The sequence below is a fragment of the Hymenobacter sp. NBH84 genome (assembly GCF_014217645.1).
Taxonomy (GTDB): Bacteria; Bacteroidota; Bacteroidia; order Cytophagales; family Hymenobacteraceae; genus Hymenobacter; species Hymenobacter profundi.
The window spans coordinates 3,042,089-3,157,431 of the sequence record NZ_CP043644.1 but is presented as its reverse complement, the minus strand read 5'-3'; the positions used below and the strand labels follow the sequence as shown (position 1 = coordinate 3,157,431).

Here is a 115,343-nt window from a genome sequence, read left to right as displayed (position 1 = left end):
CCGCACCATTCGCTTCCGCACCACAATCACGCAGGCAGACCTGTTCACCTCCCAAGAAGTGACCTACGCCTACAACCGCTCCGTGCGCCTGAGCTTCAACTGGCAGTTCGGCAAGATGGATGACGCACCCAAAAAAGCCCGCAAAACCATCAGTAATGATGATCGGCAAGGAGGGAAGGGGTAGATAGGGTGGTGAAATGGTGCGTTAAAACTCGGCTGTCATCCTGAGCGCAGCGAAGGACCTTCTCACGGTAGAACGAGTCGTTGGTACGCTTGTCGTTCACGCGTAAGAAGGTCCTTCGCTGCGCTCAGGATGACAGCCGAGTTTTAACGCACCACTTCACCATTTCACCACTCACTCACCCTTCCCCGCGCAGCACTGCCAGCGGTGGCCGTGTCAGCACGTCGCGGCTGTTGAAGAGGCCGATGACGACGGTGAGAACTGTGGTAAGTGCCGCGAGTAGCAACAAGGGTAGGGGAGCGGTGGTGAAGCCGATATCGAACACCCAAAAGGCCAGCGCCCAGCCCGCCAGCACGGCCAGCACGAGGCCGGTGGCAGCGGCCAGTAAGCCCAGCAGCGCGTATTCCACCAGCGTGATGCGCAGCATTTGGCGGCGACTGGCGCCCAAGGTTCGGAGCAGCACGCTTTCCTGCACGCGTTGGTAGCGACTCACAATCACAGAGCTGATGAGCACCACCAGGCCCGTGGCAATGCTGAAAAAGGCCATGAAGCGAATCACGAAGGAAATCTTGCTCAGGATGTCGTCCAGGGTTTGCAGGATGAGGCCCAGGTCGATGGCCGAAACGTTGGGGAAGCGCTGCACCAACTCGCGCTGCACGCCACCGAGCACGGTGTTGTCGGGTACGCGGGTGAGGAGTACGTAGAACTGCGGCGCGGGCTCTAGCACGCCGCTGGGGAACACCACCCCGAAGTTGGTCTGTACCCGCGTCCAGTCCACGGTGCGCGTGCCGCTGACGATGGTCAGGAGCGGTGCGCCCTGCACGTTGAAAGTCAGCGTATCACCCAGCTTGAGCTTCAGGCGCTCAAAAAATCCCGTTTCGATGGAAATATGCGGGGTGCCATCGGCGGCGAGGTAGGGAAGCTTTCCTTCGGCTAGCTGCTCGGAGCTGATAAGCGAATCGCGGTACGTGACGCGGTATTCGCGGGTAAGGGAGCCGCGCGAACGGCCACTGGTGCTGTCCTTTTTCAGCTCGGAGGTAGGCTTGCCATTCAGCTCCGTCAGCCGCATCGTCACAATGGGTACTTGCTGCAATACGGGTAGGCGGCGCTGCGTGAGCAGTTGGGCCACGCCTACTCGCTGGGCCGGCTGAATGTCGAAGAGCACTAGATTGGGCTGATTCTCGCCGCTGGCCACCTGTACCCGGCTGAGCAGCAAGCCTTGGGTGATGTAGAGCGTCGCCATCAGAAACACGCCCAGCCCGATGGAAATGATAAGCAGCAGCGTCTGGTTGTTGGGGCGATACAGATTGGCCAAGCCCTGCCGCCACACGTAACTCCAGGAGGTAGGGAAGAAGCGGCGCACCAGCCAGCGCAGGCCCGCCGCTACGCCCGCCAATCCGCCCAGCGCCACCAGCAAGCCCGCCGCAAAACCCAGGGCCAGCTTCACCTCGCGGGTTTGGAGGTAGGCGAAACCTGTAATAAACACGAATATCAACCCGTAGACGAGGTAGCGCAGCGGGTCGGGCGCGGTGGTATCTTCCTCAAACGAAGCTCGCAATGTGCGCAGCGGCGACACCCGCCGAATGCTCAGCAACGGCAGCAAGGCAAACAGCACCGCCACCAGCACACCCGTGAACACGCCCTGCGCCACCGCCCCCCACGACACCTGAATGTCGACCGCCACGGGTAGGAAATCGGCAAACACGCGGGGTAGCAATAGCTGCACCGCTGTGCCAAGTGCTGCTCCTAACAGAGCACCGGCAAAGCCCAGGGCCGCTACCTGCAACAGATAAATCAGCAGTGCCTGGCTGCCGCTGGCACCCAGGCAGCGCAGTACAGCCACCGAGGTAATTTTCTCGCGCACGTACAAACTCACGGCACTCGCCACACCCACGCAGCCCAGCAGCAGGGCTACAAACGCCACTAGGTTTAGGAAGCGAGTAAGGTCGGCGAAGGAGCGGCCGGTTTGCTGCTTGCGGCTGGCCACGGTCTCTGCATTGACGTTTTCCTGATCTTTTACATCCTCCAACGGCTCCCGCAGACGGGCTTCCGGAATACCTGGTTTCAGAGTGAAATACTGCTTGTATTGCACGCGGCTGCCAGGTTGAATGAGGGCGGTGCGCGCCAACAATGATGTGGAATCGGCTTTGCCCGTCGTGACTTGCGCCGCATCACCGGGGATGAACACGGTAGGGGCTACCGAAGCGCTGAAACCGGATTGGCCGGGCGTTTCGCGCACCCGTCCGGCAATACGAAACGTCACGTTGCCTACCCGCACAGAGTCGCCCACATGGGCTGCAAATTGCGCCATGAGTTCATCATCCACCAACGCCACGGGCTGGTTGCGGCGCGCCGCGTCGCGGAAGGTTTGCACGGCGCTGGTGGGCTCCGTCAGCCACTCGCCATAGAGCGGAAAGTTGCCCGTAACGGCGCGCACCTGTGCCAGCCGCACGCCCCCACCCCGCGGAAACGACACCAGCGACGCAAACGCCGCTTCTGCACTGTAGTCCAGGATGAAATTGCCTTGGTTGCGTGGGTGCAACGTGGGCTTGAAGCGCGGCTGAAATGGCTGACTGCTGGACAGCACCAAATCGGCCCCTAGCAGCTCGCGGGCCTGCTCGTCGATGCTACGCGCCAGGTTGGCCCCGAAGCCGTTGATGCCCACCAGTGCCGCAATGCCCAGCACAATGGCCGCGCTGAATAGCAAGAGCCGGGAGCGGCTACGGCGACTGTCGCGCCACGCCATGCGCCAGAGCCAGAGGAAGTTTGTCATATGCAATAGGGGCGCGTTGCACGCGCCCGTCGTTGTGGGTTAGGGTAGGGGCGCGTTGCACGCGCCCGTCGTTGTGGGTTAGGGTAGGGGCGCGTTGCACGCGCCCGCTATCATGCGGTGGAAAAGGGCGAAGAAGAACACGCACCTGTCGTTGAACAACGGTTGCGTGCAGCGCGCCCCTACAGGCTGTCAGAAATCAGCTGCCCGCCTTTTAATCGAATCACACGCTGAGTTTTATTGGCCAGCTCCGGGTCGTGTGTAACGAGCACCAGGGTAGTGCCGGCTTCACGGTTCAGCTCAAATAGTAGTTCCTCCACTGTAGCGCTGGTTTCAGCGTCGAGGTTGCCGGTGGGCTCGTCGGCAAACAGGATTTTAGGCCGGTTGGCAAACGCCCGCGCCAACGACACGCGCTGCTGCTCGCCACCCGACAGCTGGGTAGGGTAGTGGTGCCCGCGCCCGCCCAGCCCTACCCGCTCCAGCAGGCCCTGGGCCGTAGCGGCACCATTGGAAATGCCGCGCAACTCCAAGGGCACCAGCACGTTTTCCAGGGCTGTGAGGGTAGGCAGCAACTGAAAGTTCTGGAAGATAAAGCCCACATGCTCGTTGCGCACCGCTGCCCGCTGGTCTTCACTAAGGCTATCGAGCTGGATGCCGTTGAGCCACACGCTGCCCGAGGTAGCGCGGTCGAGGCCGGCGCACAGGCCCAGCAGCGTGGTTTTGCCGCTTCCCGATGAGCCAACAATGGCCAGCGTATCACCGGCCGTCAGCTCGAAGCTAACGTTTTGGAGCACCGTAAGCGCCCGTCCGCCGCTGGTGTAGGACTTGGTAAGGTTTTCTATTTTAAGCACTGAGAGAAAGGCAAATGAGAGAATCGTCTAAGTAGGTAACGAGTCGATGCGCAGAATACTTTAGGCGTGTGAGAGTTTTCTGTTTCGTAGAACGGATGCATCGAACGGTGTAGAGACGCGTATTCGCGTCTCGTCGTCCGCGCCAGCTGATATTCAACCACGAGTTATTCAACGACTACATCTGCGTGAAACCGCTGGATAAGAGAACAACAAAGCGCATACGCAGCCCCTACCCAAACGCGCCTGCCCCGGTTAGGTTAACCTTTGCGGCGGGTTCTGTCGTTATCCCTCTACTTCTTACTTTCTTCGATGATGAAACTAACCTGGACTGTCTTCTGCGGCTGGCTGCTACTCGCGCTGGCGGGCTGTAGCACTAACGACACCCCAACCACCACCGACGCGCCCCCCGCGGCCAGCAAGCCCGCTGCCTCAACCGCCACGGGCAAGCCTACCATTCTGTTCTTCGGCAACAGCCTCACGGCCGGCCTGGGAGTAGAACCCGACGAAGCCTTCCCGGCCCTGATCGGCCAAAAAATTGATTCTGCGGGCCTAAGCTACACTGTGGTAAACGCCGGCCTAAGCGGCGAAACCAGCGCCGGCGGCCGTAGCCGGGTAGGGTGGGTGCTACGCAAGCCCGTAGCCGTATTTGTGCTAGAGCTGGGCGGCAACGACGGCCTACGCGGCATCCCGCTCACCGACACGCGCCGCAACCTGCAAGCCATCATCGACACAGTGCGGCAACTGAGCCCGCAGGCGCAGATTGTGCTGGCTGGCATGCAAATTCCGCCCAACCTAGGCGCCGACTACGCCGCCGAGTTCAAGCAGCTCTACGGCGAGCTAGCACAAAAAAATAACCTTGTGCTGATACCTTTCCTGCTCGAAGGGGTAGGGGGGGTAGCCAAGCTCAACCAGCGCGACGGCATCCACCCCACGCCCGCCGGCCACCGGCTGGTGGCGCGCACCGTGTGGGGTATTCTGAGGCCAGTGTTGCAACAGCCCCAGCCGGCGGCGGGTAGCTAGCGTTGACCCCACCCCCGGTCCCCCTCTGGGAGAGGGGTGCGTTCCGATAGAGCTATTGGCTATCAGCGTCGTCTGGCACCCCTCTCCCGGAGGATGCCGCGCATCAAGCGAGGTGGGCCGGGAGTGGGGTACTTGTTGTTTCCTTTAATCTTTCCTTACAAACCATGCAACAATACCTGATTACCGCTTACGATTACACCGACACTGAGGCCCTGGAACGTCGCCTGGCGGTGCGCGAAAATCATTTGGCCGGAGCGCGTCGGCTCAAAGAAAGCGGCAACTTCCTCACGGGCGGCGCCATTCTGGATGCAGAAGGCAAGATGATCGGCTCGATGATGGTGGCGCAGTTTGCCTCTCCCGACGACCTAGAAGCCTGGCAGCGTGACGAGCCCTACCTCACCGGCCGCGTGTGGGAAAAGGTAGAGATACAGCCGTTCCGGATGGCGAATGTGTGAACCCAAACAGTGTCGTTGACTCCTAGAGGAGCGAATGAAACGAGGCGCACCAGAGCGCTACCGACTAGTTACTTACTCCGTGGCTAGTCGGTAGCGCTTCGTTCTTTATGGGCGTTTATTGCGTGGGCTAGCTTATAAATAAAATAGATGCTTGTTGTTATATGTATAGATATTTATATATTATTCCCTGAAGCTTATTATCAATTGTTTAACTATTACTAACCGAACGAAATGGTATGTGGAGCTATAGTAAAAAGTACTTGCGGATCTTTTTTCTGCTGGCCTTGCTGGCTGGCTGCCAACAAAAGCAAAAAAAGGAATACAGCTATCTGATCGTAGCGGACGCAGAAACATGTAAAGACTGTCATGTCAGGCTGTCTTTTATGGGAGATACTACTGGGCATTATATTATCGATAGTACAACAGCCCGAGGCAGTCATTTTACGCTGCAAGGCAAAATCACCCAGCCTGGATTCTATGATATTTATTACACGAATAAAACAGACATTACGACTGGCAGTGCTACGGTCTACCTACCAGCAGACTCCATTCATATAGAATTCAAAAAAAATAATATCCGGACGAAATTTTACCGAGCGCCTGCACCCGATGGGGTAGGCTCCTATCTACAAAGCACAATCGTTTTCTCCTCTTCTCCTATGCAACAGGAGTTTGAACAATATCTTCTGATAGGAGACAGTCTTTGGTATCAGTTCTTTGTGGATCGGGAACTGGTTAAAGCTAAGTTTGTCCAAACCTTCAATTCGAATAACAAGGCTCTAGTCGAGCAATGGGCCGATTCTGTTAGAAACTTTGAGTACAGGGTTTCCGGCTACTATGCTGCGGCGGCTCATACATTCGCGCAGCAGCATCCTTCTTCTATGGTGTTGCTCTACGCCATGCTCAGCAACCGCGGCGACCGGCCTTCGACGGAGCGCTTCCGTCAGTACTATCAGGCTATGCCCGCCGAGTTGCAAAAGAGCTTCTACGGCCGCCGACTAGATGAGGCGCTAGCCGAAAACGAAGAGCGTGACGTGAACAACCAGCGCTTTGTGGGCCAGCGCGTGCAGAGCCTAGCTGGTAAGACGCCGGATGGCCAAAAGCTAAATACAACGCAGATTTTCCAGCAGAACAAGTTCACGCTGGTCGAGTTCTGGGCCAGCTGGTGCGGGCCCTGCCGAATGGAGATGCCCAAATACTACGGCTTGCACAAGCAGTACCAGGGTAAAGGCTTTGGCATGGTAGGCGTTTCGCTGGATACCAACCACAACAAGTGGCGAGAAGCCATTGCCGAGGACAGCCTACTGATTCCTCACTTGTCAGAGCTGAAGGGAACCAGCGGGGAGGACATGCAGCGGTTTGGCATCAATGCCATTCCGGCGAATTTGCTCGTGGATGAGACCGGCAAAATTGTGGCCGTGGATATTCCCTACCCCAAGCTCAAGAAGAAGCTGCAAAGCACCTTATAGACGGTTACCGCCTCCGTAGCTCAATCTTCTCTACACCCCGATTCAGCCCACGCCACGTCATGGTAGTCGGATTGGCCGTGGTTTCCACAGAAAAATTGTCAATCAGACCCAACAACTGAAGAAATTCCTCCTCAGGCTCTACTACATGTGAATCTGTTGGAAAGCTATACTGCAACAGAAAAAAATGCTTGCGGCCCTATCCCCTGTACGATGCGAGTAGGATTAGAAAGCAGCGAAAATGACAGCGGATAAGTCTTGTCTTTGTACTGAATAGTGCAGTCAAAATCGGGGTGGCGTAGGTACTTAGGGTTGCTTCGCGGAACCGCGGCCTGCCTAATAGAAAGAATAGCTAAGTTTTGCAGCACGGTATCGCGCTTAATACCGATTTCGGCTTGGCTGCCATTGTGCGACTGCCTTTTGATGGATACACGTTGAAGCGACCATTCGCCTACTATCTGTGGGGTAAGCTGATTCATCAACTCGATGCTTTTTTGGTCGTAATCGATAGTAGGTGTTGCTTCTTCCTGGGTACACTGCATAAAGCACAGGCTAGCAGCAAATAAAGCGAAGCGTAGAAAAGGTTTCATTAGGATTAGGCAAGATGAATAGATAAGAATTACTGTACTCTAATCAGGATACAAAGCTCTTATAAAACTATAGGCAAGAGAAAAAATGGTGTGCTAATAAGGCGACCAGAAAATCAATTTATATATTATACGAAAAAAATCGTAGATTAATCTTGTTTCTACGATATGTTTCGTATATACTTGTAATACGAATTGATTCGTATATAAAAAACGCCACACATCATGTCCGAAACCCCCATCCCCAAGCCTACCGAATCGGAGCTGGAAATCCTGCAAGTGCTTTGGCAACACGGCCCTAGCACTGTTCGCTTCGTGAACGACGAGCTGAACCGCAAGCGCGAAGTTGGCTACACGACTGCCCTCAAGCTGTTGCAGCTCATGCTTGAAAAAGGCCTAGTGCTGCGCGACGACGACGCACGCACGCACATCTACCGCGCCGCCGTGCGGCAGGAGGAAACCCAAAGCCTGCTCCTCGACCGGTTTGTAGACACAGCCTTCGGTGGCTCGGCCATGAAACTGGTGATGCAGGCCCTGGGCAGCGGCCGCACCTCGCAGGCCGAGCTAGATCAGATTCGGAATTTACTGAATGAATTAGGCGATACCGACCACCCTAACGCAGACAAGCAATGAACTGGCTCGAACAAACTCTCTCGCCCGCCCTGGTACGCGCCCTGGGCTGGACGCTACTCCATTCGCTCTGGCAGGGTGCCGTAGTGGCGCTGGCGCTGGTAGGGCTGCTGTTGCTGCTGCGCCGCCACAGCGCCCAGGTGCGCTACACCACGGCCGCCGTGGCCCTACTCACCTTGCTGGTGCTGTCGGCTGTTACGTTTAGCAAGTACTATCTGCTGGCATCGCCCGTGGCGCCAGCCCAAGCGGCTGTCACGTATGAGGTAGTGAAACTGGCGGCGCCTACTGGTACTGGCGAGGTAGCCTCGGTGCTACCTGCTGCCAGATCAACTGCCACCGCATCGGTGTGGCAGCGCGGGTTGCAATACTTCGATCAGAACATGCCGGTGCTGGTAGCGGCCTGGTTGCTGGGTCTGCTGGCCATGACGCTGCGCCTGCTGGGCGGACTGGCCTACGTGCAGCGTCTGCGCCACTACCGCGTGCAGCCGCTGGGCCAGGACTGGCAGCGTCGATTGGCTGAGCTAGCCCAGCGCGCCGGCCTGCAACGCCCTATACAGCTGCTGGAATCGGCGAAGGTGAAAGCCCCGCTGGTGGTAGGGCACCTGCGGCCGGTGATTCTGCTGCCGCTGGGCACCGTAACCGGTTTGAGCCAGACGTATATGGAAGCCATTCTGGCCCACGAGCTAGCCCACGTAGCGCGCCGCGACTACCTGATGAACCTGCTGCAATCCCTAGCCGAAATCCTCTTCTTCTACCACCCTGCCGTGTGGTTTATGACGGCCTGCCTGCGCACCGAGCGCGAAAACTGCTGCGATGACATGGCTACGACGCTAGTAGGCGGCAACCCGCTCACGCTGGCCCGCGCCCTGGCCGCGTTGGCCGAGCACAGCCTGACCCCGAAAGCAACGCCACAGCTGGCCTTGTCGGCAGTAGGGCCCGATGGCTCGTTACTGGGCCGTATCCGGCGGCTGGTGCAGGGCCGCACGGCCCCTACCTTCACGGAGGGCTTTATGGCCGCTTGCGTAGTGCTGGTGGGGTTGGTGCTGCTCAGCACGGCCGTAACACTGGCCGGCCCGCGTGCCACAGCCGATTCGCACAACGCCCTTACGGCTTCTTCCGAGACAGTTGCCGTGGAGGCCGACCCCGTGCTAGTACGCGAAACCACGGCCCTCGCGCCGGCCGTAGCACCCACCGAAATGCGTATTCTCAGCATCTCGGCCGATGGCAAAGCGCTGGCGCAAATCGGCGCCATGCAAGTGAGCTTTGATACTACCCTGAACCCGAACGTGATGCGCCAACTGCGAGCCCTGGGCCGCATTGAGCGCGGCAACAACAACGGCACCGTAGTCATCAAAAAAGACAAAAAAGGGCGCCTGAAAGAGCTGTACGTAGATGGCAGCCGCGTGGAGCTGGACGAGCCCAAAGGCAAAAAAGTCAAAGGCGAGCAAGTGCAGGTGGTACAGTTGCCTCAAAACGAGAGCTTTGACGAGGACATCAACATCAACGTCAGCGCCATCACCCGCGACGCGCTACGAATTGCGCAACGCGAGCTAGCCAGTATCGACATCAACGGCATCACCCACGACGCCTTGGCTACGGCCGATGCGGCGCTCAGTAACATCGATATCAATGCCATTACCCGTGATGCTCTGCGAGAAGCAGAAGCTTCTCTGCACACTGCTGCACAAGATGCCAAAACGGTTGAGGAGCGGGAATTAGTCCAGGAAAAATTTGCCGAGATGCTGGAGAAAAAGCACGAGCTAGGAAATAGCATTGCGGAAGCCCGTTATGAAATGGGAAAAGCGCGCCGAGAAGCAGAGGAGGAACGACGCAACGAGCTAAACGAAACCTTGGAAACGGAGCTGCTGAAAGACGGCTTGATTAAATCTGCCGACAGCTACCAGCTACGGCTTAGCCCAACGGAACTGACCGTGAACGGCACCAAGCAGTCGGCTGCTCTGCAAAAGAAATACTTGGCGCTCTATGAATCGGCGAGCGGGCGCAAGCTAAGCGGTACGGGTTCTATCAACATCAACAAAAACAGCACGGGCCGTACCAACGTCATCAGCGGGCCGCGGGGTAGCACGCGGTTATCAGGTTCTGTGACGCGCTCCAGTACCGGTCGGGTGATGCCTACCCCGCCCGCGCCACCTGCCCCGCCGGCAGCACCGAGCGCTGCTGCTATGCCAGCACCACCGGCACCGCCTGCGCCACCAGTTGCTCCAAGCGCTCCTGCCGTGCCGGCACTGCCCGCACCGCCTACCCCGCCCACGCTCAGCACTAACGAGCTACGCGCACAACTGCGCAAAGACGGACTATTAGGAGCCGATGAAAAAAGCTTTCAGTTTCAACTCGATAAAGAAGGCCTGCGCGTGAACGGCAAGCCACAACCGGCGGCAATGACGGCCAAATACCGCCTAATCTATGATATACCTACGAGCGGCAACTCCAACCGCATGGTGCAAGTGTCAGTGAGTGAATGAGAAGAACAAAAGGCCGGTAGCACTACGCTACCGGCCTTTTTTGTTGAAGCAGTAGCACTATTGGCTGCCGCCTCTTCTATTCTTCGGCCGCTAAGCAACGCTTGTGTGCAGGTATGCATCTATGGCGCCGTGTAGCTGCTCTACTGACCTGATTTTCCTCTCATCGTCCCACTTCTACCCCCACCCAATTTCCCGTGTTTCGTCGTTTTGGCCTGCTGCTAGGCCTTCTTTTGTGGTGCTTGGTAAGTAGGGCGCAACACCCGGCAACGTCTGCTAGTACGGCTGCTACGTCGGCCCCGAAGCGGCAGCTTCAGGCCCTACGCATCACGGAGGGCCTGAAGCTGGACGGGGTGCTCGACGAAGCCGTGTGGCAGCAGGCGCCGGTGGCCTCGCAGTTCATCCAGAACCGCCCCGCGCCCGGCCTACCCGAGCGGCACCCCACGGAGGTGCGCATTCTCTACGACGACGCCAACCTCTACATCGGGGCCGTGATGCACGACGTGAGTGCCGATTCCATTCCGCGCCAGCTCACCCAGCGCGACGACCTCGACGGCAACACCGACTTCTTCGGCATCTTCCTCGATACCTACCACGACAAGCTCAACGGCTACGGCTTTTTCGTGACCACGGGCGGTGTGCAATGCGATGCGCGCTACTCGCCGGCCGGCGGCGAGGACTTCAACTGGAATGCCGTGTGGGACTCGCGCACTGCCCTGCGCGGCACCGACTGGATAGCCGAAATCCGAATTCCCTACTCCGCTATCCGTTTCAGCGGGGTGCCAGAGCAACTGTGGGGCCTCAACTTTATGCGCCAGCGCAAGCGCGACAACCAAGGCTTTTTCTGGAACGAGGTGAAGCCCGCCGTGGATGGCTTCGTGAACCAGTGGGGCGAGCTGCGCGGCATTCGGGATGTGAAGCCGCCGTTGCGCCTCTCGCTCACGCCCTACGTTTCTTCCTACCTGAACCGCAACGCCGTGAGCGTGGAAGGCCAGCGCCGCACCACTACCAGCTTCAATGGCGGCGCCGATGTGAAGTGGGGCATCAACGAGAGCTTCACGCTGGATGCTACCCTGGTGCCCGACTTCGGGCAGGTGCAGAGCGACAACCAAGTGCTGAACCTGTCGCCGTTTGAGGTGCAGTTCAACGAAAACCGGCAGTTTTTCACTGAGGGTACGGAGTTGTTCAACAAAGGCGGCCTGTTCTACTCGCGCAGGGTAGGGGCGCAGCCCATTGGCTACGGCAGCGTGGAGGCTGGAGAAAACGAAAAAATCATCCGCAACCCCGGCGAAACGCGCCTGCTGAACGCCACCAAAGTATCGGGCCGCACCAGCAAGGGGCTGGGGATTGGCGTGTTCAACGCATTGAGCAACAACGTGTACGCTACCCTGCGCGACACTGAAACCGGGCAGGAGCGCGAGGTGCTCACCCAGCCCTTCAGCAACTACAGTATTATGGTGCTGGATCAGTCGCTGAAAAACAATAGCTACGTGTCGCTCATTAACACCAACGTCACGCGCTTCGGGCGCACCTACGACGCCAACGTGACCAGCGGCCTGTTTCGCCTGGCCGATAAGAAGAACGCCTATGCCGTGAACGGGCAGGTAGTGTACTCGCGCCGGCGTGGCAATGAGTTTGGTACTGATACGCCCATCGACGACCAGAACGGGTATAAGTACAAGCTGAGCGCCGGCAAAATCAGCGGCAACTTCACCTGGACTGTCAGCCACGGCATCGAATCGGCCTCCTATAACCCGAATGATTTGGGGATTCTGTTCGGCAACAACAACATCACGCAGGGCGTCAACTTCAGCTACAACAAGTACAACCGGTTCTGGAAAGTCAACAACCTGTATACGTGGTGGGGCGTCGACCACTCGTTGCTCTACCAGCCCACGCGCTACCAGAACTTGGTTTTCTACGGCGGGGCCAACACTACTTTCACCAAGCGCTTCCTGACCACGGGTTTCAACGTAGACGCCAGCCCCGTAACCCGCGACTACTACGAGCCGCGCACGCTACCCCTCGGCGACTACTACGTGCGTGTACCAGCCAATGCTGGTGCCAATGGCTTTATTTCCAGCGACTATCGCAAGAAAGTAGCGTATGATGTGAACGCCGCCGTGCGGTGGTACGCGCAGGACGACCGCCTGCCGCGTCCGCGCCGCATGGGCTACGGCCTTGGCGTGTCGCCGCGTTACCGCGCCAGCAACCAGCTGCTGTTTATTTATAGCGTCAATTGGGACTTACGCCAGAACCAGATTGGCTATGTGAACGGTAATCTGAGCGCCTCGGAGCCGCTGGATTCGGTGTTCCGTGAGCAGGTGCCGCTGGGGCGTCGGCGGGTAGTTACCATCACCAACGTGCTATCGACGGCCTATACTTTCACCAACCGCATGTCGCTCACGCTGCGGTTGCGCCACTACACCAGCGACGTGCACTACCAGGACTTCGTCCGCCTCGACAAAGACGGCGCGGAAACCCTGGTGGACTACCGCCGCAACCGCGACAATACCTACAATGCCTTCAACTTGGACATGGTGTACGCGTGGTGGTTTGCGCCGGGCTCGCAGATCAGCATCGTGTGGAAAGCCGCCAGCACCGCCACGCTTGACGGTAACGAGGCCACGCCGCTGTACTTCGCCAACCTCAACAACACCATCAACACCCCGCAGAATAACTCCGTTTCGGTGAAGGTGCTGTACTACCTCGACTACCTGGCCCTGCGCCGCAAGCGGGTGTAGAGGCGCGTTGCACGCGCCCATCGTTGCTGATGTTGTTATTGGGGTAGGGGTAAAGCCTATACGATTTTCGCAAGCACCCTCCGCCACAGCGGGCGCGCCCCTACCAGTCGTTTGCTACCTTCAACGTATGAAACAAACCATTGGCGGCATCACTCTCTTGGTGCGCGACTACGACGAAGCCCTTGCCTACTATTGCGAAAAGCTGGGGTTCGACCTGCTGGAAGACACCGCGCTAGATGACGACAAACGTTGGGTGCTGGTGGCGCCGCCTGGCAGCACCGGCAGTCCGTTGCTATTGGCGCAGGCTGCTACCCCCGCGCAGCAGGCCAGCATCGGCAACCAGGCTGGCGAGCGCGTCTTCCTGTTTCTACACACCGATGAGTTTTGGCCCGCTTACCGTCGCATGGAAGCACAGGGCGTGCAGTTCCTGGAGGAGCCCCGCCACGAACCCTACGGCTGGGTAGTGGTCTTCGCTGATTGCTATGGCAACAAGTGGGATTTGCTAGGGCCGGCTGCGGCGGAGAATAAGTAGGACTGTTTCCAACAAGAAAGCGCCGCTCCAAAATTAGAGCGGCGCTTTCTTGTTGGACTAGCCTTTCCATTGCGTACGCCGAAACCGTTTCCAAGTCCGTTGCAGAGTAGCAAGCGTAGCATTGTCTACTTCAGGACCGTGCGGAAAGCAGTAAGCACAGCCGCGGGCATTGCCGAAAATAACACGAGACACCTGCACGTTGGAAAGCTTGGAAGGATACGAAGGCACCTTCATCTACGGTGCCAAAGGCTTGTTGGAGTTTTTTAACTCTTTTCATGGAGCTTTGAGTTGGTACTCAAAGCGGGCTACCCTTGGCGAAAACAGGTAAGTATAGCATTAGAAGATAAGTGACTATGTGTTCAATGCAGAATCTAAAATAGATAAAATTTCTGGCTTCGAGAACAAGACAAAGCCCGTCATGCTGAGCTTGTCGAAGCATGACGGGCTAAATTAACTAGTTATCCGTTGGCTACTTCAGCTTGATGCCTTGGGCCTCCATTGCCTGTTCCTGCTTGGCCTGGTTATCCAGAAACTCGGTGTGCTGGGCCGCTGTGCGCTCGGTGCCGAGGCTAGCCAATTGCTCGCGTACCTTATCAGCCGGCAAATCGTTGCAGTAGATGGGGCCGCCGGGCTGCTGCCGCCACGACTCGTGCAGGGTGCCGCCATCTACGGCGTCGAAGCCCAGTTCTTCTACCAGGGCCATTACTTTCTGCTTGGCGGCATTATCGTCGCTGGCTACGGGTAGGGCAATGCGGCCGGGCGTACCGGCAGTCTGACCGTTTTTCTCCAAGTGGTCAGCGAAGATGTTGTTGAACACCTTCACTACCGGGCGGCCTAGGTGCTGCTGTACCCAGCCGCTCTCGGTGAGGTCGCCGGTTTCCAGCTCCGTCATCTGGCCGTCGCGCAGCAGGGGGTAGTAGTTGCTCGTGTCGATAACGGGCACCTCGGCGGGCACGCCCTCGAACAGGTCGTTAGGCAGATCGGGGATGTTTTTCAGCGGGATGGTGACCACGATGAAGTCGTTGCCGCGCTGGGCCGCTTCCCGCACCGTGACGGGGGTAGCGCCGGTTTTCTGGGCTACGTCGCCTAGCGTTTCAGGGCCACGCGAGTTGGCAATGTATGCCGTATGGCCGAGGCTAGTGAGCCGCACGGCCAAGGCGCTGCCGATGTTGCCGGCGCCAATGATTCCGATGTTCATAGTTTGGGTGGTTTACGCGCCGGCATCGTGCCGGTGTAGGTAGGTAAACAGCGGAAGGAGCGTTTTGCTTTTTAGTTGAACAGGCAGTTCCTACGGGTTCAAGTCCGTACTTTTCAAATGTACTGACGGTCAGCAGCTATAATGCTGAAGTCATGAGGATTTACTGGGTCATATAAAACTGCTACCGTAGAGCCTTCCGGGTAGCGGGGTACTGCCAGGGCTACCCCGTGCTCATACAGCGCTTCGATTGTTCGACCTTCTCGCGTCTCAAACCGAATAATGGGCCTGACTACAATAGTTCTACCCCATTTTATTTTATTCCGTACTACGACGCCCCGCGCCCGCACACCGTTGGTTTGTAGTCTATCGTCTCGCTTTTTGGCATTATAGAGCGCAAAGGCCATCATTGCCGCAACCGCAGCAAAACTTACTAGTGTAAAAGGGTTAAATACAAAATTCATAAAAAGCGCTTAAGCATCGAATGGTTAATTAAGAGTGAAATTACAGCATTGGTACTAAGTTTGATGAAAGGCGCGTATTGTTTTTGTCCTTTTTCTAACTTCACATTTCTTCATTGTGTATTCGCGTACCTTTCTAGCCCTATCCTTATCCTTGTTAGGCGGCCTCACTAGCTGCGATGATAATTCTGACATAAAGCCTACCCCTATTCTATCGGCAACTGATTTGCTGATGGCCAAAAGCTGGAAAATGACAGCTGTAGCCGAAAAAGAAGGCAGTGAGCCGATTGAGGACCTTCACACGGACGTGCCAGCCTGCATCCAGGACAATGTGTACCAATTCCAAGCTGATGGAGTTTTCATGTTAGATGAGGGTGCCACCCGCTGTGACCAAGCTCATCCGCAGACCCATACGGGCACTTGGGCTCAGTCGAACAATGGTATGACGCTAAAAGCTACTATTAGTCTATCTACCCAACCAGGGGCAGAAGCGACTATGGAAATGGGCGGCACCATCGAATCGGTATCCGCCACCCGGCTCGTGCTCGTGGAAAGGGAAACGACGGCGGGGGTAACCACCGAGACCCGCACAACCTTTACGGCCCAATAAGTGGCCCCACACAATAAAAAAAGCCGCTCCTAGGTAGGAGCGGCTTTTTTTATTGTGTGGGTTTCAGGTTCCGAGGAGGTAGGCGTGGGATAGGGCCTTCGTAAACAACCTCTGCAACGACGGGCGCGTGCAACCTGCCCCTACAGCAGTTCCTGCGCCGCGCCGAAGGCCGATTGGCGTCCCTCGCGCACGGCCTGCTCGATGGCAGGTAGGCGCTGCTGCACGTCAGGCTGGGCGTAGAAGCGGGCCTCCAGGGTCTGGCGGATGGTGTCGTGCAGCCAGTGTAGGTTTTGCTCTTGGCGACGTTGCTGGAAGTAGCCGTTGGCCTGGGTGTGCTGCACGTATTGCTGCACCACCTCCCACACTTCGGGTACGCCTGCGCCCGTGAGAGCCGAGCTGGTCGTCACCACGGGGCTCCAGCCGCTGGGCGCCAGCGGAAACAGGTGCAGGGCGTTTTGGTACTCGCGCCGGGCCAGGCGGGCGGCTTGCTCGTTGCCGTGGTCGGCTTTGGTGATGGTGAGGGCATCGGCCATTTCCATGATGCCCTTCTTAATGCCTTGTAGCTCGTCACCAGCGCCAGCTAGCATCAGAAGTAGGAAAAAATCGACCATGCCGTGCACGGCCGTTTCGCTCTGGCCCACGCCAACGGTTTCCACGAAAATAACGTCGTGCCCCGCCGCCTCGCAGAGCAGCAGCGCCTCGCGGGTGCTGCGCGTGACGCCCCCCAACGACTTGCCCGCCGGCGACGGCCGAATGTAGGCCGCCGGATGCGCCGCCAGTTGGTTCATACGGGTTTTATCGCCTAGGATGCTGCCGCCGCTGCGCTGGGAGGTAGGGTCTACGGCCAGCACAGCCAGCCGGTGCCCTTGCTCAACTAAATGCAGCCCTAGTGCCTCAATAAACGTGCTTTTGCCTACCCCCGGCACGCCCGTGATGCCCACCCGCACCGACTTGCCCGTGTGGGGCAGCACCAGATTCATGACCTGTTGGGCGAGCTCTTGGTCAGAGAGTAGGGTGCTTTCCACCAGCGTAATGGCCTGGCTCAGCCGCACGCGGTTGCCGGCGAGGAGGCCATCGGCGTATTCGTGGGCGGCAAGGCGTTTGGGCATAGCGAGGAGGTAGGGAGCGAAGCCGCAAGCTAAGACGCATGAGCGAAACGCGCCTGAAAACCATCTGTCACCCTGTCCCCTGCGCCTGCTGTCATCCTGAGCTTGCGAAGGACCTTCTCACGCTAGAATGAGTCGTTGTTACGATGGTCGTTCTAGGGTGAAAAGGTCCTTCGTTCCACTCAGGATGACAGGAGGCGCAGAATGACACGCGGTTCTATACGTCACCTACTTCGGCTCCACCAAGAAACTCGGCAAGCCCAGCTTGCTGCGGCGGCCGCCGAGGCTCAGGCCGTCGTCTTTGTAGTCGGCGGCTTTGCCGGTGGCGTTGGGGTTTTGGATGACGCCGAGGTAGCCGTTGTCTTCGCGGGCGACGTAGATTTTGCCGTCGGGGCCGAGCTGGAGGGCGCCTACCTTGCGGTTAGCGGAGTTGCCGATTTGGGTGGCTTTGCTGGTTTTGAGGTCGAACTGCCAGATCTGGGCGTCGCCACCGCCGGCGCCGTTGCGGGTACCGTAGAGCTTGGTGCCATCGGGCGAGAAGGCCACGCCGTAGGCTTCCTCGTACGGCCCAAAGGCGCGGGGCTTGCTCACTTTGCCGGTGGTGCGGTCAAAGTCGAAGACCTCAAACTTGTTGGCTTCACGCCACAGCGCCACGGCCAACTGATTGCCATTGGGCGAAAACGCCATAGCCCCGATGGCGTTGCGGCCGGGGCCGGCGTGCATGGAGCCCACGTTGCTTAGGATGGGTTTGCCTGCCTCTACCCCTTCGGGCGTGACGAGGTAGGACACGAAGCCATTGGAGTTCCAGCGGTGAGCCACCACCCACACGTCGCGGCCGTTTTGGTGGCGCACGGCGGCCAGCTTTTCGGCCACCGGCGAAATCAGGAGCAGATTGGCGCGGGGCACGTCGCCGAGGCCGTTGTCGCGGGTCATGTCTACGATGGAGTAGCGCAGGCCCACGTTGGTGCCCTGGGGCGCTACCGTGAACACATAGAAGATGTTGCCGCTGCCAGGGTCAGGCACCACTAGGGCGCTTTGGGTGCTGGAGTTGCTACCCTGGAGCTTGCGGCCGTTGGGCATCACTTGGTGCTGACGGTTCCAGATGGTTTCGCCGTTGGTGTAGAACAGCAATTGGCCGCGCTTATTGGTGGCTACAGCGCAGCCCTCGTAGGTGGTCATCTTGCCATCGTTGAGTGGGGTAGGGGTACCATTAGTGAAGCTCAAGCCGGCTTGTTGGCCGAAATACCAGAAGTTCTGCTCGCTTTGGGCGCTGGCGGTGAAAGTCGCAAAGCAAGAAATCAACAAAAGCAGAAAGAAACGCATAGACTGAAAAGCAGAAAAAATTAGTCATTTCCAGGAAGCATAACGAAATGCCGTGCCATACTAAGATAATGACCTTCTTTTTTGTGTGCGGTCATATGCTTTGCCTCATTTCGTATCGCTGAAAGGCGCTTGCAGTAGAATGTCTGATAATTCTTGCTGTCGACGCACCTCCCAAACCGGATTGAGCCGGTGCAGTAGCTCTGCCTGCTTCGCAAATAACAGTCGTCGAAAATCCTGGTCGGGTACACGGTGTCGCACTTCATAGCTGCTAGCCATAGAAAATGTAATGCTGGCAAACACCCAGTACAGCAATTCGTCTACGTCCTGCGTGGTGCGGCGCAGTTGTTCCTGACCACGCTCTACTACCACATAATGCATACCGTTGCTGTCGACTTCCAAATGCGTAAGGGCACCATCGACGCTATAGCCATAGGTGGGTTTCCAAGGAATAGGAGCTATCCGCTTGGCAAGAATTTCTACTTGCTGTTGCAGTTGGCGTAGTTCGGCATTCATGGCTAGCGATAGTAAAATCAAATAATAAACTCGCCCGCCACAAGCCGCGGCAGCAGCGCCCGCACCATGCGGTAGCTAGCGCCCCATAAGGGGTAGGGGCCTACCCGGTAAAACGACACCGCCATCGGCGCAGGCCAGCCCGGCAACTGCCAGGTTTCCGTTACGCGGGCGTCGGGGAGCAGCAGGTCGTCTACAACCACGCTCAGCACCTCGGCAATTTCGGTGGGCTGCCATTGCCACTGCGCGGGCGGCTCGATGTGGCCCACAAACGGCCAGATGCGAAACCCCGAAACCTCCGTGACAATGGGCGGCAGCTTGCCCAGTACCCGCACCTGCGCGGCGGGTAGGCCAATTTCCTCTTCTGTTTCACGCAGGGCCGTGGCTTCCAGCGAAGCGTCCTGCAATTCCCGCTTGCCGCCCGGAAACGCCAGCTGCCCGCCGTGCACACCAAAATCGGTGCGCCGAATGACGACTAGGCGCAGCTGACCAGCAGTATCACGGTAGAGTGGAACAAGTACGGCAGCATCGCGCAAGGGTGGGGTAAGGGCAGGCATGGTGAGGAAGGAGGAAAAGCCGGGAGGGCCAAACGTCTAGCGTACGGTATACGAGCCCCTGGCGTCGGTAGCTAGATGGGGCAGCTGGTGGTTTTGCTCGAAAAACGTGTAGCCGGCGCTCAGGTTTTGCCAAAAAATGGCGTGTGTACTGTTGCGGCGGGCTGCTAGGTTTTCTGGTGTGAGCGCAAACGGAAAGATGTGCACCTCAATGGTATCCTGCCCGCCGGCCCGGGCCTCCGTGGCCAATACATACAGCTCCTCAATGCCGGCATCGGTGATGGGCAGGCAGCCAACGGTGACGTTGGAACCGTGAATGAAGATGTCGCCGCCGGGGTGCTGGGCGTCGCTCTGACACTGGTCGCTGGCATTGGGGTAGTTGAGGCCGAGCGAGAGGTGGTAGGCGCTGGTAGGGTTGAAGCGGTCGAGCTGGTAAAAGCCTTCGGGCACCTGCCCGTCGCCCTCGCGGCGCTTGGGTCCCAGCGTGCCCGACGTACCGGATATATAAAAGGTGCGAACCAGCACAAACGGCGTGGCCGTGGCCCGCGTGCGCGCCCATACCTCCAACTGCCGCCCTACCTTGAAAGCCCGTATAAATATTTCGGGTTGATTGGGGTCAACACCGTGTGCCGCCAAACGCATGCGCAGCCCAGCAAGTGTATGGTCATACGCAGTGCGTACGCGTGGAAAACGCTGCTGTTCGTCACGAAAGGCGCTTTGAGAAGGGCTTGATTGAAAGGAAGTAGGGCTCCCGTAGAAAGCAGCAGGCGTATCATTTTATAAATAGGATAAAAATCAGGAACGTGGCTGGTAAATATATATTGTATATACTATATCAGGACTTGCGCCCGAGCCGACCGGTTGCCGTGTGCTGACGTTGCACGAACAGTCTGCTGATGTGGTAGACGGCGCGGGAGTCCGCAACGGCACCCGATTCGGGTGTAAATCCTATGTGTGTAAGAACCTTTAAACCCGGAAGTAAGTAGCGCCTGCTAACTTGCACACGTGGAAACTCCTGACTACGACGTAGCCATTTTAGGTGCTGGCCCCGCCGGAGCAGCCTGCGCGCTGGCCTTGCACGGCCACGGCCTGCGCGTGGTGATGGTAGACAAGGCAACCTTCCCGCGCGACAAAGTGTGCGGCGACGCCATTCCTGGCCTAGCACTGAAAGCATTACGGCAGCTCAATCCAGCCTGGCACGCCGAGTTGCTGGCGAATCTCACGCCCCGCGCCGACACCCGCGACAGCCGCGTGGTGGCGCCCAACGGCCGCGAGCTGCGCATCCGCTGGCAGCTGCCTACCTTCAATAGCCCCCGTCTGCACTTCGACGACCATTTACTCCAGTTAGTACGACGCCATACGCCCACTACCATACGGGAGTGCTATGCCGTGCGCGACATCCAGACCACGCCAACGGGTGTGCAGTTCCTACCAGCCGACGAGGAGCAGAAACCACTGACGGCTCGCCTACTCATTGCCTGCGATGGTGCCAACTCCGTAGCGGCCCGACGCCTTACCCAGCGCACCATCGACAAGGCTTACCACTGCGCCGCCGTGCGGGCCTACTACTCGGGCATTGCGGGGGTAGATGGCACCACCACCGAGTTTTTCTTCCTGCACGAATACATGGCTGGCTACTGCTGGATTTTCCCGGTCGGCAATGGCGTGTACAATGTGGGGTTTGGGATGCTCTCCGAAGCTGTAGCGCGGCAGCGGGTAGATTTGAAAAAGATGCTGCCGCAGCTGTTGGTCACGCATCCCGAATTGGCGCGGCGCTTTGCCGGAGCGCAGCAACTATCAGATGTAGAAGGGTTTGGGTTGCCATTAGGTGGACGCCCACGCCCGCTGGCGGGGGAGCGGTTCCTGCTCTGTGGCGACGCGGCCTCGCTTATCGACCCGTTGCAGGGACACGGCATCGACACGGCTATGCAGAGCGGCATACTGGCAGCCCGGCAGGCCGTACGGAGCTGTCAGCACAACGATTTCAGCCCTACCTTTCTAGCTGACTACGAGCACCAGGTAGCCCGCCAGATCACCAGCAAGCTGGCGCGCAGCTACCGCCTGATGCGCCTGGTAGCCCCGCGGCCCTGGCTGATGAACGTAGGCTTTGCCGTGGCCCGGCAGCCGCTACTGAAACGGTGGCTGCTGCGGGTGGCCGGGTAGGGGCCGCGCTTATCCCGGTGCTGATGGTTTGCGTAGGAGTAGCTATGCATACTACTTTTCGTTGTTTGGGAATGTTGGGCGGCATTGGTCTGCTGCTGACCGTGTTGCTGAGCGCCGCGCCCCCCGCTTCACTCTCTGCTACCCTGAAAGCCAACCGCTGGAAAAAGCGCGTACTGCTCCTGCACGCACCTACCGCCGACGATGCCACACTGAAGCGCCAGCGTGCCCTACTTGCCGCCCAGCCGGAAGGAATGCGCGCACGCGATATGCTGGTGCTCGATGTCATTGAAAGCCAGCTAAACGCCGCCGACCGCCAATACGCCCGCCAGGAACTGAAGCTGTCCGCCGACAGCTTCACCGTGCTATTAATCGGCAAAGACGGCGGCGTGAAACAACGTAGCGCCACGCCTATACCTCCCGATGCCCTGTTCGGCACCATCGACAAAATGCCCATGCGCCGCCAGGAAATGCGCAACGAGAAGTAGAGGCATTATGCTTTAAGGCACCCAACTCCAAGCCGTTCCTACGTATAGGGACCATATTTCCTTCCGCATGCCTGTTAAGCCTACCCCCGCCGAGCTGCAAAACCAGCCCAAAGGCGCTGCCGCCACCGCGGCCACCGAAACCATTCCACCGCACGAAGACGAGGCTCATCCGACAGTATACGGGCCACGTTGGTGGCGTAAGCAGGTAGTACAGGGCCTTATGATGGTGGCCGGTATTTTCTCGGCTGCGCTGGGGCTCGAAAGCTTCTTGCTACCCAACGGCTTTATTGACGGAGGCGTAACGGGTATTTCGCTGCTCACCAACCACACCACCCATCTTTCGTTGCCATTGCTGATTGTGGTGCTCAACATTCCGTTTGTGGTGATGGGGTATTTTCAGCTGGGGCGCGGCTTCGCGGCGCGTACGCTGGCCGCCATTTTGGGGCTGGCCACGGTGCTGTACTCCGTGCATTTTTCGGTGCTGGCTGAAGACAAGTTGCTGGCCGCCGTGTTCGGGGGCTTCTTTCTGGGTTCTGGTATTGGGTTGGCCGTACGCGGGGGCGCCGTGCTCGATGGCACCGAAATTCTGGCCGTGTACCTCAGCAAGAAACTCCCCTTGACGGTAGGAGACATTATTCTGCTCATCAACATCGTCATCTTTGGCGTGGCAGCGCTGCTGCTTTCCATCACCACGGCCCTTTACTCCATTCTTGCCTACCTGGCCGCTGCCAAGATGGTCGATTTTATCATTGAAGGCATTGAGGAATACACGGGCGTGACCATCATTTCGCCCAAAAGTGAAGCCATCCGGCGCATGGTAACCGAGAAGCTGGGCCGCGGTGCTACCCTCTACGTGGGCAAAAGCGGGTACAACACACAAGGGCAGGATCAGGGTACCATCGATATCATCTTTACGCTAGTAACGCGCCTAGAGGTGACCCGCCTCACCGACGAAATCGACAAGATTGACCCCAATGCTTTTGTAGTGATGAGCAGCGTGCGCGATACCAAGGGCGGTATGGTGAAACGGAGGCCCTTGCACTAAGAGCGAGGTACTGGCTGCAACCCGTTTTCGCTGTGCAAGCAGAAAACCTTATTCTCAATATTGGAAAAATGTCCAATATTGAATCAATTCATCGGCCCAATAAATCACTTCAGCTATAAGAAGAGTGCAAACATCGAGAAAATAGGTTTTTCGCTATTTAATTGGGTTGTTTTGAAGAACTACTACGGGGGTAAGCCCGGCAGTACAGCTCTTTTCTACACCTTACTTATTGCCCTAACCATGCTCTCTTCTACTGCCCTGCGTGCTGTTCTTCTTGTGTTGGTTGCCGTACTTCTTTCGATGGGAGATGCCCTAGCAGGTACCCCATTTACCCGGGCGCTCAAGCGTGGACATGGCTACGTACACCGTCCGTATTGCAAACAGTACAAAGGAAACGGCACACGCGGCTTGTTTGCCCGGCGCTAGGCAGTTGGAGAAGTTAGCCAAAGCCCCCACCATCAGCTAGGTCTGGTGGTGGGGGCTTTGTGCATCGTAGTGCCGCTCTGGGTAGGCCACCCAAGGCCGTGTTGCGTACACAAGTGCATGAAGAAGCTACTGCCACTCTTGCTGGGGTTGGGTGCCTGTGCTCCCAGTGCACAGGTTACGGCTGTTGACCAAATGGCCGGAACCGATTTTACGGTCTACCACACCTACAACTTTCCAACCACCGACGCCCGCAATGAGGCCGGCTACCAGGTAATGAGTCCCACCCTACCCATCTGGCAGGCAGCTATTGCCCGCCAGCTAGAGCAGCGGGGTTACCGCCGCGCCCCCCAGCCCGATGTGTGGGTGCACGTGGGGGTAGTGGTAGCTGATAAGATGCAAACCCGCGAAACGCAAATTTGGGAGGCCCCTCCGTATGCGGGGCAGCGCCGCTACGGCTGGCAAAGCCAGCAAGTGCCTGTGCGGGCCTACCGCGAAGGCACCACTACTGTAGACGTAGTAGATGCCGCCCGCAACACGCTGGTGTGGCAGGGCAACGTAGCCGGCGCCCTCACCAAAAAGCCCCACCGGCAGGTAGAGCAGATCAACAACAGTGTGGACGAACTGTTTGCGCGCTACCCGGTGCCCGCCCGCTAAAACATCCTGCTGCTACGCTTGGTTGGTACAACCAGCCGCGTAGGCCATCGTATCAGCATCATCACTAAGCTTTTTTCCTTGGAAAATACATTCACCTCCGCTCGCCCCGAAGACCTGTTGTTTGATGCCGCCCGTCGGGGCGACGTAGCCTACCTGCGCGAACTGCTCGCCACGGGCGTCGACGTTAATACGCAGGATGCCAAAGGCTTCACGCCGCTTATCATTGCCGCCTACGACGACCACCTAGAGGCTACGAAACTGCTGTTAGAGGCCGGCGCCGATGTAAACGTGCAAGACCGCGCCGGCAACACTGCCCTGATGGGCGTATGCTTCAAGGGCTACCCCGAAATTGCCCGACAGCTCATTGCCCACGGCGCCAACCTGGATTTGCAGAACGGCAACGGTGGCACAGCCCTCATGTTTGCCACCCTGTTTGGTCGCAACCAGTTGATACCCATTTTGCTGGAAGCAGGTGCCGACGCCAGCATCCGCGACGTGCGCGGCCTATCGGCCCACGATCTAGCCATTCAGCAAGGCAACGAAGCGGCTTTGGAGCTGCTGTAGAAAAGCCACTGAAAGCCAGTTAGCCACAGGGGCCGGGCTTCAGCAACTGCTGAAGCCCGGCCCCTGTGGCTAACTGGCTTTCTGCAGAAAGAGCGGGCCTTTCGGCTGTTCCGTTTCCCTGGTTCTGGAACAGAGAGATGGTAGGGAAGGTACGCTTGTAGAGCGTTTTGCAGTTCGACTGCTATCGGGCGGATTAAGCAAGAAACCCCACCAACGAGGAGATACAACGTGCTATGTCTTTACCAAGGCTAGCTAATAGCCCATAATGTATTTACTCCTGCTGCCAGCAATAGCTTTTATAACAGCAATGGCCGCGAAGCAAAAAAGTAAATCAGCAACGAAAATTACCGTGGAATTGAAAAAGGTAGGCGGCCAATTTAGTGTGCCGTTCTCCGTCAGGTAATCTATAAAATACAAGAAGTAGTAGTGTACAAAGTATAAAGCGAAGCTGATATTAGATAGTTTAGTGAGGTTCTTAGACAAGAATTTATTCTGCATAATCTTGTCGTTGAACTTCCACAGCAAATAAATGATGCTCCAGCAAAGGAGTATTTTTTGGCAATACTGGAACTGCTCAATAAAGCGGATTTCCTTTTGGTTGAATATGGCGCCCAATACGATAAAGGCAAACGTAAGACCAATCAGAATAGGCCAGAGCAAGTCTGTGATGGACAGCAGCCGCTTGTGGTAGCGGCTGGCAAACATACCGAGCAGATAGATAGATAGGTAGTGAATAAAGGCTAAGTGGAATCGGTATAGCTCTGACGACCTGGTAACTACTAGCGACAGGCACATGAAAACAGGTAGGAAATAATACACTGTTCTGTTACGGTCGAGGTAGATAAAGACCGGTGCCAACAGATAATAGAAGCAGATCATGGGGATAAACCAGAAAGGCACCAAGTGCATTCCGGTTATATAATAGGCCACTAACTGCGTGGGTAGGGAATACGTGAAAAAGGCCGGAAATACTTCCGTTATATCTGGGTTGTGATGGTGCGTTGCAAAGCGGATAAATAAGATAGGAAGCGAGATAAGTACGTAGGGTACCAAAATATTCTGCACCTTCTTGTACCAATACGTTTTCTTATCGAACCGCTTAGAGAGGTATTGAAACAGAAAGCCGGAGATGAACATGAACAGCAACGTGCCGCGTTGCAGAATAATAGGCTCAAATTCCGGCTTCAGGATGCCGTAGCAGTGAATGGCTACTATAAATAGAATAGCAATGGCGCGGGCGTTCTGAATATAGTCCAGAAAAGCAGGCTTGCGGGCAACGGCCGTTGCTATATTGGCTTTATCTAAGAAAGTAGTTGGCCTCTTAGCTACAAAAGTATTTACAGTGTCCATGCGCAGCCCCTAGAAAGTTATGCTAAGAAGTTTCTTTGATAAAAAATGCCATTCAGTGAGGTAAAATAGTAATATGCTGATGTGGTAAATTTCAAAGACACGTATCTTCCTAATCCTATAGCTTTTTTCAAGGAAACTATAGCTTGTACAAGCCAGTATTGTCTTAAATAAGTTCGGCTATACGCTTGCTGAACAATAAGGTTGTACTTTTCTGAAGGAGGAGCATTTAACCAGTATAAGCATAAGCTTGATAATCATCCTTTTGTCATAATTAAAGTATTATCGCTTTAAGGTATTTTATAGTATCTACGTTTTGTTTATAAGTATTTGAATGTCAGTAATTTGATGCTAATTAAGCTCTTCTATTAATTGCGTTTTTTGGAATTATTTATATTGAACTATTTTATTATAATAACACTATAAGCATACTACATATATTCACTTTTAAGTGATGATAGGCGAGGTTGTTTATAATAATTTGGTGTTATATAATTGTTATTATACAGCGTTACTTGATAATAATATTTTGTGCTTGGTTAGATAAATGCAAATACAGAATCATTTCCAGCTGTAGTATCAACAAACAGCTGGAACTAGCCGTGTTGAGTAAGGCTGCGTAAGAGGTAGGAAATTCAGTTCTAATCTCTACACCTATGAAACTCAAGCCCATTCAAGAACAAACCATCGTTATTACGGGAGCTACCAGCGGCATCGGACTGGCTACAGCGAAGCTGGCCGCCGAGAAAGGCGCGAAGCTGGTACTAGCCGCTCGCAGTGAAGAAGATTTGCAGAAAGTAGCCCAGGAGCTAGGCGGCGAAGTAGCCACCGTAGCCGCCGATGTAGCAAATGCCGACGAGGTGCGGCGCATTGCCGAAACTGCTCTAGCACGCTTCGGCAGGATAGATACCTGGGTGAACAACGCGGGGGTAGGCATTGTGGGGATGATTGAGCAGGGAAGCGTGGAAGACTACCGCAAGCTGTTCGATACCAACTTTTGGGGCGTGGTAAACGGCTCTCTGGAAGCCCTAAAACACCTGAAACCAAAGGGCGGTGCTCTCATCAACTTGGGTAGCGAAGTATCCGATTTGGGAGTGGCGCTCCAGGGCGTGTACTCCGCTAGCAAGCACGCCATCAAAGGCTTCACCGATTCGTTGCGGGCCGAGCTGGAGCACGAGGAAGCGCCGGTATCGGTCACGCTGATCAAGCCGGCGGGCATCAATACGCCCTTCATGCAGAATGCCCGCAACTACCTGGACCGGCAGCCAAAGCTACCCGACCCCGTGTATGCGCCCGAGGAGGTAGCGTATGCCATTGTGCACGCCGCCGCGCATCCAGAGCGCGATGTGTACGTGGGTGGTGGTAGCAAGCTGTTCAGCTCTTTCAATAAGGTAGCGCCTACCGCTGTAGACTGGGTGAACGCCCACGTGATGCCTAGCCAGGAAGTTCGGCCCGACCAGGCACCCAGCAACCCGCAGGGCGGCTTGCACCAGCCTGGCGTTGGGGGCCGCGTGCACGGCGACCATCCGGGCTACGTGTTCCAGAAAAGCTACTACACGCGTGCTTCCCTGCACCCGGTAGCCTCGGGAGCACTGCTGGCGCTGGTAGGCGGCGCGGTAGCCTTGTGGCTGTCGAAGAAATAAGCGCCGTCTATTATATAAAACGGCTTAGCAGGACTTAACAGACCGTCATTTTGACCAACGGGAGAAATCTTGTGTGCTGATGAAAGATACTATCCTCTGTCAGCACGCGAGATTTCTCCCGTTGGTCGAAATGACGCTTTTGCTTTTGGGCTGTCCTGCCCTCATCCTGTTTCGGATGTTCTCCGGAAAAGCTATTGTTATGTAAACTCCGAACAAACAGTCGAGTATCCAGCTTGGATACACAGAACGTTCTTAGCTCTCCGGATAAACATGCGAAAACTGTTGAAAGGCGTTGGCTACTTGGTAGCAAGTATCGTGGCCGTGCTGATTGTTGTAGGCGTCGCGTTTGCGCAGCTTAGCCCGGAGCTGGGCGGCAAGCCAACCAAGGCCCAGCAGGCGGCCTATGCAGAGTCGGGGCACTATGTGGATGGGGAGTTTCGGAACCTAGTGCCGACCGAAGTGATGACTGGGGGGAGCACGGTGAAGGTGTTCTGGCAGTTTTTGTTCAGCAAAACGCCCAACAGCGAGCCGCCTGGCCCGTTGCCTACCCATCAGCTCGACTCGCTCAGCATCACCCGCAAAACGCCGGACATGGTGCGCGTTACCTGGTTTGGGCACTCGGCCAGCTTGGTGGAAATAGCCGGTAAAAACATCCTGCTCGACCCCATGCTGAGCGTGAAGATGGGGCCGCTACCCCTGGTCACGCCCAAGCGCTATAACGATTCCCTGGCCATCACCGCCGAGGAGCTACCGCCCATCGAAGCGGTCCTGATTTCGCACGACCACTACGACCACCTCGACTACAAAACCATCGTCAAGCTCAAGGACAAGGTGGCCCACTTCTACGTGCCGCTGGGGGTAGGGGCGCACCTGCTGGCCTGGGGCGTAGACCCGGCCCGCGTGCAGGAGCTAGACTGGCACGACTCCATCCAGCTGCCCGGCCTCACGATTGTGAGCACGCCGGCGCGGCACTTTTCGGGGCGGGGCTTGGGCAACCGCAACAGCACTTCGTGGTCGTCGTGGGTGCTGAAGACGCCTACCCACCGCGTGTTCTACAGCGGCGACGGGGGCTACGGGCCGCACTTCCAGCGCATCGGCCAGCAGTACGGCCCCTTCGATCTGGCGCTGCTGGAGTGCGGGCAGTACGATAAGAACTGGGCCGAGATTCACATGCTGCCCGAGCAAACCGTGCAAGCCGCCCTCGACGTGCAGGCGCGGGTGTTTCTGCCGGTGCACTGGGGCGCCTTCACCGAGGCCCACCACCCCTGGAACGAGTCGGTGAAGCGCGCCACCGCCGAAGCCGCCCGCCGCCACGTGCCCTTCACTACCCCCGAGCTAGGCCAACCGGTGGTGGTAGGGGTAGGGCCGCTGCCGCAACGGCGGTGGTGGGAGTAGGTATGTTGATAGGAATAACATACAAGTAGAGTCCTTTGCTAATTATCAGTCTACGTCTCGGCGCTTACTGATATTGACTATAGAATAGTTTTGCTATCAAGCGTTACTTGTTCTGTCACGGCCCCCAGTAGCCGTGTGCGGCCCAATAATTCAGCTATATGTGTTGGCAGTTCCGCTACGGTTAGCGGCTGTGTCGGGCGGGCTACTATATAGTACTGGGTATCGGCGCGCTCGTGCAGGCGGGTTTTGGCAAAGGAAAACAGTCCACGCCGAGCGTAGCGAGCAAACCCCTGGTAACTGCCTTCGTCGGCTGTCTCTTCTACCGCTACCGTCACCCCCGAACCAGTTTCAGGCAGCGTTAGAAAATACTGGTGCAGTTCCAGTAGCTCTTCTTCGGAGGCAGCAACCGATTCGGGTAGTATCCCACCGCCGGATGCTATGTGTAGAATATGACCGTTGTTATCGGTAGCAAACCAATCGATGTCGGCGTCTTCTTGATCTATTTCGTCGATGCGCATAGGGATGTTCCGTGAGATACTGCGTGTACAAAAGTGCCGTGGTCAGGCGGGCTGAATGATGGCGCGGGGCTGTGCCCCGTGTCGACTATTGGTAGGCCTCTGGCCTACGTCGCTAGAACAACTTTGCTGTAGCACTCTCCCAACGGCGCGGGTGATGGCAGGCCAGAGGCCTGCGCATAGTCGCCACGGGGCACAGCCCCGCGCCATCCGTTCAAAGAACCCACCGCCAAATAATTTACTCCTCTAGCTTCCCCAAAATCTCCTGCGCTGCCACGGCAATAACCGTCCCCGGCCCGTACACGCCGGCCACGCCCGCATCATACAGAAACTGGTAGTCCTGCGCCGGAATCACGCCGCCGGCGATGACGAGGATATCCGCGCGGTCGAGCTGCCGTAGCTCCGCCAGCAGCTGCGGAATCAGGGTTTTGTGGCCGGCGGCGAGGCTGCTGACGCCCACCACGTGCACGTCGTTTTCGGTGGCCTGGCGGGCTACCTCGGCGGGCATCTGGAACAGGGGCGCAATGTCCACGTCGAAACCCACGTCGGCGAAGCTGGTAGCAATGATTTTGGAGCCCCGGTCGTGGCCGTCCTGGCCCATTTTGGCCACCAGCATACGCGGGCGGCGGCCTTCGCGGGCGGCGAAGTCGTCGGCCATGTGGCGGGCCTGGGCAAATTGCTCGTCGTAGCTCATCTCCGCCGAATATACACCCGAAATGGCTCGAATGGTAGCCTGGTGGCGGCCGTATACCTTTTCAAGGGCATCGGAGATTTCGCCGAGGGTAGCGCGCAGGCGGGCAGCATGTACGGCCAGGTCCAGGAGGTTTTCCTTGCCCGAGCGAGCGGCCTCGGTCAGCGCATCCAGGGCGCGCAGCACGGCCGCCGAGTCGCGCTCCGTGCGGATGGTGCTCAGCCGCGCAATCTGTGACTCGCGCACGGCGGCGTTGTCGATGTCGAGCAGCTCGATATTCGTGGGCTCGTCAATCTTATACTGGTTCACGCCTACCACTACCTCTTTGTTGGAGTCGATGCGGGCCTGCTTGCGGGCGGCGGCTTCCTCGATGCGCATTTTGGGTAGACCGGTTTCGATGGCCTTCGCCATGCCGCCCAGTTCTTCCACCTCCTGAATCAAGGCCCAGGCTTTGTCGGCTAGCTCGTGGGTGAGGGTTTCCACGTAGTAGGAGCCGCCCCAAGGGTCTACCACGCGGGTCACGTCGGTTTCGTGCTGGAGGTAGAGCTGGGTGTTGCGGGCAATGCGGGCCGAGAAGTCGGTGGGGAGGGCAATAGCCTCGTCGAGGGCGTTGGTGTGCAGGCTCTGCGTGCCGCCCAGCACGGCGGCCAGCGCTTCCACGGTGGTGCGGGCCACGTTGTTGTAGGGGTCTTGCTCGGTGAGGGAGTAGCCCGAGGTCTGGCAGTGTGTGCGCAAGGCCAACGACTTGGGGTTCTGCGGGTTGAACTGCTGAATGAGCTTGGCCCAGAGCAACCGGGCGGCGCGCATCTTGGCAATTTCCATGAAGTGGTTCATGCCAATGGCCCAGAAAAACGACAGCCGCGGCGCAAAATCATCAATGCTGAGCCCCGCCGCCAAGCCGGTGCGCACGTACTCCAGCCCGTCGGCCAGGGTATAGGCCAGCTCAATATCGGCGGTGGCGCCAGCCTCCTGCATGTGGTAGCCCGAGATGCTGATGCTGTTGAACTTGGGCATGTGCCGCGCCGTGTACTCAAAAATATCGGCAATGATGCGCATGCTGGGTAGGGGCGGGTAGATGTAGGTGTTGCGCACCATAAACTCCTTCAGAATGTCATTCTGAATGGTGCCCGCCAGCTTGTCCGGCGTCACACCCTGTTCCTCGGCCGCCACAATATAGAAGGCCATAATCGGCAGCACCGCCCCGTTCATGGTCATGCTCACCGACATCTGATCCAGCGGAATCTGGTCGAACAGCACCTTCATATCCTCCACCGAGTCGATGGCTACGCCGGCCTTGCCCACGTCGCCCTCCACGCGGGGGTGGTCGGAGTCGTAGCCGCGGTGCGTGGCAAGGTCAAACGCTACCGACAAGCCCTTTTGCCCGCCCGCCAGGTTGCGGCGGTAGAAGGCGTTGCTTTCCTCGGCCGTGGAGAAACCCGCGTACTGCCGCACGGTCCAGGGCTTCTGCACATACATGGTACTGTAGGGGCCGCGCAGGTAGGGCGCCACGCCCGCGCCAAAACCGAGGTGGTCGAGGCCAGCCACGTCCTGGGCCGTGTAGTAGCTTTTCAGCTCGATGCCTTCGGGGGTAGGAGAGGCAGCGGGCGGGGCAGCGGGGGTAGGCAGCGTGCCGGCGTTGTAGGGAATATGGGAGAAATCGGGCGTCATGAGAACGGAAGTAGGGGCGCGTAGCACGCGCCCGGTAGTTGGGTGGGAGGGAGTTTGGGAGAAGGCAGCAACGGCACGGCCGGCGGGCGCGTGGCACGCGCCCCTACCGTTTGCCCTGCAAGCGGGCCAGCACATCTTCCGTGCTGTAGCCTTCTACCACAAATTCTTTGAAACCAAAAAACTGCACGGCTTCCTGAAGGGTAGCCAAATCAGACGTGAGCAAGGGGGATGGCATAAAGGAAGCATCATCGGCCGGCACCCGGTGCACCAAGCGGGCCAGGCGGCTGAACTGATCGGGCGTGGCATACATCAGCGTGGCTTCTTCCGAAGACGAGAACAGCACCGATACCGTGCCTTCCGGATGGCTCTCACGCAGCTCCGGCCGCTCGTGTGCCGGCAGCGTTTGCAGAAACGACTCCAGAATATGCTGGTTGGTGTGGGCGCCCAGCAGCACCACGGCCGCCCGCTTCAGCTTCTTCTCGCGCCGCTGAAAGTGCAGCGCCGTGGCTAGTTGCAGCACCTCCGAGGGGTAGGCGGCCCTGGTCGAGTCGAAATCGGCGCTACGCAGCAAGCGCTTGGGGTTGAAGCTGAACTGCTCGCGCGGATTCTGGTAGCGGTTGGTGCCCACAATCACCTGCTCGCCGGTGGCAATGCGCCGGAACTGGGCCTGCGTAGTGAGTTGCAACTGGTTGATGATAATCCGAGCGGCCCGCGGTACACCACCAGCCGCCTGCACTTCCTGAAACAGCGCCCAGGCGTTGCGGGCCAGTTCATCGGTCAGGGTTTCGAGGTAGTAGGAACCCGCTGCCGGGTCGGCTACCTGTTGCAAATGGGCTTCCGAGCGCAGCAGGGTAGGAATGTTGCGGGCCAGGCGGTCGGCAAATGCATTGGGCGCCGCAAACAGGCTGTCGAAGGGCGTGACGCTCACGGCATCGGCGCCGCCCACCACGGCGGCCATGGCCTCGGTGGTGGTGCGCAGCAAGTTGGTAGGCGGGTCGAGCGTAGTCTGGCTCCAGGTGGCCGTGCTGGCGTAGATGCGCAGTTGGCTGGCCATTTCGGCGGGCAGCTGGTGGGCAAATAGTAGTGTGGCCCACAACCGGCGCAGAGCGCGCAGCTTAGCTATTTCGGTGAAGTAGCTGGGGTTGATGGCCACCTGCACCTGCACGGCAGCGGCCACCGTGGCCACCTCCAGTTCGTTGCTGGGTAGGCAATCGAGGTAATACGCTGCCGTGCTTAGGGCAAAGGCCAGCTGCTGCGTAGCTGTGCCGCCTCGGTTGCCGAAATACGCTCCGTTCAGCGTCAGCGCCTTAAATTCTGGCAGGTGCTGCGTTAGCTGCAATACGGTTCGCAACGCGGCAAGCTGCCCTTGCAAATCCAGTAAATGATCCGTTACGGGGTCGAACCGCAGAAAGCCGCGCAGGGTGTTGCTGCTGGCTGCCAGCAGGCGTTCTAGCAAGGGTAGGGGCGTAGCGCGCACCGAGTAGCCTACGTAGGTAGCGGCCAGGGGTAGGTGCTGTGCTAGGTAGGCAACGTCAAAAGCGGCGGTGTCGGCCAGGTCGAAGTGGGCACCATCGGCGCCTCGTTGCAGGGCCTCTGTGGCCCGGTCGATGGCGGCGTGGCCGTTGTCGTGGGCCGGTACGAGGTAGGTAGGTACGTTCAGCCAGGCATTGGCCTCAGCAGCGCGCACTTGTGGCGTGGCGGGAGTAGCCAGAGCATCCAAGGCTTCGCGATGGTAGAAGGGTTCTACTACCACGCCTTCGGGCGAGTGCCAACGCAGCGTTTCCGGGTCCTGCCCTTTCAGGTCGCGGCGGATGCGCTCCTGCCAGGCGGCCGTGCTTAGCGGCGTAAACTCAGAGAAAGAAAGCGGGGTGGAGGCTGGGGTATCGGCCATAGAGGAGTGGGTGCGGGCCTGGGATGAGCAACAAAACAGCTGAAACGGCTAAAGATACCGTATCGGGGAATAATGAACATGGGAAAAAGCGGTGCCTGCTTACGGAGGTAGAACATACGCGGTTGGGCTGCGGGGAGTGGGTGTTCAGGCCACATTCAACCTGCTGGTCAACCTGGGCAACAAACTTCCACACGCATAGGAGCGCAGCCGCAACGCGTAATTCGCGTACCTTTGTGCTTCTGTATGCCCCTTCTGCTTATGTCGTTTTTTCGCACTCGTACCACTGCTTTTAGCTTGCTGCTGGCTGTAGCCCTGCTGTCTGCCTGCCAACGCGCTGCCTACCAGGCTCAGGTTACCCTGCCACCCATCACGGCCCGCCCCGTCGATAAAACCCAGCCCGAGGATGCAAAAATGGCCGCCGAAATTGCGCCCTACCGTCAGCGCGTTACGGAGCAGATGTCGGCGGTACTAGGCACGGCACCGGTAGCCCTCACCAAAAATGCGGGCGAGTCGCCACTCGGTAATTTTGTGGCCGACTTGCAGCGCGAGCGCGCCGCCGTAGCCCTGCACCAGCCCATCGATCTGGCCGTGATGACCAACGGGGGACTGCGCACGGCTTTTCCGGCTGGCCCCATCACGCTGGGCTCGGTGTTCGAGCTGATGCCGTTCGAGAATAAGTTGGTGGTGCTGGATGCCCCTGGCCCCGTAGTGCAGCAGCTATTCGACTATTCCGCCCGCATCAAAATGCCTATTTCAGGAGCCATCTATACCGTTTCGCCCGATGGTAAGGCTACTGATATCCACATTGGCGGACAGCCCTTCAACCCGGCCCGCGTCTATGCCATTGCCATTTCCGACTACCTGGCCGGTGGCGGCGACAACCTGCTTTTCTTCAAACCACTCACGCAGCGCGACACGGGTGTGCTGCTGCGCCAGGCCATTGCCGACAAAATCACGAGCCTAACGGCCCAGGGCAAACCCATAGAAGCCCGAGTAGAAGGCAGGGTAAAATGACGTGTTGAGTTTCAAGTGTTGAATTTTGAATGGCTTAGAGAGGTTGTGGAAAGCGACGCTCTATCCTTCTTATTTCATGCATGTGATAGAAACTCAACTCAAAACGCAACATTCATACTTCAACATTTCCAACGTGAACCGTCGCGATTTTATAAAGCATTCGACGCTGGGTGCGGCCAGTCTGGGGCTATTGGGCCTAAACCACTCGGCCACTGCGGCTGATACCAAGGGCCGGCTGGTGATTTTGCACACCAACGATATGCACTCGCGCATTGACCCCTTTCCCGACAACGGCGGGCAGTGGGCCAACATGGGCGGCATGGCCCGTCGCGCCGCCCTGATTCAGCAGATTCGGCAGCAGGAGCCGCACGTGCTGCTCCTTGACTCGGGCGACATCTGGCAGGGCACGCCCTACTTCAACTTCTTCGAGGGCGAACTGGAGTATAAGCTGATGACGGAAATGGCCTACGACGCCAGCACCCTCGGTAACCACGACTTCGACAACGGCCTGGAAGGTTTGCAAAAGCAGTTGCCCAATGCAGGTTTTCCATTCCTGATTGCTAACTACGACTTCTCGAATACCATTCTGGCCGGCAAGTTTAAGCCGTATAAAGTATTCGAGAAAGCCGGGCACCGCATTGGTGTGTTTGGGGTAGGCATTGAGCTGGCCGGTTTGGTGGCTGATAAAAACTTCGGGGCTACCCAATACCTCGACCCTATTATGGTTGCCAACAAGATGGTGGCGCAGCTGCGCGGCCCCGAGCATTGCGACATGGTAATCTGCCTTTCGCACCTGGGGTACCAGTATAAAGGCCCCAAAATCGACGACTTCAAGCTGGCGGCCGGCGCGCCCGGCATCGACCTGATTCTAGGCGGGCACACCCACACCTTCCTCGACAAACCCGACGTAGTAGCCGGCCCCAACGGCCACCAGACGCTCATCAACCAGGTAGGCTGGTCGGGTATCAACCTCGGCCGTCTCGACTACACATTTACGAAGGCTACCCGCCGCCCAGCTGTAGCCGCTGCTGCCGTAGTGCCTATTCACACGGCCTAACGGAAAGTTGACAAAAGCAAGAGAAAGGGGCGTTTTTTTGTCTCCTGACTTTTCCACATTTTTGTCTCCCTTTGCCGGAAACGAACCGCTCCTCGGTTCGTAACGACGGCTTTCTGTACACTATTTGCTCGCCTTTTTTGTTGCTGTAACTGTTTGATGCTGAAGGATTTTAGAACCGTATGGGTCAACTGTCTGCGCGTCATCAAAGCGAATATTGGTGAGCAGAGCTTCCGCACGTGGTTTGAGCCCATTGTGCCGGTGCAGCTCCACAACAACGTATTGATTATTCAAGTCCCCAGCCAATTTTTTTATGAGTGGCTGGAGGAGCATTACGTGGACGTACTCAAGAAAAGTATCTTCCAGGAGTTAGGCGCCGATGGCCGCCTGGAGTACTCGATTGTAGTGGATCAGGGCAATGCCCAGTCGCAGCCGCGCACTCTCAATTTGCCTACCTCGCGCAAGGCAGCCCAGCCGGCCCCTTCGGCCGGACCGGCGGCAGCTTTGGCCGCGGGACCCATGTCGTCGTCGGCGCGGCACGTGGCGGGCGCGGCGGCAGCACCTGCTGCCACGCCGTCTACCCTGCGCAACCCCTTCGAAGCCATTAAGGTAGTCGACCGCAACTACGTCAACTCTCAACTCAACACCACTTACACCTTCGAGAACTACATCGAGGGAGACTGCAACCGCCTAGCCCGCTCAGCGGGTTTGGCGGTTGCGAACAAGCCGGGCACTACTTCCTTCAACCCGCTGATGGTATACGGCGGGGTAGGATTGGGCAAAACGCATTTGGTGCAGGCCATTGGCAACCACATCAAGGCTACCACACCAGATCGGTTCGTACTCTACGTGTCGGCGGAGAAGTTCACGAACCAGTTTATAGAGAGCGTGCGCATCAACTCGGTGCAGGATTTTGCCAACTTCTATCTGTTGGTGGATATCCTGATCTTGGACGACGTGCAGTTTATGTCGGGCAAGGACAAGACGCAGGAGATGTTCTTTCACATCTTCAACCACTTGCACCAGGCCGGTAAGCAAATCGTGATGACCTCCGACCGGCCCCCGCGCGATCTGAACGGCCTGGAAGACCGCCTACTCTCGCGCTTCAAGTGGGGCCTCACCGCCGACTTGCAAAGCCCCGACTTTGAGACGCGCATGGCCATCATCCAGAACAAGATGCAGCAGGATGGCATCGATATTCCGCCGCAGGTAGTGGAGTACTTGGCGCATTCCGTGAATACCAACGTGCGCGAGCTGGAAGGTGTGCTGATTTCGCTGGTGGCCCAGAGTAGCCTAAACCGCCGCGAGATTGACCTGGAAATGGCCAAGCAGGCGCTCCGCCACATCATTGAGGAGGTGGAAGCCGAAGTCAACCTCGACTTCATCCAGAAAACAGTGGCCGAGTATTTCAGCCTACCTGTGGAATTGCTGAAGGCCAAAACCCGCAAGAAAGAGGTGGTAACGGCTCGGCAGGTGGCTATGTACTTCGCTAAAGAACACACTACTCATTCGCTGAAAAGCATCGGCCATCATTTCGGTGGGCGCGACCATAGCACCGTCATCCACTCCGTACAAACCGTATCGGACCTGATCGACAGTGACAAAAGCTTCCGCAGCTCGGTGCAGGAGCTACGGAAGAAGTTCGCGGGCAAATAGAGAGAGGTAGACCACAAGATAAATAGAACGTCATGCTGAGCTTGCCGAAGCATCTCTACCGTAAGTAATCAATTTACTCACGGTAGAGATGCTTCGGCAAGCTCAGCATGACGTTCTATTTATCTTGTGGTCTATTTCTCCTGAGAGTCGTGCAACGGAATCTGGTGATTTGATGCAAATCGTTGCACTTGCTCGTGCAGAATACGGCGGCGGCGGGTACCGCGTACCTCGCGCAAACTTAGTACATAGTTATTGCCGTCTTTGAGCTGTACACGCAGTTGGCGCAGGGCCAACTCTAGCTTAGCAATATCCTCGGCTGGAAAAGCCTGCTTGGGCCGAAACAGCCCACCTTTGTGTACCATGTAAGCCGGCGTGAACTCTAGGTAGGTCTGGGTGCCGAAAATAGGCGCGTTGTTGACCAGTACATAGCCAATATAAATCAGGCTGAACGCCAGGAACACGTAATCCAGGAAGTGCTGGTCAGTACTATTGCTGTCAGCTACCAGCCGTGAGCCAACGTAGAAAATCCAGAGCAAGCCAATAGCCATCTGACCCCAAAACGGGATGCGGGAGTTGTTGGCAGGTTGCAGACGAATACGGGTAGAGGTAGGAGGCATACAGCGCAAAATAAGGTAGGACAGCAGCAAAGTAACTCAGTTTTCTGATGTCCTTCAGCAAAACGGTGTGTCATCCTGAGCAGAGTGGAGGACCTTCTTACATTGTTACGCTTATCGTATTGATAGAAGAGGTTCCTTCGCTCCACTCAGCGTAACACACCGTTTTCTGCTTCATGCTCAGCTTATTTCAGCGTGGCTGAAGTCAATTCCATTTCGGGTACGGCGCTGAGAAGCTGCGAGATAGGGCAGTTCTCTTTGGCGTTTTCGGCTTGCTTCTGAAATTCTTCCTGCGAAATACCTTCTACTTCTCCTTCCGTTTTCAGGGCAATCTTCACCACTTTTGGTGTGTCGCCCGAGGGGTCCAGGGTCACCTTCGACTCGGTGCGAATTTGCTTTACCTGGTAGCCGGCTTTCGTCAGGTGGCTAGTCAGGAACATGGTGTAGCAGCCTGCATGGGCCGCGCCAATCAGTTCTTCGGGGTTGGTGCCGGGCTTGCCATCGAAGCGGGCGCCGGTGGAGTAGGGAGCATCCAGCTGGCCACTCTGGCTGGTGATGGTGCCGCTACCTTTGATGTCGCCGTTCCATACGGCATTGCCACGTTGGTTGATCATGGGAAAGAGAAAAGGGGTGATGAGAAAAATACCAGTATTACATACCAATACTGGCAGTGGTAGGTTGCAGAGGGTAGGGGCGTTTTCCCGTTTGTGGCTGTGTAATACGAGCCGAGGAGTTGACCAAGGCGCCGCTTTCTACGTAGGTAGTGCTAAACTCACATCGTCTAGGGTTACACAGGTTGCTACCTTTGCGGAGTTTACTGTTCAGCTGATTTAGAAATATGGCGTTGAAAGCTACTCTGAGCCGACCTTTGGCGGCTTATGTTGCCCACCGCTACCAGCGCTGGATGCAGGACCCGGTAGGTACGCAGCAGCGCGTTCTGACGAGCTTGCTGGGCGCGGGTAGTCGTACGGCTTTCGGCCACGACCACGATTTTCGGGCCATCAGCGACGCCGCTGGCCTGGCTCGCCAGGTGCCGGTGCGCGATTACGAAGCCCTGCGCCCCTACCTCGACCGGGTGCAAGCCGGCGAGGCCGACGTTCTTTGGCCCGGCCGCCCACTGTATCTGGCCAAAACCTCGGGTACTACCAGTGGCGCCAAATACATTCCGCTCACGCGGGACAGTATGCCCAATCACATCAATGGGGCCCGCGATGCGCTATTGCACTACATTGACTACACTGGCCGCAGCCAGTTTCTGGATGGCCGGCTGATGTTTTTGTCGGGTAGTCCAGAGCTGGAGCTGGTCAACGGCATCCTTACGGGCCGGTTGTCGGGCATTGTCAACCACCACGTGCCGGCCTACCTGCGCCGTAGCCAGCTGCCGAGCTACGCTACCAACATCATCGACGATTGGGAAACCAAGCTCGACCATATTGTGGAGGAAACCTTGGGGCAGCCCATGTCCTTGATTTCCGGTATTCCGCCGTGGGTGCAGATGTACTTCGACCGTATTGTGGCGCGCACGGGCAAAACCGTGAAGGAAGTCTTCCCTGACTTTGGCCTGTTTGTGTACGGCGGCGTCAACTTCGAGCCCTACCGCAAGAAGCTGTTCGAAACCATTGGCGGACCAGTTGACAGCATCGAGACCTTCCCGGCCTCTGAAGGCTTCCTGGCCTTTCAGGATCAGCCTGGCAACCCAGGATTACTGCTGTTGCTGGATGCCGGGATTTTCTTTGAATTTATTCCGGCCGAGCGTTTTTTCGAGGATAATCCGCCCCGCCTGACCATTGGGGAGGTAGAGCTAGATCAGCAATACGCCGTGGTGCTCAGCAGCAACGCTGGCCTGTGGGGCTACTCCCTCGGCGACACAGTGCGCTTCGTGAGTCGCTTCCCGCACCGCGTGGTGGTGTCGGGGCGCATTAAGCATTTTCTATCGGCCTTCGGTGAGCACGTAATTGGGGAGGAGGTAGAGCAAACCCTGCGCGAAGCCATGCGCCAGCACCCCGAGGTAGAGGTAGTGGAATTTACAGTGGCCCCACTCGTCAGCGACGACCCTGCCGTGCCCTCCCGCCACGAGTGGCTCATCGAGTTTGCCCAGCCCCCACGTGATACCGCCGCCTTTGCCGCGGCTCTGGATGCAGGCTTGCGCCAGCGCAACGTGTACTACGACGACCTAATGGCCGGCAATATTCTGGCTCCGTTGCAACTCACTGCCCTGTCCGCTGGTGCGTTTCAGCGGTACATGAAAAGCCAGGGGAAACTGGGCGGGCAGAACAAGGTGCCCCGCCTCAGCAACGACCGGATATTGGCCGAGGGGCTAATGGCAGTGTAATGGTAGCCCTAGCTAGGTAAGAAGGCCAATTTCGGTAAGAAGCCTAATTTGGCCCCTCAATGCCCTAAGCGTCATCTTTCATCTTTCTGCTCTATTCTTGCCCATGCGTCTTTTTCTTTCGCTACTTCTTGCCTGCTTGCTACTCACGCAAGCTACTGTTGCCCAAAAAACTGCCGCTACCCCCTTACGCGTGGCTACCTACAACCTGCGCATGAACACGACCAGCGACGGCCAGAATGCTTGGCCCAACCGCGCTGAGATGGTGCGCAACCTCGTTAGCTACTACGATTTCGATGTGTTTGGTACCCAAGAGGGCTTTCGGAGCCAGCTCAATGATGTGGCGCAACTAAAGCAATACGCCTTTGTGGGCAAGGGTAGGGACGATGGCAAGGAAGCCGGTGAGCACTCGGCTATCTTCTATAAAAAAGACCGCCTGAAGCTGCTGCAAACCGGCGACTTCTGGCTGAGCCAAACGCCTGATAAGCCCGGTAAAGGTTGGGATGCCACTTGCTGCAACCGCATCTGCACCTGGGCCAAGTTTCAGGATACACAAACCAAAAAGGAGTTCTATTTCTTCAGTGCCCACTTCGACCACGAAGGGGTAGAAGCCCGTCGGGAATCGGGCAAGCTGATGGTGCAGAAGATCAAGGAAATTGCTAAAAATGCTCCCGTCATCTTCGTCGGCGACCTGAACTCTACGCCTGATACGGAGCAAGTGAAGATCATCCAAGCCTCGCTACGCAACGCTTATGATGTTACTCAAAAGCCCGCTTACGGCCCCGTGGGTACGTTCCAAGGTTTCAAGCTAGACGCACCCCTGCAAGACCGCATCGACCACATCTTTGTAAGCAAAGAGTACACGGTGCTCAACTACGCAGTGCTCACCGATTCCATGCGCGGCCGCTACCCCTCCGACCACTTTCCGGTGATGGTGGATGTGGTGCTGAAGTAATTAAGACTTGTTGAAATTTTGTTCAAATAGGCAGTATCTGAACGTCAGATCAAGCATGGCTACCAATTTTGAATAAGCTTTAAACGTTTAAAGGGAGGACCTCATTTATGCAACTAAAACCCGCCCTTCACGCCGCCTGCCTCGCCTACCTCCAACAGCGCATCGACGCAGCGCAATCGGCTATGTTGGCCGCGCAGGAATCGGCCAACTCCGAAACCAAGAGCAGTGCCGGCGACAAGTACGAAACCGGCCGCGCCATGGCCCACGAGGAGCGCAACCGCAACGCCGTGCAGCTTCGCGAAGCCCTGAACCTGAAAGCCGAGCTAGAGCGCATCAACCCCGAAGCGGCCTGCGATACAGTACGGCCAGGTGCATTGGTCGCTACCAGTATGGGGCAGTTCTACCTCAGTATTAGCGCCGGCAAGCTGGTGGTAGAGGGAGTAGAGTATTTCGCTGTGTCGCCGGCCGCGCCGGTGGCGGCAGCGCTGAGCGGTAAGAGGGTAGGGGAGGAAGCAGCGTTTAATGGGAAGAAGGTGCTAGTGAAGGCTATTCTGTAAAATGATATGGGCGGCTTGCAGCCGCCCATCGTTGCTGACTGTAGGGTAGGGGCGCGTCGTTGTGGTTGATAAAATGGACCAGTGCTCCAACGGACGGCTGCAAGCTGCCCTACCTCATTTGCTCTGCTGACAGGCCGGAACAGATATTGCCTGCGAAGCAGAACTTCGCCTTACTTTTGCGTATGTCCTTCCCTATCCCCAAGCGCGTGGCGCTGCTCGGTGCCACTGGTTCTATCGGAACCCAGGCGCTGGATGTTATGCGGGCGCACCCTACCCGCTTCACCGTTACGGCGCTATCGGCGCAGTCCAATGCTGAGCTGCTGATTGCACAGGCCCGCGAGTTTCGCCCCGCCGTTGTGGTCATTGGCGATGAGGCAAAGTACGAAACCGTGAAAACGGCCTTGGCCAACCAACCCGAAACCGAGGTGCTGGCCGGTGTCGCCGCCCTCACGGAAATAGCCGCTCGCCCCGATTCGGACATTGTACTCACCGCTATGGTAGGCTACGCGGGATTACTACCTACAGTAGCTGCTATCCAGGCTGGGAAGGACATTGCCCTGGCCAACAAGGAAACGCTGGTGGTAGCCGGGCAGCTGATTACTGAGCTGGTACGGAAATACAAGGTGAAACTCCTACCCGTCGATTCGGAGCACTCTGCTATTTTCCAATGCCTGGTAGGCGAGGAGCAGAATCCGATTGAGAAAATTATCCTCACGGCCTCGGGTGGGCCGTTCCGGGGTAGGAGCCGGACGGAGCTGGCCACCGTCACCAAAGCCCAGGCCCTGAAACATCCCAACTGGGACATGGGCGCCAAAATCACTATTGATTCTGCGTCTTTGATGAACAAAGGATTGGAGGTGATTGAGGCCAAGTGGCTGTTTGGCCTCCGCGACGACCAGATCGACGTGGTAGTGCACCCGCAAAGCATTATTCACTCGTTGGTGCAGTTTCAGGATGGCTCTTTGAAAGCACAACTCGGCCTGCCCGATATGAAGCTGCCCATCCAATATGCCTTGGGCTACCCCGAGCGCCTATCCTCAGATTTTCCGCGCTTCGATTTTCTGGCCTACCCCCAGTTCACTTTCGAGCAGCCCGATACCGCTACCTTCCGCAACCTAGCCTTGTCCTTCGAGGCCATGCGCCGGGGTGGCAACGCGCCCTGCATTCTCAATGCCGCCAATGAGGTAGCTGTGGCTGCTTTTCTGCGCGATGAAATCGGTTTTCTGGAAATGTCGGACCTGGTGGAAAGTTGCCTCACCAAGGTTTCGTACCTTGCTACCCCATCGCTCGACGATTACATGCACACCGACCAGGAAACGCGCCGCGTGGCGCAAACGCTGGTCGGCAGCGGAACAAAGTCGGCGTAGGAACTGTCAGGATGACAATCTTACATTTTTAATTTCTTCGCTACTTTGGAAGGATTAGTTATGGCCGGCAACCTGTTGCTGGGCCTTTCGCTTTTGGTTGGTTTGCACGAGTTTGGCCACTTCGCCACCGCGAAGTATTTCAAGATTCGCGTCGATAAGTTTTACATCTTCTTTGACTTTCTGTTTCCGATGCCGGGCGTGCTCAATTTCGCCCTGTTCAAGAAAAAAATCGGGGAGACGGAGTACGGACTGGGATGGTTCCCGCTGGGTGGCTACGTAGCTATCCACGGCATGATCGACGAGACACAGGATGCGGAAAGTCTGGCCGCTGAGCCCGCCCCCAACGAGTTTCGGGCGAAGCCAGCCTGGCAGCGCCTGATTGTGATGCTGGGCGGTATCGTTATGAACGTAATTACCGGCATTGTCATTTTTACGGCCCTCACCTACACCCACGGCGAAAGCTACCTACCCGCTTCGGAAGTGCGCTATGGCGTGTTGCCCAATGAGTTGGGTAAAGAAGTGGGCTTCCAGATGGGCGATAAAATTGTGAAAATCAACGGCCATCCGTTCACTGAGTTCAATGATGTGTACGAGCCCGAGGTAATTCTTGGTAGCAATAGTTACTACACTGTAGATCGCAACGGCAAGCTGGTGGACATCAACTTGCCCGCCGACTTTATGGACCGCCTCGCTGAGAAGGACCAAGGCGCGTTCGTAGTGCCCCTCGACCCGTTTCAGGTAGATGAAGTGGTGCCCAACAGTGCCGCCGCCAAGGCTGGCCTCCAGCCCGGCGACCGGGTAGCAGCCGTAGCCGGTACGCCCATTCATTACTTCCCCGAGTTGCAGCAAGAGCTGAAAAAGCAAGCTGGCAAGACCATCCCGCTGACGGTAGAACGTGCCGGTGCCCCTACCCAACTCACCGTTACGGTGGAGCCCGAAGGCACCATTGGTTTCCGCCCCAAGTCGCTGCTGCACTTCGATACCCGCCACTATTCGTTTGCTGAGTCGGTACCGCAGGGCACCAAGCAGGCCTTCGGCATCGTGACCACACAGGCCAAGGCATTCGGCAAGATTTTCCGGGGCGAAGCGTCGTTCCGTAAGTCGGTGGGCGGCCCCATCGAAATTGCCCAACAGTACGGCGGTAAGTGGGACTGGCTGCGTTTCTGGACGCTCACAGGCATGCTTTCTATGGTGCTGGCGTTCATGAACCTACTCCCCATTCCGGCCCTAGATGGCGGCCACGTGCTATTTCTGCTCTACGAGATGGTAGCCGGTCGTAAGCCCTCCGACTCTTTCCTTGAAGGTGCTCAGAAAGTAGGTATGGTGCTGATTCTGGGTCTGATGGCATTTGTTCTGATTATTAATCCCATCCTGAAAAACTTCCTCTAATGCGTAGTTGGCTGTTTTTGTTGCTTTTGATGGTAGGCATGATGAGCCGGGCACAGGCGCATACCTACCACGCCAGCATCATGGATGTGCATTACAACCCGCAAAAAAAACAGCTGGAAGTAGCGGTGAAGGTGTTCACCGATGATCTAGAAAAAGCCTTGTCGGCGGGGCAGCCCAAGCCGGTGAGTGTGTTGGAAGACCCAAAGCCGCAACTGGCTACGCTTACCTTGGCGCTGCTGCGACGGGCACTAGCATTCGGCACCAAGCCCGGCGAAATCCTTCCTTGGCGCTACGTAGGCATGGAACGCGACCATGATGCCCATTGGCTCTACCTCGCCGTGCCGCTGTCTAGTGCGCCGTCGGCACTCTACCTGCGCAACCATTTGTTGCTCGACACCTTCGATGATCAAATGAACATCGTGAACGTGGAAGCCAATGGCAAGAAGCAAAGCGCCCTGTTCCGCGGCGGCGAAGACGTGCGGAAACTGGAGTTGTAGGTTAGTTTATAGTCACAGAACAGCAAAGCCGTCTGCATCCTGAACGCAGTGAAGGACCTTACCACGCGTGAACGAGTCGCCAGTACGATGGTCGTTCACGCGTGATAAGGTCCTTCACTGCGTTCAGGATGACAGGCGAGTTTGTTTTTCTACCAGTCCGAACCGCCACTGGCCGCTGGCTTTTTGCCTTCGCCTTCAGGCTTGATCAACTGGAATTCCACCCGACGGTTCACCTTCGCGTCTTCTTCCGTTACTTCTTCCTTGATCGGCTTCGTGCTACCTAATCCGTTGCTGTCGATGTGGTTGGGTTGCAGCTTGCCCTTCTGCTCAATGTAGCGGCGAATAGCCTCGGCGCGGTCCTGGGAGAGCTTCTCGTTCACATCGGGGTTGCCGCGGGCGTCGGTGTGGCCCGTGATGCGGAGTCGGTAGGTAGGGTGGTCGACCATAAACAGGGCAATACGGTCGAGCGTGCCGTGCATAGCGGGCAACACGTTGGCCTTCATGGCCTCAAACTCAATATTGTGAAATATGAGGGGTAGGCTGCTGTCGAAGCTGGCCGTCATTAGTTTCATTAATGTGTCCGATTTCAGGTCGAATTGCTTTTCGACTGTGAAATAATCGGGGCTGCGGATGAGCATCACGTAGTGTGAGCCTTCCATCAGATCGAAGTCAAACGAGCCATCGGGCCGCAGGTACTTACTGGCGACTTCGATGCCGTTATTTGTATCAATAATGCTGACGATGCCGTTGAGGGGCTTGTTGGTCACGGAGTCTATCAGCGAGCCTTCGAAATGCGTAGTAGCCAGCGGCTGCGCCTCCATGGGTAGGGGGAAGGAATAGAGGTCGAGGTTATGAGGCGTCTTGGCCTCGGCCCTGGCGTAGTAAAGGTTCTTAGAATCGCGGTCAATGGTGAAGTAATATTCTGATCCTTTGCCGTTTACCAACGGCCCAATATTGCGCGGTTCCTGCCAGCGCCCGTTCACACGGTAGGTTTTGTAAATATCAAAATCACCGAAATTGAGCAGCTGCCCTCGGGAGCTGAAATACAGCACGTTATACAAAGGGTGGTAAAATGGACTCACCTCGCTTTCGCGAGTATTCACCACGGGGCCCATGTTCTCTGCCTTGGCCCACTCGCCGTTCTTGGTTTTGTAGGTATACCAGATATCCGATAGACCGAACCCGCCCAAGCGGTCGGAGGCAAAATACAAGGTGTCCTCGCTGGGCGAGAGGGTAGGCTGCGAGTCCCAAGCCCCGGAGTTAACAGTAGGGCCCAAGCTCTTAGGCGTCGACCACTGTCCATCCTGAAAGGTAGCCGAGTACAGGTCGCAGTTGCCGTGGCAGTCAGGACACTCGCATCGGGCGAAATAGATGGTTTTGCCATCGCGCGAGAAGCACGCCGAGCCCTCGTTGTACTGCGAGTTGATAGGCTTAGGCAGGGGCTCGGCATCGGTCCAATACTCACCTTCCTGCCGCGAGGTATACAGGTCCTCATCTACCACCTGCTTGATGTTGCCGCGCACTTTGCGCTTAGAGGAAAACACAAAGAGGCCGGCTTCGCTACTCAGCGCGGGTCCATAGTCCTCCACCGGCGAGTTGATGCCTGCGCCCATACTGGTATACACGCCTACAGGCGGATGGAACGTAGCCAGGTTTTTCCGGTACTCCACAATAGCGTAGTACTCATGCATAGGGACATACAGATCGGCGGTTTTTTGCTCCAGCGAATCGTAGTACAGCTGCACTTTTTTCAACTCGCGGCGGCGGTGCTTCAGCGCCAGGCTATAGTAGGTCTTGGCCTGCTGCTCGTTGTTGGTGCGCTCGTAGAGCTGGCCCAGCCGCCAGAGCATATCCGTGTTTTTGGCGAAGTTCTCGATGCCAAACTTACCTACGTACGCAGCCAGCAACTTGCGAGCTTGCCCCCAGTTACGGCGCTTTTCGGCCTGCTGAATAGCCTTCAGCTCCTTTTTATTTTGGTAGAACGCAATGCGGTTGACGTTGGGAAAGGTAGGCGTGCCATCGGAGCGCACGCGTAACTTTTTGGTAGCAGAGGCATTGCGTGTCAGCTCTCGTTGCGCAAGGGGAGGGGCAGGGGTTTTCTGCTGGGCCTGGGCGGGAAGAAAAGCCGCGCAACTGCCAAGCAGCACCAGCCACAAACAAAGGGAGCGTAGCATAAGAAATAAGACAACGCCACCGTTGTCAGAATGGAAAGGAGGGTACCAAAAATAGCAAATTCCTGATACTACCAGGCAGGAGTGTATCCCAAGCTGGGGCAAGTGCCGTGCCGTGTTGGCGTAGCCTGTTTCAAAAAAGAATTTTGGCCCTTGATGGCACGACGCTTGCCCATTCCGTAATCTTACAAAAGTCAGTCGTAACCGGACAGGTTTGTGCCGGAGCAGGCTGTCATTCTGGCACGAATTAATCGTGTATCCCCGCTATTCTCATGAGTAAATCCTTTTTTCAAGACGCTACTCCCTACCTGCTGGCGAAAGACACGGTAGAGATGGTTTCTATTGTTGCCACCGACCCCGACCAGCCACTTACCGGCGAAGACGCTCCCGAGGTACTGCCGTTGCTGGCCGTACGCAATACGGTATTGTTTCCCGGAGTAGTACTACCCGTTACGGTGTCGCGCAAGAAAAGCGTGCGGCTAGTGCGCAAGGCCTACCGGGGCAATAAGATTATTGGGGTAGTTGCCCAGAAAAATACCCAGAGCGACGACCCCGTACTGGCCGATCTGTACCAGACCGGCACCATGGCGCGCATCCTGAAAATGCTGGTGCTACCCGATGGCAATACCACCATCATCATTCAGGGACAGCAGCGTTTCCAGATTGAGGAACAGGAGCAGGACGTGCCCTACCTCACGGCGCGGGTAAGCTACCTGACCGAGACCTTCCATAATAAGAACAGCAAGGAGGTGAAGGCTCTGGTGGCCTCGCTGAAAGAGGCCGCCGCCAAAATCATGAAGCTGAATCCTGAGATTCCGCAGGAAGCGCAGGTGGCGTTGGATAACATCGACTCGCCGTCTTTCTTGACGCATTTCCTGTCCTCGAATATCAACGCCGAGGTAGGTGTGAAACAGCAGCTGTTGGAGATAAACGACGGTGTGGAGCGCGGTACACGGTTGCTGGAACTGATGCTCAAGGAGATTCAGCACCTGGAAATCAAGCGCGAAATCCACACGAAAGTCCATACCGACATCGACCAGCAGCAGCGTGATTACTTCCTGCGCCAGCAGATCAAGGTATTGCAGGATGAGTTGGGGTTTGATGGTCCAGATCAGGAAATAGACAAGTTTCGCGTCCGTGCGAAAGACAAAAAGTGGCCCGAAGCGGTAGCCAAACATTTCAACAAAGAACTGGATAAGCTCACGCGCCTCAACCCGCAAGCCGCCGAATACCCGGTGAGCGTGAACTACGCGGAGTTTCTGCTCGACTTACCCTGGGGCGAATACACCAAGGACAATTTCAACCTGAAGCGCACCCGCAAAATCCTCGACCAGGACCACTATGGTATGGAAAAGGTGAAGGAGCGCATCGTGGAGTACTTGGCTGTGCTCAAGCTGAAGCAGGATATGAAGGCACCGATTCTGTGCCTCTATGGCCCGCCCGGTGTAGGCAAAACCAGCCTGGGCCGCTCCATTGCGAAGGCGTTGGGTAGGCAGTACGTGCGCATGAGCCTGGGCGGCGTGCGCGACGAGGCCGAAATCCGGGGGCACCGCAAAACCTACGTGGGCGCTATGCCAGGCCGCATTGTGTCGCAGATCAAAAAAGCAGGCGCTTCCAATCCGGTGATTATTCTAGACGAAGTAGACAAGGTAAGTGCCGATTTCCGGGGTGACCCGTCGTCGGCGCTACTCGAAGTGCTTGACCCGGAGCAGAACTCCACTTTCACTGACAACTACCTGGAGGTCGAATACGACCTGTCGCGGGTGCTGTTCATTGCTACCGCCAACTCGCTCGATACCATCCAGCCCGCCCTGCGCGACCGAATGGAAATCATCGACGTGACGGGATATACACTAGAAGAGAAGACCCAAATTGCCAAGAAGCACCTGTGGCCTAAGCTCCTCGCCGACCATGGCCTACAACCCAAGGACGTAAGCATCACCACGCCCGCCTTGCAGCGCGTAATTGACGACTACACCCGCGAATCGGGTGTGCGTAGCCTGGAGCGCAAGTTGGGGGCAGTGGTGCGCAACGTGGCTAAGCATAAGGCTTTGGAGGAAGAATATCCGGCAACCCTGGAACCGAAAGACGTAGCCCGTATCCTGGGCGCCGCCATTTTCGACCGCGACCAATACCAGGACAACGACACTGCCGGCGTGGTAACGGGCTTGGCCTGGACTTCGGTGGGTGGCGACATCCTGTTCATTGAAAGTTTGTTGAGCCGGGGTAGGGGCAAGCTCACGCTCTCGGGCCAGCTGGGTGATGTGATGAAGGAATCGGCCATTACGGCGCTTTCCTACCTGCGCAGCCGGGCCGAGGAGCTGGACATCGACTACCGCCTCTTCGACCAGTACGACCTGCACATTCACTTTCCTGAGGGCGCTGTGCCCAAGGATGGCCCCAGTGCCGGTATTGCCATCTTCACTAGCATCGCGTCGGTGTTTACGCAACGTAAAATCCGTAGCCATTTGGCCATGACGGGCGAGATAACCCTGCGCGGCAAGGTGCTGCCGGTAGGCGGCATCAAGGAGAAAATCCTGGCGGCGCGCCGTGCGGGCATCAAAGACGTGATTTTGTGCCAGAAAAACCGCAAGGACATCGACGAGATTCCCACCGAATACATCAAAGGCCTCACTATTCATTACGCCGACCGCGTGGATGACGTGCTGGCCGTAGCCTTGCTACCGGAGCTGGTTAACCATCCTATGAAGCTGACCGTGCGCGACGAACCAACTCCGCCGGCTGTACCGAGCGTGGAAGTGCAGTAAGTAGGGTATTTAGAATTTAATTAGAACGTCATGCTGAGCTTGTCGAAGCATCTCGCTCGCTTCGTTGGGTAGTGTACAACGAAGCGAGCGAGATGCTTCGACAAGCTCAGCATGACGTTCTACGTTAGTGGAATATTTCAAAGCCCAACCTTGTAATTTCCTCAGTATCTTCCGCCAATGATTGCACCGCTACGTCAGTACTTGTTGGGAATTGTCAGCGTGTTGGTGGTGGGAACAGCTAAACCAGCGTCCGCGCAAATTGGCGGGCGGCGTGCTTTCTCGTTTCTAAACGTGCCTGCTGGTGCCAAGCTAGCAGCTCTGGGCGGCGCCAACGTTTCGTCCCGCGATGCTGACGGGACCATGCTTTTCGCCAATCCTGCTCTTTTGAACCAGGAAATGGATGGTAGGCTGGCCCTGAGCTACGTCGACTATCTAGCGGATATCGGTCAAACCAGCGCCGTGTATGTCTTTAATACTCAACAGGCTGGTCGGTTTGGGGTAGGGCTTAACTATCTGAGCTACGGCGAGTTTCAGCAGGTAGATGCGGCGGGCAACGTTATCGGGGAGTTTTCGGTGAACGAATACGTCGCCAGCGTGGCCGATTCCTACACCAGCGGCAACTTCACGCTGGGCGGCACGCTGAAGCTGGCGGTATCGGGCATTGCCGGCAACCACTCGGTAGGTGTGCTGGCCGATGCAGGCGCGCTGTTCAAGCACCCAGATCAGGATTTTACAGTAGGGCTGGCGGTGCGCAACCTGGGGTATCAGGTGAAACCCTACACCGGCTCCGGCCGTGAGCCCATGCCGCTGAATGTGGAGCTGGGTACCTCATTCAAACCTGAGCACCTACCGTTTCGCTTTTCTCTCACGGCGCACCACTTGCAGCAGCTGGACATCGTGTATCTCGATCCTACCCAAAGCACCCAACTCGATGAAAACGGTGACCCCATTGTACCTGAGAAAAGCTTAGGCGACAAAATTGCCCGACACTTTGCCGTGGGCGGTGAACTGTTGCTAAGCAAAAACCTACACCTGCGCGCAGGCTACAACCATTTGGCTCGGCGCGAATTGCGGTTGGCTAATATAGGCGGGGGCGCAGGCTTCAGCTTTGGGGCTATGCTGCGCATCAGTCAGTTCCAACTCGACTACACGCGGGCGGGCTACCATGCTTCGGGAGCCGCCAATTATTTCAGCATTGCCCGCAACATTGATTCGTTGTTTACGAAGGAGAAGTAGGGTAGGAGCCGGTAACTCTGTCGGGTAGCAACGGATAAAACACAACCCTGACTGGCTAAATCAGTATTTGTGGCAGAAGCAGTACCTCGGGCAACATTTTGCCGGATAGTTGCTTCTTCACCATATCGCCCAAGCACATCTTTTGGGCGCTTTCACTCTTGATGTATGATAGAATCCGATGTTTTTCTGACGCCGGCTCAGATAGTAGCCGAGCTGGATAAGTATATCATTGGTCAGCACGAGGCCAAGCGCCATGTGGCCATTGCCCTGCGCAACCGTTGGCGCCGCCTGCACGCGCCCATCGAAATGCAGCGCGAAATCGTGCCCAATAATATTCTGATGATTGGCTCCACGGGGGTAGGCAAAACCGAAATTGCCCGCCGCCTCGCTAGCATCGCCGACGCACCTTTTACCAAAGTGGAAGCCTCCAAGTTTACGGAGGTAGGCTACGTGGGCCGCGACGTAGAAAGCATGGTGCGCGACTTGGCTGAGCAGTCGGTAAACATGGTGAAGCTGCGCCGCAAGGAAGCCGTAAAGGCTCAGGCTGCGCAAGTAGTAGAAGATATTATCCTGGATGCCCTGATTCCACCCATCTCCGGCAGTGCTACGCCTGCTACCCGGCAGGGAGTAGGCTTCGGCACCGATGGCAACCAAGTGCCTACCTCCGACCAGGAGCTGAACGAGCGCACGCGCGACAAATTCCGCGAGAAAATCCGCAGCGGTGAGTTAGACGAGCGTAAGATTGAGATTAAGGTAGAACAAAGTAGTTCCTCCGGCATCGGTATCCTAGGAGGCCAGACCGGCATGGATGAGGCTTCGCTGTCGGGCTTACAAGACATGCTGGGCAATATGCTCCCCAAGAAAACCCGCAAGCGCCGCGTCACGATTGCCGAAGCCCGTCGCATCCTGCTAGATGAGGAAGCTGCCAAGCTCATCGATATGGAGGAGGTGAAGGAAGAAGCTCTGCGCCACGCCGAGAACTCAGGCATCATCTTCATCGACGAAATTGATAAGGTAGCCAGCCGCAGCGGCAAAGGCGGCGGTGGCCCCGACGTAAGCCGCGAAGGTGTGCAGCGTGACTTGCTACCCATCGTAGAAGGTTCGGCTGTCAGCACTAAGTACGGTATCCTCAATACCGACCATATTCTGTTCATTGCCGCCGGTGCCTTCCACGTCGCTAAGCCTTCCGACCTGATCCCAGAGCTGCAAGGTCGCTTCCCCATCCGGGTAGAGCTGCAAAGCCTCACCAAAGAGGATTTCTATCTGATCCTAAAAGACCCCAAAAATGCGCTTACCAAGCAGTACGAAGCTCTGCTTCAAGCTGAAGAGGTAGAATTGACCTTTGACGACTCGGCCCTGGAGCGCTTGGCCGAAATTGCATTTGAGGTAAACAGCGAGGTAGAAAACATCGGTGCACGTCGCTTGCACACGGTCATGAGCCGCCTACTCAACGATATCCTGTTCGACGTACCGGATAAAATCGGTGCTAATGCTCGCATTCAAATCACGCGCGAACTGGTAGATGAACGCCTGAAAGACATGGTGCGCAACCGCGACCTGACCCAATATATCCTATGAGGTAACGCACAGTCAAAACGGGCGGGCCGATCAACGGCGCACTGCCCTCTCGCGTACTACCGCAGAGGGAATGCGCCGTTGATCGGCCCGCCCGTTTTCGCACTTCACCTACTCATTCCATGCAATACTACATTATCACAGGCGCTAGCCGCGGCTTAGGCAAAGCCCTTGCAGAGGCTGTGCTGTCCTACCCCGATACCAAAGTGCTAGGCGTATCGCGCAACGCCACGATTGAGCACGAACGGTACCAGCATCAGCCCCTGGACCTGTCGGATATGGAGGCACTTCAGAACAACGTCACGAAAATATTCCCCGCTTGGTCAGACGCTGACAGCATCACGCTCATTAACAACGCTGGTGTGCTAGGTGAAATAGCCTACGTAGGCGAACAGACCAACGAGCACTACAACTTCGTATTCGATGTAAATCTAGTGGCCCCCGCTATGCTGATGAATACTTTCTTGAGCGCTTACTCTAGTTTGAATGTGCCGCGCACTGTTCTCAACATCAGCAGCGGCGCCGCTCAGCGCCCTGTGGATGGTTGGGGTGCCTATTGTGCCTCCAAAGCAGCATTAGAAATGCTGAGTCAAGTAGCGCAGAAAGAGCAAGACTTGCGTGGGTCTGGCATCCGCATCCGGGCGCTAGCGCCAGGGGTAGTAGATACGGGTATGCAAGAGCAAATTCGGGGAGCAGACGGGCAAAGTTTTAGTGAGGCAGAGTGGTTTAAGGCATTGCATCAAGATAAGAAGTTGGCTGCATCAGATGAGGTAGCAGGGAAGACTATCAGATGGTTAAGAAAAGAATATCTAGAAACGAAAATTCTTTTGAGAGTAGATGATTTTGAATAGTGGCATCACATATATCGTGATAAAAAAAGACCTATACAATCTTGTATAGGTCTTTTTTTATCACGATATATGGTTAATAACCAGGGTTTTGCTGAGCTGCAAGCGTTGGGTTGTTTGCAACCTCAATGGCAGGAATGGGCCATAAGAAACGATAATCTGTATATGGAATAGCGTCTACTAAACGAGAAACACTTGGTCTTGTATTGCAATTATAGTTTGCGATTACAGCCTGTGCGCTTTGTGCTTTTGACGGGATACCTCCCCCTGGCACAGGGCTAAATGGAGTAGGAGATAAACGATGAATGTCATCCCATCGGAATCCTTCGGCTACAAATTCCACTCTCCGCTCATTTAAAATAGCTCGGACAAGATCGTCGGAGGAAGTGAATGAAGAGGCTGTATACTGCTCGGTTGCAGTAGTTACCGCTCTATTACGTACAGCATTCAACAAGGCTAGTGCTTGAACAGCGTTTCCTCTACGTGCTTGTGCTTCGGCCTGATTCAATAGAACCTCAGCATAGCGAATGATAGGAGCCCAATCTGTATTATTCGCAGCGTCTTTATACTTATAAGAGTAATATCTAGCCGAAGTAGCTTGTAGTAGCTGAGTGCGACGCAAATCAGAACAAGACCAGAAAGGAGCGTTAAATAACACTGGGCTAATGGCAATCAATCCACGAGCGCCAATACCAGCAGGATTAGCAGTCAGCGTATTTGGTGAGCCAAAAAAGTTTGGTAACGCGCCGTTTACCCCTGGATTGTCGTCTGAGCTATTTTCGATTGAAAATATAGATTCAGTCGTCACAGCAGTTCCACCTGGGAATGCCCCTTGTGGGGTTGCTGTTAATGCATAGCTACCAATTGGGCTGGTAAATGTGGTGGTACCAGAAATTAATTTAGCTCCTTCCGTTGTAGCTGCCTCCCATTCACCTTGGTGTAAGCGAAGACGTTGTTTCAACGCGACTGCAGCTCCTTTAGTAGCGCGAGACACACGAGCATTGCCAGTGCGAGTAGCTGGCAGGTTACTCTCTGCTATATCCAAATCAGCAAGTATACTAGTGTATACTGATGCTACTGTTCCACGGTCAAGAGTACGTGCGCGCTCAACTGCTGCTGGAGTGTTGATGGCAAAATCGCGATAAGGTACTCCGGGATTATTCCCTCTATTATCTGTATAAGGACGGCAAAAATGTATTAGGAGTTCGTGGTATGCCAATGCACGCAAAAAGCGCATTTCTCCTTCATACACAGTAGCATCAGCTGTCGGGATAATACCCTGTACAGCTGCATTATTGACCCCTTCTATTGTAACATTAGTCTGATTAATCAAAGCATAAAGCGTTGACCACATGTTAACATTATTTGGCGTGGAAGGGGTGATATTATTAGCGTACACAATACCAAAGAAACCAGCCATATCCACCACATCCTCTCCACGTATATCATCCAATTCGTTCGCTGCTGCTCCGAAGGGGTAGCCACGTACAGCAAGCCCGCTACCATTTAATGGGTCGTAAAAGCCTGATTGAGCAGCATTATAGACACCTACTACCGCTAAATTCACGCGACCAGCGTCACTAAAAGCCGCTGATTCAGAAATACTGTCTTTAGGCTCCAAATCAGTAACCTCACAAGCGCCCAATCCAACAGTAAGCAAGGCGCTCAAAGCCAATAAGCGGCTTTTGTGCAAGGTAAAAAGTGAAAACAAGTTATGATTCATGAGTAGAAGAGTTGCAGAATTTTAGAAAGCTACGTTTAAACCAGCTGTATACACTCGTTGCTGAGGATTGCTATTATAGTCTATACCTTGTTGCGTATTAGTTTGTCCATTAGAGTTAACCTCTGGATCTACGCCTTTGTATTTGGTGATAGTAGCAATGTTCTGCACTTGGCCATAAACACGTACTCGGCTTAGAGCACTACCTAGCGCTGCTTTAGGTAAGGTATAACCAAGCGTAATGTTCTGTAGACGTATGAAATCACCCTTTTCTACGAAACGTGAGAGAGCATTATTATTTTGATTGATAAAGTCAGAATTGGTGTATACCAGCTTAGGTGTGCTAGTTACCTGACCTGGTGTAGTCCAACGATCCAAAATTTCTGTGCTGTTGTTCAGGAACTCTTGACGTAATAGTTGCTGACGTGTAACATTCATAATTTTATTGCCACCTGAGAAACGAGCAAAGATTTCTAAGTCGAATCCTTTCCAAGCGAACGAGTTGGTAAGTCCTCCGAAGAATGTAGGGTTAGTATTACCCAAAATCTTTTTGTCAGTAGCTGTTAATGAGGAACGATTGCCCACAATGGCTGGCTGTCCTGCTGTAGCTTCTCGTGGATTGACATTGGCAGCGCTAGGATTAGCAGGATCATATAGGTAGTATGTATTTCTAGAACCACCATTGAGGCCATCTATATTGCCCTGTACCAAGGTGCCATTTTCATCGTTTTTACGATAAATAGGATAACCAAATGAAGGGTTTACACCTACATACTCATAGCCAAAGAGTGCTCCAACTGGTTGCCCAACTCGTACAACGTTGTATGTATTAATAACATCCTCATTATTATTGAGAGCTAATACACGGTTCTTGTTGGTAGAAAAGTTAAAGCTGGTTGACCAAGTGAAATCAGCTTTATTGATATTTTGAGTATTGATCGTGAATTCGAAACCTTCATTACGCATGCGACCAATATTTGCATTGTAGCCATTGCCAGGAACACCTAACGATAGGGGTAGGCGTACAAATAGGATCAAGTCATCAACGTTGTTACGGTAATAGTCAGCAGAAGCTGTAATTCGATTGTCAAGGAAACCTAGGTCGATACCCACGTCGATCTTCTTAGATGATTCCCATTGCAACTCATTATTACCAAACTGTCCGTTTACGTTGTAACCTATGCCGTTTTGAGAACCATACTTACCTGCGCCAAACAAGCTAGCGTAAGGAAAAGAACCAATATTAACGTTGCCTACTGCTGCATAGCTACCACGGATTTTCAAGTCATTCCACCAAGAGCCAACACCAGAGTTCTTGAAGAAACCTTCTTCTGAGATACGCCAACCTAGGGAGCCACCTGGGAAATAACCTCGTCGGTTGGCAGATGGTAATGAAGAAAGCGCATCTGCACGCAATGTGGCACTTACTAGATAACGGTCTTTAAATGCATAGTTGAACCGTCCAAAATAAGAATCAAAGCCTGTCTGTACGTATCCACCACCAATATTGGGAGTGGTGAAAGTTCCGCTAATAATATTCTCGGGGCCAAAGAAACGATCTGACAATCCAGTAGCCTGCGAGTAATAAGAACGTGAAGTAGTCTTTTGATATTCAGCGCCCGCTACAATGTTAAACTTATGAGAATCAGCAACTACTTTGTTGAATGAAACAGTGTTTTGCCAGTTCCAGCGTAATGTTGGGGCAAACTGCTGGTAAATAAGTCCATTTGCTCCACGGCCATCTCCATGGCGAGGATCATTGTATTGAAAGTCATCGTTCAAAAAGACATCAGTACCATACTGAGTGCGGAATACAAGCCCCTTTACTGGTTCAGCCTCAGCATAAACGTTACCTAAAATACGGTAATTAGTAGCTCGATATACGTTATTATCTAAAGGGAAAAGAATATTTGGATAGGCAAATGCAATAGGAATAGTATTGTTACCCAAGCCTACTGTAGCACCCGTAGCATCGATATAGGGCGTACCATCAGGATTGCGAGCTGGTACGTTAGGAAACAACGACAGTGCGTTTGTTACATTACCAGATAAGCCATTAATGCTTGTATTCAAGCCATTATTTTCAGTACGAGTCAAGCCTAAATTCATACCAACTCGGAACCATTTAACAATTTCTTGGTCCAGGTTTGCTCGAAACGTGATTCTGTTTAGAGAGTTGGCATCAATAACAGCCTTCTGATCAGTGTAACCGGCGGAGAAGAAATAACGAGTCTTCTCAGTAGCTCCTGCTACAGATAAGGCATGATTCTGCTGAAAGCCAGTGCGAAAAATTTGATCTTGCCAATCAGTGCTTACTGGTTGACCATTTACGTCATTGTATGGTAATGCAATAGCAGCAGCGCTTTCTCCATTGAGATTGCGGTATTTTTCGTTGTTGATTTCTATAAATTGATCAGCATTAAGTACATCATAACGCTTTAATGTGCTTGCCCATCCAAAGTAATTATCATAGCTGATACGGGCACGACCCAACTTGCCCTTTTTGGTAGTAATTAAGATTACGCCGTTAGCAGCCCGAGAACCATAAATAGCCGTTGCAGAGCCATCCTTTAATACCTCATATGATTCAATATCACTTGGGTTAATATCTGCTAAGGGGTTGTTCGGCGTCACGCCACTTTGGTTACCTGTAAGAATTGGTACACCGTCTACTACTACAAGAGGGAATGTGCCAGATGAAATCGAGTTTGTACCGCGAATAACAATACGCGGTGTAGCTCCTAATAGTCCCGATGGAGTAGTTACTTGTACGCCTGCAGCCCGGCCAGCTAATTGTTGGGCAAAACTAGGGGTAGCTAAATTAGCAATTTCATCTCCTTTTACAGATGAAATGGCGCCTGTTACATCGCGCTTTTCTTGAGTACCATAACCTGTTACAACAACTTCACTCAGTTGCTTTGTATCAACTGATAGCCCAATATTGATCTGTGATTCGTTTCCTATGGTACGTTGTTGTGACACATATCCTACTGAGCTAAAAACCAAGATGCCACCTTCTGAAGGTACTGTAAGGGTATAAGTACCATCAGAATTAGTAGATACTCCGTTACTAGTCCCTTGTACTACAACGGTTACGCCAGGTAAGCCATCACCGTTTTCTCGATCAGTTACTCGGCCAGATACGTTCCGGCTCTGTGCTACTACCTGCTGAAGCAGGGTGATCATGAGTAAAATACTCATGAGTAAAGTTTTTTTCATGCGAAAGAGTTTGGTAAAATGTGATAAGGCTTTTATAAAAAAGCTGAAGCTCTAAAATAAATGAAAAATTAATGATTATATTATATAGAATAACTTTTCATATGTTTTTAACACTGTTTTAATGGTGACCTCTTGGCCTCCTGACCTTCTCCCAGTAAACTGACCTTGACCTTTTCCCACAAAACTGACCTCCCCCCATTAAACTGGACCACGCTAAAGTAGAGAAATCAGGCACTTGTCGTACCTTAAAACCAAGACACTTGCCATGAAAAAGACCAAGTTTACCGAGGCTCAAATCGTGTTCGCCCTGCGTCAGGCCGACACGGGCGTGACTGTCGCGGAGGTGTGCCGGAAGATGGGCATCAGCGAGGCCAGCTACTACAACTGGAAGAAGAAATACGGCGGGTTAGGTGTGCCCGAGCTACGCCGGCTGAAGCAGTTAGAAGAAGAGAATCTGCACCTGAAACAACTCGTGGCCGACCTGAGCCTGGACAAGCAGATGTTGCAGGACGTACTCAAAAAAAAGTTCTGAGGCCCGTGCAGCGTCGACACGCGGCTCAGCACCTCATCGACGCCTACCGCATCTCCGCTCGTCGTGCCTGTCGGGTGGTGGTGTTGCAGCGCTCCAGCTGGTCCTACAAAGCTCACCGCCGCGACGACACCGCACTGCGCCAGCGGCTGCGGGAACTGGCGCACGTGCGTATCCGCTACGGTTGTCAGCGCCTGTTTACGCTGCTACGGCGCGAAGGCTGGGCAGACAACCACAAACGCGTTCATCGGTTGTACTGCCTGGAGGGCTTGAACTTACGCAGTAAACGACCCAAGCGCAGTCGGGCTGCTGCCCACCGGTTGGAACGGGTCGCACTCCAGCGTCCCCATCAAAGCTGGAGCATGGATTTTGTGGCTGATCAGCTCTTCGACGGACGGAAAATTCGGGCCTTAACGATAGTCGATAACTTTAGTCGTCAATGCCTGGCCATTCACGTGGGACAGTCGCTTAAGGGCGAAGACGTCGTAGCCGTCATGACCCGCTTACGGCAGCAATTGGGCGTCGTGCCCGAGCGCATTCAGGTCGACAATGGCAGTGAGTTTATCAGCAAGGCGCTCGACCGCTGGGCCTATGACCAGCACGTCACGTTGGACTTTTCCCGGCCGGGTAAACCAACCGATAACGCGTATATTGAGTCGTTTAATGGGAGCTTCCGGGACGAATGTTTGAATGTGCACTGGTTTCTGTCGCTGAGCGACGCACAGGAGAAAATTGAGCACTGGCGGCAGGAGTACAATGGCTTTCGGCCGCACAGCTCGCTACAGAATTTAACGCCCGATGAAGTAGTGGCTGCCGCCACTACCGTCGAGCTTCAGAACGCCTGATACTCCACTTTCAAGCGGTCTAATAAATGGGAGGAGGTCAGAACGCCTGATGCTCTACTTTCAACCGGTCTACTAAATGGGAGGAGGTCAGAACGCCTGATGCTCTACTTTTAAGCGGTCCAGTAAATAGGAGGAGGTCATTAGAACATTAAAGGCTTAAGCATGAAGTGTAGTGACTACTTGTTTACGTATTTTATTATTAAATACATGATAGTCAATATATTGTATTGTGTAAAAGATGTAATCTTAAGTATCAATATATAAATATGAAAGGTTGATATGTTAAATTAAAATTAAAAATTTACTAATCTCAGTTCTTTTTTTGACTATACTTGCCATACTAAGTCAATCCGCTCACACCTTTTTTTTCAATTCATTCACCAAATTAACTCGTATGAAAAAAGGCTTACTTCTAGCCTTGGTTCTAATTATTGCTTTGTTGCAGCAGGCAATAGCACAGAATCGAGCTATTTCAGGACGCGTTACCGACAGGGCTAACAGCCAAGGTCTGCCTGGAGTAACCGTTCTGGTAAAAGGAACCACAATTGGTGTTTCTACTAACGAGGACGGCAATTACACAATCAATGTACCGGCATCAGCCACAACGTTGGTTTTTTCCTCTATTGGTTATATTCCAGTGGAGCAGCCTATTTCCTCCTCTACTATCAACGTAGCACTTGGTGCAGATTCTAAGCAACTAGGCGAAGTTGTTGTAACAGGCGCTTTAGGTATTGAGCGCAATGCACGTGAGCTCGGCTATGCAGCTACTCCTATCATGTCAAAGGAGATTACGCAGGCTCGCCCAACTAACGTAGTGAACGGTTTGACTGGCAAAGTAGCCGGTTTGAACGTGCAGACTGTTAACAACGGTGTTAGCCCTAACGTACGTATCACCCTTCGTGGTACTCGCTCGATTACGGGTGAAAACGGAGCACTAGTTGTAATTGACGGGGTACAGACTACGCAGGATATCCTCGCTACGCTGAACCCAGACGATATTGCTGAAATTACTGTACTGAAAGGTGCTAATGCTGCTGCTCTTTACGGTTCGCAAGCTACCAACGGGGCTCTCATCGTTACCACCAAAAAGGGTGGTAAAGGCCCCCAAGTTACGTTCTCGCATACGTCACAGCTTGAGAGCATTAGCTTTTGGCCAAAATTGCAAAATGAGTTTGGGCCTGGTTCGACGGAATGGGATGCAGAATATACGGAATATGAAAACCAGCAGTATGGTCCTCGTTTTGACGGCTCTATTCGTCCATTAGGTCGGGAGACAGAAAACGGAAATATTCAGAATATAGCCTACGAAGCTCGGCCGAATGAGCGTAAAAATTTCTTCAAAACTGGTTATCAGATGCAGAACAACGTATCGTTCTCAGCTGGTAATAACGATACCAAAATTTTGGTGTCAGCTCAGAACCTGAAAAACCACGGCATCATTCCGCGTGATGTATTCGAGCGCAATACATTCCGCGTAAATGCTTCTACCCAAGTGAAGCGTCTCCTAATTGGCGCTAACGTATCGTATTCTCAAAACCGTACGGAGACTACTACTGGGGCTATCTACGACCAGCTTGTAAATACCTCATCGTTGATTCCACTGACACAGTATAAAGATTGGCGCAACAACGAATTTGCAAACCCCAATGGCTATTACAACGAGTATTATGCCAACCCATACTACCAGTTAGATAACAACCGTAATAAAAACCGCCAAGATTATCTGATTGGTAACACTGAACTGGGATACAAAATCACAGATTGGTTGTCTTTAACACATCGCTTGGGCATAACTACCATTAATCAATCGAGTAAATCCACGACGGATCGATTTGATTATTCTGCCTTTACCTTAGGTCGTCCAGGTAACGCGCGCGCTAATATTGCAGGTGGCGTAACTGACTTGACAAGCTATACAACGCGTTTAAACTCAGATTTCATTGTTAATATCATTAAGGAATTTGGTGATTTTTCAGTTAAAGCATTTTTGGGCAACAACATTCAACAGAATCGTTCACGCTACCTGACTGCTTCAGCTAATGCTTTGTCGGTTCCGGGTGTATTTAACATTTCTTCGAATCGTGTTGGTGAACTAACTGGCGGTGAAGGGTCGTTTATCTATCGTCAGTTTGCTTTCTACGCCGATGCTACTTTTGGCTACAAGAACCTGCTTTTCCTTCATGGGTCAGCCCGTCAAGAATCTGTGTCAATTCTTGAGAAGAATAACCGTTCTTACTTCTATCCTGGTGTAGATGCTTCGCTGGTATTCACGGAGGCTATTCCAATGTTGAAGGATGTAGCGTTCCTCGATTACGGTAAGATTCGGGCTGGTTACGCTAAGACGGGTACAGTAAACTTGCCTAGCAGCACAATCGGCGCTGCCGCCAGCTATGGGGCATATTCCCTCTTCCCAGTATATGGTGCAGGTAGCGGTTTCCCTTTCGGTTCACTAGCATCCAACACTTTGTCAGACAGGATCACCCAACTTAACCTACAGCCAGAGTTTACTCACTCATTTGAAGCAGGCACTGAAGTAAGCTTCTTCAAGAATCGCATTGGTTTTGCTGGTTCTTATTACTATCAGCGTTCTATCAATCAAGCAGTGCAAGCTGGTATCTCACCTGCTAGTGGTTTTGGCGCCTATCTGCTAAATGCTGGAGAAGTGCAAAACAATGGGGTAGAATTGGAGCTTAACTTAACTCCCGTTGAAACTGCTAACGGTTTCACTTGGCGTGTAGGTGGTAACTATAACTACAATAACAACAAGGTATTGAAGGTTACGGATACCGTTGATGAGTTGCTGATATCCTCTAGTGGTAACGGTTCAACCTATGCTATCAAAAACCAGCCTTTCCCTGTTTTACGTGGTACCGACTACGTTCGCGACGACGAGGGGCGTGTAGTGTTAAGCTATGTTGATTTTGGTAGTGGACACACTGGCTATTTCCCTACCCAAGCCAGCGCTCTAACTACTTTTGGTAATACTCTGCCAAAACATTTCTTCGGATTCAACACAAGCTTATCTTACAAAGGCCTAACACTTGCCGCTCAGGCTGACTACCGTACAGGTTATGTTATTTATAACGGTATTGGTTCTACACTTGATTTTACAGGTGCATCAGCTCGTAGTGCTGAGTATGGCCGTCAGCCTTTCGTATTCCCAAATTCAGTTACGTTAGATCAAGAAGGCAATTCTGTTCCAAACACGACATTGTTGACACCCGGCGGTGCTGAATTCTGGGCTAGCAGTTCTTACAACTACAACATCGCAGCCAACTATGTTACCAAAGGTGATTTCTTCAAACTGCGTGAGGTTTCATTGAGCTACACTCTACCTGCTTCTATATTGGATAATGCCCGCTTCATAAAGGGTGTTACGCTTAACTTGTACGGTCGTAACCTCTTCCTTTGGGTCCCCAAAGAGAATAAATACACGGACCCAGAATTTAGCTTTACTAGCGGGAATGGTGTTGGTATCAATAACATTGGCCAAACTCCTCCAACTCGTTTCTATGGTGCCACTCTATCGGCAACTTTCTAATCGCAGCACAAATGAAGAATATAGCAAAATTTTTGGTTGCTGCAGCCATGCTGTCCTCTACAGCAGGTTGTGAAACCTTTCTTGATGTCAACGATAATCCTAATAGTATCACGACCGATGCTGTTCAGCCATACTTGATCTTGGCTCAAGCTCTCAAAGTGACTGGTGACACGTACGGATTAACACTGAACTCAAACTACGGAAACTGGGTAGCTGGTTTTTGGGCGAAGACAGGTACGGTGAACGGTTTCAATGCCGAGCGTACTTATGTCTATAGCACTACGTATCAGCAAGGATTGTGGTACGATACTTACAATAACCTTAAGGACTATGATGACATTGTGACTTCAGGTGAGGCACAAGGGCAGCCGTATCATTCGGCTATTGCCAAAATCATGAAAGTATTCAACTACCAACTGCTAGTAGATGAATATGGTGATATTCCTTATACACAATCATTACAGGGAGCATCCGGAAATATCACACCTACCTACGACAAAGCTGAGGATATTTACAAAGACTTTATCGTTAAGCTGGATGAGGCTATTGCCACACTTGCATCAGAACCAGTTGGTGCGCGTGCAGTAGGCACAGAAGATATTGTGTTTGGAGGAAACTTGGCGAATTGGCGCAAATTTGCCAATAATCTAAAGCTGCGTATTCTCATCCGTCAATCGTCCGTAACTTCGTTGGATAGCTATATCCGTACAGAGATGGCGAAATTACAGAGCTCTGTTGATGGCTTTATAAATACTGATGTAGTAGTACAACCAGGGTATCTACAAACTGCTGGCAAACAAAATCCTATTTGGAATATGTACCGGGCTACCCCTACAGGTGGTACTGCTACCTATTACAACTGGGTAGCTGGTACAGATTACATTCTGGCACAATATCAGAACAACAAAGATCCTCGGTTGTCACAGCTATACCTAACAGTGACAAACACCACTAGCCCCTATGTGGGCAAATATAAAGGTGTCGTATTAGGTGAAGCTGACCCAATTCCAGGTGGTACAGGTTTGTCACGCTATAGAACGTATGGCGGTATATACAAAGGCTTCGATGCTCCTGTACCGCTGATGCTCGCTGCCGAAACGTACTTTTTACAGGCAGAGGCCAAGTCACGTAGTAATCCATATTTACCAGGTGGTGATGCTGCTGCAAAGTCCGATTTCAATAATGGTATCCGTGCTTCGTTTGTATATTATTACACGCCAGCACCTAGCCGTCGCAACACAACCAGTGATGTCTCAGCCAATGCAGTAACCGATTACAATGCTTATTTGGCTGCTAATCCTACTAATCCATTAGTAAACTGGGATGTTGCAGGAAATACGAAATTGGAGAAGATTATCTACCAGAAATACTTGGCAGAGAATGCAGTGACTGGAATTGAAGCTTGGAATGATTACCGCCGGACGGGATACCCTAAGTTTCCTGCTTCTGTACAATCAGCTTCGCCACGGACTGATAAGCTTCCAACTCGTTTACTCTATCCACAATATGAGTTAAGCACTAATTCGGCTAATGTGCCAGCAGGAGTTGACCAGTTTACCAAAATCTTCTGGGACGTTGTAGACTAAACTAGTTTACTGCACCATACTAAAAGGGCCGCCCAATGGACGGCCCTTTTTCGTTATTAGCTGAGAATGGTGATGTTGTTTACCAGTACGAAACAATCTGCCTTACCCCTGCATCAGATACGCCTTGATATACTCGTCTAAGTCCCCATCCAATACAGCTTGTACGTCAGTGCGCTCTACGCCAGTGCGGAGGTCTTTGATGAGCTTGTAGGGGTGGAGCACGTAGTTGCGGATTTGAGAGCCAAAATCAATGCGTTTTTTGCCTGCTTCGATCTTGGCGCGCTCCTCATTGCGCTTGTCTAATTCCTGTTGGTAAAGGCGGGATTTGAGCATGCGTAGGGCATGCTCCTTGTTCATGAGCTGGCTGCGCTCAATCTGCACGGCGATGATGATGCCAGACGGGGCGTGCGTGAGGCGTACAGCAGTTTCTACCTTGTTTACGTTCTGCCCACCGGCGCCACCGGCCCGGAACGTGTCCCAAGTGATGTCACCAGGATTGATCTGAATGTCGATGGTATCGTCAACTACGGGGTAGGCGTAGATGGACGCAAAGGACGTGTGGCGGCGGCCGCTGCTGTCGAAGGGGGAGATGCGTACGAGGCGGTGCACGCCACTTTCGCCTTTTAAGTAGCCATAGGCAAAATCGCCGGTGATTTCCAGGGAAGCCGATTTAATGCCAGCGCCTTCGCCGGGCTGATAGCTGAGCTGCTTCACCGTGAAATTGTGCTTCTCGCCCCACATGATGTACATGCGCATCAGCATCTCGGCCCAGTCCTGGCTTTCGGTGCCGCCGGCACCGGGGTTGATTTCTACGATGGCTGAGAGCTGGTCTTCCTCCTCAGACAGCATGCGCTTGAACTCCAGATCTTCTACGGCTTTTTGGGCTACTGCGAATTCTTGTTGCAGCTCGGCCTCGGTGGCTTCGCCTTCGCGGTAGAAATCAAAGAGCACCTCTACATCGGCAATATGCTGCTCTACGGTTTCGTAATCATCAGTCCAGAATTTCTGGCTTTTGATTTCCTTGAGCGTGAGTTCTGCCTGTTTAGAATCGTCCCAGAAATCGGGGGCGAGGGTGCGCTGCTCCGTTTCTTCTATTTGCGCTTTGCGGGCATCGTAGTCAAAGATACCTCCTCAGGGCCTCAGCACGGCCCTTCAATTCCTTCACCTGATCTTGCGTCATTACGGGGGATATTAAATGATGAATAAACAAAGGTCGGTAGGATTACCGAGTGTAGGGGGTAGGAGGCGTGAGAGCCACTAAATGCAAAGCTCGGCTTCGTAACGAGTAGATAAAGTCAGAGGATGACTTTGGTACCCGTTGCGAAGCCGAGCTTGCTGTAGCTGATCTGCTTATACGCTCACCATCCAGCCATGCTCATCGGGAGCAGTGCCTACCCGGATATCGGTGAGAGCAGCGCTAACCCGACGCGCAAACGAGTCGTCTGTGAGGTCCGGCAGCTCGTAGTCCTGGCCGCGGTAGCCTATTACGGCTATAGGTGCGATAGTAACGGCCGTGCCTACCCCGAATGCTTCCTGCAGCGAGCCATTGGCCTGCGCCTCTAGAATCTCCACGGAAGATACTTTACGTTCCTCTACGGTCATTCCCCAGTCGCGGGCTAGTTGGAGTACGCTTTTGCGGGTGATACCGTCCAGAATAGACGAGCTGACCGCGGGCGTAATCAAACGACCATCCACCACAAACATCACGTTCATGGTGCCAGATTCTTCAATGAAGCGGTGCTCGGAAGCATCTGTCCACAGGAGCTGGTTATAGCCATCCTGCTGGGCCAGCTTAGTAGGGTACATGGCCGCGCCATAGTTGCCGGCGTTTTTGGCGAAGCCCGCGCCCCCTTCGGCAGAGCGCACGTACTTTTCCTCGAACCGCACGCGTAGCGGCTTGTTGAAAAAGGAAGCTACTGGGCAGGTGATAATGATGAACCGATAGGTGCTGGAAGGCCGAACGCCCAACATGCCATCGGTGGCAAACATGAAGGGGCGAATATAGAGTGAGGTGCCAGGGGCGCTAGGTACCCACTCCCCATCCAGACGAATCAACTGAAGGAGCCCCTGCATGAATATCTCCTCGGGTACGGCTGGCATGCACATACGCTCAGCCGACAGGTTGAGGCGGCGCAGGTTATCGAGTGGCCGAAATAGGGTGATGTTGCCTTCGGTATTCTTGTAGGCTTTCATACCCTCAAAAATGGCTTGGCCATAGTGCAGCGCCGAGTTGGCAGGGCTTACTTCAATAGGGCCGTAGGGTACGATGCGCGGCTGATGCCAGCTCCCGTCGCGGTAGTCCACCACCAGCATATGGTCAGAAAAAGTCTGGCCGAATTCAAGACGGCTCAGGTCTACTTGCGGAAGGGTAGAGGCTGTTGTGCGTTGGGTGGGAATGTCGAGGGTAAGAGACATAAAAAAACCAAAAAGAGTAAAGTTGGGTGGCAGCTTAAGCGACGTTAGAGGCGGGGTTTCCAGGTCACTTCCTCCGCGCCGAGGTCGTGGGCCATCTGACGGCCCAGTACAAACAGGTAGTCAGACAGACGGTTCAGGTAGACAATGACTAAATCAGCCACAAAAGACTCTTCGCGCAGGTGAATGACCAGACGCTCGGCGCGGCGGCAGACGCAGCGCGCTACGTGCGACACCGAAACTGATGGATGCCCGCCGGGGAGGATGAACTCGCGCAACTCGGGCAAGCCGGCATTCATACGGTCCATTTCCTGCTCCAGCAGCGCCACGTCTTCGGCGTGTAAATCTGGAATCTTCATCTTCGATTTCTCGGGATCCGAAGCCAGCGAAGCACCCATGGTGAACAACCGGTCTTGAATTTCTTTCAGCAAGCCGCGGCGGCTGCCGTTCACGTCTTGGTCGCGCAGCAGGCCAAGGTAGGCGTTTAGCTCATCCACCGTCCCGTAGCAATCAATGCGGAGGCTGGACTTCGGCACGCGCGTGCCACCAATGAGAGAAGTCAGGCCTTGGTCGCCGGTTTTGGTGTAGATTTTCATGGGGTATGGATGGGTGGATGAATGGATGCGTGGTTGAGAAATTGGGTGTTCTCGTCAGTCAACCACGCACTCATTTACCCATTCAGTACGTGCGTTGTCACGTGCTCGTTGATGATATCAGACTCAATTAGGCCGTCGCGCAGGCGTACTACGCGGTGGGCGTAGTTGGCAATATCTTCCTCGTGCGTGACCATGATGATGGTGTTGCCTTTCGCGTACAGCGCCTCGAACAAGTCCATAATCTCGTGACTGGTTTTGGAGTCGAGGGCGCCAGTGGGTTCGTCGGCCAGAATGATGCTGGGGTCGTTGACGAGGGCGCGGGCGATGGCTACGCGCTGGCGCTGGCCGCCACTCAGTTCGTTGGGGCGGTGCAGGGCGCGTTCGGCCAGACCCACGCTGCGCAGGGCCTCACGGGCACGCTCTTGCCGCTCGCTCTTACCGTAGCCGGCGTAAATAAGGGGTAAGGCCACATTATCGAGGGCAGTAGCGCGGGGTAGCAAGTTGAATGACTGGAATACAAACCCGATTTCACGGTTGCGCACGTCAGCCAACTGGTTGTCCGACATATGGCTGACATCGTGATTATTTAGCACGTATTTTCCGCCAGAAGGCGTATCCAAGCAGCCCACAATATTCATCAGGGTAGACTTTCCGGAACCCGACGGCCCCATAAACGCCACGTACTCACCCCGGTTGATGCTAATGGACACGGATTGCAGCGCATGAATCTCCTCCATGCCCATGCGGTATACTTTGGATATGTTGGTGGTTTCAATGATGGGCTGCTGCATGACCAAGTAGGTTAGTTCCAGGATTCCGTGGCGGCAATTATAGCCGAACGACGAGCTTCGTACTGCGCAAGAAAGGTAGCGTATTCGGGGGGGGAAAGCAACGCACGTAGCTGGTTGAGCGGATCAGTAGCGTAAGTGGTCAGCCCTACGGGAATAGTCGCCAACACATAGGCTCGTAGTAGCTGGGGCGAGTTGGGGGCATATTCCAGGCCGCGCACCAACGCATCGTAGGCCTGCTGATACTTCTTCTGGTTGGTGTAGAAGTCGGCAGCGGCCAGTACGGCTTCCGGCTCGAATGGTGCTTCTCGCAGCAAGGCCGCAAATTGCTTGCCGGCAGTGGCCGGTTGCGTATGTGCTGCCAGCAGCGCTTGGTAGGTTAGGTAGTTAGGCTGATCGGCTGCCGTGAAATAGCCAGTAGCCACCAGCTTTTGCAAATCGGTCCAGCGTAGCTCAGCCAAATACAACGCGCCGCGCACCACATTCCAACGCGAAGCAGTGCGGGTTTTGGTGGCGGGAGGTAGGGCGAATTGTTCCACCACCTGCCGGGCTGCTGCCAACTGTCCGGCGTCGATGGCGCGGGGCAACTGAGCCAGCAAGGCCTCTGTGCGTACGGGGGCGGGTAGGGCAGCGGCTGCTGGCAGCCACTGCGCAGGCGGTAGTGTATTGCCTTGCACCACCAAGAACTGGGCCTTTATAGAATCGGGCGCAGTAGCGTAGTCGGCGGGGTAGGAGAGCGTGAGTACTTGGCGTAGCAGGCGGCCAGCATAATCGAGGCTGTCTGGTGCGGGTAGGGACGTGCGGCCCCAGTCGGGTTCTCCATTCAGCGTGAAAGCATAGGCGCGTCCTACCCGCGCATCGGGATAGCCATTCACCTGCGCCGTCGTGAACAGGTGCTCGGCGCGGGCGTATAGTTGCTGCTGTAGCAACCAAGTGCCCATCAGGTTTTGGTAGTAGGCGGCGCTGGCATTGGTGCCGAGCGTGAGCGGTTGCAGGGTAGCCTGAGCCGCCGCAAGTCGGCCGCCGTAGTGCTGGGTAAGCGCCAGCAGAAAGCTTAGCTGCTCGTGGTAGGCGCTGTCGATGGGCTCTTGGCGCAGCTGCCGCAGGGTAGGGAGCAAACTGGTGTCGCGGGCCAGCGCTAGGTGGTAGAGCCGAGCGAAAGTTGGTAGCGACAGACCTTCACCTGCCTTCAACTGAGGTACCGCCGGCGCGGGCTGCCCGGTTATCCGAGCCAGCAGCAACTCATTGCTCTGCAAGGCGGGTTGCTCGCCGCTGGCGGCATGGTCGGTAGCCCATTGCTGGGCGGCGGTCAGGTCTTGCTGAATCAGGAAAGCGAGGCGGTTGGTGCGTACGGCCTCATTGGTGGGCGCATCTTCTTCGGCTCGACGCAGATAGTAATCCACCGAGTCAGTAAGGGTAGAACGGGAGTAGAGCTGCGCCATGTCGCTGGCCAGGAACGCATTGCTGGGCGTTGCCTGCAACCCATCGCGCAAGGCCTGTTGGCGGTCGAAGAAGTCGGCCGGCTCGTTGTAGAGCGCTGCTAGTCGCAACGACAGCCGTGGTGAGGGTGCCCGGCTCAGGGCGCGGCGCAATGCGTTGATTTCGTTCTGGCGCTGAAACCGGAAGCGGTACAGTGCCGCCCGTCCCCAACTGGCTTTGTGATTGAAGCGGTCCAGCACGTCGCTTTCGGCGTAGTAGCGTTCGGCCAATAAAGCAATGGGTGTTACTTCGGGCTGCTGCTCGCTCTGGAGGCGGGTCACATCACCTAAATTGTTGTAAAAGCCTGCTTCTACCTGATCCAGTACAAAGAAATGCGTGCGCAAGCCGGTAATCAGCAGCAGGCCTACGCCCATGATATAGACCACGTAGAACGGCAGGCGGCGCGGCTGGTACACCACCCGATACACCGGAAGCCGCTGCTTGATGAGCGGTCCAAAGTTGAAGATTAGATATAACAGGAAGCCCCCACCGCATCCCAGAAAAGCCAGCGCCGTGAACTGCCGGGCAGCTTCCAGCAATGGGTCGTTTAGGGTAGCCAGCGCGTAGCCCAGCGTGGCGGCCGCAATGGCCAACAGCGTGAGGTAGATAGGGGCCATACCCGTGGCGTAGGGTAGCCACTCGTTATAGGTAGGAGCACGACGGCGTAGCCCCAACCAGCCCACCAACGCGGCGGGCAATAGAAACAGCAGCGGATCTAAGCGAAGAGTATCAGTTAGCTGCACCACACCGTTGCGCCAGTAGTACAGGAAGAGCAGCGTGAGGTACAGAATGCTGAGCGCCAACAGCGGCAGGCGCCCGAGGCGAAGACGCGGCTGCTCGCTCATCGTCCCTACCCACAGCAAGCCATGCACGTTCTCGAAGCCCAGCCAGAGCACCACCAAGGCTACAGCTACGGCGCCACTGCGGGTAGCGTAGGTAGCCAATTGCAACGCCGTGATGTCAGTAGAGTAGGAACTGCGCACAAACAGCAGCGCGCTCAGACCAACCACCAGCACCGCAAAGGCTCCTAGCCGTTGCCAGCGTGGTACAGTCGGCCAAAAGGCGTGGAAAGCATACGCAGGCAGCCCCAATGCTACCAAGGCCAGCACCAGAAAATACTGCCGTTGCGCATCGAACACCCCCAGCAAATCGGGGCTCAGCGACATCAGCAGAAAAAACACCGAGGCCATTGCTACCACAAAAGCTGGTCGGCCGAACGCCGTGATGGTAGCGAGGAAATAGATGAGACTACCCGCCAGCACGGCCAGAAAAGCTATAGCCGCCACCGGCCGCACGAAGGGGCCCGCCACATCATGGGTTTGAGTGAGCAAGTAGGCGTTGGCCCGCACAGGAAGGCCCGCCAGCCCTACCCGCACTGTGTCGAGGGTGAGGGGTAGGGGCTTGAACTGCGTAACCGGCTGGAGTGGCAGCGTGTACTGCGCCCCCGTGAAGTAATGAAAAAGGGCCAGCCCTACGGCCAGCACAGCAAGCAGCGCCGGACCTAGCAGCCAGGGGCTCCAACGATGCGGCGAGATAGAAGGAGCAGAAGTCGGCACTAACTAATTATTCAAAAGCTAACTAGTTGTCAAGTGGTAGGTTATCCGTTGTTAGTGTTCTAAGTGATTCACTAACAACAGATAACTGCCACTTGACAGCTAAAAATAACGCGAGTTAATCCAGAACTTTGGGTACGCGGAAATAGTCGGAATCCTTGCGTGGGGCGTTGCGTAGACCCTCCTGGTGGCTTACGGTATTATGCGCTTCATCGGGGCGCAATACATTGATTTCCTGCGATAAGTGCACCAGCGGGGCCACGTTGCTGGTATCGAGTTGGCGGAGCTGATCCACCCAATCCAGAATCTCGTTGAGGGCGCCCAGCATTTCTTGCTCTTTAGTGGCGTCGAACTCGAGGCGAGAGAGGTGGGCCAACTGGCGCAGGGTGTTGATATCAGTGCTCAAAGCAAAGGGGCGTTAGGGTAGGGAAAAGGTGGGCAGCCAACGGAGTTGACTGCCCACCTTCAAAATTACGAATTCGGCAGACTTAGTTCTGCCCGGTCGTTGCTGTGTTGCTCGGTCTTCTGCTCCACGGCTTGGGTAGGGCGCCAAGTAAAGGCCGGTGGCACCCCGGCCGCTTCGGGCTGAAACTCGCTGGCGATGAGATCGTGCGCACGTTGTTTCAGGGCGGGCACGTCGGCCATCGTGAGATTGTGCGTCGGGATGGGCTCATGCAGTACGATACGCAAGGGCGTGTAGCGAATGCGCAGGCCACTTATATCAGGCATGAAGCGGTGGTTCAGCGGCATCGATACGGGCACCAGCGGCACGCCGGCGGCAATAGCCAACTGGAAAGCGCCGTCTTTAAAAGGCACCATCTGCTCGCCGGGTTTCTCGGAAATAGTGCCTTCCGGAAAAATCACCACCGAGCGCCCCGCCGTCAGGCTCTGCTTGGCCAGCACCATGGAGCGGCCCCGGCTTACGGCACTGTTGCGATTCACGGTGATGTAGGCGCTGCCGAAAATCGGTCCCCAAAGCGGTGTTTTCGCCAGGGTGTCTTTGCCAATAATGTTCAGGAAGCCCGGAAGGGTGCTGAACAGCAACGGAATATCAATGTAGGAACTGTGGTTGGCCACGTACACGCAAGGCTGACCAGCGGGCGGCTGGTTTTTGCGCACAATGCTTACCGGCATACCCCACATGAAAATTGCCGACGATGACCAGAACCGGTTGACTTTGTGTAGCCAGGGGTGCCGGCTAGGCTTACGCGCCAGTACCCATTGCAGAGGGTAGGTATAGAAAAATGGCGATACAAACCAGAACGTGCACCAAGTAGTATAGATTCGTTGACCAATAAAACGCAGTAGCTGACGCATATACAAGCAAACTGGAAGGCGAAACAAACACAGTACCCAAGAAAGGCACCGCAAGCATACGCAGAGATTTCTAAAGCAACGGTGAAGCCGAAGAGCCTACCCCGGCTGCTGCCGGCTGGCCAGCACGCGCTCGGCCTTCAGCAAACCGGCCACGCTAATGGCATCGGTAATGCGGTTTTGCATTACCATCTCAACAGCTTCTGCTAAGGGTAGGTGCCACAGGCGCAGCTCTTCGGTTTCTTCGGGCTCTACCTCACCGGGCACCAGGTCCTCGGCCAGAAAAACGAAGCCTTCCTCATCGGTTACGGAGTTGGAGGTGTGCAGGCGGGCAATGTTGGTCCAGCGGCGCGCCGTGAAGCCCGTTTCCTCGCGCAGCTCCCGCTGCGCCGATTCCAGAATATCCAGCTCCACAGGGCCACCGCCCATCGGGATTTCCCAGCTGTACTCGTTCAGCGTGTAGCGGTACTGCCCTACCAGCCACGTGTAGCCCTGCGCATCAATAGGCACAATGCCCAAAGCTTTGTTTTTCATCGATACTACCCCGTAGATGCCTGGGTTGCCGGCCGGGTTCAGCACCTGGTCCTCGCGCACCCTGATCCAGGGGTTCTGGTACTGCATGGCGGTGCTTAGCACTTGCCAGGGGTTGCGGGTTTCATCAAAATCAGCGGCCGGAATAGAGGTCATAGGAAGAGAAATGAAGGAAGGACTAGGCAAAAATACGATTACCCGCTTACTCCGGTAGCAACTGCTGGTCGGCCAGAAGTATTCATTGGTCGACAGAAGTAGGTCAGCAGTCCAGTTTAAGTAGCATTATTCACCGCTATTTGGTAGCTTTGTCTTAATAAAATTAAATAACACAGGTCAGGATAGTGGAAAGGAAGGTTCTGCCTGTGTGCGTTGTTCGGCGAAAGGAATAGGGTGGATGATTTTAACCCCGAACAACGTTCGGAAAGGCCATTGCGGTACGCAATGGCCTTTTTTCGTATACGGTAACCGCTAACCTCCGGCGCATAGCTGCCGTATCAGATAAGAGCAGGCAGTCGTTCACACCCCGGCTGCCCCTTTTCGCTCTATGGCTAACGACCCTAAAAAGAATAACCAAGCTAAAACAGACCTGCCGAAAGAAGGCGACCCACTGTTCAACCTGCACCACGCGCAAGCGGAAGCCGAACTAGCTAAGAAAAACGGCGGCCTCGGCCCGACCACCAACGAATACATGACCGAAGACGAGCAAGATAACGTGGACGCTTCTATTGCGCCGCGCGATAGTCAGGGTTTTGTTCGCGGTCAGGACGACTCCGATGTGATTGGCAGCAATGCCGGTGACCATAAATAAACGAGGCCTCGTTCAATAGGCTGATAAACGGCCCGGCTGGTAGCACAGAAGCTGCCAGCCGGGCCGTTTTATGTGGGGGTGTTGCGTACGTTTGCACCCATTATGTTGCTCTCTTCCTACACCACGCACCTACACGAGGCTGGCCTCGATGAAGCCGGTCGGGGCTGTCTGGCCGGGCCAGTCTTTGCCGCCGCCGTCATATTGCCACCCGATTTTCACGCGCCCTACCTCAACGATTCCAAGCAAATGACTGCCCGCCGCCGCGAGCAGGTACGCGCCGACATCTGCCGTGAGGCCATTGCCTGGGCCGTGGCCGAAGCCTCGCCTGCTGAAATAGGTGAAATAAATATTGCGCAGGCCAGTTACTTAGCCATGCACCGCGCCGTGCAGCAGCTGCCCATCACGCCCGATTTTTTGTTGGTCGATGGCAACCGTTTCCGGCCCTACCCTGGCCTAGAACACGCCTGCATCATTGGCGGCGACGCCCTGTACCGGAACATTGCCGCGGCATCGGTACTGGCCAAAACGTTTCGGGATGAGCGCATGCGGGCGCTGGCGGAGGCATATCCGTATTATGGATGGGAGCAGAACGCGGGTTACCCTACCCCCAAGCACCGGGAGGCCATTCGGACGCACGGTCCTTGCGAGCATCACCGGCTCGGCTTTCGATTGCTTTAATTAGTTATTCGTGAAATACGCTTGTCATCCTGAGTGCAACGAAGGACCTTATCACGTCAGAATGACTGGCGTAACAACGACTCGTTCTGACGTGATAAGGTCCTTCGCTGCACTCAGGATGACAAGCGTATTTAAATGATAACCACAAACTAACCGCCTACTGATCTTTCAGGCGCAGCAAATCGAGGAACAAACTGAAACCGTCGATAGTAGTGGCGCCTTCGCCGAACTTATCGAAGCTAAGGGGCTTGATAATGTAGCCACTTACGGCCAAATTCTGGGCCTTCAGGCGGTCAGTTTCCAGGTCGGAGGTAGTAGTGATAAATACGTTGAGACCTACAAACTCGGGGTCGGAGCGGAGTTCTTGCAGCATCTCCAGCCCGTTCATGCGGGGCATGTTGATGTCTAGAATAACGACGCTGGGCTTTTCGATGCGAGATTCGCCGCTCTCACCGCGCAACATATTGAGTGCCTCGCGGCCGTTGCGGGCAATGTGCAGCGGCACGGCTACATTGTGTTTGCGCAATTCGCGCTGGACATTCATAATATCAAGTTGGTCATCTTCAACCAACAGGATACTGGGGGTAGGATCGGCAGACATAAGAAACAAAGTACTGAGCAATAGAGCCGGTGGGTGACTATGCTTAATACGGTAGGTCAGGCGTTTGGATTAACTAAGTTGGTGGATAGCGCCGGCAGGTCGCCGGTGAGCGTTTGCTTGGCCCAGCTGAAAATAAAGGTAGCGCCTGCCCCCTCTGCCGATTCTACCCGAATGGTGCCACCGTGGCGCTCCACAATCTTTTTCACAATAGCCAGCCCCACGCCGGTGCTTTCTAGGGTATCGCGCTCGGTGAGGGTCTGAAAAATGACGAAAATCCGCTCGTGGTACTCTGGCGCAATACCGGGGCCATCGTCGGCAATGGCAAAAATATATTGCTTGCGATTTTCCTGTATGCTGATGCGGACATGACCAGTGGCCGGATGGTCGTGGTACTTCAGGGCGTTGCTGATCAGGTTGGTGAATACCTGCTGAAGCGGCACGCGGCTAGTAACGAAAGTAGGTAGGAAAGTGGGAAGCTCCACCTGAAAACCGGTCGGTGGGGCCAGCGAATCCACGATTTCGTTGAGCAGTTCCCGCACATCTACCCACTCCTCGGGCTGCTGCACCCGGCCAATGCGCGCTAGATCCAAGATGCCCGTAATGAGGTGCTCCATGCGGTGCACGCGGGTACGCATCAGCGCCAAAAACTCTTGAATGTGGGGAGGAAGCTCTTCGGCCATGTCTTCCTCAATCCAGCGCGAGGCGCTTTCAATGCCGCGCAGAGGCGCTTTCAAATCGTGCGATACCACGTAAGCAAACTGGTCGAGCTCCTCGTTGCGGCGGGCCAGCTGTGTGATGTTAGTATCGATGGTGCGGGCCATACGGTTCAGCGACTGCGCCAGCTCGCTTAGCTCATCGCGCTGGGTGTCGCGCAGACCGGTGCTGTAGTCGCCGCTGGCAATACGGCGGGCTAGCTGGACCATGCTGCCAATGCGCCCCGAAATCTGCCGTACAATATAAGAGGCCCACAGCAAGCTCAGCACACCCGCTAGCACCGAAATGGCGATGGATAAGATGCGGGCTTGCTGGATGCTTTCCGCGAGCTTCACGCGTTGCTTGGCGCGGCTGTCAAACTCCTGCTGATCGAATTTTTCGAAGAGCACCCTAATCTGATCGACCAGCTGTTTGCCTGTCAGGTTCGTCATCAAGTTGCCGTGGGGCATTTCAAGTAACAGCAGCTGGTCGGCGTTGCGGCGATGTGCCTCGCGCTTCTCGCTTACCAGCATGTGCGAGTAGTCGGCCCACTGCTGGTACAAGTGCTGCGCCCGCTCAATACGTCCTTGCTGGGGAGAGCCAGTTTCCAGTTGACTCCGCAGGCGCAGGAAGCGCCCCAGCAAATCTCGCTCGCCTTTGTAGTAAGACTCCAACATTCTCTCGTTGCCGATCAGCAGGTAGCCCCGGAAGCCCGATTCCATATCCACAATGCTGCGCAGCAGCAAGGTGGCCTCGGCTGTGATGCGCTGCGATTTCTCGACGCGCTGTGAGTTGCGCAGCACATTGCGCGAGAGCTGATAATTGACGGCCACGACCACCGCAAACAGCAGCATCACCACAATAAAACCAGCGAAGAGCTTAGTGGAAAGTTTCAGCTTCATGAATACCACGAACAATCGGACCGCTGGGGTAGCTAAAAAACCGGGCCGCAATTTCTTTGGCGGCGCGCTGCCAGCGGGTGAACTTCAAAGATAGCAGGATACGAACAGGTGCGGCCCACCGGCCGGAATTGGCTACTTTTGCCCGCGTCTGGCCCTGGCTGGCCAAGGTTTGTCTTTCTACCCTTCTTCTTGTTTTCTCCATGAGCGAAGCTCTCAAGACCGTTGCCCTGAACGATGTGCACCAGCAGTTGGGTGCCAAAATGGTGCCCTTTGCGGGCTTCAACATGCCCGTGCGCTACTCTTCCGACCTCGAAGAACACCGGACCGTGCGCCGGGGCGTAGGCATTTTCGACGTGTCGCACATGGGCGAATTCCGGGTGCGTGGCCCGCAGGCTCTCGACCTCATCCAGCGCGTCACCACCAACGACGCCAGCAAGCTCCAGGACGGCAAAGCCCAGTACTCGTGCCTGCCCAACGAAGAAGGTGGCATTGTAGACGATTTGCTGGTGTATAAACTGGCCGACGAAGACTACCTGCTGGTGGTAAACGCGGGCAACATTGACAAGGACTGGGCCTGGATTTCGGCGCGCAACACCGAGGGGGCGGAGCTGGAAAACCAGTCGGAGCAGTGGAGCCTGTTTGCCGTGCAAGGCCCTAAGGCTGCTGCGGCGCTCCAGTCTCTCACCGACACCGACCTGGCCAGCATTCCTTACTACTCCTTTGTGCAGGGCACATTGGCTGGTGCGCCCGGTGTTATTCTCTCGGCTACGGGCTACACGGGTGCGGGCGGATTCGAGCTGTATGTGCCTAACGAGTACGCTCAACACGTGTGGGAAGCGGTGATGGAAGCTGGGCAGGAGTACGGCATCAAGCCCATCGGCCTGGGCGCCCGCGACACGCTGCGCCTGGAAATGGGCTACTGCCTTTACGGCAACGACATCACCGACGAAACTTCGCCTCTGGAAGCCGGCTTGGGGTGGATTACCAAGTTCACCAAAGACTTCACCAACGCCGATGCCCTGAAACAGCAGAAAACCGAAGGCGTGACGCGCAAGCTGGTAGGCTTTGTGATGGACGGCCCCGGCATTCCGCGCAGCCACTACGAGCTGGTGAACGAGGCGGGCGAGAAAATCGGGGAGGTAACGTCGGGCACTCAGTCACCCTCGCTTAGCAAAGGGGTAGGGCTAGGCTACGTGCAGACTGCCTACAGCCAGCCCGGTAGTCAGGTTTTTGTGTTGGTGCGTGGCAAGCAACTGCCAGCTACCGTTACCAAACTGCCTTTTGTGTCGGGCACAGAAGCATAAGCACTAATTAGATGGATGGGGGTAGGGACAGCTTATCGGCATCCCTACCCCTGTTGTTTTTATACTGCCTTCACGACTATTGGGCGCCTGCAAGGTGCTTATTCCTATGCCGACTCTGGATATTTGTTTTTCGCCTGACCTGCTGCCACTCTACGATTTACGTGGGCGTATAGCCGTGGTGGTAGATATTTTGCGTGCTACCTCGAGCATCGTTACGGCGCTGGCGCAGGGCGTTGCGCATTTGGTGCCAGTTGAGACGCTGGCGGAGTGCCGGGCGCTGGCCGCCGATAACTACCTGACTGCTGCCGAGCGCGACGGTGTGCAGGCAGAAGGGGTAGATCTTGGCAACTCGCCCTTCGGCTACCTTGATGGGGCAGTGCCGGTGCAAGGCCGTAACGTGGCCATCACCACCACCAACGGCACCCGCGCCATGCACCTGTCGCGCGCGGCCGATGAGGTAGTGGTAGGGGCTTTCCTGAACCTGGGAGCCGTGGCCGATTTTCTACGCCAGCAGGGTAGGGATGTAATCGTGGTATGCGCCGGCTGGAAAGGTCATTTTTGTCTCGAAGACACGCTGTTCGGCGGTGCCCTGGCCGCCCTCCTCGCCCCAGACTTCGACGTAACCAGTTCTGACGCGACCCTGGCCGCCCTCGACCTTTGGGAAAAAGCCAGCCCCGACGTAGCCGCCTACCTCCTGAAATCAGCGCACGTGCGCCGCCTCAACCGCCTCGAAGCTCACAAAGACATGGAATTCTGCGTGCGCCAAGATGAATATAACTTGGTACCGGTGTGGCGGGAAGGAAAAATTGTGAAGTTGTGAGGTATTGAAAACGTCTGTCATCCTGAGCAAAGCGAAGGACCTTCTCACGCCAAAACGAGTCGTTGTTGCGTCCATCGTTCACGCGTGAGAAGGTCCTTCGCTCTGCTCAGGATGACACGCGTCTTTTTCATTCACAACTCTATTTCAACTTCTCATTTTCCTTATGACGAGTAGCATCCCGCTGCGTTTTCTTAGCCAGATTGCGTTGCAACGCTTCGGTTAGATTGACGCCTGTTTGGTTGGCCAGACAGATAACCACGAACAATACATCAGCCAACTCATCGGCCAGCACTTTGTCCTTATCGGATTCTTTAAACGACTGCTCGCCGTATTGCCGGGCAATGATGCGGGCTACTTCGCCTACCTCTTCCGTCAGCATGGCCATGTTGGTTAGCTCATTAAAGTAACGGACACCAGTAGTTTGAATCCACTGATCTACGGTTTGCTGGGCTTCTTCGATAGTCATGATTGGTGAGTTGGTGAAGTTGTGAAATGGTGGGTTTGACCTTCTAATGATGCAAGTTGCGCAAACCTCGACGTTAGAACGTCAACTTCACTATCTCACCGTTCCAGCACAATCGTCACCGGCCCGTCGTTCACCAGCGCTACCTGCATATCGGCGCCGAACTCGCCGGTAGGCACGGGCTGGCCCAGCAGGGTAGTAAGTAGCTGCACAAACTGCTCGTAGAGCGGCACGGCCACGGCCGGCGGCGCAGCACCCACGTAGCTGGGGCGTGTGCCTTTGCTGGCATCGGCCAGCAGCGTAAACTGGCTGACAACCAGCACTTGCCCGCTCACATCCTGCACCGAGCGGTTCATCTTGCCTTCGTCGTCGGCGAAAATACGGAGCTGGATCAGCTTGCGGGCCATCCAGTCCAGGGTAGGGGCCGAGTCGGTGGGAGCAAAGCCTGCCAGCACCAGTAGGCCGGGGCCAATCTCGCCAGTCAGGCGACCTTCTACGGTTACGCGAGCCTCACGGACCCGCTGTACTACAACGCGCATAAGCAGGGTAAACAAGGAATGATGTGCCGGCAGATGTCGTACTTCGCGGAGTACCCACTCTCGGCATGGCTGATTTTACTCCCGCGAAATACGAAAATCCATCCCGAACAGCCACGCTGGCGTGGCTACTGCCCGCGTGGGTGCTGGTAGCCGCTGTGCGTTTGCCCGGCCTGGCCGGTATGGCGCTGCCCGACTACGACTCGGTGCGCAACTGGCAGATTGTGCAGGAACTGGTCCGTGGCGACTTGCGCCATCTGTTCTACCACGCCAGCCCCGGCTTCTACCTGCTCTTCGCGCCCTTGGCGGCGCTCCAGTCCAATTTTCACTGGTATTTGTATCTGAATGTTCTGTTGTCGACGGTGGCGGTAGGCACGCTGGCTGCCGTGGTGGGCTACATGGTGCGGCTGCGCCCGCCCGAAACGGCGTTGCTCACGCTGCTCATCGGTACCAGTACCTTCCTCACCTTTGCCGCCCGCGACTTCACCATGAACTCGGTGATGCTGCTCACCTTCGCAGGCCTGCTACATGCGTACTACCAACGGATACAACGCCCTTCTCGCCGCACCCTACTAACAGCTACCGCATGGTTAGCGCTGGGGCTGTGCTTCAACTATAAATTCTTGTTCTGCCTACCCATTCTGCTTGTACTGGAATGGCGAGCCGCTGATGGGCTGTTGCGTCAACCAAGCAACGCCGGCCGTGTGCTGCTGGTGCTGTCGGCGCCCTACCTGGTGTTGGGGCTAGTGGGCTGGGTAGGTGGCCTACAGTGGTGGCGTTGGCCTGCTACATACTACGGTATTCTGTTTCCGTCGGCCAGTAACGCGGCGGGTCGGGCCAGCAACTTTCGCCTCGATTTGCTATACTACCCGCACTATCTCGTGGCGTTTGAGTCGCCGGTGCAGTGGCTGGGGCTGCTGGCTTTCCCGCTGATATTTTGGCGAGTGCTGCGCGCTGGCTGGCAGCGCCCTAATGCAGTTTTCTACCTTGCTGTGTGGTCGTACTGCTTTCTTGGTGGCTTTTCGCTGCTGCTGAAAGCCCCGCGAGGCCTGCTATTCGCCTACGGACTTTTTGCAGCGTTGGGCTTCTTGGTGCTACGTCATGTACTACGACAGCGCCTGGGTTGGCTAACGGTGGTTGTAGGCGTGGCGGTGTTGGGTAACATGATCCATATTCAGCAAGAAATCTATGCTTACACTGGTACCAATTACCCAGCAGTAGCGCAATGGCTCCAAGCACACCACAGCCACAAAACCGTGAGCACCGTGGGGCTTTCCTTGGCGCCCTACCTTGCCCCCGATTCCCTAAAGAGTATCACAGACGAAAAGCAACTGCCTACCATGCGTAAACGCCACTACCAGTACGTAGTGCTCGATGCTTATTGGCGCGTCACAGGTATTGCGCACTTCGATTCGTTGCGGCGTCAGCGGCCGTTGGCCACATGGCGCGAACCATTGCTCACAGCACCACTACTCTTTCTGGAGCACTCCGAGTTCAGCGGTATTGACTACCCCGAAACAATGCGCCGCCAACAAGCCGCCGCCCAAGACACGGTACAACTGGCTGTATTTGAATTGAACCAGTGACACGATATACGTCCTCGCTTGGCTGTTCCAAGTCAGAACTATACTCAAGCATCTTTGCTACGTGCGTCTGCTTAAAGTTGGGTTAGTTTTACAGGCGGCGCGGCTAGATTCGGGGCGCAGCTATTCAAGCGTAGGCCTCATTCGGCAGATCCGAGCGAGGGCAGCCCTTGATACATGTGTTCTTTTATCGTATAATCTTCAGGCTATCCAGCGTGTGCTGGTAGCGGCGAGCATTCTTTTTATGCTCCGCGAAGGTTTCGGCGAAATCGGAATAGCCGCTTCGGTCGGGGCGGGCGCAGAAAAAGAGGTATTGGTGCGCGGCAGGGCGCAGCACGGCATCCAGGCTCTGGCGGTTGGCGGAGGTAATGGGGCCGGGCGGCAGGCCCGCGTGCTTGTAGGTATTGTAAGGTGAATCGACCAGCTTATCCTTATTCAGCACCCGCTTCACTCCAAAGTTGCCGATGGCCCAAAGTAGGGTAGGGTCGGCTTGCAGACGCATGCGGCGGCGCAGGCGGTTGAGGTACACCCCAGCAATAATGGGTTTGTCCTGGGGCATGGCGGTTTCGCGCTGCACAATACTGGCCAGCACGTGTACCTGGGTAGGCGACAGGCCCAGCGAGTCGGCCTGCTGACGCCGTTGGGCGGTCCAGAACTGCCGGTGCGTAGCCGCTGCCGAGTCCATAAACTGCTGCGCCGAGGTATTCCAAACCAGCCGATAAGGGCCGGGTAAAAACAGGGTTAGCACAGTGGTAGTATCAAGCTGATACTGTCGCTGTAGCAGCTCATTATCCTGCAATAGTTGCCGGAGCGCTACGGAATCAGTCTCTAGTTGCCGCGCTATTTGCCGAACTAGCTGGGGTTTGTACTTGAAGGCGTTCAGCTGAAAACCAACAGTGTCTTGCTCTCCTCGTAGAAGCTTGTCGAGCAAAGCATCGTTGCCAAGACCAAAATCGAGTCGGTAGCGGCCGGGGCGGATTTGGGCTGGGTAGCCGCGCCGTTGGGCCAGCCAAGCAAACGTGGCAGGCTCGTGCAGCAACTCCTGCCGCCGCAGCGTATCCAGTACCGCCTCAAAAGGCGCCCCCGTACGGATATAGAGGTAGGCCGGTCCCAGCGGCGAAACCACCACATTGGGCTTACGCCACACCCGCCACCACGCGTAGCTACCAGTTAACCCTAACACCAGTACAACGCTAAGTAATGCCAACACTACCCACCAGCGCAAACGGGCAGAAGCAGAAGTTTCTGTCATCAATACAAAGATAAAGCACAAAAAAGCCCGGCGCGAACCGGGCTTTGTAGGAAACGGCCAGAGACTCTTGATGTGCTTTGGCTGCCGAGATGCTTATTGAAAAGGGGTAGCAATGCTGTCGTATGACAGCTGATGTTGCACCGCCGTATCGCGCAGAATGGCCTGTTGCCACGGACGGAGCGCCTGTTCAGCGCCTTGCTCAATGATGTCCGATATCAGCCGGTTTGAGAGCACAAGGTTTGCTACGTAGCCGTTGATATCCTCCGTAATGAACGTTTTTAACTGTAATAGCAACTGCTCGCGGGCATCGGCGCGGGCGGCTTTCTCCCCACTCAAACGCCGCCGAAACGGGAAGCGCCGCTGCTCGGGTGGTAGGGTTGGCTCAGGCACTGGCACAAATACGTCGGGTAGGAAGCCGGCCAGTTGGTCGAGGTAGGGCGTGCGCTTCAGCTCGGGGTGTAAGCCTCGGGCGGCTTTCCATTCCTCCAGCGTGCGGGGCGTATCACGGGCCAGCTCGGCGAGGCGGTCGTTGGCAAATACCATGTAAGGTGGCCGATCAATTTGCCGGGCTACCTGGTCGCGTAGCATATATAGGTCGCGAAATAGGGGCATTTCGGGCGGCAGGATGCGGTATTTGCCGGCCATGCGTAGGTAGGGCCGCTCGTCGCGGGTGTAGCGTACGTCTTCTAGCGCTGCGTTTTCCTCATCGGCCCAATGTGTGCGGTCTAGCGCTGCCAGCTTGTCGCGTAGGCGGTCAGCCAGCTCGAACAGGTACAGCACATCGTTGGCAGCATACTGCTTCTGAGCTTCTGTGAGCGGCCGCTTCAACCAGTTCGACTTTTGCTCACCCTTGTCCACCTCAATGCCCAACTCGCTCTGAATCAATCGGCCCAGGGAAATATTGTTATCTGCCTCGGCGAGTAGCGTGTACTGTACGCTGGTGTCGGTGATGTGGCGCACATGCACGCCGTATAGCTCATCAAGCAGCAGAATATCCGACTTACAGCTGTGAAACACCTTTTCTACGGCCGGGTCGCGCAACAGCACCCAAATCGGTTCTAGCTCGTGCGCAGGATTGGTAAGTGGCAGCGGGTCGATGAGGTAGACGGTGCGGCCATCAAACAGCTGAATCAGCGCCAGATTGCGGCCGTAGCGGTGGCGCATGTCGTCAAACTCCAAGTCGATGGCAATGCGAGGCTGGTTGTGAAGGGCGGCGGCGCATTGTTGCACCTCGGCGGCCGTAGTGAGATAGTGAATGGGGGACATCGGGTAAGCTAAACTAGCGCAATAGACACCAACTGTAGCGCAAAAGGCTACCGGGTAAAGGTAGGAAGCACAGCTGGCAAAGTCAGTAAATTGTGAAATACCTTCAAGTAGATCAGCTAAAAAGAAGAAAGAACTTTCCGAGAATTGTGATTAGCTAAATAGTCGTCTGGCGAAGTAAGTGCTTGATTTAAAAAGTGCTTGTATTATGCTCTGAACGATTTGCAACAATTATATAGTGGCGGAAATCAGCTGAAAGTATAAAAAATAATTTTTGACTTATAGATTTGTATTCCCCGCCCCATTACTCTGCCCCCTTGCCGCTATATTAGCAGTAGAGGAAAGTGCTGAATTCATAATTCAGCGAAAGAAAAGAATACAGGAGAATATGCTCTGCGCAACTGAGTAACTGATGTGCAGAGTACGTGATGCTACCCCACTTCATCAGAGCGCAACAGGGATTCAAACGCAAAGCTTTTGTAACGACAGCATAGCTGGTGGTGTGCTGTCGCGTTGATGTACATTTTATTTAACTAACCCTTAGGGACACTGCATGAGACAGAAAATTATACTAACTCTGGTATGGGCCTTGTTGCTGACGACAGCAGCCTGGGCACAGACACGCGCCGTGAGTGGCCGTGTAATAGGACCGGATGGCGCTGGTATACCAGGCGTTACTGTGCTAGAGCAAGGTACAACCAACGGCGTCAGCACTGGTGGTGAAGGCAACTACACCCTTACTGTGCAACCCAATGCTACCTTGGTGTTCACCTCTATCGGCTATATCGGCCAAACGATACCCGTGGGTACCCAGTCCATCATCAACGTGACCTTGAGCAACAACGAAACGTTGCTGAGCGAGGCGGTGGTAGTAGGCTACGGCAGCCAAACCAAGGCTGACTTGACTGGTGCCGTAACGCAACTGACGGCCAAAGACGTAGAGAACACGCCGGTAGTGAGCTTTGAGCAGGCCATCCAAGGCCGCACGCCGGGCGTTACCATCAACCAAACGTCGGGTAAGCTGGGCGCGGGTCCGCAAATTCGGGTGCGTGGTTCTTCGTCGGTAACGGCTTCCAACCAGCCGCTGTATGTAATCGACGGTATTCCGGTAACCTCGCAGGACGTTAGCTCGGACACGGAGCCGCTGAACCCCTTAGCTGATCTGAACCCGAATGATATTGAATCGATTACCATTTTGAAAGATGCTTCGGCATCCGCCATTTATGGTTCGCGTGCGTCTAATGGTGTTATACTGGTAACCACAAAGAAGGGACGCGAAGGGCAGACAAAGGTGAATGTGGGCTATTATGTGGGCACCAGCACTGCTACTCACAAACGTAAGTTCCTGAACGCTGCTCAATATAAGGAGCTGTTCGCGGAAGCTGCCACCAACGTGGGATATCGTAATCCGGCCGATGCATTTGCTGAAAACGGGTTGGACTATAACTCCCCCTATGATGAAAACTGGGTAAATGCCGGTCTACAACGTGGTAGGGTGTCGCAGTACGATTTCAACGTAAGTGGTGGCGATGCAAAGACGCGCTTTTATTTGAGTGCTACTTATAACGACCAGCGAGGTATCATCATCTCAAACCGCTACCGTCGGGGTAGTGCTCGTTTAAATCTGGATCATAGCATCAGTGATAAACTAAAAGTTGGGTTGAATTTGTCGTTAACTCGGTCGTACAATAATCGGGTGCCAGAAGATAATGCCTTCTCCAACCCCATTCAGTTGAACGCTCTGCCACCTATACAGCCCAAGTATGATCCGGTGACGAATCTTCTGAATCCGGCTACGTTGTATTATAACAACTTGCAGGACCTAGAGTACGGTCGTAACACTGCTGGTACCTATCGTTCTTTCAGCACCGCTTACTTGACGTATCAGCCAGTGAAAGGCTTGTCGCTTCGGACTGAAACGGGCGCTGACTTCCTTAACCTAAACGAAGAATTGTACCGGGCCGCAGGCACGCAGGACGGGGGCAACTCAGGCTACGGTTACAGCAACCAAGTGCAGGTGGTAAACTATACTACCAACAATACGGCAACGTATAACAAGGTCCTTAATGAGGATCATAGTATAGAAGCACTGGTTGGTTTTTCCTTCCAAAAATCGAACACGCAGCAGACCTCAGCCGAAGGCCGAGGCTTCCCGAATGCCGAATTTCAGAAGGTAGCTAGCGCCGCTATTAAAACTGCTGGTAGCGTTTCGTCGGCAAACGACTTCTCTTTTATTTCTTATTTCGGCCGTCTCAACTATTCCTTCCGGAATAAATATCTGTTGTCAGGTAGTGTACGGCGCGACGGTTCCTCTCGCTTTGGTAACAATAATCGCTACGGCACTTTTGGAGCAGGCTCAGTAGGCTGGTTGATTACGGAGGAGAGCTTCCTGCAAGACAATTCCGTTGTAAACTTCTTGAAGCTGCGTGCCAGTTACGGTATCACAGGTAATGCCGAAATCGGTAACTACGCTTCTCGGCGCCTCTTCTCGGCTATTTTCTATGCCGACCAAGCAGGCATTCAACCTGGCACTGCGGTTGGCAACCCTAATCTGTCGTGGGAAACAACAGGCCAGATAGATGTAGGCTTGGAGTTTGGTTTCCTGAACAACCGTATTTCGGGTGAGATAGACGTGTATCAGAAGGACACGCGCGATTTGCTGCTCAATCGCCAATTGCCTTACATCAATGGCTATTCGGTGATAACAGAAAACGTAGGTAACCTACGTAACCGCGGTTTGGAAATTGCCCTGAATGGCTTGGTGATTGACAAAGAGGTGAAATGGAACGTGGGTGGTAACATCTCGTTCAACCGCAATGAAATCACGGATCTGGTAGAACCCATCATTGCAGGTGGCAACACGTTAGCACAGGTTCGCGAGGGTCAACCTATTGGGGTATTCTGGGGTGTGAAATACGCCGGGGTAGACCCAGATAATGGCGATGCATTATATTATACATCGGAAGGAACGACGACTAATGTTTACTCGCAGGCATCGCAGCAAAAGCTGGGCAATCCTAATCCAAAGTTCACAGGCGGTATCACAAGCTCCGTTACGTGGAAAGGATTCGATTTTAGCCTGTTAGGTCAGTTTGTGTATGGCAACGACATATACAACACGGCTGGCGTGTATCAATCTGTGAATGCTAACTACTTCGACAACCAAACAATTGACCAATTGCGGCGCTGGCAGAATCCTGGCGACGTGACGAACGTTCCCCAAGCACGTTTGTATGAGCCAAACGGCACGCAAGTGTCATCACGTTGGGTAACAGGTGGTTCGTTTCTGCGTGGTAAGAACTTCACGCTAGGCTACACCTTCCCAGAGTATCTGATGAACAAAGGATTTGCTCGGACGGCTCGCATCTACGTGTCGGCACAGAATTTATTCACTATCACCAATTATGATGGGTATGACCCAGAGGTGAATACGGCCACATTCGGTGGAGCCAATTACATACTAGGCCATGATTTCTACACCCCACCGCTAGCTAAAACGCTGCTGATAGGTGTGAATGTGGGCTTTTAATCACTGTAGTCTTTCAAGGAATGAAAACGATATTATCACGTTCAGTTATAGCCTTAACATTAGGCATAGCTTTTACACTAAGCTCCTGCGAGAAGCAGCTCGATCTGGAGCCACCGCAATCTGTAGATGCCGCCACTGCCCTTAATTCTGAGTCGAAGGTAGGCAGCGCTGTATTGGGCTTGTACGCCAAGTTTGATGATCCGAGCCTGTACGGAACGCAGTTGATTCTAATACCGGATATCCTAGGCGGTAACGGTGTCGTGGCATGGCAGGGTTCTTTCACCACCTACCGCGACCTATTGAATCGTACGACAACCAATCTGAATGGACTAGCAGAGTCTACTTGGCGCGGTGCGTACCAGGCCATCAACCAAGCTAATCTGATAATCAATGCCTTAGGCGTGGTAGAAAGCCAGCAGCTAAAGGCGCAGTATGAAGGTGAAGCACGCTTTGTGCGAGCAGACATGTTGTTTGAGTTAGTACGCCTATACGGCAAACAGTATAATGCAAGTACTGCTGCTTCCGATCTGGGAGTGCCAATCAGTCTTACGGCTAATCAAACGCAAGAGGAAGCGGCTACCGATCTGCCACGCGCTACAGTAGCAGAAGTGTATGCGCAAGTAATAACTGACTTACAAGCTGCCATTACGCTGTTGCCAGAAGACAATGGGTTTCGGGCTTCTAGCTACACAGCCAAGGCATTGCTAGCGCGGGTGTACTTGCAGCAAGGCAACCCGGCTGCGGCCGGCGCACAGGCCGACGATGTAATCGACAACAGTGGCAAAGCGCTTTCGCCTACTCTAGTAGCCGTATTTAGAAACCGCAATTCAGCTGAATCACTCTTTGAGATTCAGCAAAACGATCAGAATAATGCGGGTACAGCTAACAATGGTCTAGCAACTCTCTACGCGAACATAGATCAGTTAGGTAGAGGAGACGTACGTGTTCTAGAGGGATTTGCAGCACAGTACGAAGATAGCGACGAGCGAGGCACTGATCAGCAGACGTTCAACTTAACTCGTAAGCTCATCTATTACGGGACTGGTCCAACGCGAGCAGATAGTTTGTTGCGCTCCGGCAAGTGGGTAGCATATGGTCAGAATATCCCCGTTATACGACTGGCTGAGATGTACTTAATTCGGGCAGAAGCTGCCTTCTATGCTGGTGATGAGTCTGCGGCACTTGCTGATGTGAATATTGTTCGCGCGCGCTCAAAAGCTACTCCACTGACTACCATCACCGCAGAAGATATTCTGCGTGAGCGGCAGCTCGAACTCGCTTTTGAAGGTGTTCGTTTGCACGATTTAAAACGAACGGGCACCAGTATTGTCTACATAAATGCTAGTACCGGCGCTACTATTACAGTTGCAAGTGATAACCCGCGCTTGGTATTGCCAATCCCGCAACGGGAAATCAACGTGAATCCATTATTGGTACAGAATCCTAGCTACTAAACATATAGGATTACTATGAATAGAAAAGAGGCCGTTGCATGAGTTGCAACGGCCTCTTTTCTATTCAGTAATTTTTAATTATTCACCTTCTCCCTCCCCTTCATCGTCCTGCGAGAAATCCAGCTCCTGGGCTAGTTTCAGTGCCTCCTTCATCAGCTCGTCCATGCCGGCAATAGAATCCACTTCCAGCGTGTCGCTGAAGAGGTTGAGCAGTTGTTCGCCCTGCTCATTCACGTAGAGGTTGGAGTAGAGCCGGTCGAACAGTTTGCCTTCTTTGGTGATAATAGCGTCGATTTCTTTGGTGGAGCCGGCGCGTAGGGCGCGGTGCATTAGGTCCAGCACGGCACGGCAGTCTGCGTGGTCGCCTAGGTCGGCCAGCAGCTTCATCAGGGCCATGGCCACGGCTAGACGCACCCGCTCGAAGCCGAAGGAAAGCTCGGGCCGACTGGCACGCTCCAGGTCCTGGTAGGCGGCTAAGGTAGGCTTGCTGAGGTAGCGGGTGGCATCGGCAGGGTCGGGGAAGGCCTGGTGCAGAAGCTGGTCGTAGGTGGTAGCACTCATAGAGAGGGTGGAGATTAAACAAAGAATGAAGCTGAACAGGTAGTTGCCAAAACGGCGCGGACATGTAACCCCAATGCCCAAAGATACGATTGCTACTAGGTTGCTGGCCGCAACAGGTTGCCTGTGTTATGCAATAGCGGCTGGCTTTTAGTACACTTACACATCCTACGCACATGACGCACAAACAGAAATGGTTGCTTTTCGCGCCAGCCGGATTACTGGTAGTTGGTTTCGGCAACTGCCTGATACAATGGGCCGCTAAAATGAAAGACGATGAAGCTCCTACCGCGCAATGGGTAGGTGCTGGTACGTTAGCACTGGGGGTATTCAACGCGGGACTAAGCCTGCTGGGGCGGGGCATTATGGAAAATGCACTCTACGAGATTCGCGAGAAAGGCCCCTCGGCTGTAACGGTTGACAGTATTGCACCAGCTATGTTCGTTGAATAGCTGATATTTCCCTCTGTACAACACAAGCTTAGGTTACGTACCCACTCGGTATAGCCGAACGAGTACGTAAGGCCTAAAGCTATAAGCAAGCCGATTCTACCCCGCTACAAGGGTAAGAAATCGGCTTGTTTGCTTGTATAAAGCAAGGCTATTTGGAGGCTTGATACCGAAAGAGTGCCGCCAACGCTATATTCGATTCTGCGAACCACTTTACCCGCCTACCTACACTCTTTCAATGACGAAATTCTTCTCTTCACCGCTTAGCTGGATGCTGGGTTTTCTGTTGCTAACCAGCGTTGCCAGCTACGCTCAACTGCCTGCTGCACCGGCCGAGGGGCCATTACTCACACCCTCGCAGTTCCTAGGATATCCACTGGGCTCACGCTTCACGCCTCACGCGCAGATGTTGCGCTATGTAGCGCATGTGGTAGCGCATACGCCCAATGGGATGCGCTTGCAACAATACGGTAGCACCTACGAGCATCGTCCGCTGGAAGTGGTGCAGGTGGCTTCAACAGCCAATCTACAACGCCTGGATGCTATCCGGCAGAGTAATCTGCGCCGGGCTGGTTTGGCCGAGGGCGCAACCGACGCTGCCCAGCCGGGTATTGTATGGCTGAGCTACAACGTGCATGGCAACGAGGCAGTGTCGTCGGAGGCGGTGATGCAGGTGCTCTACGACTTGGCCAACCCGCAGGACCAGCAGATGCAGCAGTGGCTGCAAAATACGGTAGTGTTGGTTGACCCCTGCGTGAACCCCGACGGCCACGACCGATACGTAGATTGGTACAACCGCGTGGCCGGACAACCCGCCAACGCATCGCCCTACGCCTGGGAGCACCGAGAGCCGTGGCCCGGCGGCCGCCCGAACCACTATTACTTCGACCTGAACCGCGACTGGGCCTGGCAAACCCAGCAGGAAAGCCGCCAACGCATTGCGCTCTACACGCAATGGCTACCACAGGTGCACGCCGATTTTCACGAGATGGGCGTCGACAATCCCTACTACTTCTCGCCGGCGGCTAAGCCGTTTCACGAAGATATTACTAAGTGGCAGCGGCAGATGCAGGATGCCATTGGCGACTACAACCGCCAGGTGTTCGATAAAAACAACTGGCTCTACTTCACCCGCGAGGTGTACGACCTGTTTGCACCTACCTATGGCGACACGTGGCCGAGCTTCAACGGCGCTATTGGCATGACCTACGAGCAGGGCGGTTCGGGTAGGGCGGGCGTGCGCATCGCCCGCGCCGAGGGCGATACGCTCACGCTCACGCAGCGCATCAGCCACCACCACGCGGCCAGCCGCGCTACCATTCAGGCTGCGGCCGAGCGTCATGATAAGCTGCTCAGTGAGTTTCAGCAGTACTTTACGGACGGTCGCACCAAGCCCCGCGGTGTGTACAAAACCTTCGTGATGACTGGCTCCTCCGACCCTGCTCAACTTCGCGCCCTCACGGAGTACTTAGAGCGCCAGCAAATACAATATGGCTACGCCAGCCGCCGGGCGCGTGTGCGCGGCTACAGCTACGATACGGGTAAGGAAGAAGTGATGGAAGTGCAGCCGCGGGATGTGGTTATCAGCATGTATCAGCCCAAATCGACACTAGTGAAAGTGCTGTTTGAGCCTCAGCCAGCGTTGGAGGACTCACTCACGTATGATATTACAGCTTGGGCTTTGCCCTACTCATTTGGCTTGAAAGGGTACGCTTTGAAAAGTCAGTTGTCAGAGGTGAGTTCCAAGTCGCCAGAGCAGAAAATTCCGCAACGCGCAACCGGTACTTCAGAACCTACAACAGATAAGCCCTACGCCTACCTCAGTCGCTGGACCAACCAGCACGACGTGCAGTTTCTGAGTCAACTGCTGCAAGCCAAGGTGAAGGTGCGGGTAGCCGAAAAAGCTTTCGAGGCGGCCGGCCAACAATATGCGCCTGGCACGCTGGTAATTACCCGAGCCGGCAACGAATCCATGGGCCCCAAGCTCGACCAAGTGGTACGGGCGCAAGCCGATTCGGCGGGCGTGGCCGTGCAGGCTGTGCAAACTGGCTTTTCTACCACTGGCAGCGACTTGGGTTCCAGCTCGGTGCGTTATGTAGGTCAGCCTACTGTGGGCGTGCTGGCTGGCGAAGGTGTAAGCTCCGGTGCCTTTGGAGAGGTGTGGCATTTCTTCGAGCAGCAAATTCACTACCCTCTCACGGTGCTAGGTACCAGCTACATCAACAGCGTGCCCCTGCAGAAATTCGACGTGCTAATTCTGCCCGATGGCAACTACTCCGATGTGTATTCTGACCATGGCTTGGAAGCGCTGAAAACCTGGGTGCGCGCCGGCGGCAAACTGATTGCCTTAGAAGGAGCCGCCCGTTTTTTAGCTGATAAGAAAGATTTCCTCCTGAAAACAAAGCCTGCTGACAGCGCCGCCACAAAAAAAAGCGACCCCTACCAACAGCTCCGTCGCTATGCCGATGCCGAGCGCACGCAATTGCAGGAACAGGTGCAAGGTAGCGTCTACCGCGTGCAGCTCGACAACACGCATCCGCTAGCTTTTGGCTACGGTTCTTCGTACTTCGCCCTTGTTCGCAACCCGCTCAACTACCGTTTTCTGAGCGATGGGGGCTGGAATGTGGGTGTGCTCAAGAAAAACAGCTATGCGGCTGGTTTCACGGGCGTGCAGGCTCGCCGTCAGCTGGTTGATACCTTTGTGCTAGGCACCCAGGAGATGGGTAGGGGTCAAGTGGTGTACATGGCTGACAACCCACTGTTCCGGGCTTTCTGGCAAGGTGGCAAGCTACTATTCAGCAACGCCGTTTTCCTGGTTGGACAATAAAGAGGTAATCAAAAAGCAGAAAAGAGCCCCACCAAATAGTTGGTGGGGCTCTTTTTATTTAGCTGCGCTTTCTTGTAAGCACGGAAGCAATTAAAATACTTCTTCGGCTTTATTACCTACCGCATTGGCGCCTTTTTTCACGCCACGCTTGGTCTTGCGAGCAGCTTTTTTAGTGAAATCACCGGTAGCTTCAGCACCGGTTTCTACAGCATTACCCGTTGCCTTAGCGCCTTTTTTTACGCCATGCTTGGTCTTGCGAGCAGCTTTTTTGGCGAAGTCGCCGGTAGCTTCAGCGCCGGTTTCCACAGCATTACCCGTTGCCTTGGCTCCCTTCTTCACGACATGACCGGTTTTTTTGGCACCGGTTTCTACGCCTTCCTTCGCGTCGTGAATTACTTCACCAGCTTTAGAGCGGTCTTCAGTAGTAGTGGTTTGCGTGGTAGTCTGGGCAAAAGCGGCCGATGAAAGGGCCACGGTAGCTATGAGCAAAAGAAACTTTTTCATGATGTCAGAGGGAAAAAAAGATGTCTCCTCTCTATACGATTCGTGCGAAAATGGTTGCCTTTTGCGTGCAATCTTCCCACTACTACACGGCTAGCTCAGGCATTCGGCAGCAGCAGCGAACTGTCGCCGTAGCTCAGGAAACGGTAGTCGTGGGCTAGGGCATGTTCGTAGACGCGTCGCCAGTCGGGACCCAGCAGGGCAGCTACCAGAAGTAGCAGGGTACTTTCTGGCTGATGAAAATTGGTGATAAGACCTTGTACCAACCGGAACGTATAGCCCGGTGCAATCAGCAGCTGTGTAGTAGCGTGCAGGGTATCGGTCTGGTGCTGGTCTAGGTAGGCGAGCAGGGCGCGCACGGTTTCTTCTAGGGTAGGGGTAGGCACGGGCTGATACGGCTCCCACTGCGTGAGGTGCAACGCCGCCGAAGCCGCCTCAGGCTGGCGCACCAGCTGCGCACCCAGCCAGAACAAGCTTTCTAAGGTGCGCAAGCTAGTGGTGCCCACCGCAATAACCGGCCGCGGCGCGTGCGCAAGCAGCTGGTGGAGAAAGTCGCGCTCCACACTGATAGGCTCGGCGTGCATGGGATGGTCGGCCATGTGATCGGCCTTCACCGGCTGGAAGGTGCCCGCGCCCACATGCAGCGTTACGGTGGCCCGCTGAATGCCGCGCGCATCCAGCTCAGCCAGCACTGCATCGGAGAAATGCAGGCCGGCAGTGGGGGCCGCCACGGCCCCTTCGTGGGCAGCATACACCGTCTGGTAGCGCACGGCATCGAGGTCCGTATCGGCGCGATTAAGGTAGGGCGGCAGCGGCAAATGGCCGGCCGCGCGCAACACCTCGGCGAAGGGTAGGGTAGGGGGCTCCCAGCGAAAAGCAATCAACGAGTAGCCCTCTGCTACCTCCTGCCGCTCGGCCGTAAGCACCGCCGTTTCGCCATCTACCTGAAATTCCACCTGTACTGGTCCGGATTTCCAGCGTTTGCCGTTGCCTACTAAGCATTTCCAGACGCAACTGCCGGTTTGCTGCATGGCGGGCTCAATGGCGCGGTGCGGAGCTACTGGCTCCAGACAAAACAGCTCGACCACCCCACCTGTGAGCTTGTGCGCAAACAGGCGGGCTCGCACTACCTTGGTATCATTGAAGACCAACAGCGAATCGGCAGGCAATTCGGCGGGTAGGGCGTGAAAGCGTTGGTCAGTGATGTTGCCCTGGCGGTACACCAGCAGGCACGACTGGTCGCGGTGCGCGAGGGGCTCCGGCGCAATACGCTCCGGTGGCAGCTGATAGGTGAAATCCTGAATGGAAAGCTGGCGTGGATCAGGGGTAGGGACAGCGGACATCCTGCAAAGGTCTGCAATCAGGTGACTACGAGCAATGCTATGCAAATGGCTACTACCACTCAAGCGCTGTGCATGCAGCTATAGTGGCTTGCGCATCAACTATTTCGCTCTTCTAAAAAACATTAAATGTTGCTGAGGCAACGCTTCCACGCTTTCTACAAACTCTAGACCTACTGCTGCCATCTCCTTACGGGCCTGGTCGATGCTGAGCTTATGTAAGCGCTTGATGGGCACGCTTGGGTCCTCGGCACGGTACTCCACTAAAGCCACCCTACCCGTTGGAGTAAGCGAGGCGCGGACGGCACGCATCATCTCACGTGGATAGTCGAACTCGTGGTAGGCATCCACAAGCAGCACCAGATCAACCTGATTAGCGGGGAGATTGGGATTTTGCGTGGTGCCTTTCACAGCTTCCACGTTGGTAACGTGTTGCTTGGCTTTGTTTTGTTGAATAGCAGCCAGCATTTCGGGCTGAATATCCACAGCCAGCACTTTTCCCTGCGGCACCAGTGGCGCCATTCGAAAAGTAAAGTAGCCCGTACCGGCCCCTAGGTCAGCCACCACGTCGGTAGGCTTTAGTTGTAGCTCCCGCAGTAAAATATCCGTGCCTTCCTCCTGGTTGCGGTCGGGGCGCTCCAGCCAGTCAGCGCCCTCGTGACCCATTACGTGGGCAATCTGCCGGCCTTGGTAATATTTACTGATGCCATTGGGGTCGGCGGCTGGCCGAAACTCGTAGCCCGTAGTGTCGGGTGCCACCAAGGTATGACGTTCCGCAGTCAGGCTCGTGGTATTGACGCTTTCAGTGGGCAGCTGCGTGCAGGCACCCAACAGAAGAACACTGCCGCACATAGGCAGCAACCACCGTGTAGGAAGAGCAGATAAAGACATAAAGTCAAATAAATTGGTGGGAATAGCCTCCAAAACGACTGGCAGTTGAGAAGCGTTCTGCAGAGGCAATGTATTACTTGAATTACGCTGAAAAGGCCGATTTACTACCCATGAGAGCTCAGCAGTTGTCTTCTCTTTAGGGCATACTACACGCTTCATATCTGTGCCTAAACCAACTACGACAGTAATGACCTAACGATAGCAAGTAGAAAAAATATATACGACCACCCGTGAGAAGAAGCAGTTTCGCCTGGCAAACGGCCGCCAGTCGTACATCTCTGCCTCGCTATCAGAATTTAAAATCTGCTGGAAATTCACCCTTGGTGAGACTTTATTCGTATAGGGCGATATTCATTTTACCTTTTTTTGTATGAAAAAACACCTTCTCTCTCTGCAACGTGGCTTTGTTACCTTGCTGGTAACTGCTACTGCTCTCACAAGCTGCAACCGCGCTGAGTACGCCATGTTGCCCAAAACGTCGGCTTACCACGGCATGCAGTATACCGTAACGGCACCCAAGCCAGCAGCTGAAGCTCCTACAGCCATTGCTACTGCACCTGAAGCAGCATCCGTAGCTACTGAAACTCCCGTAGTTGCATCTGCCCCCGCTGTAGCAGTTGTGCCAGCACCAGTAGTTCAGCCCGCACCCGCCGCCAAACCCGCTAAAGCACCTAAGTTGAACCTGATGCAGAAAGCATTGGTGAATAAGGTAGCCAAGCAAGCCAATAAGGTAGCCAGCAAAATGCAAGTGAAGCAGAAGAGCGAAACTGCTGAAACCAACCGCCTCGATGGTAACATTCGCACGGGTATTATTCTGGTGCTGGTTGGTTTGCTAGTGAGCTTGCTGTCCTTCATCAGCGGCATTTTCGGTGTCCTGGGTGGTATTATTGCCATCGTGGGTATTGTATTCATCGTATTGGGTCTACTCGATATGGCGTAAGCTCAAGACAAATAGATCTAAAACAGCAAGCCCCAATCAATTACTGATTGGGGCTTGCTGTTTTTATATACCAATATACATCCTTTACTTAGAGAGCATTAGGCGTTATGGTGTCATCTACTATTACTTCAATTTATGCGTGTCATTTTTTATTTGTTCATGACTGTACTGTCAATGAGTACAGTGAGTTGCCGGAGCAGCCGGGTAGGAACACTGCCTACTTCGTCTTCCATCTATACAAAACCTACGGACACGCTGACATCTAGTGCACCCACTTCTGTGACCTTGTCGGAACAGCGCGATAGTGCCGTTATAGAGCAATCGTTGGATTCGACTATGATCCGAAAGCCAGCTCCTACAATCACTTACCCAGATAACCCGTTGCGGGCATACGGCAAGCCCGACCGTAAGACTACAATAGTTAACGTTGCAGGTGCAGTTGTTGCTGGGGTAGGGGTAGTAAGCTTGGTGCAGGCGGGAAAAACTTCAAATTCTGGTACGCCATGGGGCGGCTTGGGGGGACTAATTGCTGGTTTTGCTGGTATAATATTGCTATTAGGCGGCATCGCACTACTATTTTTCCAAGGGAAGAACGGTCGTGTACGGCGCCTACGCCAAGATAGGCGTCGAGCGCAGGGTAGGAGCTAAGCTGCCTCCTACATCGGGTCCACATCGGCCGCAATGCGTGCCTGCTTGAACTCCTTTTGGTCCTTCACGATGTTGATGGCGTCGCGAATATCACTTTTGGCCGATTTCAGAACCGTATGCTCGCGGCTGAGCTTGATGGTAATTTCCTGCAAGTAGAAGTTGCGGATACGGAAAATGTACGGCGCTTCTGGCCCCAGCACAGCCTCGCGGCCCAGACGGTCCACCAATTCCTGGGTGAGCAGAATAGCTGCCTGCTCGGCCAGGAGCTGATCTACGTGTTTCACCGTAAGGCGAATCACGCGCATGAACGGCGGATAGCCATGCTCGCGCCGTTGCATGATTTCGTACTCATAGAACTCCAGGTAATCGTTGCGAATCACCTTATCGAAAATCACCTGCAACGGGTCGCCGGTCTGGATGATGACTTTGCCTTTCTTTCCCTTGCGGCCGGCCCTACCACTCACTTGCACAAACATCTGGTAGGCTCGCTCGTGCGCCCGAAAATCGGGGTAGTGAATGATGCTGTCGGCGTTGATGATGCCTACCAAGCTCACGTTGGCAAAGTCCAACCCTTTCGTTACCATCTGGGTGCCTACCAGAATATTGGTTTTCTGCTGCTCGAAGTCGCTGATAATTTGCTGGTAGGAGTTCTTGGCGCGGGTCGTGTCCAGGTCCATGCGCTGCACCTGGGCTTCGGGTAGCATGATTTTCAGGTCGTCTTCCAGCTTCTCGGTGCCGAAGCCTACTGTTTTGAGGTTGCGTGAGCCGCAGGCCGGGCACTCCACCGGCATCCGCTCGTGGTAACCGCAGTAGTGGCAGCGCAGCTCGTGCACGTGCTTGTGGTAGCTCAGGCTCACGGCGCAGCTCTTACACTTGGGTATCCAGCCGCAGTCGAGGCAGTTGATGAAGGGCGAGTAGCCGCGCCGGTTTTGGAACAGAATCACTTGCTCCTGCGCGCCCAGTTTGCGCTCCATCTCCTGCATCAGCTCTGGCGTGAAATGGTTGAGCATAGTTTTTTGCTCCCGGCTTTTGCGGGTATCTACCAACTCAATCTCGGGTAGGCCCGCCTCACCGTAGCGTTTGGTCAGTTCCACCAAGCCGTAGCGGCCGGCGCGGGTCTGGTAATAGGTTTCCACAGCAGGAGTAGCCGAGCCCAATAAGGTTTTGGCGCCCTGAAAATTGGCCATCATCAAGGCCACCTCGCGGGCATTATAGCGCGGCGCCGGGTCGTATTGCTTGTAGCTCGACTCGTGTTCCTCATCCACAATCACCAGCGCCAGATTGTCGAAGGGTAGGAACACGGCCGAGCGCACGCCCACTACCACCTGAAATCGCCCCGACAGCACACCGTTCCACACCTCCACCCGCTCGTTGTCGGAGAATTTGGAATGATACACGCCCAGCCGGGTGCCAAACACCCGCATCAGGCGCGTTACAATTTGGGCTGTAAGGGCAATTTCGGGCAGCAGGTAGAGCACCTGCCCGCCACCCTGCATGGCCTGCTGAATGAGGTCGATGTAAATTTCGGTTTTGCCTGCGCCTGTCACACCGTGTAGCAGCACTATGTCTTTCTCGGCAAAGTGTTGCAGAATCTCCCCGCGGGCCGTGTTTTGCGCCTCGCTCAGGGTGAAATTCAGGCGGGTTTCGGCCGTATGGTCCAGCGGGAAACGCGACACAATCACGTCGAACTGCTCCAATACACCATTTTTAATCAAGGTGTTCACGGCCGAAGCCGAGAGGTGCGGAGCGCTGCTGAGGTAGGCTTTTTCGATGCCCTGGTGATTGGCATGCTCGTTCTGGTAGATGGGCACTTTCTGCAAAAAGCGCATCAGCACGTCCAGCTGCTTGGGTTTGGTAGCCAGCCGCTGAAACAGTTCTTCCAGCGCCGCTTCGGCCACAAACGTGTGGGCTAGCCGTACTTTCTTCACCACCTTCGGTGAGTATTTATCACTCAGATGCTCAAACAGAAAGATGACCTCCTTCTGCATCAGGGACTTGATTACACGGTGGAACGAGCTGATGCCCAACAATTCACCTACCTCTGTAAAGGTCATTGACTTACCTTCCTCACCCGTACGCAGGACCTCCACAATGCGCTCTTCCTGCTCACTCAAAGGGTAGGGACTTTCCTCCAGCACAAAGGCCGGATGAAGCTGCACGCGGCTTTCCGAGCTAAGCTTGAGCGCGGCGGGTAAGGCCGCATTGATCACCTCACCTAGGGTGCACATATAGTAGTCGGCCATCCAACGAAACAGCTTCAGCTGCGGCTGCGTCACTACCGGCGCATCGTCGATAAATTCCAGAATGTACTTGGCCTGGTAGTCTTTGGGCGGCGTTTCGTGCACAGCGGCCACAATGCAGCTCAGCGTTTTTTTAGCGCCGAACTGCACAATCACGCGTCCGCCAATAACCACTTGGTCATTCAGCTCATAGGGTACACGGTAGGTATATAGTTTGGGCAGAGGGAGGGGCAAAATCACGTCCGCGAATAGCGTGACGCGGTCGGTAGCCACCGGCTCCGGCTGCACAAAGTCAAACGAAAGGCTCAAAAGAAGGAAGCTATCAGGCGAAAGTCAAAAAGCGGACTACAAAGATAACCGTTTCGCGGGCGCGTGGTTGCCGACATGCTGAGTTTAGCCCGGCAGTGAAATGTAGATGATGCGTGCAGCAACTCAACTCGATAAGCTCCGCAATGTGTTGGATTTATCAAGTTGAATGCAAGGGGCTTTCTCTCAAAATTGAGTTAGTAGGAAGCACATACTTTTCTTGTAAAAAGCATATCAACTTGTTATAATCCTGCTAGTTATGTGCATAATTCGGGTATTATAGATAGTTGGAAAAAAGAGGTAAATCCAGTTCCGCAATGGTTTGCGTAAGCTTTGTATTCTCACCTTTTAACCCAAAATAATATGTCTAAAGTGATGCACAATGACACTGAGACCAAAGGTCTTAGTGAAGGGCTGAAGATGCCTTTGGAGCGGCGTAACTTTCTACGCTATACAGGCCTGGGCTTGGCAGTAGGTGGTCTGGCATTAGCTGGCTGCAACGACGTGATGGAGGACATGTCGCAGACACAAAGCGCCAACGCTACTGCTGCCGATATGGCTAATATGGTAGATGTAGGTAGTGGCGACGTAGGTATTCTGAATTATGCGTATGCCTTGGAGCAACTCGAGGCTGCTTTTTACGCACAAGTATTGCAAACCCAATACTATAACAGTACATCGGCTCCACAGAGAGTATTCCTGCGCGATATTGAAGCGCATGAGCGTATTCACCGGGAGTTTTTCAAAATGGCCATTACGGCCGCTGGTGCTACCCCTATTAAAGACCTGGAGGTAGACTTTTCCAGTATTGATTTTCGTACCAAGAACGGGGTATTGAGCGTAGCCAAAGCCTTCGAAGACTTAGGAGTAGCTGCGTACAACGGCGCTGGTAAACTTATCAAAAACCCTGCTTACCTAACCATTGCTGGCAAGATTGTATCGGTAGAAGCGCGTCACGCTGCTATTGTCCGCGACTTCTTGGAGTACAACACCTTCGTTGGTCCTGATGTGGTGGACCAAAGCAACGCGCTGGAGAAATCAATGATGCCCGCTCAGGTAGTGGCCATTGCCAACAACTTCCTCAAAGAAGGCTCGAAGCTGAACGTGAGCAACCTGCCCACGGAATAAGCATCGCCTACACACTCTCACATCTTTCTGTTCTGTAAACCATTACTCCATGAATATTCTCAACATACTCGCCGAAATCGAGAAGGTAGACCCGGAAGTCTATGAGCGGCTCGACCAGCGTCGTCAGGTTTTCAAGCACTTTGCTGGTTTCGGTAAAAAACTAGCCACAGCCGCTGTGCCGTTGGCTATGGGCTCCATGTTCCAGAAAGCCTACGGGCAGTCTTCAGGCTTGAGCAAGCAGGTAACCGACGTTCTGAACTTCGCCCTCACGCTGGAATACCTGGAATACTACTTCTACGATATGGGCGTGAAGACGCGTAATCTGTTTGTGCAGGCCGATCTGGCCGCCATCACGATTATCCGCGACGACGAAATGAAGCACGTCAACTTTTTAAAGGCTGTATTGGGTAGCAGCGCCATTGCGCCGCTCAGCGCCAACGATTTCGATTTCACTGGCTCGAAAGGTGGCAAGCGTGCTCCTTTAATTTCAGAGGTGTTCCGTTACCGGCAGAATTTCCTAGCACTGGCGCAGGCTTTCGAAGATACCGGCGTGCGCGCTTACAAAGGCGGCGCTCCACTGCTGATCGAAAATAATACGGTGCTCGAAGCTGCTCTGAACATTCACTCTGTAGAAGCCCGCCATGCCTCGCACATCCGCACTATGCGCCGCGGAGGTACGCAGGCCAACGGCCTACCCAAGAGCTGGATTACCGGCAACGAAGGCGGTGGCCCCTTGCCAAGTGTAACGGCTCCCGTGTATGGCCCTGGTATGCCAGCCGATATGTTCCCTTCGGAAGCTAACGTCACGCAAGCCGGTATCGACCTCACGTCTATCCCCAACGTAACGGCCGATCAGGCCTCCGAAGCATTCGACGAGCCGTTGGATATGGCTACAGTACTCAATATTGCTAGCAACTTCCTCAAATAGCTCTCAGATACTGAGCGAAGAAAAAAAGGGCAGCCGATAGGGCTGCCCTTTTTTATTTTTACTACCCTACGTAGCCGACGTGTCGCCGGGTGCTGCTGGTTTTTTGCGTGGCGGCCTACTGCGGCGCTTAGGGGCAGTAGGCGCAGGTTCCGTCGTGGGCGCAGTTTCAGTGGTTGGCTCTACAGTCGGCTGCGGCGCTGCATCGGGCGCTGGCGGGGTAGAAGTTTTAGCAGCTTTCTTTCGGGGTGCCCTCGGCTTGGGTGCAGTAGGGGTAGGCGTTGCGGCCGGTTCCGGTGCAGTCGTATCAACCGGCGCCGGAGTGACAGTCGTTTTTTTGCTGCGAGAAGCCCTTGGCTTAGCTGGTGCTTTGGACTTAGCAGCTTTGCGAGTAGGCGTTGCTTCAGTATCGGCTGACAGGGTAGAAACAGCCTCATCATCGGCCACAGGGACAACCTCTGGAAGCTCCATTGGCGGCGCAGATGGCTCAGGCGTTGGCGTTGGCTCAGTGGTAGCAGTAACCGCTGAGACGGCGACAACAGGTGCTTCCTCTTCAGCTGGTAGCAGGGTAGGGGAGGGCGCAGAAGCTGTTTCTGTAACTATTGGGCCCGAGGCTTCGCTCTGAATCAATTCAGGAGTTGTCTCGGGGAGCTCTGTGGAGGCGTTTTCCGGGGTAGCGTAGAGAGGTGCCAGTTGGCGGCCACGGTTTTTACCCGAGCGCCGTGCCTTTTTCTTGTCGGCCAATATCTGACCAGCTGTACGGCCCTTGCGGGGCTTTGGCACAATATCAATATCCTCTGCATCCGCTGCTTCTTCAACGGATTCCTCCACAGACTGTTCTACTATTGTAGATTGCTCGTCAACTACCTCAACGGAAGGACGTAGATCAGCTTCAACAGCTATTTCTGCATCTTCATTGGGCTCCACCGAGCCCGCCTCCTGGGCTGCTAAAGCCTCTAGCGCAGCACGTTTGCGGGCCGTGCGCTTGGCTCCGCCTCGGCTCCGTCGTTTTTTCCTGGGAAGTTGAGTAACTGCTTCATCCACAACCTGCTCAGCTTCTTCTACCACAGGCGTAGCAGGTAGGTCGGCCAGTGCTTCCTCTGAGTAAACAACCTCCTCTTCCGTAATAGACGCCAACGCTAATTCCGTGGCAACTGCGGGAGTTTGCTCAGCATACTCGCCAATATCAATTCGTTCCTCATCGTCATCCGACTCTGGCTCCGGTTCAGGCACAGAAGGGATAGGTAGCGCTGCTAACTGCTGCTCTACGGCTTCTATCTCAGTTGTTACATCAGCTTGCTGGCCCAGACGCCGCAGGCGCTCCAGCGTGCTTTCTAAAAACTGGCGATGCTCAGGAGCGCCTGCATACAACGGCCTATGATGTAACGCCTGCTGTACAGAATGCCACTCCTTTTTGAAGCGGCCAAACGCTGCATCGAAGTACGTACGCGTAAACCGCTCCCAGATGTAATCTTGTGCCACCACGGAAGGGTGCAGCATATCATCGGCATAGAAACGGTAGTCACGTAGATCGTCTAACAGCAGCTCATAAGCCGGGAAATACGATACATCGGGTAACAGCTCACTCAAGTAATGGCAAGCCAGTCGAAGAGCTGATTTGCTGACAGCATTCAGCGGGAGTGTATCCTTCAAATGGCGTACGGGACTTACCGTCAATATAAATCGCAGCTTCGGATTATGACGCCGTAAGTAGGCGTGGGTTTCCGCTACGGCGTTGATGATTTCGTCCGGTGTCAGCAATTCCTTCTCAAACTGATCTGCCGGAATTTTGTGGCAATTGCTAACCAACTCGCCTGTAGCGCGCAGCCGGTAGACAAATGCGGTACCCAGCGTCAGCATCACCACATCGGCGGTGCCCAGAAATTCGCCGGTTTGCTGTACTAGCTCTTGAATCTGCTGTAATAACGTCACCGGCGAATCGGCGCCAAGGGTAGCGTGCAGGTCGTAGCTCTGCCAGCGGCCGCGGGCTTCTACTAAGTGCTGTTGCCAATCCATATCCTCACCAGCCGCTGCACGCAGCAACTGGCAAGCCGTGAGCGGATTAAACACGGTGCCGAAGGGATTCACAACGGCCGCGACCTTATTTTCGGTTAGGCGCGCGCCAATTGTCTCCGCGAAGCAGGAGCCCACCGTCAGCACCCGTGCTGCGTGTGGCAGCTGCTGCGGATAAGGAGTAAGAGGAATTTCAGTACGAAACATGCAAGGAAGCTAGGGCCGATAGCCGGCCAACAAATACGCTGCGCTACTCCTGAGTCGCGCGCCACCAAAGCGCGGCAACTTCAAAAGCAAAGCACTCATGGACAAAGATGGGAGTAAATTGCTTATATAAACGAGTTAGCTAATACGGAGGGTAGCGCATGTTGGCCAGAAAGCTGTTCTATCAGCAACGAAAAAGCCCGACTACCAAAGCAGTCGGGCTTTCTTAGTTAAAAAGTAGTTGCTTACTCAGCTACTACGTTGAAGCGAACCTGATGCTTCACTTCTTTGTGCAAGTTCAAGGTAGCGGTATACTCGCCAGCCGTCGAAGGCTCTTGGTCAAACGAAATACGCTTGCGGTCTACCTCAATGCCCTTGTTAGCGAGTGCGTCAGCCAACTGAAGCGTGGTTACGCGACCGAAGATCTTGCCGGTTTCGCCCACTTTCGCTGGAATTTCCAGCACCATATCACCAATTTTGTCGGCAATGGCTTGAGCGTCGCCCTGAATCTTATCGGCTTTGTGCGCAGCCTGACGTACGTTCTCAGCTACGATTTTCTTGTTCGATTTGTCGGCCAGAATAGCCAGACCCTGGGGCAGCAGATAGTTACGACCGTAGCCGGCCTTCACCGTTACGATGTCGTTCTTCTCGCCCAGACCCTTTACGTGGTCTTTCAGAATTACTTCCATGACTTTGTTGGTTTCTGGTTGTTGGTTTTTGGTTTCCTGGTGGTCTCCTCAATTTCTAGTGAATAGAGGAAACGGCCAAGTAACCAAAAACAAAAAACCAATAACTAGAAACTATTTTAACGAATCGGTTACGTACGGCATCAGCGCCAAGTGACGAGCTTTAGCTACGGCCTGGGCTACCTTGCGCTGAAACTTCAGGCTGGTACCAGTGATGCGGCGGGGCAGCACGCGGCCCTGCTCGTTCACAAACTTCAGCAGGAAGTTCGGGTCCTTGTAATCGACATACTTGATGCCGTTTTTCTTGAAGCGGCAGTATTTCTTACGCTGCTCCTGCTTGTGGATTCTTTCGTTGGCTAGGCTCATGATACTAGGCGGCGGCTTCCGATTGTTGTTTGGCTTTCTGCTGATTCATCTCGCCATTACGGCGGCGCTGGTTGTACGACACAGCGTGCTTATCCAGCACAGTGGTCAAGAACCGGATAATGCGCTCGTCACGACGGAACGCCAGCTCCAGCGTATCCACGATGTTGCCCTCACCAGTGAACTCAACCAGGAAATAATAACCGGTTGATTTCTTCTGGATAGGGTAGGCCAGCTTGCGCAGGCCCCAGCTTTCCTGATTGATAATGTCGGCGCTATTTTCCTTAAGCACCTGGGTGAACTTCTCGACCGTCTCTTGCACTTGGCTCTCGTTCAGTACGGGAGTCAAAATGAAGACCGTCTCGTAATTTCTTACTTCCATTACGACGGGGTGAAAATTGTGTGTGAAAACTAAATGAGGCGGCAAAGATACGCTTTTTCTTGCCCGATGCCTACGACCTAGTTATTATTTATTGCGGAAGGATAAGACTTAACTGACTGTGCGTCAGAATTTGCCTGTCCTCCCGAAACATGCTTTAAGTTAAGTATAGGAATCAATATAACTCTGCTAAGTAACAGCTACTTAGTAGTGTATATAATATTATATAAGTATAACTACTAGAATGTGAGGTAGTTTAGAATCTTTCTAACCAAGCTAACGAGGGCTAATTTTCGCCTCTTCTGGTTTGTTGTCTGCGATTCCCAACCTACATTTGTGGCCTTGATGCACGCCTGCGTTTCTTTCTTCCCAGTCAATTTGTGCTATGGATAGCATCCGATTTCGTACTCTCCCCAAACTGCTTCTTGCTCTTTTCCTGACAGTTGCCACCTTGGGCCAGTCTCTGGCGCAAGAGGTTGGCTCCGCGCCAGCGGTTAGCAAAGAAGGTGTAACGCCCGGCGCCACTGCCGGCGCCGATGGTGCCCCCGCTGCTGCGGAAGGTGCTGCCCCTGCCGCTGGCGGAGGCGATGCTGCTGCCATTCAGGCCGGCGATGCTTTGTTTAAAGGCAATTGTGCTCAGTGCCACGCTGTCAACGAAAAAGTGGTAGGTCCTGCGCTAGCAGGCATCACTAAGCGTCGTCCGATGTCCTGGATCATTCCATGGATTAAAAACTCCAGCAAAGTAGTTGCCAGCGGCGACGCATATGCTGTGAAACTCTTCAATGAGTATGGCAAGCAGCAAATGCCCAGCTTTGCCTTGTCGGATGATGAGATTAAGTCAATTATAGCCTACACTGTTTCGCAGGAAGGTAGCGCTAATCCTACCCCAGCACCAGGAGCAACAGCTGGAACTGATGGTGCAGCTCCTACCAACGCTCAAGGCAGCACCGAAGCTGGTCAGTATATCGACCTACTGATGATTGTGTTGGTAGTAGTACTGATTGTACTGGTAGTGACACTGGTTATCATTGCCAACCTAATGAAGGATGTGCTGCGTGGTCGCAAAGACCTCAGCGGCCGCGACGTAGAGCAACTCAATCAGCGTTACGACTTCTCGAAGATTTACAAGTCAGGTGCCGTACGTGGCATTGCCATCACGGTATTCATCTTAGTAGTACTCTACGAATCGGTACAGGCGGCTATGGGTATTGGCCTGACGCAAGGTTACCAGCCTACGCAGCCTATCGCCTTCTCGCACAAACTGCACGCCGGCGAAAATCAGATCAATTGCGCTTACTGCCACACCTCAGTATACAAAAGCAAGTCGGCCAACATTCCGTCGCCTAACATCTGTATGAACTGCCACTCGCAGATCAAGACAGAATCGCCGGAAATCAAAAAAATCTATCGGGCTATTGAGCGCAAGCAGCCTATCCAGTGGGTACGCATTCACAACCTGCCGGATTTGGCCTACTTCAACCACTCGCAGCACACCCAAGTGGGCGGCCTAGAGTGCCAGACCTGCCACGGTCCGATCCAGAATATGGATGTAGTATATCAGTACTCTGCCCTGACGATGGGCTGGTGCATCAACTGCCACCGCGAGACGCCTCTCAACACGAAGGGCAACGCATACTACGATAACCTCGTGAAGCTGCACGACACCAAGAACAGTGCTGTGCCTTTCACGGTGTCATCGAACGGTGGTACCGAGTGCTCGAAGTGCCACTACTAAATTGTACGTCTCGGAGGAAACCTTATTCTTAACGGTCAAACTCCGCGACAACCAAAAGATATTAAATAAGCCTTACTTGGAGATAATATGGGGTCAACATCACGACTCCAGTCTTCAAGACCCTAAGTCCCCATACACAAATGCAAGAGTCGCCTAAGTACTGGAAGGGAATTGAGGAACTGGAGAGCTCGCCGGAGTTTGTGAAGAACGCGTTGACAGAATTCGCGGACTTTCTACCGGTGAAGGAAACCTATGGCTCTTCCGACGCTGCGGTAGCCCCGCGCCGCGACTTCCTCAAACTGATGGGTTTCGGTATCGCTGCCGCTACCCTCGCCAGCTGCGAAACCCCGGTTCGCAAGGCTATTCCGTACCTGAATAAGCCACAGGAAGTAGACCCTGGCATTGCTAACTTTTACGCTTCTACCTACTTCACGGGTCAGGACTACAACAGCGTATTGGTAAAGACCCGCGACGGTCGACCAATTAAGTTGGAAGGCAACCCCGAGTCGCCGCTCACGCGTGGTGGCCTGTCGGCCCGCGCCCAGGCGTCGGTGCTGAGTCTGTACGATGGTGCTCGTCTACAGCATTTCACTATCGACCGTAAGAAAGCCGATAAAAATCGAGTAGACAGCGAAATCCGCACGAAACTGGCTCAAGCCGGTCGTATTGCCATCGTGTCGCCTACTATCATCAGCCCTTCGACCAAGAAAGTTATTGCTGAGTTTGCATCGCGCTACCCCAATACAGAGCACGTGCAGTACGATGTAATTTCGGCTAGTGGCCTGTTACAAGCTAATGGTGGAGCATTGCCGAGCTATAATTTCAGCCAAGCTAATGTTATCGTAAGCCTTGGCGCCGATTTCCTTGGTACTTGGCTGTCACCAGTAGAATTTGCTAAGCAGTATGCCACTACGCGCAAAGTATCGAGCGACAAGAAAACGATGTCGCGGCACTACCAGTTTGAAACGACAATGTCGTTGACCGGTGCCAATGCCGACACGCGCGTGCCGGTGAAGCCTTCTGAAATGGGTGCAGTAACCCTGGCCCTGTACAACGCGGTAGTAGGTGGTGGTAGCGGTTCATATAAGAATGCTACCCTAACTAAAGCTGCTAATGAACTGAAGGCAAACCGTGGCCGCAGCCTTGTGGTATCGGGTTCTAACGATGCCAATGTACAGGCATTGGTAGCAGCTATCAACCAAGCGCTCGGCAACGTAGGTACAACGGTTGATCTGGCTAATCCTTCGCTGGTTCGTCAGGGCAACGATGCCCGCATGACGCAACTGGTAAACGATATCAAAAACAAGAGTGTCGGCGCAGTTATTTTTTACAACGCTAACCCGGTATACGACCACCCTATGGGGGCGGACATTGCCGCAGCATTGCCCGGTCTACCTCTCACGATTTCGCTCAACGACCGTCTCGACGAAACTGGTTCTCTGTGCAAATACGCAGCTCCCGACCACCATTACCTGGAGTCGTGGAATGACTACGAGCCGAAGCGTGGGTACCTAAGCTTGGCTCAACCCGCTATTTCGCCGCTGTTTGCTACCCGGCAAGCGCAAGAAAGCTTATTGACTTGGGCTGGTAATAACACTAGCTACTACGACTATCTGCGTGCTCAATGGCGCGGCGTATTAGTCGACAGTGGCTTCCAAGCTGCTTGGGATAAAGCTGTACATGATGGCGTAGTAATGGGCACCGCTTCGCCTGCAACTGTACCTACTACTGCTGTGGATGCTGGGTCTGCTGCTGCTGCGCTGAGTGCGCCTGCAAAATCAGGCGAAGTAGAACTGGTTCTATATGAAAAAGTAGGCATTGGTAATGGCTCAGAAGCCAACAACCCATGGCTGCAAGAGCTACCCGACCCAGTTTCTAAAGCTACTTGGGGCAACTACGTATGCGTGCCTTATGACATGGCAAAAGCTAACGATTGGGAGCAAGGCGATGTATTGAAAGTGACTGCTGCCAACGGTAAATCGGTAGAATTGCCACTGTTGGTACAACCAGGCCAAGCAAAAGGAACAGTAGCTATTGCCGTTGGCTATGGCCGTAAGCAGACTGGTAAAGTAGGCGATGGGGTAGGGGCTAACGTCTTGCCATTGGCCACGATGGTTGGCAATGGCATTGTGTATGCTACCACTGCTAAACTAGACAAAACCGGCGCTAACGAGACAATTGCTCAGACCCAGACGCACCACACCATTATGGACCGTAAGGCCGTAGTGCAGGAAGCAACCCTGGCGAAGTACATTGAGAATCCGAAAGAAGTAACAGAGTACGAAAAAGTTGCTACTCCTGATGGTCTGGAAGCTCCCGCCCGTGTATCGCTGTGGCAGGACTACGAGTACAAAAACCACCATTGGGGTATGGCTGTTGACCTTAACTCGTGTATTGGCTGCGGCTCGTGCGTGATTGGGTGTCAGGCCGAAAACAACGTAGCTGTAGTAGGCAAACAAGAGGTAATCAACCGCCGCGAGATGCACTGGATGCGCATCGACCGTTACTACAGCTCCGACCACCACCGTGACGAGTTCGAGACGGAAGGTAAGCTAGCTACATATGCTGCGATGGAGAATCCGGCTGAAAATCCGAAAGTGATTTTCCAGCCGCTGATGTGCCAGCATTGCAACCACGCTCCTTGCGAAACGGTTTGTCCAGTACTAGCCACTACTCACAGTTCGGAAGGTCTCAACCAGATGACCTATAACCGTTGCGTAGGTACGCGTTATTGCGCAAACAACTGCCCGTATAAAGTGCGTCGTTTCAATTGGTTCTCGTACTACACTAACGAGAAGTTTGAGAACGTGAACGGCCACATGTTCACTGATCTTGGCCGCATGGTCCTCAACCCCGACGTAACGGTTCGGGCCCGCGGTGTAATGGAGAAATGCTCGCTCTGCGTGCAGCGTATTCAGCTTGGTAAGCTGGAAGCAAAGAAGCAGAAGCGTCGTCCGAAGGATGGTGAAATTGTGTCGGCTTGCGCTCAGTCTTGCCCCACTGAAGCCATCGTATTCGGTGATATGCGTGACCCGGAGTCGCGGATTTCGAAGCTCCTGCGTCGTGAAGACGGCGAGCGGGCTTTCCACGTCCTCGACCAGATCAACGTGCAGCCGAATATCACGTACCTGACCAAGATCCGGAACGTGGAGAACGGAAATGAATTTGTGATCTAGCCATTGAGAATAGGAGTAGGCAGTTTGCTAACAAACGTTACAAGCTGCCTGCTTCCTGCCACTTCCTTTAAATAAACCACTATGCAGCACGTATCGCCTGTACGGGAGCCGCTCGTAACCGGGGGGAAAACGTACCACGACATCACGCAGGACGTGTGCCGGCAGGTAGAAGCCAAGCCGAATATTCGGTGGATGGCGGCCCTGGCCGTTGCCCTATTCTTCCTTGGTGTATTTCTCTATTCTGTATACCGCACCCTATGGTATGGTATCGGGGAATGGGGCCTCAATAAAACTGTTGGCTGGGCCTGGGACATCACCAACTTTGTGTGGTGGGTGGGTATCGGTCACGCTGGTACGCTGATTTCTGCTGTACTATTGCTGTTCCGCCAGAAATGGCGCTCGTCCATCAACCGTGCAGCCGAAGCTATGACCATCTTCGCTGTAATCTGCGCGGCTATGTTCCCGGTGTTGCACATGGGTCGCCCATGGCAGGCTTACTGGGTATTTCCGCTGCAGAATACGTTTGGCTCACTGTGGGCAAACTTCAATTCGCCGCTACTGTGGGACGTATTCGCCATCTCGACTTACTTCTCGGTTTCATTGGTTTTCTGGTACATCGGTCTGATTCCTGACTTTGCTACCATTCGCGACCGGGCGAAAGGCCCTATTGCCAAAGTAGCTTACTCCATGCTGAGCATGAACTGGAAAGGTTCAGCTAAAGCATGGTCGCGTTATGAAACGGTTTCGTTGATTCTGGCAGGCGTTTCTACCCCGCTGGTACTGTCGGTACACACCATTGTATCGATGGACTTTGCTACCTCAGTTGTACCAGGTTGGCACACCACGATTTTCCCTCCTTACTTCGTGGCAGGTGCTATCTTCTCAGGTTTCGCCATGGTACTGACGCTGATGCTCATCACCCGAGTAGTGTTCAAATTAGAAGACTACATCACGCTTGAGCACATCGCCTTGATGAATAAAATCATGATGATTACGGGCTCTATTGTAGGGGTAGCGTACATCACTGAGTTCTTCATTGCCTGGTATTCGCAAGTAGAGTTTGAGCAATACGCATTCATTAACCGCGCAACCGGTCCTTACTGGTGGGCTTATGCGTCGATGATGACCTGTAACGTAATTACGCCCCAGTTGGTGTGGTTCCGTAAGGTGCGCTATAGCATCCCGATGACGTTTGTGCTGTCGATTATTGTTAACATCGGTATGTGGTTCGAACGCTTCGTGATTATCGTAACCTCCTTGCACCGCGACTACCTACCCTCGAGTTGGGCTATGTTCTCGCCCTCTATTATCGACATCGGTATCTATGTAGGTACGATGGGTCTGTTCTTCACCTTGTTCCTATTGTTTGCCAAGTTCTTCCCAGTTATCAACATGGCAGAGGTGAAAACGATCCTGAAATATGGTGTAGACAATGGCCCAACCTATACGGGTCAAGATCCGCACCACGCCCCTACGCATCATCACGCTACCCCTGGCGTACCGGCTTCCGCTCCCGTAACTTATACCAAACATGACTAAGCGTTTCGCCCTCGGCGTTTTCGATGACGAAGACGTACTCCTGCACGCCATTGAGAACGTGCGCGCAGCGGGAGTGAAGATCTACGATGTATTCACGCCTTTCCCTATCCACGGCATCGATGATGCTTTGGGTATTGAACGGAGCCGTCTACCTATCGCCGCATTCTTCTATGGTCTGTGCGGTTTGTCCTTTGCCCTGTGGATGCAGATCTACATGTTGGGATTTGACTGGCCCATGATCATTGGTGGTAAACCTCACATTTCGCTACCAGCATTCATTCCGGTTTCGTTCGAGTTGACGGTATTGTTCACCTGTCATGGTATGGCCATTACCTTCTTCATCATCACAAGCATGTATCCTAAGCCGAAAGTACAGGTGATGGATGTGCGTTCGACGGATGACAAATTTGTGATGGCTATCGAACTGAAGGACGATACAAGCAATCTAGGTCAGTTGACTCAACTGTTGCGTGATAACGGCGCTTCAGAAGTCAACGAAAAAGAAATGACTAAGAACTAATGGCGCATTCGCTGAAAATAGGTCTGCAAGCGTCGTTGATGGTATTTGGAGCAATCTGTACGACTGCTTGCCACGACGCCAATGACACCGGCATTGAATATGCGCCGGAGATGTACGAGTCTATTCCGTATGAGCCTCTACGACAAGTCACGGCTAATACAATCAACCCAATGGGTATCAATCAGCGTACGCCGCCGGTAGGTACCGTTCCACTGGGTAAGCTGGATTACTACGATCATATTCCGAAAGATAGCGTTGAGCAAGCTTCGCGTCGTTTGACTAACCCGCTGGCTTACACGCAGGAAAATCTAGTGGAAGGTCAGACCTTGTATGCTCGTAACTGCCAGCATTGCCATGGTGAACAAGGCGATGGGCAGGGGCCAGTAGGTCAGAAGTTCAAAGGCGTGCCCAACTATTCTGCCGGAGCCTATAAGACAATGAATGATGGGCATATTTACCACGTCATTGAATGGGGCAAAGGCCGTATGATGCCACACGGTTCGCAGGTTAACCCAGAAGAACGGTGGAAAATTGCCATGTACGTTCGTGCACTACAATTAGGTGAAGGACCTGATGGCTTGTCTAAAATGGTAAAGGTGGGCCCAACAAGCGCTGCTTCTGATTCAACGGAAACTTCTGATTCATCTAATCAGTCTGCTGTAGGAGAAGCGCAAGCTGGAACCGGTTCGGCTACCCCCGGACAGGGTAATACAAAAGCAACTAACGGAACGGCGAACTAAGGAACTATGGCAACACTGACGCACCACGAAAGCGCCACGGCTGAACACCTGGTACTTTCGTCTGATACCCGTAAAAAGTTTATTTGGCTAATTCTGGCCGGCGTTGTTCTATTCATCATCGGAGTAGCTCTGGCACTCTTCGGGGTAGGAGCTGAACATGCTAATGGCCACGAGGCTGCTGGCCATGCTGGTGCTCACCATGGTAGTCCGCTTTGGATTAAGCGCATTATAGTGAGTGTGTGGCACAGTAACATTTTCTTCCTTGGCTTATCAGTCGTAGGCACTGTTTGGGTTGCAATTAATACTGTTGCATACGCTGGTTGGTCAGCTGCTATTCGGCGCGTACCAGAAGCTACTAGTGCCTGGATTCTGCCAGGTGGTATCATTCTAGTTGTCGTTTTCCTGCTGAACCTATGGCACAGCGACATCTTCCACTGGACAACTCCAGGTATTATGACCCCTGGTAGTGAGACTTATGATGCTATCATTGCTGGCAAAAGTGGCTTCCTTAGCGTACCATTCTACCTGATTCGTACTGTATCCTACCTCGTTATCTGGTGGGTATTCACAGAGCGACTACGCAAATTGTCGCTGGAAGAAGACCTGAATGGAGGTACATATTATTTCCATCAGAGCATCAAAACGGCCGCGCTATTCCTAGTATTATTCGCGGTAACAGAATCGATGTCGGCTTGGGACTGGGTGATGTCAATTGACACGCATTGGTACAGCACGATGTTTGGCTGGTATGTCTTTGCTAGTTGGTGGGTATCAGGTATTGCTGCTATCACCCTGTGTACTATATTCCTGAAGCAAGCTGGCTATTTACGTTTTGTAAATGCAAGCCACCTGCATGATCTAGGGAAGTTCATGTTTGGCTTCAGTATTTTCTGGACTTATATATGGTTCTCGCAATTCATGCTGATATGGTATGCGAACATACCCGAAGAATCAGTATACTTCAACCAGCGTCTAGGTGGATTTGATAATGCTTATACTGGGTTGTTCTTCTTCAACCTAGTTATCAACTTTGCTTTTCCATTCTTGGTAATGATGACCCGCGACGCTAAGCGGCAGATGATCATGCTTAAGATTGTAAGCATTGCTATTCTAATAGGGCATTGGTTTGACTTTTATTTAATGATCATGCCTGCAACTATGCAGGGAAATAACGGGTTTATCATTGAAATAGGTACCGCGCTGGTTTTCTTGGGTAGCTTCCTTTTACTTATGACGAAGCGCCT

At 54.4% G+C, this 115,343-nt stretch carries 94 protein-coding genes (2 of these 94 running past the window's edge); 51 read left to right on the top strand and 43 right to left on the bottom strand.

Annotated elements, in window-relative coordinates; all coding sequences use genetic code 11:
- Nucleotides 1-184, top strand: partial view of a TonB-dependent receptor domain-containing protein gene (locus tag F1C16_RS13155; protein ID WP_185281096.1) — the 3' end only. Its footprint begins 2,282 nt before the window's first position; 184 of the gene's 2,466 nt are visible here — the last part of the coding sequence; its start codon lies beyond the left edge, outside the window; it ends in the stop codon at nucleotides 182-184.
- A gap of 175 nt (nucleotides 185-359) precedes the next feature.
- Here the strand turns inward: F1C16_RS13155 and F1C16_RS13150 are convergent, their stop codons facing one another.
- From F1C16_RS13150 to F1C16_RS13140, 3 genes are read right to left on the bottom strand one after another with little or no spacing between them, the layout of a single operon-like run.
- Nucleotides 360-2,954, bottom strand: a complete 2,595-nt coding sequence (locus F1C16_RS13150; protein ID WP_258048905.1) for an ABC transporter permease — start codon at nucleotides 2,952-2,954, stop codon at nucleotides 360-362.
- Nucleotides 2,902-3,099: a hypothetical protein gene (locus tag F1C16_RS13145; RefSeq protein WP_185281095.1), complete on the bottom strand. Its 198-nt coding sequence runs from the start codon at nucleotides 3,097-3,099 to the stop codon at nucleotides 2,902-2,904. Before F1C16_RS13145 ends, F1C16_RS13150 begins: the two co-directional genes overlap by 53 nt.
- A 34-nt stretch (nucleotides 3,100-3,133) precedes the next feature.
- A complete protein-coding gene (locus F1C16_RS13140; RefSeq protein WP_258048904.1) occupies nucleotides 3,134-3,802 on the bottom strand; it encodes an ABC transporter ATP-binding protein in 669 nt (222 codons plus the stop codon).
- A gap of 312 nt (nucleotides 3,803-4,114) precedes the next feature.
- Here F1C16_RS13140 and F1C16_RS13135 point away from each other — a divergent pair, with 312 nt between their 5' ends.
- The 3 genes from F1C16_RS13135 to F1C16_RS13125 all read left to right on the top strand — a co-directional run bounded on the left by F1C16_RS13135 (nucleotide 4,115) and on the right by F1C16_RS13125 (nucleotide 6,746).
- Complete coding sequence (locus tag F1C16_RS13135; protein WP_374940601.1) at nucleotides 4,115-4,822, top strand: arylesterase; 708 nt, start codon at nucleotides 4,115-4,117, stop codon at nucleotides 4,820-4,822.
- Between the two features lie 164 nt (nucleotides 4,823-4,986).
- Nucleotides 4,987-5,277 (top strand): YciI family protein, encoded by a 291-nt coding sequence (locus F1C16_RS13130; protein WP_185281093.1) that lies wholly within the window; start codon nucleotides 4,987-4,989, stop codon nucleotides 5,275-5,277.
- An 881-nt stretch (nucleotides 5,278-6,158) separates the two neighbouring features.
- The gene (locus F1C16_RS13125) at nucleotides 6,159-6,746 is read left to right on the top strand and encodes a TlpA disulfide reductase family protein (protein ID WP_185281092.1); all 588 of its coding nucleotides are present in this window, start codon (nucleotides 6,159-6,161) and stop codon (nucleotides 6,744-6,746) included.
- Between the two features lie 164 nt (nucleotides 6,747-6,910).
- Here the strand turns inward: F1C16_RS13125 and F1C16_RS13120 are convergent, their stop codons facing one another.
- A complete protein-coding gene (locus F1C16_RS13120) occupies nucleotides 6,911-7,333 on the bottom strand; it encodes a hypothetical protein (protein WP_185281091.1) in 423 nt (140 codons plus the stop codon).
- Between the two features lie 222 nt (nucleotides 7,334-7,555).
- Between F1C16_RS13120 and F1C16_RS13115 the strand changes: the two genes are divergently transcribed.
- From F1C16_RS13115 to F1C16_RS13100, 4 genes are all read left to right on the top strand, one after another.
- A complete protein-coding gene (locus F1C16_RS13115) occupies nucleotides 7,556-7,963 on the top strand; it encodes a BlaI/MecI/CopY family transcriptional regulator (RefSeq protein WP_185281090.1) in 408 nt (135 codons plus the stop codon).
- Complete coding sequence (locus F1C16_RS13110; RefSeq protein ID WP_185281089.1) at nucleotides 7,960-10,443, top strand: M56 family metallopeptidase; 2,484 nt, start codon at nucleotides 7,960-7,962, stop codon at nucleotides 10,441-10,443. The genes F1C16_RS13115 and F1C16_RS13110 overlap by 4 nt, the downstream gene beginning before the upstream one ends.
- A 194-nt stretch (nucleotides 10,444-10,637) precedes the next feature.
- A complete protein-coding gene (locus tag F1C16_RS13105; protein WP_185281088.1) occupies nucleotides 10,638-13,184 on the top strand; it encodes a DUF5916 domain-containing protein in 2,547 nt (848 codons plus the stop codon).
- Nucleotides 13,185-13,311: 127 nt separating this feature from the next.
- Complete coding sequence (locus F1C16_RS13100) at nucleotides 13,312-13,716, top strand: VOC family protein (protein ID WP_185281087.1); 405 nt, start codon at nucleotides 13,312-13,314, stop codon at nucleotides 13,714-13,716.
- A gap of 469 nt (nucleotides 13,717-14,185) precedes the next feature.
- Here F1C16_RS13100 and F1C16_RS13095 read toward each other — a convergent pair whose 3' ends face one another.
- Together F1C16_RS13095 and F1C16_RS23350 are read right to left on the bottom strand one after the other, a co-directional pair.
- Nucleotides 14,186-14,914: an NADPH-dependent F420 reductase gene (locus F1C16_RS13095; RefSeq protein ID WP_185281086.1), complete on the bottom strand. Its 729-nt coding sequence runs from the start codon at nucleotides 14,912-14,914 to the stop codon at nucleotides 14,186-14,188.
- A 113-nt stretch (nucleotides 14,915-15,027) separates the two neighbouring features.
- Complete coding sequence (locus F1C16_RS23350; RefSeq protein WP_185281085.1) at nucleotides 15,028-15,375, bottom strand: DUF3592 domain-containing protein; 348 nt, start codon at nucleotides 15,373-15,375, stop codon at nucleotides 15,028-15,030.
- 115 nt (nucleotides 15,376-15,490) lie between these two features.
- On the opposite strand from F1C16_RS23350, the gene F1C16_RS13085 reads away from it, so the two are divergent.
- Nucleotides 15,491-15,982: a hypothetical protein gene (locus tag F1C16_RS13085; protein ID WP_185281084.1), complete on the top strand. Its 492-nt coding sequence runs from the start codon at nucleotides 15,491-15,493 to the stop codon at nucleotides 15,980-15,982.
- A 140-nt stretch (nucleotides 15,983-16,122) separates the two neighbouring features.
- Here the strand turns inward: F1C16_RS13085 and meaB are convergent, their stop codons facing one another.
- From meaB to F1C16_RS13060, 5 genes are all read right to left on the bottom strand, one after another.
- Complete coding sequence (gene meaB / locus F1C16_RS13080) at nucleotides 16,123-17,091, bottom strand: methylmalonyl Co-A mutase-associated GTPase MeaB (protein WP_185281083.1); 969 nt, start codon at nucleotides 17,089-17,091, stop codon at nucleotides 16,123-16,125.
- A 225-nt stretch (nucleotides 17,092-17,316) separates the two neighbouring features.
- Nucleotides 17,317-18,411 (bottom strand): WD40 repeat domain-containing protein, encoded by a 1,095-nt coding sequence (locus F1C16_RS13075; RefSeq protein ID WP_185281082.1) that lies wholly within the window; start codon nucleotides 18,409-18,411, stop codon nucleotides 17,317-17,319.
- Nucleotides 18,412-18,516: 105 nt separating this feature from the next.
- Nucleotides 18,517-18,924 (bottom strand): Imm63 family immunity protein, encoded by a 408-nt coding sequence (locus F1C16_RS13070; RefSeq protein ID WP_185281081.1) that lies wholly within the window; start codon nucleotides 18,922-18,924, stop codon nucleotides 18,517-18,519.
- 17 nt (nucleotides 18,925-18,941) lie between these two features.
- Nucleotides 18,942-19,478, bottom strand: a complete 537-nt coding sequence (locus F1C16_RS13065; protein WP_185281080.1) for a CoA pyrophosphatase — start codon at nucleotides 19,476-19,478, stop codon at nucleotides 18,942-18,944.
- A 36-nt stretch (nucleotides 19,479-19,514) separates the two neighbouring features.
- Nucleotides 19,515-20,117: a murein L,D-transpeptidase family protein gene (locus F1C16_RS13060; RefSeq protein ID WP_185281079.1), complete on the bottom strand. Its 603-nt coding sequence runs from the start codon at nucleotides 20,115-20,117 to the stop codon at nucleotides 19,515-19,517.
- Between the two features lie 363 nt (nucleotides 20,118-20,480).
- On the opposite strand from F1C16_RS13060, the gene F1C16_RS13055 reads away from it, so the two are divergent.
- The 6 genes from F1C16_RS13055 to F1C16_RS13030 all read left to right on the top strand — a co-directional run bounded on the left by F1C16_RS13055 (nucleotide 20,481) and on the right by F1C16_RS13030 (nucleotide 24,812).
- On the top strand, nucleotides 20,481-21,638 hold the full coding sequence (locus tag F1C16_RS13055; RefSeq protein WP_185281078.1) for an NAD(P)/FAD-dependent oxidoreductase: 1,158 nt from the start codon (nucleotides 20,481-20,483) through the stop codon (nucleotides 21,636-21,638).
- Between the two features lie 44 nt (nucleotides 21,639-21,682).
- Entirely contained in the window at nucleotides 21,683-22,123 is a 441-nt protein-coding gene (locus F1C16_RS13050) for a DUF4174 domain-containing protein (protein WP_185281077.1), read from the top strand.
- Nucleotides 22,124-22,190: 67 nt separating this feature from the next.
- The gene (locus F1C16_RS13045; protein WP_185281076.1) at nucleotides 22,191-23,168 is read left to right on the top strand and encodes a YitT family protein; all 978 of its coding nucleotides are present in this window, start codon (nucleotides 22,191-22,193) and stop codon (nucleotides 23,166-23,168) included.
- Nucleotides 23,169-23,246: 78 nt separating this feature from the next.
- Nucleotides 23,247-23,594, top strand: coding sequence for a hypothetical protein (locus F1C16_RS13040; protein WP_185281075.1), 348 nt, complete (start codon nucleotides 23,247-23,249; stop codon nucleotides 23,592-23,594).
- 117 nt (nucleotides 23,595-23,711) lie between these two features.
- Nucleotides 23,712-24,248 (top strand): DUF4136 domain-containing protein, encoded by a 537-nt coding sequence (locus F1C16_RS13035; RefSeq protein ID WP_185281074.1) that lies wholly within the window; start codon nucleotides 23,712-23,714, stop codon nucleotides 24,246-24,248.
- Between the two features lie 60 nt (nucleotides 24,249-24,308).
- Nucleotides 24,309-24,812, top strand: coding sequence for an ankyrin repeat domain-containing protein (locus F1C16_RS13030; protein ID WP_343217151.1), 504 nt, complete (start codon nucleotides 24,309-24,311; stop codon nucleotides 24,810-24,812).
- Nucleotides 24,813-25,064: 252 nt separating this feature from the next.
- Here F1C16_RS13030 and F1C16_RS13025 read toward each other — a convergent pair whose 3' ends face one another.
- Nucleotides 25,065-26,162, bottom strand: coding sequence for an acyltransferase (locus tag F1C16_RS13025; RefSeq protein WP_185281072.1), 1,098 nt, complete (start codon nucleotides 26,160-26,162; stop codon nucleotides 25,065-25,067).
- 653 nt (nucleotides 26,163-26,815) lie between these two features.
- Here F1C16_RS13025 and F1C16_RS13020 point away from each other — a divergent pair.
- Both F1C16_RS13020 and F1C16_RS13015 read left to right on the top strand, forming a co-directional pair.
- Nucleotides 26,816-27,802: an SDR family oxidoreductase gene (locus F1C16_RS13020; RefSeq protein WP_185281071.1), complete on the top strand. Its 987-nt coding sequence runs from the start codon at nucleotides 26,816-26,818 to the stop codon at nucleotides 27,800-27,802.
- 270 nt (nucleotides 27,803-28,072) lie between these two features.
- Nucleotides 28,073-29,197 (top strand): MBL fold metallo-hydrolase, encoded by a 1,125-nt coding sequence (locus tag F1C16_RS13015; protein ID WP_185281070.1) that lies wholly within the window; start codon nucleotides 28,073-28,075, stop codon nucleotides 29,195-29,197.
- Between the two features lie 77 nt (nucleotides 29,198-29,274).
- Here F1C16_RS13015 and F1C16_RS13010 read toward each other — a convergent pair whose 3' ends face one another.
- The 3 genes from F1C16_RS13010 to F1C16_RS13000 form a co-directional block, all read right to left on the bottom strand.
- Nucleotides 29,275-29,715: a hypothetical protein gene (locus F1C16_RS13010; protein ID WP_185281069.1), complete on the bottom strand. Its 441-nt coding sequence runs from the start codon at nucleotides 29,713-29,715 to the stop codon at nucleotides 29,275-29,277.
- A gap of 235 nt (nucleotides 29,716-29,950) precedes the next feature.
- On the bottom strand, nucleotides 29,951-32,071 hold the full coding sequence (scpA, locus tag F1C16_RS13005) for a methylmalonyl-CoA mutase (RefSeq protein WP_185284335.1): 2,121 nt from the start codon (nucleotides 32,069-32,071) through the stop codon (nucleotides 29,951-29,953).
- Between the two features lie 103 nt (nucleotides 32,072-32,174).
- Nucleotides 32,175-33,962, bottom strand: a complete 1,788-nt coding sequence (locus F1C16_RS13000) for a methylmalonyl-CoA mutase family protein (protein ID WP_185281068.1) — start codon at nucleotides 33,960-33,962, stop codon at nucleotides 32,175-32,177.
- 243 nt (nucleotides 33,963-34,205) lie between these two features.
- Here F1C16_RS13000 and F1C16_RS12995 point away from each other — a divergent pair, with 243 nt between their 5' ends.
- The 3 genes from F1C16_RS12995 (at nucleotide 34,206) to dnaA (ending at nucleotide 37,686) form a co-directional block, all read left to right on the top strand.
- Complete coding sequence (locus F1C16_RS12995; protein WP_258048903.1) at nucleotides 34,206-34,976, top strand: 5'-nucleotidase C-terminal domain-containing protein; 771 nt, start codon at nucleotides 34,206-34,208, stop codon at nucleotides 34,974-34,976.
- A 133-nt stretch (nucleotides 34,977-35,109) separates the two neighbouring features.
- The gene (locus tag F1C16_RS12990) at nucleotides 35,110-36,033 is read left to right on the top strand and encodes a bifunctional UDP-sugar hydrolase/5'-nucleotidase (protein WP_185281067.1); all 924 of its coding nucleotides are present in this window, start codon (nucleotides 35,110-35,112) and stop codon (nucleotides 36,031-36,033) included.
- A 156-nt stretch (nucleotides 36,034-36,189) separates the two neighbouring features.
- The gene (gene dnaA, locus F1C16_RS12985) at nucleotides 36,190-37,686 is read left to right on the top strand and encodes a chromosomal replication initiator protein DnaA (protein ID WP_185281066.1); all 1,497 of its coding nucleotides are present in this window, start codon (nucleotides 36,190-36,192) and stop codon (nucleotides 37,684-37,686) included.
- A gap of 131 nt (nucleotides 37,687-37,817) precedes the next feature.
- On the opposite strand, the gene F1C16_RS12980 is transcribed toward dnaA, so the two are convergent.
- Both F1C16_RS12980 and F1C16_RS12975 read right to left on the bottom strand, forming a co-directional pair.
- A complete protein-coding gene (locus F1C16_RS12980; RefSeq protein WP_185281065.1) occupies nucleotides 37,818-38,303 on the bottom strand; it encodes a hypothetical protein in 486 nt (161 codons plus the stop codon).
- Between the two features lie 182 nt (nucleotides 38,304-38,485).
- The gene (locus F1C16_RS12975; protein ID WP_185281064.1) at nucleotides 38,486-38,914 is read right to left on the bottom strand and encodes an OsmC family peroxiredoxin; all 429 of its coding nucleotides are present in this window, start codon (nucleotides 38,912-38,914) and stop codon (nucleotides 38,486-38,488) included.
- Nucleotides 38,915-39,138: 224 nt separating this feature from the next.
- Here F1C16_RS12975 and F1C16_RS12970 point away from each other — a divergent pair, with 224 nt between their 5' ends.
- The 6 genes from F1C16_RS12970 (at nucleotide 39,139) to F1C16_RS12945 (ending at nucleotide 45,394) form a co-directional block, all read left to right on the top strand.
- Nucleotides 39,139-40,632, top strand: coding sequence for a GH3 auxin-responsive promoter family protein (locus F1C16_RS12970; RefSeq protein ID WP_185281063.1), 1,494 nt, complete (start codon nucleotides 39,139-39,141; stop codon nucleotides 40,630-40,632).
- Nucleotides 40,633-40,735: 103 nt separating this feature from the next.
- A complete protein-coding gene (locus F1C16_RS12965; protein WP_185281062.1) occupies nucleotides 40,736-41,584 on the top strand; it encodes an endonuclease/exonuclease/phosphatase family protein in 849 nt (282 codons plus the stop codon).
- A gap of 107 nt (nucleotides 41,585-41,691) precedes the next feature.
- Nucleotides 41,692-42,141 (top strand): 3-oxoacyl-ACP synthase, encoded by a 450-nt coding sequence (locus F1C16_RS12960; protein WP_185281061.1) that lies wholly within the window; start codon nucleotides 41,692-41,694, stop codon nucleotides 42,139-42,141.
- A gap of 182 nt (nucleotides 42,142-42,323) precedes the next feature.
- Nucleotides 42,324-43,508 carry a 1-deoxy-D-xylulose-5-phosphate reductoisomerase gene (locus tag F1C16_RS12955; protein WP_185281060.1) on the top strand — a complete coding sequence of 395 codons (1,185 nt, stop codon included), beginning with the start codon at nucleotides 42,324-42,326 and terminating at the stop codon, nucleotides 43,506-43,508.
- Nucleotides 43,509-43,553: 45 nt separating this feature from the next.
- Nucleotides 43,554-44,897: an RIP metalloprotease RseP gene (gene rseP, locus F1C16_RS12950; RefSeq protein WP_243900458.1), complete on the top strand. Its 1,344-nt coding sequence runs from the start codon at nucleotides 43,554-43,556 to the stop codon at nucleotides 44,895-44,897.
- Complete coding sequence (locus tag F1C16_RS12945) at nucleotides 44,897-45,394, top strand: DUF6702 family protein (RefSeq protein ID WP_185281059.1); 498 nt, start codon at nucleotides 44,897-44,899, stop codon at nucleotides 45,392-45,394. The genes rseP and F1C16_RS12945 overlap by 1 nt, the downstream gene beginning before the upstream one ends.
- A gap of 149 nt (nucleotides 45,395-45,543) precedes the next feature.
- Here F1C16_RS12945 and F1C16_RS12940 read toward each other — a convergent pair whose 3' ends face one another.
- On the bottom strand, nucleotides 45,544-47,568 hold the full coding sequence (locus F1C16_RS12940) for an OmpA family protein (RefSeq protein WP_185281058.1): 2,025 nt from the start codon (nucleotides 47,566-47,568) through the stop codon (nucleotides 45,544-45,546).
- 269 nt (nucleotides 47,569-47,837) lie between these two features.
- On the opposite strand from F1C16_RS12940, the gene lon reads away from it, so the two are divergent.
- The 4 genes from lon (at nucleotide 47,838) to F1C16_RS12920 (ending at nucleotide 53,995) form a co-directional block, all read left to right on the top strand.
- The gene (gene lon / locus F1C16_RS12935; protein WP_185281057.1) at nucleotides 47,838-50,333 is read left to right on the top strand and encodes an endopeptidase La; all 2,496 of its coding nucleotides are present in this window, start codon (nucleotides 47,838-47,840) and stop codon (nucleotides 50,331-50,333) included.
- 177 nt (nucleotides 50,334-50,510) lie between these two features.
- Nucleotides 50,511-51,569, top strand: coding sequence for a type IX secretion system protein PorQ (gene porQ / locus F1C16_RS12930; RefSeq protein ID WP_185281056.1), 1,059 nt, complete (start codon nucleotides 50,511-50,513; stop codon nucleotides 51,567-51,569).
- 165 nt (nucleotides 51,570-51,734) lie between these two features.
- A complete protein-coding gene (gene hslU, locus F1C16_RS12925; RefSeq protein WP_185281055.1) occupies nucleotides 51,735-53,147 on the top strand; it encodes an ATP-dependent protease ATPase subunit HslU in 1,413 nt (470 codons plus the stop codon).
- A 119-nt stretch (nucleotides 53,148-53,266) separates the two neighbouring features.
- Complete coding sequence (locus F1C16_RS12920; protein WP_185281054.1) at nucleotides 53,267-53,995, top strand: SDR family NAD(P)-dependent oxidoreductase; 729 nt, start codon at nucleotides 53,267-53,269, stop codon at nucleotides 53,993-53,995.
- A 73-nt stretch (nucleotides 53,996-54,068) separates the two neighbouring features.
- Here the strand turns inward: F1C16_RS12920 and F1C16_RS12915 are convergent, their stop codons facing one another.
- Complete coding sequence (locus tag F1C16_RS12915) at nucleotides 54,069-55,715, bottom strand: RagB/SusD family nutrient uptake outer membrane protein (RefSeq protein WP_185281053.1); 1,647 nt, start codon at nucleotides 55,713-55,715, stop codon at nucleotides 54,069-54,071.
- A gap of 21 nt (nucleotides 55,716-55,736) precedes the next feature.
- Complete coding sequence (locus F1C16_RS12910; RefSeq protein ID WP_258048902.1) at nucleotides 55,737-58,931, bottom strand: TonB-dependent receptor; 3,195 nt, start codon at nucleotides 58,929-58,931, stop codon at nucleotides 55,737-55,739.
- Nucleotides 58,932-59,196: 265 nt separating this feature from the next.
- Here F1C16_RS12910 and F1C16_RS12905 point away from each other — a divergent pair.
- The 3 genes from F1C16_RS12905 (at nucleotide 59,197) to F1C16_RS12895 (ending at nucleotide 65,432) form a co-directional block, all read left to right on the top strand.
- Nucleotides 59,197-60,305 (top strand): IS3 family transposase gene (locus F1C16_RS12905; RefSeq protein ID WP_374940580.1). Its coding sequence is split into 2 segments (ribosomal slippage): nucleotides 59,197-59,452 and nucleotides 59,452-60,305, totalling 1,110 coding nucleotides; the frame shifts between segments, so codons are not numbered across the junction.
- A gap of 394 nt (nucleotides 60,306-60,699) precedes the next feature.
- Nucleotides 60,700-63,846, top strand: a complete 3,147-nt coding sequence (locus F1C16_RS12900) for a SusC/RagA family TonB-linked outer membrane protein (RefSeq protein WP_185281051.1) — start codon at nucleotides 60,700-60,702, stop codon at nucleotides 63,844-63,846.
- Nucleotides 63,847-63,857: 11 nt separating this feature from the next.
- Complete coding sequence (locus F1C16_RS12895) at nucleotides 63,858-65,432, top strand: SusD/RagB family nutrient-binding outer membrane lipoprotein (RefSeq protein ID WP_185281050.1); 1,575 nt, start codon at nucleotides 63,858-63,860, stop codon at nucleotides 65,430-65,432.
- Nucleotides 65,433-65,534: 102 nt separating this feature from the next.
- On the opposite strand, the gene prfB is transcribed toward F1C16_RS12895, so the two are convergent.
- The 8 genes from prfB to F1C16_RS12855 form a co-directional block, all read right to left on the bottom strand.
- Nucleotides 65,535-66,612, bottom strand: a protein-coding gene (prfB, locus tag F1C16_RS12890; protein WP_185281049.1) for a peptide chain release factor 2 whose coding sequence is annotated in 2 segments (ribosomal slippage) — nucleotides 65,535-66,560 and nucleotides 66,562-66,612 — 1,077 coding nt in all. Because the reading frame shifts where the segments join, the coding sequence is not laid out codon by codon here.
- Nucleotides 66,613-66,782: 170 nt separating this feature from the next.
- A complete protein-coding gene (locus F1C16_RS12885) occupies nucleotides 66,783-67,847 on the bottom strand; it encodes a branched-chain amino acid aminotransferase (RefSeq protein WP_185281048.1) in 1,065 nt (354 codons plus the stop codon).
- A gap of 44 nt (nucleotides 67,848-67,891) precedes the next feature.
- On the bottom strand, nucleotides 67,892-68,440 hold the full coding sequence (locus F1C16_RS12880; RefSeq protein ID WP_185281047.1) for a cob(I)yrinic acid a,c-diamide adenosyltransferase: 549 nt from the start codon (nucleotides 68,438-68,440) through the stop codon (nucleotides 67,892-67,894).
- A gap of 74 nt (nucleotides 68,441-68,514) precedes the next feature.
- The gene (locus tag F1C16_RS12875) at nucleotides 68,515-69,231 is read right to left on the bottom strand and encodes an ABC transporter ATP-binding protein (RefSeq protein ID WP_243900441.1); all 717 of its coding nucleotides are present in this window, start codon (nucleotides 69,229-69,231) and stop codon (nucleotides 68,515-68,517) included.
- Between the two features lie 11 nt (nucleotides 69,232-69,242).
- On the bottom strand, nucleotides 69,243-72,263 hold the full coding sequence (locus F1C16_RS12870; protein WP_185281046.1) for a hypothetical protein: 3,021 nt from the start codon (nucleotides 72,261-72,263) through the stop codon (nucleotides 69,243-69,245).
- Nucleotides 72,264-72,378: 115 nt separating this feature from the next.
- The gene (gene gatC / locus F1C16_RS12865; protein WP_185281045.1) at nucleotides 72,379-72,666 is read right to left on the bottom strand and encodes an Asp-tRNA(Asn)/Glu-tRNA(Gln) amidotransferase subunit GatC; all 288 of its coding nucleotides are present in this window, start codon (nucleotides 72,664-72,666) and stop codon (nucleotides 72,379-72,381) included.
- A 65-nt stretch (nucleotides 72,667-72,731) separates the two neighbouring features.
- Entirely contained in the window at nucleotides 72,732-73,394 is a 663-nt protein-coding gene (locus F1C16_RS12860) for a 1-acyl-sn-glycerol-3-phosphate acyltransferase (protein ID WP_185281044.1), read from the bottom strand.
- A 279-nt stretch (nucleotides 73,395-73,673) separates the two neighbouring features.
- Complete coding sequence (locus F1C16_RS12855) at nucleotides 73,674-74,261, bottom strand: NUDIX hydrolase (RefSeq protein WP_185281043.1); 588 nt, start codon at nucleotides 74,259-74,261, stop codon at nucleotides 73,674-73,676.
- Between the two features lie 388 nt (nucleotides 74,262-74,649).
- Between F1C16_RS12855 and F1C16_RS12850 the strand changes: the two genes are divergently transcribed.
- Nucleotides 74,650-74,913, top strand: coding sequence for a hypothetical protein (locus F1C16_RS12850; RefSeq protein WP_185281042.1), 264 nt, complete (start codon nucleotides 74,650-74,652; stop codon nucleotides 74,911-74,913).
- A gap of 102 nt (nucleotides 74,914-75,015) precedes the next feature.
- Nucleotides 75,016-75,591: a ribonuclease HII gene (locus tag F1C16_RS12845; RefSeq protein ID WP_185281041.1), complete on the top strand. Its 576-nt coding sequence runs from the start codon at nucleotides 75,016-75,018 to the stop codon at nucleotides 75,589-75,591.
- A gap of 157 nt (nucleotides 75,592-75,748) precedes the next feature.
- Here F1C16_RS12845 and F1C16_RS12840 read toward each other — a convergent pair whose 3' ends face one another.
- Both F1C16_RS12840 and F1C16_RS12835 read right to left on the bottom strand, forming a co-directional pair.
- Nucleotides 75,749-76,192, bottom strand: a complete 444-nt coding sequence (locus F1C16_RS12840) for a response regulator (protein WP_185281040.1) — start codon at nucleotides 76,190-76,192, stop codon at nucleotides 75,749-75,751.
- Nucleotides 76,193-76,248: 56 nt separating this feature from the next.
- Entirely contained in the window at nucleotides 76,249-77,787 is a 1,539-nt protein-coding gene (locus tag F1C16_RS12835) for an ATP-binding protein (RefSeq protein WP_246601686.1), read from the bottom strand.
- 200 nt (nucleotides 77,788-77,987) lie between these two features.
- On the opposite strand from F1C16_RS12835, the gene gcvT reads away from it, so the two are divergent.
- Nucleotides 77,988-79,091 (top strand): glycine cleavage system aminomethyltransferase GcvT, encoded by a 1,104-nt coding sequence (gcvT, locus tag F1C16_RS12830; protein WP_185281039.1) that lies wholly within the window; start codon nucleotides 77,988-77,990, stop codon nucleotides 79,089-79,091.
- 106 nt (nucleotides 79,092-79,197) lie between these two features.
- Complete coding sequence (locus F1C16_RS12825) at nucleotides 79,198-79,911, top strand: 2-phosphosulfolactate phosphatase (protein WP_185281038.1); 714 nt, start codon at nucleotides 79,198-79,200, stop codon at nucleotides 79,909-79,911.
- A 139-nt stretch (nucleotides 79,912-80,050) separates the two neighbouring features.
- Here the strand turns inward: F1C16_RS12825 and F1C16_RS12820 are convergent, their stop codons facing one another.
- Nucleotides 80,051-80,377, bottom strand: a complete 327-nt coding sequence (locus F1C16_RS12820; protein ID WP_185281037.1) for a nucleotide pyrophosphohydrolase — start codon at nucleotides 80,375-80,377, stop codon at nucleotides 80,051-80,053.
- A 95-nt stretch (nucleotides 80,378-80,472) separates the two neighbouring features.
- On the bottom strand, nucleotides 80,473-80,913 hold the full coding sequence (gene dtd / locus F1C16_RS12815; RefSeq protein WP_185281036.1) for a D-aminoacyl-tRNA deacylase: 441 nt from the start codon (nucleotides 80,911-80,913) through the stop codon (nucleotides 80,473-80,475).
- Between the two features lie 65 nt (nucleotides 80,914-80,978).
- Between dtd and F1C16_RS12810 the strand changes: the two genes are divergently transcribed.
- Nucleotides 80,979-82,496 carry a glycosyltransferase family 39 protein gene (locus tag F1C16_RS12810; RefSeq protein WP_185281035.1) on the top strand — a complete coding sequence of 506 codons (1,518 nt, stop codon included), beginning with the start codon at nucleotides 80,979-80,981 and terminating at the stop codon, nucleotides 82,494-82,496.
- Nucleotides 82,497-82,680: 184 nt separating this feature from the next.
- Here F1C16_RS12810 and mltG read toward each other — a convergent pair whose 3' ends face one another.
- Together mltG and F1C16_RS12800 are read right to left on the bottom strand one after the other, a co-directional pair.
- Entirely contained in the window at nucleotides 82,681-83,745 is a 1,065-nt protein-coding gene (gene mltG, locus F1C16_RS12805) for an endolytic transglycosylase MltG (protein ID WP_185281034.1), read from the bottom strand.
- Nucleotides 83,746-83,838: 93 nt separating this feature from the next.
- Complete coding sequence (locus F1C16_RS12800) at nucleotides 83,839-85,011, bottom strand: HRDC domain-containing protein (RefSeq protein WP_185281033.1); 1,173 nt, start codon at nucleotides 85,009-85,011, stop codon at nucleotides 83,839-83,841.
- Nucleotides 85,012-85,561: 550 nt separating this feature from the next.
- Here F1C16_RS12800 and F1C16_RS12795 point away from each other — a divergent pair.
- Together F1C16_RS12795 and F1C16_RS12790 are read left to right on the top strand one after the other, a co-directional pair.
- Nucleotides 85,562-88,537 carry a TonB-dependent receptor gene (locus F1C16_RS12795; protein WP_185281032.1) on the top strand — a complete coding sequence of 992 codons (2,976 nt, stop codon included), beginning with the start codon at nucleotides 85,562-85,564 and terminating at the stop codon, nucleotides 88,535-88,537.
- 20 nt (nucleotides 88,538-88,557) lie between these two features.
- On the top strand, nucleotides 88,558-89,991 hold the full coding sequence (locus F1C16_RS12790; protein ID WP_185281031.1) for a RagB/SusD family nutrient uptake outer membrane protein: 1,434 nt from the start codon (nucleotides 88,558-88,560) through the stop codon (nucleotides 89,989-89,991).
- 78 nt (nucleotides 89,992-90,069) lie between these two features.
- Here the strand turns inward: F1C16_RS12790 and F1C16_RS12785 are convergent, their stop codons facing one another.
- Nucleotides 90,070-90,552 (bottom strand): hypothetical protein, encoded by a 483-nt coding sequence (locus tag F1C16_RS12785; RefSeq protein WP_185281030.1) that lies wholly within the window; start codon nucleotides 90,550-90,552, stop codon nucleotides 90,070-90,072.
- Nucleotides 90,553-90,725: 173 nt separating this feature from the next.
- Here F1C16_RS12785 and F1C16_RS12780 point away from each other — a divergent pair, with 173 nt between their 5' ends.
- Together F1C16_RS12780 and F1C16_RS12775 are read left to right on the top strand one after the other, a co-directional pair.
- Nucleotides 90,726-91,001, top strand: coding sequence for a hypothetical protein (locus F1C16_RS12780; RefSeq protein WP_185281029.1), 276 nt, complete (start codon nucleotides 90,726-90,728; stop codon nucleotides 90,999-91,001).
- Between the two features lie 235 nt (nucleotides 91,002-91,236).
- Nucleotides 91,237-93,825, top strand: a complete 2,589-nt coding sequence (locus F1C16_RS12775) for a M14 family zinc carboxypeptidase (protein WP_258048900.1) — start codon at nucleotides 91,237-91,239, stop codon at nucleotides 93,823-93,825.
- Nucleotides 93,826-93,915: 90 nt separating this feature from the next.
- Here F1C16_RS12775 and F1C16_RS12770 read toward each other — a convergent pair whose 3' ends face one another.
- The 3 genes from F1C16_RS12770 to F1C16_RS12760 form a co-directional block, all read right to left on the bottom strand.
- Entirely contained in the window at nucleotides 93,916-94,329 is a 414-nt protein-coding gene (locus tag F1C16_RS12770; RefSeq protein ID WP_185281028.1) for a hypothetical protein, read from the bottom strand.
- A gap of 95 nt (nucleotides 94,330-94,424) precedes the next feature.
- Nucleotides 94,425-95,669, bottom strand: coding sequence for an S-adenosylmethionine:tRNA ribosyltransferase-isomerase (locus F1C16_RS12765; RefSeq protein WP_185281027.1), 1,245 nt, complete (start codon nucleotides 95,667-95,669; stop codon nucleotides 94,425-94,427).
- Nucleotides 95,670-95,768: 99 nt separating this feature from the next.
- Nucleotides 95,769-96,557, bottom strand: coding sequence for a class I SAM-dependent methyltransferase (locus tag F1C16_RS12760; RefSeq protein WP_246601687.1), 789 nt, complete (start codon nucleotides 96,555-96,557; stop codon nucleotides 95,769-95,771).
- A gap of 370 nt (nucleotides 96,558-96,927) precedes the next feature.
- On the opposite strand from F1C16_RS12760, the gene F1C16_RS12755 reads away from it, so the two are divergent.
- Nucleotides 96,928-97,497 carry a hypothetical protein gene (locus F1C16_RS12755; protein ID WP_185281026.1) on the top strand — a complete coding sequence of 190 codons (570 nt, stop codon included), beginning with the start codon at nucleotides 96,928-96,930 and terminating at the stop codon, nucleotides 97,495-97,497.
- A gap of 656 nt (nucleotides 97,498-98,153) precedes the next feature.
- On the opposite strand, the gene priA is transcribed toward F1C16_RS12755, so the two are convergent.
- Nucleotides 98,154-100,694: a primosomal protein N' gene (gene priA / locus F1C16_RS12750; RefSeq protein ID WP_185281025.1), complete on the bottom strand. Its 2,541-nt coding sequence runs from the start codon at nucleotides 100,692-100,694 to the stop codon at nucleotides 98,154-98,156.
- Between the two features lie 360 nt (nucleotides 100,695-101,054).
- Here priA and F1C16_RS12745 point away from each other — a divergent pair, with 360 nt between their 5' ends.
- Together F1C16_RS12745 and F1C16_RS12740 are read left to right on the top strand one after the other, a co-directional pair.
- Nucleotides 101,055-101,819, top strand: a complete 765-nt coding sequence (locus tag F1C16_RS12745) for a ferritin-like domain-containing protein (protein ID WP_258048899.1) — start codon at nucleotides 101,055-101,057, stop codon at nucleotides 101,817-101,819.
- Nucleotides 101,820-101,868: 49 nt separating this feature from the next.
- Nucleotides 101,869-102,747, top strand: a complete 879-nt coding sequence (locus F1C16_RS12740; protein ID WP_185281024.1) for a ferritin-like domain-containing protein — start codon at nucleotides 101,869-101,871, stop codon at nucleotides 102,745-102,747.
- Nucleotides 102,748-102,813: 66 nt separating this feature from the next.
- Here the strand turns inward: F1C16_RS12740 and F1C16_RS12735 are convergent, their stop codons facing one another.
- The 4 genes from F1C16_RS12735 to rpsF all read right to left on the bottom strand — a co-directional run bounded on the left by F1C16_RS12735 (nucleotide 102,814) and on the right by rpsF (nucleotide 106,392).
- Complete coding sequence (locus tag F1C16_RS12735; protein ID WP_185281023.1) at nucleotides 102,814-104,964, bottom strand: GSCFA domain-containing protein; 2,151 nt, start codon at nucleotides 104,962-104,964, stop codon at nucleotides 102,814-102,816.
- A 242-nt stretch (nucleotides 104,965-105,206) separates the two neighbouring features.
- The gene (rplI, locus tag F1C16_RS12730; RefSeq protein ID WP_185281022.1) at nucleotides 105,207-105,650 is read right to left on the bottom strand and encodes a 50S ribosomal protein L9; all 444 of its coding nucleotides are present in this window, start codon (nucleotides 105,648-105,650) and stop codon (nucleotides 105,207-105,209) included.
- Between the two features lie 111 nt (nucleotides 105,651-105,761).
- Nucleotides 105,762-106,013 carry a 30S ribosomal protein S18 gene (rpsR, locus tag F1C16_RS12725; RefSeq protein WP_185281021.1) on the bottom strand — a complete coding sequence of 84 codons (252 nt, stop codon included), beginning with the start codon at nucleotides 106,011-106,013 and terminating at the stop codon, nucleotides 105,762-105,764.
- 4 nt (nucleotides 106,014-106,017) lie between these two features.
- Nucleotides 106,018-106,392, bottom strand: coding sequence for a 30S ribosomal protein S6 (gene rpsF / locus F1C16_RS12720; RefSeq protein WP_185281020.1), 375 nt, complete (start codon nucleotides 106,390-106,392; stop codon nucleotides 106,018-106,020).
- A 382-nt stretch (nucleotides 106,393-106,774) separates the two neighbouring features.
- Here rpsF and F1C16_RS12715 point away from each other — a divergent pair, with 382 nt between their 5' ends.
- The 6 genes from F1C16_RS12715 to F1C16_RS12690 all read left to right on the top strand — a co-directional run.
- Nucleotides 106,775-108,124: a cytochrome c3 family protein gene (locus F1C16_RS12715; protein WP_185281019.1), complete on the top strand. Its 1,350-nt coding sequence runs from the start codon at nucleotides 106,775-106,777 to the stop codon at nucleotides 108,122-108,124.
- A gap of 140 nt (nucleotides 108,125-108,264) precedes the next feature.
- Nucleotides 108,265-111,300, top strand: coding sequence for a TAT-variant-translocated molybdopterin oxidoreductase (locus F1C16_RS12710; protein WP_185281018.1), 3,036 nt, complete (start codon nucleotides 108,265-108,267; stop codon nucleotides 111,298-111,300).
- 81 nt (nucleotides 111,301-111,381) lie between these two features.
- On the top strand, nucleotides 111,382-112,839 hold the full coding sequence (gene nrfD, locus F1C16_RS12705; protein ID WP_246601689.1) for an NrfD/PsrC family molybdoenzyme membrane anchor subunit: 1,458 nt from the start codon (nucleotides 111,382-111,384) through the stop codon (nucleotides 112,837-112,839).
- Nucleotides 112,832-113,359, top strand: a complete 528-nt coding sequence (locus F1C16_RS12700) for a DUF3341 domain-containing protein (RefSeq protein WP_185281017.1) — start codon at nucleotides 112,832-112,834, stop codon at nucleotides 113,357-113,359. Before nrfD ends, F1C16_RS12700 begins: the two co-directional genes overlap by 8 nt.
- A complete protein-coding gene (locus F1C16_RS12695) occupies nucleotides 113,359-114,099 on the top strand; it encodes a cytochrome c (protein WP_185281016.1) in 741 nt (246 codons plus the stop codon). Before F1C16_RS12700 ends, F1C16_RS12695 begins: the two co-directional genes overlap by 1 nt.
- Before the next feature lie 6 nt (nucleotides 114,100-114,105).
- Nucleotides 114,106-115,343: the 5' portion of a quinol:cytochrome C oxidoreductase gene (locus tag F1C16_RS12690; protein ID WP_258048898.1), read on the top strand. 67 nt of this gene lie beyond the right edge of the window; the window shows 1,238 of its 1,305 coding nt (coding positions 1-1,238); its start codon is at nucleotides 114,106-114,108; its stop codon lies off the right edge, out of view.

What these genes read in the sequence shown, in the direction of transcription:
- F1C16_RS13150 (WP_258048905.1), bottom strand. Translation starts at nt 2,954, where the DNA reads ATGACAAACTTCCTCTGGCTCTGGCGCATGGCGTGGCGCGACAGTCGC.
- F1C16_RS13135 (WP_374940601.1), top strand. Translation starts at nt 4,115, where the DNA reads ATGAAACTAACCTGGACTGTCTTCTGCGGCTGGCTGCTACTCGCGCTG.
- F1C16_RS13130 (WP_185281093.1), top strand. Translation starts at nt 4,987, where the DNA reads ATGCAACAATACCTGATTACCGCTTACGATTACACCGACACTGAGGCC.
- F1C16_RS13125 (WP_185281092.1), top strand. Translation starts at nt 6,159, where the DNA reads ATGGTGTTGCTCTACGCCATGCTCAGCAACCGCGGCGACCGGCCTTCG.
- F1C16_RS13120 (WP_185281091.1), bottom strand. Translation starts at nt 7,333, where the DNA reads ATGAAACCTTTTCTACGCTTCGCTTTATTTGCTGCTAGCCTGTGCTTT.
- F1C16_RS13115 (WP_185281090.1), top strand. Translation starts at nt 7,556, where the DNA reads ATGTCCGAAACCCCCATCCCCAAGCCTACCGAATCGGAGCTGGAAATC.
- F1C16_RS13110 (WP_185281089.1), top strand. Translation starts at nt 7,960, where the DNA reads ATGAACTGGCTCGAACAAACTCTCTCGCCCGCCCTGGTACGCGCCCTG.
- F1C16_RS13100 (WP_185281087.1), top strand. Translation starts at nt 13,312, where the DNA reads ATGAAACAAACCATTGGCGGCATCACTCTCTTGGTGCGCGACTACGAC.
- F1C16_RS13095 (WP_185281086.1), bottom strand. Translation starts at nt 14,914, where the DNA reads ATGAACATCGGAATCATTGGCGCCGGCAACATCGGCAGCGCCTTGGCC.
- F1C16_RS23350 (WP_185281085.1), bottom strand. Translation starts at nt 15,375, where the DNA reads ATGAATTTTGTATTTAACCCTTTTACACTAGTAAGTTTTGCTGCGGTT.
- meaB (WP_185281083.1), bottom strand. Translation starts at nt 17,091, where the DNA reads ATGCCCAAACGCCTTGCCGCCCACGAATACGCCGATGGCCTCCTCGCC.
- F1C16_RS13075 (WP_185281082.1), bottom strand. Translation starts at nt 18,411, where the DNA reads ATGCGTTTCTTTCTGCTTTTGTTGATTTCTTGCTTTGCGACTTTCACC.
- F1C16_RS13070 (WP_185281081.1), bottom strand. Translation starts at nt 18,924, where the DNA reads ATGAATGCCGAACTACGCCAACTGCAACAGCAAGTAGAAATTCTTGCC.
- F1C16_RS13065 (WP_185281080.1), bottom strand. Translation starts at nt 19,478, where the DNA reads ATGCCTGCCCTTACCCCACCCTTGCGCGATGCTGCCGTACTTGTTCCA.
- F1C16_RS13060 (WP_185281079.1), bottom strand. Translation starts at nt 20,117, where the DNA reads ATGCGTTTGGCGGCACACGGTGTTGACCCCAATCAACCCGAAATATTT.
- F1C16_RS13050 (WP_185281077.1), top strand. Translation starts at nt 21,683, where the DNA reads ATGCATACTACTTTTCGTTGTTTGGGAATGTTGGGCGGCATTGGTCTG.
- F1C16_RS13045 (WP_185281076.1), top strand. Translation starts at nt 22,191, where the DNA reads ATGCCTGTTAAGCCTACCCCCGCCGAGCTGCAAAACCAGCCCAAAGGC.
- F1C16_RS13035 (WP_185281074.1), top strand. Translation starts at nt 23,712, where the DNA reads ATGAAGAAGCTACTGCCACTCTTGCTGGGGTTGGGTGCCTGTGCTCCC.
- F1C16_RS13025 (WP_185281072.1), bottom strand. Translation starts at nt 26,162, where the DNA reads ATGGACACTGTAAATACTTTTGTAGCTAAGAGGCCAACTACTTTCTTA.
- F1C16_RS13020 (WP_185281071.1), top strand. Translation starts at nt 26,816, where the DNA reads ATGAAACTCAAGCCCATTCAAGAACAAACCATCGTTATTACGGGAGCT.
- F1C16_RS13015 (WP_185281070.1), top strand. Translation starts at nt 28,073, where the DNA reads ATGCGAAAACTGTTGAAAGGCGTTGGCTACTTGGTAGCAAGTATCGTG.
- F1C16_RS13010 (WP_185281069.1), bottom strand. Translation starts at nt 29,715, where the DNA reads ATGCGCATCGACGAAATAGATCAAGAAGACGCCGACATCGATTGGTTT.
- scpA (WP_185284335.1), bottom strand. Translation starts at nt 32,071, where the DNA reads ATGACGCCCGATTTCTCCCATATTCCCTACAACGCCGGCACGCTGCCT.
- F1C16_RS13000 (WP_185281068.1), bottom strand. Translation starts at nt 33,962, where the DNA reads ATGGCCGATACCCCAGCCTCCACCCCGCTTTCTTTCTCTGAGTTTACG.
- F1C16_RS12995 (WP_258048903.1), top strand. Translation starts at nt 34,206, where the DNA reads ATGCCCCTTCTGCTTATGTCGTTTTTTCGCACTCGTACCACTGCTTTT.
- dnaA (WP_185281066.1), top strand. Translation starts at nt 36,190, where the DNA reads ATGCTGAAGGATTTTAGAACCGTATGGGTCAACTGTCTGCGCGTCATC.
- F1C16_RS12980 (WP_185281065.1), bottom strand. Translation starts at nt 38,303, where the DNA reads ATGCCTCCTACCTCTACCCGTATTCGTCTGCAACCTGCCAACAACTCC.
- F1C16_RS12975 (WP_185281064.1), bottom strand. Translation starts at nt 38,914, where the DNA reads ATGATCAACCAACGTGGCAATGCCGTATGGAACGGCGACATCAAAGGT.
- F1C16_RS12970 (WP_185281063.1), top strand. Translation starts at nt 39,139, where the DNA reads ATGGCGTTGAAAGCTACTCTGAGCCGACCTTTGGCGGCTTATGTTGCC.
- F1C16_RS12965 (WP_185281062.1), top strand. Translation starts at nt 40,736, where the DNA reads ATGCGTCTTTTTCTTTCGCTACTTCTTGCCTGCTTGCTACTCACGCAA.
- F1C16_RS12960 (WP_185281061.1), top strand. Translation starts at nt 41,692, where the DNA reads ATGCAACTAAAACCCGCCCTTCACGCCGCCTGCCTCGCCTACCTCCAA.
- F1C16_RS12955 (WP_185281060.1), top strand. Translation starts at nt 42,324, where the DNA reads ATGTCCTTCCCTATCCCCAAGCGCGTGGCGCTGCTCGGTGCCACTGGT.
- F1C16_RS12945 (WP_185281059.1), top strand. Translation starts at nt 44,897, where the DNA reads ATGCGTAGTTGGCTGTTTTTGTTGCTTTTGATGGTAGGCATGATGAGC.
- F1C16_RS12940 (WP_185281058.1), bottom strand. Translation starts at nt 47,568, where the DNA reads ATGCTACGCTCCCTTTGTTTGTGGCTGGTGCTGCTTGGCAGTTGCGCG.
- lon (WP_185281057.1), top strand. Translation starts at nt 47,838, where the DNA reads ATGAGTAAATCCTTTTTTCAAGACGCTACTCCCTACCTGCTGGCGAAA.
- porQ (WP_185281056.1), top strand. Translation starts at nt 50,511, where the DNA reads ATGATTGCACCGCTACGTCAGTACTTGTTGGGAATTGTCAGCGTGTTG.
- hslU (WP_185281055.1), top strand. Translation starts at nt 51,735, where the DNA reads ATGATAGAATCCGATGTTTTTCTGACGCCGGCTCAGATAGTAGCCGAG.
- F1C16_RS12920 (WP_185281054.1), top strand. Translation starts at nt 53,267, where the DNA reads ATGCAATACTACATTATCACAGGCGCTAGCCGCGGCTTAGGCAAAGCC.
- F1C16_RS12915 (WP_185281053.1), bottom strand. Translation starts at nt 55,715, where the DNA reads ATGAATCATAACTTGTTTTCACTTTTTACCTTGCACAAAAGCCGCTTA.
- F1C16_RS12910 (WP_258048902.1), bottom strand. Translation starts at nt 58,931, where the DNA reads ATGAAAAAAACTTTACTCATGAGTATTTTACTCATGATCACCCTGCTT.
- F1C16_RS12900 (WP_185281051.1), top strand. Translation starts at nt 60,700, where the DNA reads ATGAAAAAAGGCTTACTTCTAGCCTTGGTTCTAATTATTGCTTTGTTG.
- F1C16_RS12895 (WP_185281050.1), top strand. Translation starts at nt 63,858, where the DNA reads ATGAAGAATATAGCAAAATTTTTGGTTGCTGCAGCCATGCTGTCCTCT.
- F1C16_RS12885 (WP_185281048.1), bottom strand. Translation starts at nt 67,847, where the DNA reads ATGTCTCTTACCCTCGACATTCCCACCCAACGCACAACAGCCTCTACC.
- F1C16_RS12880 (WP_185281047.1), bottom strand. Translation starts at nt 68,440, where the DNA reads ATGAAAATCTACACCAAAACCGGCGACCAAGGCCTGACTTCTCTCATT.
- F1C16_RS12875 (WP_243900441.1), bottom strand. Translation starts at nt 69,231, where the DNA reads ATGCAGCAGCCCATCATTGAAACCACCAACATATCCAAAGTATACCGC.
- F1C16_RS12860 (WP_185281044.1), bottom strand. Translation starts at nt 73,394, where the DNA reads ATGCCGGTAAGCATTGTGCGCAAAAACCAGCCGCCCGCTGGTCAGCCT.
- F1C16_RS12855 (WP_185281043.1), bottom strand. Translation starts at nt 74,261, where the DNA reads ATGACCTCTATTCCGGCCGCTGATTTTGATGAAACCCGCAACCCCTGG.
- F1C16_RS12850 (WP_185281042.1), top strand. Translation starts at nt 74,650, where the DNA reads ATGGCTAACGACCCTAAAAAGAATAACCAAGCTAAAACAGACCTGCCG.
- F1C16_RS12845 (WP_185281041.1), top strand. Translation starts at nt 75,016, where the DNA reads ATGTTGCTCTCTTCCTACACCACGCACCTACACGAGGCTGGCCTCGAT.
- F1C16_RS12840 (WP_185281040.1), bottom strand. Translation starts at nt 76,192, where the DNA reads ATGTCTGCCGATCCTACCCCCAGTATCCTGTTGGTTGAAGATGACCAA.
- F1C16_RS12835 (WP_246601686.1), bottom strand. Translation starts at nt 77,787, where the DNA reads ATGAAGCTGAAACTTTCCACTAAGCTCTTCGCTGGTTTTATTGTGGTG.
- gcvT (WP_185281039.1), top strand. Translation starts at nt 77,988, where the DNA reads ATGAGCGAAGCTCTCAAGACCGTTGCCCTGAACGATGTGCACCAGCAG.
- F1C16_RS12825 (WP_185281038.1), top strand. Translation starts at nt 79,198, where the DNA reads ATGCCGACTCTGGATATTTGTTTTTCGCCTGACCTGCTGCCACTCTAC.
- F1C16_RS12820 (WP_185281037.1), bottom strand. Translation starts at nt 80,377, where the DNA reads ATGACTATCGAAGAAGCCCAGCAAACCGTAGATCAGTGGATTCAAACT.
- dtd (WP_185281036.1), bottom strand. Translation starts at nt 80,913, where the DNA reads ATGCGCGTTGTAGTACAGCGGGTCCGTGAGGCTCGCGTAACCGTAGAA.
- F1C16_RS12810 (WP_185281035.1), top strand. Translation starts at nt 80,979, where the DNA reads ATGGCTGATTTTACTCCCGCGAAATACGAAAATCCATCCCGAACAGCC.
- mltG (WP_185281034.1), bottom strand. Translation starts at nt 83,745, where the DNA reads ATGACAGAAACTTCTGCTTCTGCCCGTTTGCGCTGGTGGGTAGTGTTG.
- F1C16_RS12800 (WP_185281033.1), bottom strand. Translation starts at nt 85,011, where the DNA reads ATGTCCCCCATTCACTATCTCACTACGGCCGCCGAGGTGCAACAATGC.
- F1C16_RS12795 (WP_185281032.1), top strand. Translation starts at nt 85,562, where the DNA reads ATGAGACAGAAAATTATACTAACTCTGGTATGGGCCTTGTTGCTGACG.
- F1C16_RS12790 (WP_185281031.1), top strand. Translation starts at nt 88,558, where the DNA reads ATGAAAACGATATTATCACGTTCAGTTATAGCCTTAACATTAGGCATA.
- F1C16_RS12785 (WP_185281030.1), bottom strand. Translation starts at nt 90,552, where the DNA reads ATGAGTGCTACCACCTACGACCAGCTTCTGCACCAGGCCTTCCCCGAC.
- F1C16_RS12780 (WP_185281029.1), top strand. Translation starts at nt 90,726, where the DNA reads ATGACGCACAAACAGAAATGGTTGCTTTTCGCGCCAGCCGGATTACTG.
- F1C16_RS12775 (WP_258048900.1), top strand. Translation starts at nt 91,237, where the DNA reads ATGACGAAATTCTTCTCTTCACCGCTTAGCTGGATGCTGGGTTTTCTG.
- F1C16_RS12770 (WP_185281028.1), bottom strand. Translation starts at nt 94,329, where the DNA reads ATGAAAAAGTTTCTTTTGCTCATAGCTACCGTGGCCCTTTCATCGGCC.
- F1C16_RS12765 (WP_185281027.1), bottom strand. Translation starts at nt 95,669, where the DNA reads ATGTCCGCTGTCCCTACCCCTGATCCACGCCAGCTTTCCATTCAGGAT.
- F1C16_RS12760 (WP_246601687.1), bottom strand. Translation starts at nt 96,557, where the DNA reads ATGTCTTTATCTGCTCTTCCTACACGGTGGTTGCTGCCTATGTGCGGC.
- F1C16_RS12755 (WP_185281026.1), top strand. Translation starts at nt 96,928, where the DNA reads ATGAAAAAACACCTTCTCTCTCTGCAACGTGGCTTTGTTACCTTGCTG.
- F1C16_RS12745 (WP_258048899.1), top strand. Translation starts at nt 101,055, where the DNA reads ATGTCTAAAGTGATGCACAATGACACTGAGACCAAAGGTCTTAGTGAA.
- F1C16_RS12740 (WP_185281024.1), top strand. Translation starts at nt 101,869, where the DNA reads ATGAATATTCTCAACATACTCGCCGAAATCGAGAAGGTAGACCCGGAA.
- F1C16_RS12735 (WP_185281023.1), bottom strand. Translation starts at nt 104,964, where the DNA reads ATGTTTCGTACTGAAATTCCTCTTACTCCTTATCCGCAGCAGCTGCCA.
- rplI (WP_185281022.1), bottom strand. Translation starts at nt 105,650, where the DNA reads ATGGAAGTAATTCTGAAAGACCACGTAAAGGGTCTGGGCGAGAAGAAC.
- rpsR (WP_185281021.1), bottom strand. Translation starts at nt 106,013, where the DNA reads ATGAGCCTAGCCAACGAAAGAATCCACAAGCAGGAGCAGCGTAAGAAA.
- rpsF (WP_185281020.1), bottom strand. Translation starts at nt 106,392, where the DNA reads ATGGAAGTAAGAAATTACGAGACGGTCTTCATTTTGACTCCCGTACTG.
- F1C16_RS12715 (WP_185281019.1), top strand. Translation starts at nt 106,775, where the DNA reads ATGGATAGCATCCGATTTCGTACTCTCCCCAAACTGCTTCTTGCTCTT.
- F1C16_RS12710 (WP_185281018.1), top strand. Translation starts at nt 108,265, where the DNA reads ATGCAAGAGTCGCCTAAGTACTGGAAGGGAATTGAGGAACTGGAGAGC.
- nrfD (WP_246601689.1), top strand. Translation starts at nt 111,382, where the DNA reads ATGCAGCACGTATCGCCTGTACGGGAGCCGCTCGTAACCGGGGGGAAA.
- F1C16_RS12700 (WP_185281017.1), top strand. Translation starts at nt 112,832, where the DNA reads ATGACTAAGCGTTTCGCCCTCGGCGTTTTCGATGACGAAGACGTACTC.
- F1C16_RS12695 (WP_185281016.1), top strand. Translation starts at nt 113,359, where the DNA reads ATGGCGCATTCGCTGAAAATAGGTCTGCAAGCGTCGTTGATGGTATTT.